The following is a 115,343-nucleotide window of genomic DNA, read 5'->3' as shown; positions in this document are numbered from 1 at the left end:
CTATATATGACAGATTACTTCCCATACCATCAATATATGTAATATTATTTTTGCCATAGACCGCAAGTCCACTTTGCACAGCGAGTCTTTTTAATGGAATAGATTTAGTTTCTTTTAGATTATATCCCTGTAAATTAACAAAGTCTTTTATATATCTTTTTGAGCCATGAAAATCGGAACGAACTAAGCATTTTGTATTATATACTTTATTCTGATAATTTAGTTTTACATCAGCATAAAAAGGATGATGTAGTGCAACAATTATTATAGATTTTGCTATAAAATCTAATGATGGTAAATCAAAATCGTAAAGATCATTTACTATCCAGTTTTGAAATCCATTTAATTCATTGTGAGATTTAAATTCTTCTATTTCCGTTTTAAGATCTTTTAATCTTTCTATTGATACAATTTCAATTTTGTCGTTATGTTTTAGTGCTTCTTCTTTTAACATTTTAATAATCATAGAAATTCCCTTTCTTCTATTAATAATATTATTAGTCATATACAAATTCTACCATTAATTTGACTATAAAGCAAACGAATGTTCTAATTTGTTATATAGCTAATAAAACTAATTTTTAGATATTGCAAAGTTTTTGTCTGTAAAATTTATACTGGTTCTAATACAATATAACTGAAATCAATACTATTTTATAAAGGAGAATAAAAAATGTTAGAGATAAAAGGACACTATAGTAATGCATTAGTTTTTACAGATGTTATAGAAGAAGAAGCAAAAAATCAAATAAAAACATTATGTGATCAAAGTTTTGCTTATGGAAGTAAAATAAGAATAATGCCAGATACTCATGCTGGCGCAGGATGTGTCATTGGTTTTACTGCGAACTTAGGAGATAAAGTTATTCCGAATATAGTTGGTGTGGATATTGGTTGTGGTATGTTAACTGTTGAATTAGGTAAAGTTAATATTAATTTTCAACAATTAGATAAAATAATAAGAAAATATATTCCATGCGGTATTGAAGTACATCAAGGGAAAATCGCTAAATTTCCTAAACTACTATCGCTTAAATGTATTAGAGAAATTAATAAAACTCGTCGTATTGAAAGAGCTATAGGTTCTTTAGGCGGAGGGAACCATTTTATAGAAGTAAATAAAAATGATAAAGGAGACTATTTCTTAGTAATACATTCTGGAAGTAGAAATCTTGGTAAGCAAGTGGCAGAGTATTATCAATCATTAGCTATAGATTTATGCAGTGGTAAAGAAAAATATTTTAAAGAAAGAGATCAGTTAATATTAAACTATAAAGCAGAAGGAAGAAGAAATGAAATACAAGAAGCACTAAAAGAACTACAAAAAGAATATGAAGAGTTGATTCCTAAATATCCAAAAGATTTATGTTTTTTAACAGGAAAATATCGCGAAGATTATCTTCACGACATGGAAATTTGTCAAGAATATGCAACGCTAAACAGAGAGACAATGGCGAATATAATCTTAGATAAACTTTTTAATATGAAATTAAATGATTTTGAGTTCTTTCATACAGTTCATAACTATATTAATTTTAAAGATAATATTATAAGAAAAGGCAGTATATCAGCATATGATAATGAGAAGTTATTAATTCCAATTAATATGCGTGATGGAAGTATACTTTGCAAAGGAAAAGGAAATGAACAGTGGAATTATTCTGCACCTCATGGAGCTGGAAGGGTCTTTAGTAGGAAAAAGGCTAAAGAAGTATTATCACTAGAAGAGTTTAAAAAGTCAATGGAAGGTATATATACTACATCTATAAGCGAATATACTCTTGATGAAGCACCTATGGCTTATAAGTCTATAAAAGAAATTTTGAAATATCTTGAAGAAACCGTTAAAGAAATTGAAATAATAAAGCCTGTTTATAATTTTAAAGCAAGTAAATAGTTTATATGTGTTGTTTAACAAGAAATTCTATAAAATATCGCAATTATTGTATAATTATTCTAATGGGTTAATATGTATTTCATAGAAGAAAAAGAGGAGAATTATATGTTTAGCGATTTTATAAAACATTATGATAATATAAGAGTTATTCTTAGAAGTATTTTTTTATATGGATGCTTTTCTTTAGAGAGACTTGAAGAAAAGACGACTTTAAGCACTAGGAAGATAAGTTATGAATTAAGAAGAATAAGACAATATATAGAAAAAGATTTTATAAAAACAGATATGGATGGAAGAAATAAGCTTTTAAATTTGAGCTATGATCCTATAACTAATAATAAAAATTTTTTGGTAAGTACATATTATAATAAAAGCTTTACTAAAACATCTCTGCTACTATATTTTTACATATTATTAGTTGTTGATGAAAATAAAAAATCCTTAAATGATATAGAAAATAACCTAAGTTCATATTGGAGTATTGATGATATCTCAAGTAAAACTATAGAAAGAAAATTAAAAGAGATGTCAAATGAATTGGATATTATCAAGATGGAAAAGGTAGGAAGAACATATTTTTATTCCATTAAAGATGATATATTAAAAGATTTTTCGAATGATGAGTTAGAAAAATTGTATTATACTATAAGTTTATATAAAAATGTAAAAATGCCTATTGTAGCTGGATATTACGTAGAGGACACCTTAAAAAGATATATAGTTCAGGAAAGAAAACTTGATTTGGATTTTAAAGAAGTGTTTCAATATAAAAACCTTCATTTTCATCCTATCATAGAAGAAGAAATATTATGGATTATCATTAAAGCTATAAATGAAGGTTTCGGAATAAAGTACAAGTCTACAATAAGAAGAAGAAATACTGATAAGGAAGAAATATTGTACCCCTATAAAATACGATATGATACAAAACAAGGACGCTTGTATGTAATATCTTTTAATAGTAAAAAAAGATGTATAAATACTAGAATGGATAGAATAAAGGACCTAAAGGTAGTTAAAGGAGAATATAATATAATTAATAAGGAAGAGTTATACAAAAAAACTATGGATAAAAGTTGGTCTGCAGTTCCAAATAATAGAGATGGATATTATGAAAAACTACGATTTGTGGTAAACGTAGAAAATGAAGAAAAATATATATTAAGAAAGATAAAAAGTGAACTTAAAAATTATAAAATGGAAGTTATTGAAGGAAAGTATTATTTTAATTTAGAAGTTAATGATTCATGGGAGATGATACCTTGGTTTCGAGAATATTGTGGATATATTACTATATTAGAACCTAAGTGGCTTAAAAAAAAGATTGAATTCGATTGGGTAGAGGTATTAAAAAATTATGGAGTTATTTGAAGAAAGTAAAAATAGATATTTTTCCTTAATAACTGAAATATTAAATTTATCAGTCTCAGGATTAGAAGAAAATAAAATAATTCAGATTATTAATGATGGGGAATATGAAGAGAAGGTTATAGGTAAAAATCAACAGTCATTCGAAGGATTAATACTGAATCAATATGATAATACTGATAATTTTAATTTATTAGAAAAGAAAGAAGATAAATATTATTCAGTAGGAGGAAAAGTTCCGATACGGTTTACAAAAGTTGAAAAAATATGGATAAGAGAGATGTTAAAGGATAGTAATTGTAGAGAATTGTTAGGAGAAGAGTTAGCAATAAAACTAGACAAAGAGTTGAACATCAATGAAGAAATTGATATCTCGTCTATTATTGAAAGAACTAACTTAGAAGATAAATATGAAAGCAAATTTCCTATTGAGAATTTTAATATATTACTAGAAGCTATAAGAGACGACAAAGAAATAATATATGATAATAAAGACTATAAAAATGAAAGGGCTGTGCCTCTTAAAATAGAATATGATATAAGAAGTGATGTGTTAAGAACGTCAATGTATTATATTGACGAAGAAAGATTAGTTCTTGTTAATCTTTCTTCAATGTCTAATATTAAAGTAACAAATGATAAAAAATGCAAATTAGAAAAAGATGAAATATACAAACAATTAAGAGAAAATAAACGTTGCAAAGAACCAATTGTTTTTCAAGTTAAAGATAAGAGACAAGCAATGGAGAGATGTTTTATGACGTTTTCATCCTTTGAAAGAACTAGCAAGATAATCAAAGATAATGTATATGAAATTACGTTATATTACTATACATTTCAAGAAGAAGAAATTATACGGAAAATACTAAGTTTAGGATCTTATATTACAGTATTAGAACCAACTAATATTAAAGAAAAAATTATTAAAAGAGTAAAGAAAGCTATTGAGAGGGAGGTAAAGTAATGTATTTTGATTATGTTGCAAAGGAATGGGACACCCCTAGAAGAATTGAGAGAGCAAAGATAATTTCAAAAGAGATATCACGAAGTATAGACAATATTGAAATAAAATCTGCAATGGAGTTTGGATGCGGAACAGGACTTATATCATTAAATTTAGTAAATAAGTTTAAAAATATCACACTTATAGATAATTCAGAAGAAATGATTCAAATAGTTAATAAGAAAATTAGTGAATGTGATTTTCAAAATATAAAATCAATATGTGATAATATCACTGATATGAAAATCAATGATACATATGATGTTATTTATAGTTCAATGTCGTTACATCATATAGTTAATGTTAAAAAAGTATTAAATAAGCTATATTATTCTTTAAATAGTGATGGAGTACTTTGTATTGTAGATTTAAATGAAGAAAATGGAAGATTTCATAAAAATGAAGAAGATTTTAATGGTCATAATGGATTTAATCAGCAATGGCTTAAAGAAGTTGTTGAAGAAGTAGGTTTTAAAAGTGTTAAATCACGTACATTTTACAATGGAAGAAAAAATATAGATGGAGAAGAAGTTCCATATTCCTTATTTATTTTATCAGCTTTAAAAGAAGATAGAGGTTATTTAATAGAGGTATAAATGTTTATACCTCTATTAATCACTGAAATCTCTACCAATAATTATAGTAATATCGTTATTGTAATTGTCCTCTGTATATATATTATCTATATCAATTTCATCACATAGGGAATCTAGATTAGATATTGAACTATTGCTACTTACAATAATAGAACTTTTATTAACTAATGATGCTCCTGTTTCTGTAGTGATATTATCATAAGTATATCCATATTGATTTACTAGTTTTTCTCTTAATTTACCTGCTAATCCATCTTTACCACTTGAATTTCTAATTGTTACATATAGATCACTTCTATCTTCTATATCTTCGTTATTTCCACTATTTAGCATATTAATAATATCTCTATTTTCACTGGCATTATATACAAAATAATCAGTTCCATTAACATTTTTTGTTGATCCCTTTAATGTTTCCGAAGTCAAATTATCATTACCTGATTTTAATATAGATAGAGTATAAGCAAGAATTTTATTAGCAGGTAGATCAGTTTTTATATAACGGCATCCCTTACTAATAAGTGACGGTGTTTTAATTATCCCTAATGGAGATGATAATTCATTTATAAGAGCACTAATAAAATAACGTTGATTTTCGATACGTCCCAAATCACTTCCATCAGTTTCACTTTCTACACCATCATCATTCTTTCTCCAACGAACAAATTTTAATGCATCTTCACCATTTAAATGATATTCTTTACCTTTTTCAAAATCTATTTCTAAGTTATCCACAGGGTCATGATACTTCATATTATAAATAGGAACAATATCTACTCCACCTATTGCATCAATTATTTCAGAGAATCCATTGTAATCAATGGATACATAATAATTAATACTATTAATTCCAAAAAAATTCTTTACCGCATTAATTAAATTATCACGAGCAGTATCAATATCATAAGCAAGCTGAGAATCATAATGTACTTCTGTCAATTTCGCTGTTCTTCCAATTACTTTTGGTTCGTAAGTATCTTGGCTAATCATCGTATCTCTTGGTAAAGAAACTAAAGTTGTATCCTTTGTTTCTGGATCATAATGCATTATCATAATTGTATCAGTTCTACTAGCAGGAGAACCTGGTACATTATCCATTCCATAAAGTAGAATATTTACTGGATCTCTTAATGCTACATTATCTGTAGCAGTTGTTTCGTTACCGTTATTTAAAGATGATAATGTGATATAAATCCAAATACAACCAATTAAAATTAATATCAATAATAAAAGAAAAACTCTTTTAAAAACTCTTTTAAATTTTTTGACTTTATTATTATTTTTTTTATTCATTAAATCACCGCCGTTTGTAATAAATAGAAAGGATAATTAACTATATTTATTATAATACACTAAATAAATAGTAAAAACATAAAAACTATGTCAAAGCTATAAGATAATGAGTAACTAAAAGCTTTTAGTTACTCATTACATAAAATTTATATCTTTTTATAATATTTTATTTTTATTGGGAAGTTGTGCTAAGATTATAGCAATAAACACTAAAATACATCCTATAAGTTCTTTTAAAGATAAAGATTCGCCAAGTATAAACCATCCTGATATTACGGCAAAAACTGATTCTAGACTAAGTAATAAAGAGGCTACAGTTGGATCAGTATTTTTTTGAGCAACAACTTGAAGAGTATAGGCTACACCACAGGAAAGTACTCCAGCATATAAAATTGGTGCCCATGCTAATAATATTGAAGCTAGTGTAGGACTTTCAAAGATAGCCATTGGGAATACAGAAATAATTCCAGCTACAAAAAACTGTATACAAGACATCTTAACACCATTTACTTTTGGTGAAAAATAATCTATAAGTAAAATATGTATAGCAAAGAAGAAAGCACAAAAAAGTACTAAAAGATCACCTTTTCCTATTGAGAAATTTTCTGTTATACACAAAAGATATAGTCCAATCAATGAGATAAATACACTTAACCAAATTTTTAAAGATACTTTTTTCTTAAAAAGAATTCCAAGAAGCGGAACTAGCACTATATAAAGAGCAGTAATAAAACCAGCTTTGCCTACAGAAGTAAAAGAGATACCAAATTGTTGAAAAGTGCTACCTATAAATAAAGCAATACCACATAAAATACCGCCTAGAATTAATTGTTTATTGTTGTTTTTTGTTTTAGATTCTTTTTTAACTTTGTCCATAACGAGAATTATAGGAATAAGCACAATACCACCTATAATGCATCTAATAGCATTGAAGGTAAACGGACCAATATAATCCATACCTACACTTTGAGCTACAAAGGAACTACCCCATATTAATGCAGTTAAAATAAGCATTAAGTTTCCATAAAATCTTTTGTTTTTCATAAAAATCCTCCTACAGTAACAATAACTATTTCCCATTATAATATAATATTTACAAAATATTAAGATAAAAGAAAAAATATTATTAATCAATGATATAATTATTTCTATAAAAATAAAATTGGGGAGGTGAAGATATGAAAATATCTATATTGTATTTTACCAAGTATGGAAAAACTAAAGAGATGGCAGAAATAGTAGCATTAGGTATGAAAAAAATAAAAGATATAGAGGTAGGAGTTTTTGATATAAATAATATCGATGATAATTTTCTAAAAGAAAGTAAAGCTGTAGTTTTTGGAACACCAACATACTATGCTAATACATGTTGGCAAATGAAAAAATGGTTTGATGAATCAAGAGACTATAATTTAGAAGGAAAAATAGGCGTAGTCTTTGCTACTGCTGACTATATTCAAGGTGGCGCTGCCACAGCAATGTTAACAATTATTAATCATTTAATGGTGAAAGGAATGCTTGTCTATTCTGGTGGATCAGCTCTTGGACAACCTTTTATGCATTTAGGACCAGTAGCCACTAAAGAAAATTATGAAGATAGTAAAGAAATGTTTGAAATTTTTGGTGAGCGTATTGCTAATAAAGTAAGAGATTTATTTTAAAGTATAGTAATATTGTATATTATTAAGACTATCTTTATAAAATTAATTAGCTTTGTTAAATAGTATATCCAAGAGATAATGAAAGTTAAACTTTCATTATCATATTTAATATAACACCGCATAGTTGTTATATGAAAATATCAAATTTCATTTTTTTATCTTAAACTATTTCTGCTGTCTACATGACTACAATATTTTCCTACAGGGGAAAATTAACATTAATTATGAATTGCGCTTTGTGAATTGTGAATTATATAAATATAAATTTATATAATTCAATGCCACAGCACCATCTTCTTCTATATAGTTTTATAGTAATTAATTAAATCCTGTTTAGTATTTATTCCTTTGCTTTGAGGTATTATTAAATGTTTTGCATCTTTTCCTATTAATTTACCATCTAATAAATATTCTTTTCCTAGAAGTTCTTGTGCCCATAAAATCAACTTATCAACTGTAGGTGTTTTAACTCTACAAAGCTCTGCAAATGCCTTTATTATACATAATCCAAATTCTATATCTTCTATAAAGTATCTAGAATTTAAATCTGGTATAAATCCGTTTTGTGATTCTACCATTGGAGTTCTTATACCTTGAAATCCAGGTGCCGTCCTTATTTTATTAGTCAATTCTGAAGGTGTTTCTATGTTGTACCTAGATTTTATTCTTTCAAAATCTTTTGCATTAAAATCATTAAATTCATTCAGTGATTTAAATATTTCTTTAAGTTCTTCATCTAATTGTAACAAAGTTGAGGATGCTAAATCATTCCATTCTTCATAAAACAAAGAGTGATTTTCATATATTTTTCCTTCTTTATGATCTTCAAAAAGTTCATATAATCTCGAAGGATGCATAGTTGGATTTGAAGGAGATAGTGTTATTGCTAAATAGCTTTCTATAGGTATACAAGGTATATCTATTAATCCAGTCAGTAAGTTACATATAGAGTCACATTTATCGTGTGGTATTGAACTAATCTTCATAAATTCATTTTTTTGTTTTAGGGAAACAACTTCTCCGTATATTTCTAGTCTTGTAATTGAAGGTACTCTTTGTGATCCAAAGAATGTACATTCTTTTTCTATTAATTCATCAATATAGTACTCTTTCCCGCCAAATCCAGGAATAGATCCAACTATAGCACCTTTCTTTACATTTTTACTTACTTCTTTTAAAGTCTTTTCCATCATAAAAGAAGGATGTGTGATTAAAACTAAATCTGCATCTTCTACTACTTCTTTCATACTTTCTGAAATGCAATGAATTTTAACAGCATGTTCAATACATTTTTCTTCTTCAATTAAGATAATTTCTTCTTTAAATGCATCAACTTTTGAAGTATGTAACCATACTTTACAATTTTCTTTACGCGATATATATGTAGCCAAATAAGTTCCTATATTTCCAGCACCGATAACACCAATATTCATTATTATTCCTCCTCTAAAAAGTTACTTTTATTATATCTTCTGTATAAAGTAAATGATTATTCCCTAAAGTTAAATTTTAAATGAATATATATAGTAAATTAAAACAAGTTTTTTAAACTTTAAATATAATTCATATATTATACAATCTCTAAAGAAGATTATGTAATATATGAAAAATATGATATTATTTATATAAGATTATATAATTTTTATAGGGGTGATCCTTATGATGATTTTCTTAGCATTATTTACATTAATTATTGATATATTATTAATTATAGATGGTAGTAAACATAATATTAAATGGGAACGAAATCTTGGAATTATATTGTTTGGTATTTTAATATTTTCTAATATATTGGATTTCATTGGATTTTAATATTGTCATTATAAAAAGAATGTATAATTATACATTCTTTTTTTGTTTACAAAAAATGATAAAGAATTATATTCTATTAATTACATATTATTGTTATAATAATATTGTTGTAAGAAAAACTACTATAAGGAGAAGTTAAAGTGAAAAATAGTTATAGAATAAGAAATGATAATTATGGACACAAATTCAGAAAATCTATAACACGATATGGAGCATTAAAAATTTCTGTAATAATAATATGTGGATATATAGGATTTGGACTTATAAATCTACAAGTTAGAAATCACACATATTATAGCGAAAGTGCTAAAAGTGGTTCTCATAGATTAGTAGAGGAACAAGCCCCAAGAGGCAATATTATTTCAAAAGATGGTGAAATATTAGCTTATGACAAGCAAATGTTCGCTCTCACTTTTACAGAAGCAGAAGAAAGTACAGATAAATTCTATGAGACTATGGAAAAGGTTATAAAGATATTAAAAGAAAACAATTTAGACATAGATGACGATTTTCCTATAAAACTTAATGGAGACAATTATGAATTTCAATTTAATGCTGTTGATGAAGAAGGACGTAAACTTCAAGAAAGACAATTCAAAATTGATATAAGTTTGATGGATTCCTTATCACAAAAAAAGTATCAAAAAGATTATTCAAAATTGAATGATAAAGAAACAAAAAAGATTATAAAAGAAGCTGAAAAATATACAGCAAAAGATACATATGATTTTTTAACGTCAAAAGATATGTATGATGTACCGACAGGGGTATATTCAAAAGAAGATGAAAGAAGAATGGTCGTAGTAAAGTATGCAATAAAGTTGCAAAGTTATTCAGGATATAAGCCAGTTACAATTGCATCAAGTTTAGATAGGGATGTTGCATTTGTATTTGAACAGCAATTAGAATCTATGCCTGGTATAAATATTGAAACAAAACCCCAAAGATGTTATCCATTTAATAAAATAGGAGCAGCATTTATTGGTTATGTTTCAAAAGTAAATGATGACGAAAAAAATGAAGAAAAAGGATATGATGCAAGTACTGACATAAAAGGTTCATCTGGTATAGAAGAAGCTTTTGAAGATAGACTTAGAGGTTCTAAAGGTGCAACGATTGTAGAAGTAAATAGGTTTGGTAGACCTATATCGGAGTTAGCTAAAAGAGAATCCTATCAAGGTCAAAATGTTCATTTAACAGTGGACTGGAAAGTTCAACAAGCAGCTGAAAAGGCTTTAGAAGAGAATATGAAAAAGCCAAGATACAATACAACTACTCATAAGAGTACTCAACCGGATAGAGGTGCTGTAGTAGCACTTAATGCAAAGACTGGAGAAGTTATTGCCATGGTATCTCAGCCAACTTTTGATCCTAATGATTTTGCTGAAGTAAATGGATTAAGTACGGAGAAATATAATGAGTATTATGGCTTTACTAATGAATTCTATGAAAATTTTGTAAAGGAAAAAGGATGGTCAGGAAAAACTATAGTTACTAGTGACCCTAGTAACAGCTTGAATGGTAAGACATATCTTGATGGACTTTTTCCTATGAATGAAAATGGACAAAGAGAAGATTTAAAAGACATGATTGCAAAACCAATGGTTAATTATGCAACACAATCTTTAATACCTCCTGGGTCAACTTTTAAGACTTTTACTGCTTATGCTGGTTTGAATGAAGGAGTAATTAATGAAACTAATACTATAAAAGATGCAGGTTTTTATGATGATGGAGATGGATTTAATAGGCCATTCCCTGAAGATGGATATCTAGGGAATATGAATATTACCAGTGCTTTAGCTAAATCTTCTAATGCTTATTTTATGGAAACTTCAAAACGTCTTTATACAAAATATAAGGATGTAGAAAAAACTAAAAGTAGCGATGAATTTAAGATTAATTATACCGAAAATGGTATCGCTGCTTATGCATGGAGATTTGGAATTGGAGCAGATCCTGAAGATGATAATGCTATTACTTCAACTGGTATTGAGATAAGTGAAAACTTTGGCCAAGTATATAACCATTATTCTGCTGCAGAAAGTCAAGCACCGCTTATTTATATCAACATAGTAAATAGGCTAAAAGAAGGAAAATATACTGAAGGAAAATATAGCTATACATATCCATATTTTAATTTATCGCTTCAATCAGATGATTTAAGTGAAGAAGTTAAAAAATTAAGACAAGAGGCTAGGGATGTTATACTTGGACAAATTAAAACCGGAAACTTTGATGAAGATGTTTTAATTAAACTATTTAAAAAGATAAATGCTAATGATCCTCTATATAAAGGAAGAACTATATCTAACTCTGAGTATACATCTTTGATGGATTTTATGAAGGGACAAATTATTTCAAATGGATATACCCAAATAACAGCAAAATTTAACTCATATAACGCTGCGATTGGACAAGGTCTTACAAATGTAACACCTTTGGAATTAGCATCAGCTTATGCTACTTATGCCAATGGCGGAACAAGATATAAAGTTCATTTACTTGATAAGATAACAGATGCTGATGGAAATGTGGTATTTGAACAACAACCAGAAATTTTGGATGAAGTTGATCTTGATAAATCGATTATGAAAACAATAAATGAAGGACTTAAACAGGTTATTAGTGGAAATGCTGAATTAAATTCAATATTCAGTAACTTAGGAGTAACTGTTGCTGGTAAAACAGGTACAGCTACTTTTGACAATGATCAAGCAAGTTATGATAGAGAAGCATATGGATGGTTAGCAACTTTTGCACCTGCAGATGATCCTGAAATAGTTGTAGTATCTGTTGTATTTAATGGTCACTTTGGTAAAGAAAATGGATCAATTAACTATGCTGTTATGGATGCATATTTTAATGGGAATAAAAACGATGGAGAAGGAAACTAGGTGGATGAAATAGCGTCTCTATAATTAAAATAAAATTTATAAATTAAGTATTTCAACATATGTTAATGATTGTTTTAATAATATTAATTAATATATAGGCTGTTGTGCTACTATTAGCACAACAGCCTTATTTGTTAAAAAACTTATATTTCAATAATAATTATAAAGTTAATTAGCAATAATATAAGTATTATTATTAATGGAGGAGATACAATGAAAAAATTTATTTGTACAATATGCGGATATATTCACGAGGGGGATACTCCACCAGAAATATGTCCTATTTGCAAAGCTGATAGTAGCAAATTTAAAGAATTAAATAACGAATTAAATTTTGCTGATGAACACAGAGTAGGAATCTCAGAAGGATTGGATGATGAAATTTTAGAATCATTAAGAGCAAATTTTATTGGTGAATGTACAGAAGTAGGTATGTATCTTGCAATGTCACGACAAGCAGATAGAGAAGGATATCCAGAAGTGGCAGAAGCATATAAAAGAATAGCATGGGAAGAAGCAGAACATGCAGCAAAATTTGCTGAAATATTAGGAGAAGTTGTTGTTCCATGCACAAAATCAAATCTTAGTGCAAGGGTAGAAGCAGAATATGGTGCTTGTGAAGGAAAGAAGAAATTGGCCACTATAGCTAAGCAAAATAATTTAGATGCAATTCATGATACTGTTCATGAAATGTGTAAAGATGAAGCTAGACATGGAAGAGCATTTAAAGGTTTACTAGATAGATATTTTGATAAATAATGATTTTATATACAAAGGAGAGAGTTTTATGACAAGAATTAATTGCGACGTATTAAATTGTTCACATAATAAAGAGTATATTTGTTATTCAAATAGAGTTGATATAGGAGGAGTGGCTGCTGATACAGAGAATGGAACTTGCTGTGGTTCATTTTTAAATAAAGCTTTATATAGTGATTTAACTAATAACACAAATGATGGTGGACCTTGTGATGCACTTATTTGTAAAGTTGATACCTGTGCGTATAATGAAAATAAAATTTGTAATTTACATTCAATAGAAGTTAGTGGATCTAGAGCAGAAATTTATAGCGAAACTTTGTGTAATAGTTTTCAGAGTAAAAAATAGTAAATATTATTTAATATTAAGTTAATTTTAAAATTATACGATAATATTATTATATAATTTTATATAATAAGGGGGATTAATGGTGGATGCAAATCATATAAATTTAATATTAGATGCTTTTACTAATGTAATGCCGCAATTAGGATTAAATAATATTGAAAAAAAAGGCATATCTTTAAGAGATAAGATAATTAAAAGTGAGGGTATTGGTATAGTAATTAGCATAATAGGCGATGTAAAAGGAAATATAATTTACTTACTATCTGAAGAAGATGCTAAAAATATTGCTTCTATCATGATGATGGGGATGCCAGTTGAGGTACTAGATGAAATGTCTAAAAGTGCAGTGTCAGAACTTATTAATATGTTAACAGCTAATGCTGCCACTAATTTTGCTAATAACGGAATAGGAATTGACATTTCACCTCCAATGCTTATGCATGGAAATGTTACAGTAAGTACAAATGTTGATAAAGTTTTATCGTTAAAAATGGGAATAGAAAATATGCTTATGGAAGTCAATATAGCCTTAGAAAATTCTGTAGCATAGAAAAGAAAATGTAGTTAATGCTACATTTTCTTTTTTTATTTATTTTTCACTAAGACATAGTATTTTCCATAATGTTTAACAGGTTTTATGACTTCAAAGCCTTTATAAAACCCTTCTATAATAGCATCTTTTTTTATCTCTAAAAGTATATTTTCCTTTTTAGGTTTAATTCTTTTCTCATAAGTTATAACAGTTACTTTTTTTGGTTTATTACCTTTATTATTTTTGCTAGTCAATATAATGCACCTCTATAATATACTATATATATATTATATTAACTTAATCACATTAATAGACTAATTTTGTTAAAAGTTTATTAAGTAGTAATAATTTAATATTAAAAGTGATATAGTATAAAAAGATAGATATTAAATATAAATAAAAATAAATCTATTACATAAAATAACCTCATAAGAGGTGATAACAAAATGAAAGAAGAACATAAAACATTAGAAATTCTTGAAAATCATAAAAGAAACATATCTCGTATGGGAGATAGTGAACCATCAGCATTAAATATCTCTAGAGATTTAAATCATCTTAAAATTAACGATGATTTTTCAAATGAAGATCAATTATATAATGAATATTCAATTGATAAATATAATGGCGATAGTAAACTTTTAGAAGACCTAAGAGAAGTTGAAAGAAAAGATAAGAATAATAAATAATATATTAGAAAATTAACATACTATGAATTGCTATACTATTATGTAATATATAGTATAGCTTATTTACTATTTAATTATTATAGGGGGATAACAATGAATATAGTATTTGATGAGAAAGTAAAAAAAGCATTATTGGAATTATTAAAAGATACAAGTGCTGATTATATAAGAATTAAGCCTTTTAGAGGATGTGGTAAACCAGCATATCAAATATCTATAAGCTTTAAAGGGAAAAAAGATGATGAGGAAAAGATTAATGAAATAAATTTTGTTTTCAGTAAAGAAGATCGAGATATAATTGATAATATAGAGATTAAATATGATAAAGATATTTATAATGATGGTTTTTATATAAGGAAAATACTTTAGCCGCTTATTAATTTTAATTAATTTGATGGCATAATGGTTAAAAGGCTTATTTCAGTTGACTGAATAAGCCTTTGTAAAATAAGGAGTTGTTTTATATGAATAAAGAAATCATAAAAGTATCTTCTTTTTGGGGGGAAGAATTAGAAAATTTATTAATAAGTCAAAATAGTGATATTTTAACTATTATATTACCTGGTATGGGCTATACAAAGGATAAACCTTTATTAAACTTTGCATCTAAGTTAAGTATAACTAGGGGATATGACGTATTTTTTATTGAATATGGTTTCCAAGTAGTAAATAAATCTCTCAATATTAATAACAATGATGAAGTTAGCTATTTACTAAAAGAAACTATAGAGTCTATCCAATGTGTATTAAAGAAAACATATAAAAAGATTATTTTTATTGGAAAAAGTATTGGTACAGTAATAGCAACAAAAATAAGTGATAAATTTAATGAATTCGATCAAATACATATTTTGTTAACTCCTGTTGATGCTACATATATAAATAAAGTAAAATATAAAACTTTAGTTATTACAGGGACTGAGGATCCAATGATTAATAAGATTTATATTGATAAAATGATGGAAGATAAAAATATAAGGCTAGTTACAATTGAAAGAGGAAATCATAGCTTAGAATGCTCCAATGTTTTCATGAGTATAGACATGATTAAACAAGCTATACAAGAAGTAGATAATTTTCTAATAAATAATATGTAAATAAAAGCTATAGGATATCAATTATTCTATAGTTTTTACTTTAAAAATAATTTTAGTATATAGATAATATACAAAAATTTACTTTTTATACTAAAACGCATAATAGTACGTAGTAAATTATTATTAATAAATGATAGTGAACAACGTTGATTTAATTTATTGTGTAACAGCCGCGTTTCATTTATAATATATAGATAAGTATCTATATTAAGGAATGTGTTTATAAGTTATTCCTTTAAAATACTAATTATAAAATAACTTTAATAAAAAATTAATGCTCGTTTGAATGTATTTATTAGAAAAAGGTGAAAGTAGATGTTAGAAAAATTCAAAGTATTATTTACTAATAAAGAATTGTTGTCAGGAAACTATGGCATTGAGCGCGAGATGCTTAGAATAGATAAAGATGGAAATTTATCTTCTAATCCTCATCCGAGGATTTTTGGAGATAAAAATAAAAATCCATATATAACAACAGATTTTTCAGAAAGTCAAATTGAACTTATAACTCCTACATTTAAAGATGTTAAGGAATTATATCAATTTACAAATGCACTTTATGACATTGTAGCTACAGAAATAGGTGATGAATATTTATGGCCCCAATCTATGCCTTGTGCTATATCTAAAAATAAAAAAATTCCAATTGCAGACTTTGGAACTGAAGATAAAGATGCTACTATCTATAGAGAAAAACTTTTAGAGAAGTATGGTGGAAAAAAGCAACTTATATCAGGAATTCATTTCAATTTTTCATTTACAGAAGATTTTCTACGTAAAATATACAACATTAGTAATGTTGATATTAGCTATAAAGAATTTAAGAATAGTGTTTATCTTAAAGTTTCAAGAAGTTATATTAAATATAACTGGCTTTTAATTTATATATTAGGAGGTACTGCTGCTGTTCATAAAAGTTATGTTTGTGACTGTTTTAAGAATTTAAAACAGTTATCAAAAGATAGTTTTTCTAATGATGGTGCATTATCTTATAGAAATGGTGAATGTGGTTATAAGAATAAAATAGATTTATTTCCTAGTTATGATACAGTTGACGATTACATAGGAAGTATAAAGTCTTTTATAGATGATAAAATAATTGATACACATAAAGAGTTATATAGTCCAGTAAGATTAAAAGCAAAGGATAATACCAATCTCTTTGAATCTCTTATTAATGATGGAATTAATTATATTGAATATAGAAGCATTGATATAAATCCTTTAGAAAAAGGCGGAATATCATTAAATGATTTATATTTTTTACAAGTATTTAATTTATTTGCATTATTATATGATGATAATTATTGGGATGGATGGCAAAAAGAAGCTCTAGAAAATCAAAATATTATTGCTAAAAAAGGTCAAAATAATGTAGTCTTAAAAAACAATGGTAAGGATATATCTAAAGAGCAATGGGCAATAGATATTTTAGATAAAATAAAAAAAATAAATAATGAATTATGTTTAGGAAAAGAAAATATTATTGAAGGTGTAATAGAAAAGATTAAAGATAATACATTAACATATGCATACAAAATGGGAAGAAAAGTTCAAAGTAAAGGATATGTTAATGCTAATTTAGACTTATCTATAAAATATAAAAATATGGCATACAAAAATAGGTTTAGTCTTTGTGGATATGAAGATTTAGAACTTTCAACACAAATACTTATGAAAGAAGCAATTAAAAGAGGAATAATAGTAGAAGTTATTGACCGTAATGATAATTTTATATTACTTGAAAATAAGGGAATAAAACAGTATGTTAAACAAGCAACAAAAACATCAGTAGATAATTATATTACAATTCTTATGATGGAAAACAAAGTAGTAACAAAAAAGTTGCTATATGATAATAATGTTAATGTACCTAACGGCGTTGAAATTTTTTCTACTTCAGAAATAAATGATGTTATTAAGAAATTTCAAAATAAACCAGTAGTTATAAAGCCAAAATCTACTAATTTCGGATCTGGAATAAGTATTTTTAATGAAGGAACAGATAGTAAAAATTTAGCTATTGCTTTAAACATTGCTTTTAATTATGATAATACAGTGCTTGTAGAAGAATTTATTAAAGGAAAAGAATATAGGTTTTTAGTAATAGGTGATGAAGTAGTTGCTATATTGCATAGAGTTCCAGCTAATGTTACTGGTGATGGTAAACATTCTATAAAAGAGTTAGTCGATGAAAAAAATAAAGATTCTCTTAGAGGAACTAAATATAGAACCCCATTAGAAAAAATAGTATTAGATGATAATGTCAAATTATTTTTAGCTCAACAAAATAAGAATTTTGATTATATACCTAGAGATAAAGAAGTAGTCTATCTTAGAGAGAATTCTAATATAAGTACAGGTGGAGATAGTATAGATTATACTGAAAAAATAAATAAAAAATTTAAGGATATTGCAATAAGAGCTGCTAAAGCTGTAGATGCGAAGATATGCGGAGTTGACATGATTATAGAGGATTATAATGATGAAAATTCAAATTATTCAATAATAGAATTAAACTTTAATCCAGCTATTCATATTCATAGCTATCCATATAAGGGAAAAGAAAGAAACATAGCAGTGCATATACTTCGTTTATTAAATTTAATATAATATAATCCATAAACTGAACACGTTTATGAATCAAAAAAACGTGTTCAGTTTACTAATTTCATAAATTTATAGTTACCTATTTTTCTAGCATTGTCATTAATATGGTTTACTTGATTAGATATATCAATAAAATTAGAATTTAAAGATTCTATATTCTTAGTAATTTTTATTAATGCTTCATTTATATTTTCATTCATTTCTTTTAAATTATTCATGTTATCTTTTATCATAAATCCTTTTGAATGCAAGTTATTCATTATTCCATGTATAGTATATAAATGATTAATAATTTCATATTGCACGGAAAAAACTTTATCAAAACTAGCGGTAGAATTTTCTACTTCATTTATAACAGCAAAGAATTCTTTGGTGATTTTAGTAAGTGTCACCTTAATCTCTTCTGCTATTTCCATAAATCCTGTCCCGTATTCTATAGCATTATTAGATTCTAAAGAATCTAATTTTATTGCTTCAAGAGCTAATACCGCTTTATCTTGTAGAGAATCTACTTTATCTTTTGAATTCTGTATTGATACCTTTATATTATTAAAATAAGGTAATATATTATCGAATTTACCTTTTATCTTATTTGATATATTAGTTATCTTAAAATTATAGTAATGGATTTCTTCATTTTTACTTAAGGTAGTATCAATATCTGATATTATATCGTTTAATGAATCATCAGTTAAAATAACCGAATCAAGTATATCACCAGAATTAGAGGATATATCTTGTATAGTATCACGTATATATTCCATTGAGCATTGAGAATCAGAAACACTAGAACTAAGTGAACATAAAGAGTTGTTAAGAGTATTAACTAATTCATTTGTATTTCTAATCATAGATTCAAGATTTTTATTTGATTCTAGACTGTTTATTAGAAGTTCTTTAGAATTTTCAGCATTATAAATTACTAAAGCACCTACAACAATTAGTTGAATAGTAAAATACACAGAAATATGTGTTGTTTCAATATATGTTCTATGTAATGAATATTGTCCAAAAAAAACTGGTTGCAATGCATTACATAAGATCATTAATATAATATCAAACACAAGTATATTTTTAGCAAGCTTGCTATCATAATATAATCCAGCAATTAAAAGAGGTCCTATTAGTATATAAGGCATTAACACCCACATAGTTAAATATCCAATTATACAAGCTCCATTAAAGGTATATATAACAACTTTTTTGAAGTTTTCTTTATTATTTGAAAGCTTATAATATAGTATAGGATATATAAGTATTAAACTTGCCACAAAAAAAGTCATGTCTCTATAATTTATTATTTTCAGTCCTTTATTTGACAAAACAAAAACAAAATCAATAAATAGCATTATTGATGAAATAATAGAAACTTTATAAAGTTGTTCATCTATCTTTCTGTTGTTCTTTTCTAGTAAATTGTAACTTTCCATAATATCTCCCCCGTATTCCATAATTATGTACCTAACCTAATTATCGATGTTTAATAAATAACTTTAATTTCAGATATATTTCTATGAATATTATAAAAAAACAAAATTTGATATACATACAATCTAAAAACAAAAAAATTTTTAATAAAACTTTATTTTATCAATATACATATAAAAAAATACTATTATATTGTTGTATATAGTCACATTTGGCAAAGAAAAAATTGTAAAACTATACAAAAAATCTTTATTTTCTGTAAAACAATTTTTTCTATGATATAATTATAATAGAATGATTTATTATGGCACTAAAAGTAACTATTTTAGAATATTTAATGAATTACTCTTTCTTAAAACCCATTTATAAGAATTACGAGAAAAACTAGTTTAATGTTATTCTAAATACACTTAGTATTTAATTGTATCTCCCATGTACCTTATTATTTAATATTAAACTAAATTTTATAGTTATGAAATTGTTGCTGTATAAACCATTAGAGGGCGTATCTTAAACTTTATTTAAGATACGCTTTTATTATAAAAATTTAAATTACAAAAAAAACTTGACAAGGTAATTTTTAGAAGTGTAGAATATAAACTGTAGTTTAAAAATTAGAGAAAGGAGATAGGATTATGTTTAACTTAATAGAAGCGGTTATCGCCACAAATTCAAATTTAATATTATATGATTATAGCCTATCTCAAAGTCAGCTTGATTTATTTTAATTTTCTAATTTTAAATTAAAGATTTTGTATATTAAGGTTATGGTCATTTTTGCTCATAACCTTTTATTTATTCTAAAAGGTTATGGAGTAGTTCCATAGCCTTTTTTGTATTAAATCAATAAATAAAAAAGGGGGGATTCTGTGAATAGAATAATTAAGTATGTATTAAAACATAAATTAAAATTGTCAATAGGAACAATATCGATGTTTATAGTAATTGCCGCAGATCTTTGCATACCATATATGCAAAAAGAATTTTTAGATGGTGGAATTATTAAAGGAAATCATACTGTTATAATTTACACAATTGCAGGTATTTTATTAATGTCTTTAATCAAAGCAACTTTTGGTTATTGTAAAGAATATTATTATGACCTTATTAGTAGTGATGTTCATGAGGATATTAAAAATGATCTTTTTAATCACCTTCAGAAATTAGAATTCAAATATTTCGATGGAATGAATACAGGAGAATTAATGTCTCGAATAGGCGAAGATGCTGAAAATATATGGCAGACTATTGGTTATGGATTAAGATTATTTGTTGAAAATATAATATATTTTGTTTTCTCAACAATAATACTATTTAGCCTTAATTGGGAATTAACATTAGCTTGTATAGTAGTAATGATTCCAATTGGAATTATTGAAGTTAAACTTGAAAAAGTATTTGGAAATTGTTATGGAAAAATAAGTGATAAGACTGCAGAGATTAATACAACAGCTCAAGAAAATATTGCAGGAGTACGACTTGTAAAAGCTTTTGCAAGAGAAAAATATGAAATTAGTAAGTTACTTAAAATGAATAGAGAATATTATGATTTGAATATGGAACAAGGAAAAGCTATAGGAAGATTCTTTCCACCAATAGAATTTCTAACTAATATGTCTTTAATCATAATGATAACATTAGGCGGTTATTTAGTAATGAAAAAAACAATTACTCTAGGCGTTTTAGTTGCTTTCAGTGGCTATATATGGAACCTTATATGGCCTATGAGGATGCTTGGTGAACTTACAGATATGATATCTCGAACTATTGCTTCAGCTAAAAAAATCTTTAATATCATAGATAGATTACCTGTAATTAAAAGTAATGAAAATTGTTATAATCCCGAAAAAGTAGATGGTACTATTGAGTTTAAAAATGTATGCTTTAAGTATGATAACGAAAATGTACTAGAAGATATATCTATAAAAATTGCTAAAGGCAGTACTGTAGCTATAATGGGAACAACAGGTTCAGGAAAATCTACATTAGTAAATTTAATAGGTAGATATTATGATGTTCATAGTGGTGAAATATTTATAGATGGAGTTAATATCAAAGATTATGATTTACAAGTATTAAGAAGCAATATGTCTATTGTTCCTCAAGAATCTTTTTTATTTTCTGATACTATATTTAACAATATAACATTTAGCAACAATATAGCAACATTTGATGACGTAAAAGATGCATGTACTGTTTCTTGTTGTATTAATTTCATTGAAAATTTACCTGATGGATTTAATACAGAAATTGGTGAAAGAGGTATTGGATTATCAGGAGGACAAAAACAACGTATTTCTATTGCGAGAGCTTTAGTTAGAAAAGCTCCGATAATGATTTTAGATGATGCCACTTCAGCCTTAGATATGGAAACTGAGCACACGTTATTACAGAATTTAAAAAGTAATAAAAGAACATGTACTACTTTTCTTATTGCTCACAGAATTTCTGCAGTAAAAGATGCAGATATGATTTTATATTTAGAAGATGGAAAGATAAAAGAAAATGGTACACATAAAGAATTATTAGATCTAAAAGGTGCTTATTATAATGTTTATTGTGAACAATTTAAAGATTTTAAAGATACAGAAATAGAGGTGGTATAATGTCAAATGCTATAGAGAGAGATGAGAAGATAAGTAGTAGAAAAAGAATAGATATAATAAAAAGATTATTAAAATATCTATCTCCATATAGTGGAAGATCTATTATTGTAATATTACTGATGGTTTTTGTAATGCTATGTGGAATAATAAATCCATATCTTTTAAAAGTAGCTATAGACGAAAAGGTTCCTAATAATGATATCAATGGCATAATCCTAATTGGATTATCTCTTTTATCTCTAAACATCTTAGCATGGATATTATCTAGAATTAGATGGACAATGATTTATTCAATAACAAATAATATTTTAATTAATATTAGACATGAATTATACTCACATATACAAGAATTATCTTTTGATTTTTTTGACAAAAGACCAGTTGGTAAGATTTTAGCTAGAGTAGTAGGTGATGTTAATGCTTTAAAAAATCTTTTTAATCAAAGTATACAGAGTCTAATTCCTGAATTATTAAATTTAATTTTAGTAGCAGTAGCTATGCTTACACTAAATATAAAACTAGCACTTATTTGTATATTGCTATTACCTCCTTTAGCTTTAGCTATGTTCTATATAGAAATTAACTCAAGAAAAAGGTGGGAAATATATAGAAATAAAAGATCAAATTTAAATGCCTTTACCCATGAGGAATTTTCAGGAATTAAAATAGTGCAAGCCTTTGCAAAAGAAGATTATACAAATAATAAATTTGAAAATTTAGTTTCTGAATTGAAACATTCTTTTAATAAAGCAGTTCAATTAAATGACTTCTTTTGGCCATTAGTAGAAATTTTTTCAGGAATTGCTACAGTTATACTATTTGCTGTAGGATATAGACTTTTTACAAAAGGTGAAATAGAAGTTGGTACAATAATTGCTTTTTCAATGTATATTGGTATGTTCTGGAGACCTATTATGAATTTATCAAATTTTTATAATACCTTGATTACTAACTTTGCTGCTGCAGAAAGAATCTTTGATATCTTAGATATTGATCCTGCTATAAAAGATACAAAATATGCAAAGAAAATGAAGAAAATTAAAGGTTCAGTAGAATTTAAAAATGTAAATTTTGCTTATGAGAATAATATTAGAATCTTGAAGGATATCTCCTTTACAGTTAAACCTGGTGAAAAAGTTGCTTTAGTTGGCAGTACAGGTGCTGGTAAGTCTACTATTGTATCTTTACTAAGTAGATTTTATGATGTTTCTAATGGGGAGATTCTAGTGGATGGAGAAAATATAAATAAAGTAGAGTTAGAATCATATAGAAGTCAAATGGGTGTAATGCTACAAGACACATTTTTATTTTCTACAACAATAATGGAAAATATAAGGTATGGTAGACTAGATGCTACAGATGATGAAGTTATTGAAGCTGCAAAAAGTGTAAACGCACATGAGTTTATTATGAAATTAGAAAAAGGCTATAATACAGAAGTCAATGAGAGAGGCTCTAGGCTCTCATTAGGTCAAAGACAATTAATTTCTTTTGCTAGAGCATTACTAGCTAATCCGAGGATATTAATTCTTGATGAGGCCACAGCTAATATAGACACTGAAACAGAAAAGTTAGTTCAATACGGGATTGAAAAATTGCTAGAAGGAAGGACTTCTTTCGTTATTGCTCATAGATTATCTACAATACGTGATTGTCATAAAATTATGGTGATAGAAGGTGGACAAATAGTAGAAATGGGCACTCATGAAGAACTTCTTGATAATAAAGGTATATATTACAATCTATACATGGCACAATATAGTTTTATAAAAGAAGGCGCCTAATTGGCCCTAAATATGAAAGGATGATTTTAAAATGATTATGTTAAATAAATTAAGGAATAGAAGGTTCGATTTGGTAGGAAATAGAAGATTTAGTGAAAATAATATAATAGATAGGCGATGGTGAAATTGATAAATAAATTTATTAAAAAGTTTTTTAAGAAGAGAGATTCTATATATATAAATGATACAAACATTAATTACTCAGAATATAGATTATATACACAATTAAAAATGATGAATAATTCTTATATAAATCCAAAACTTAAATAAGTAAAAATAACTGTTCTTCAGAATGAATGGAGAACAGTTATTTTTAGGTTTATATTGTTATTACTTACACAATTTGTTAAAATATATAGTAAATATTTAAATAAATTAGAAAGTGAGTGAAAAAATGAAGAAACTAAAACAAATTTTATCGGTGTCTTTAGTATATCTATTATTAATTACTATAGCACCTATCAATGACTCAATAGCTGTTGCCACAGAAGAAGAAATTATACCACAATGTTTGCAGTATGAAAAAGGAAACTTAAAGTCAGTAATACAATCTAGTGAAGGAACTATTATATCTTATATAGGCGAAGATAAAGAAAAACTTAATTTATCATCAGTAATTAGCGGAGATTTATCATTACTAGATACAATTGAACTAAGTAATAGTAACATAGATGTCGATACTACTTTTTATTTATCGCAAAATGGAACAAATGTACAAGGGACTATTGATACAACTACTATTAAATCACTTTTAAGTCATGAATATGCTATTAATAATAAGGATATTTTTGAAAAACTGAAGGATTTAGAAAACTTAGATGAATTAGAATTATATACTGATGAATTAACTAAGAATGAACCTAATTATAATTATTCTAGTGGAAATTATAATTATTCAAATCTTGAAGATTATTTAAATGAGGATATATTTAATTCTGATGTGATTTACGATTCAGATTTTTTAAATAACCTTAGTGATTCACTAAAAGACAATAGCATAAAAGATCTCCCAGAAACAAAATTAGAATTTAACTGCGATAATACTTATTTTAATATTATTATAAGTGGTAAAAATTCAAAAGTTATTTTTTATAATATATTAAAACAAGCCTTGTGTATTATTACACCTGAAGGATATTCTATTTATCCAATAGATTCATTATCTGATATTATTATTACTAATAATTATTTATATGGTTATGATAAATCTAATAAGCAATATAAAAAATATTCACTTGAAAATAATAAAGTTAATTTAATAAATGAATTTGATAAGAATATAATTGATATAACAAAAGACAACTATAATAATATATGGGTATTAAAAAATAGTAATGGAAAAAAATATATATGCAAATTAGAAAATAATGCTTTAGTTTCAAAGTACCAAGTAGCAGATTTTATGGAAAAAATTTATGTATATGATGATGAAAGAATTATAGCATCTGGTGATGAAGGTTTTACAATTATAAAGAAAATAGAGGATACAATCTTACCTAACAACAATAAAAATAATGCTAAATCAAATAATGGAAAGTTACCACAAACAGGTGCACCATTTAATACCGTATCTTTATCTATGATATCATTAATAAGTATAGCTTTGGGTTCAATAATAATTAAGAAGTATAAATAGAAATAAAGTAGGGGTTCGAAATATATCGAACCCCTTTATTATAATAAAACATAAATACAGTATAGAATACAAAATGCAATTTATGTTAAAATATACTTATAATATAATATCATACGGAGAAAAATACTTAACTTTTAGGTAAGAGAACATAATGTTGAAGGAAGCGAAAAGAATGTATAATGTTAGGTCAAAAATAGCAACAGACTTTATTGATAATGAGGAAATCTTAGAAACTATTAAATATGCTGAAAATAATAAAAATAATAGAATTTTAATTGATAAGATTTTATGCAAAGCTCGGTTAATGAAAGGAATATCACATAGGGAAGCTGCTGTATTATTAGAATGTACTCTACAAGATAAAAATGAAGAGATTTATGCATTAGCAAAAGAAATTAAAGAAAAATTTTATGGAAATAGGATAGTTATGTTTGCACCATTATATTTATCTAATTATTGTATTAACGGATGCACCTATTGTCCTTACCATCATGGTAATAAACATATCGCTAGAAAAAAATTATCTCAAGAGGATATAAAAAGAGAAGTTATAGCTTTACAAGATCTCGGTCACAAAAGATTAGCATTAGAGACTGGTGAAGATCCAATATATTCACCTATCGAATATGTATTAGAAAGTATAAAAACAATTTATAGCATTAAACATAAAAATGGTGCTATTCGTAGAGTTAATGTTAATATTGCTGCTACAAGTGTAGAAAACTACAAAAAACTAAAAGAAGTCGGAATAGGTACATATATATTATTTCAAGAAACATATAACAAAGAACAATATGAAATACTACATCCAACAGGACCAAAACATAATTATGAATATCATACAGAAGCTATGGATAGAGCTATGGAGGGCGGGATAGATGATGTTGGTCTTGGAGTATTATTTGGACTAAATATGTATAGATATGATTTTATTGGTTTACTTATGCATGCAGAACATCTTGAAGCATCCATGGGGGTGGGACCACATACTATCAGTGTACCAAGAATACGCCCAGCAGATGACATAAATCCAAATGATTTTGAAAACGCAATATCTGATGAGATTTTTTCAAAAATAGTTGCAGCATTACGTATAGCAGTGCCATATACAGGACTTATTATTTCAACTAGAGAATCTCAAAAAACAAGAGAAAAATTACTTGAACTTGGCATTTCACAAATTAGTGGAGCCTCATGTACTAGTGTAGGGGGCTATGCAGAAAAAGAAGATGAAAATTCTGCACAATTCGAAGTTAATGATACTAGAACTTTAGATGAAATAGTTAGTTGGCTAATAGATAAAGAACATATTCCAAGTTTTTGCACTGCATGTTACAGAGAAGGGCGTACTGGAGATAGATTTATGAATCTTATAAAAACCGGAAAAATAGCAAATTGTTGTGGACCAAATGCTCTTTTAACATTAAAAGAATATTTAAATGATTATGCTAGTACTGAAACAAAGAGAAAAGGTGGCAAGTTCATTTTGAAAGAATTAAATAAATTGGAAAATATAGAAGTTAAGAAAATGATAGAGGATAGGTTAACAGAGATAGATAAAGGTATTCGTGATTTTAGAATATAACATAAGAGCTATAGATCAATATCTATAGCTCTTATGTTATATTTTTGTAAAGATTTACAAAACCATACTATTGTATCATTTTATAGTGTATAATAAAGTTAAGATTTACTATCAGGGGGGGAGTTAAAAATGAAATATTGTCCTCATTGTAATAATAAGCTAAAATTATTTAGTAAAGAAAGCTTCAATGTAACAAGATCATACGCATTAAAATGTGATAAGTGTAACAATAAATTTTCACATACATTACTAACAGATAGGTATAATACAATATCTACAGTATTTTTCTTTTCTATTATTCTTGTTTTTTTTGATGATATTCAATATTACATAAATCTATTAGTTCACAATAATTTTACTGCAAATGTTATAATATTTTGTTTAGTCCTTATTGGATTTATTATAATAAACAATTTTAACTTTCCCTGGACAAGATATGAGGCAACTTATGAGAAGGAGATAAATAAAGCTTCTACATCCTAGAATATTCTTTTAATTCTTCTAGAAAGATTTTCGTTGCTTTTGATTTTGTTATATGTTTGGGAAGTATATAGGAAAAATGTCTTATATAATTTTCTCCTAAATCAATAGTACAAATTTCTTTATTTTTTACAGCTTCAGCTGCTACAAGTTTTGATATAATTGTTATACCTAAATTATTTTTTACAGCTTCTTTTACAGCATAATTACTTCCTAAAATCATAATATTTTGGGGAGTTATTTCATTTACACCTAAAAACATATTCAAAAATTCTCTTGTTCCAGATCCTTCTTCACGAGCTATCCATCTTTGATTTTGTAATTTATTTAAGGAAAATTTTTCTTGGGTTATGTTATTGTAATATGGTAGAGCTAAGACCATTTCATCTCTAGAAAAATACTCTTGCTCAAAACTTGATGATGAAGAAGTTCCTTCTATTAAACCAACATCCAATATCATATCTTTTAATCCATTACATATTACAGCTGTATTTTCTATGACAACTTCAATATCAATATCTGGATATTTTTTAGTGAAATAAGCTAAAAAATCTGGAATAACATATTCTCCAATAGTTAAACTGGCTCCTACCTTTATAGATCCTTTTATAGAATTAGATTTATTTTGAATCTCCATATAAGTAGTTTCTAATAGAGTTATGATCTCTTTAGCTTTTTTATACAAGATATATCCTCTTTCAGTTATAAATATACTCTTCTGTTTTACTGATCTGTTTATCAAAGTAACCCCAAAATAGTTTTCAAGATTTTTTATATGATTACTAACACTAGGCTGAGATAAATTTAGTTGATCAGCCGCTTTAGTGAAGTTTTTTACCTCTACTACTGTAATAAAAGTTTTCAATTCTTCAATCATAGTCATAACCTCCTTATTAATAGGGCAGTATAATATAGAACATTGAACTTAATCATTAACAAAACTTATGATTATTATTTTTAATATTTATTTTACTTATGATTATACCAGATATATACTTACTATGAAAGAAATAAGAAAGGATTTGAGGCTACACTATGAGTGATAAAAAAAGAAGTTTTTCTATAGCTAATATTCGTGATATTATTCCAGGATTATTAGTATCTGTAGCAGTAGGATTTGCAAGTATTTTACTATCAAACTTTATACCTAAAGTAGGTGCTGCAACAATTTCGATTTTTTTAGGGATGTTAGTAGGAAATTTATTTTTAAATCAAAAAGTTTTTCATAAAGGATACAAATTTTCTGAAACTGATTTACTATCATACTCAATCGTTTTATTAGGTGGTACATTAAGTATATCTACTTTGATGGAATTAGGGTGGAGAGGCATCTTATTTATTATTCTTCAAATGGCTATAACTATAGTAGCTGCATTATATATAGGTAAAAAGTTAGGCTTCGGGCAAAATTTTAGATTTATGATGGCTAGTGGAAATGCAGTCTGTGGTTCTTCAGCTATTGCAGCTACAGCTCCAGTCATTGATGCTGATGATAAAGATAAGGGGATAGCAATAACAATTGTAAATGTCACTGGTATTTTTCTAATGTTTATATTACCTTTATTATCAAAGTTTTTATATAATCATGAAGTTATGAATACATCTGCTATGATAGGTGGAACACTTCAATCAGTTGGGCAAGTCGTAGCTAGTGGTGCCATGGTTAGTGAAGAAGTCAAAGATTTAGCTACAATTTTTAAAATTGTTAGAGTAATATTCTTAGTAGTTGTCGTATTTATATTCGGTCACTTAAAACATAAACATAATGAAGAAATTATTGAAGAAGAAATAGATGATGTTAAGAAAGGTAAAGTTAGAATTCCTTGGTATGTTATAGGTTTCTTTATAACATGTGCCTTATTTTCTCTTCATATAATACCTAATGGTTTATCCCATGTATTTAAAGAATTAAGCAATAAATTTGAAATAATTGCTTTAGCAGCTATAGGTTTAAAAGTAAATATTAAAGATTTAATAAAACAGGGGAAAGCTGTTTCATTATATGGTTTATTCATAGGTTGTGCGCAAGTAATTTCAGTTATAATATTGATTTTTCTTTTATTGTAAAGTTGCCTATATTTTTGATACTAAAAATTATATAAACTTATTATTGATAATGTAATTTAACGACTATATAATTATCAATAGTTATTTCAAAATTGCATATGCCGGAGGTACATTATGAATATAATTAGAACTTTGCCTAAATATCTTGGATTTAGTTGTACTTGGGCTATTTTATCAATATGTATGGCGATATATATATCAAAATGTACAAGTTACGATTTTAAAACAATTTTATTTATAGAAGGGATACTATTATTTATACTAGGAAAATGTAGTATTAAAAATCCTATTAATAATATAAATAGTCACAATACGCAAAGTAGAGATATCTTTGAATTAACAAATTATAATATAAAAACTTTATTACTATTATCAATCAGTAATATTACTTTCACGTTAGGATCATTTTTAATAATAATTGCTAGTATTTCTATTAATTCACCTTGATACAAAATATTAAAATGTAACAATTAATCATATAATATAAAGAAAGTCTTATTCAGGAGTGAAATGTAATGATTTCTATAACATTACCAATTCCTACAATAATTTCATTTGTTTTAGGTTACATTTTAGTATATAAGGTTTATAAACACAATAAAAATATCGGCTTTAATATTTTAAAAAATAGATTCTTAACATCAGTTATTCTTATTTTATTTTTATCTTTAACATTAATGAAACATATTGTAATTGTAGTATTTATTATAGGAATGTATTTATCTTTTATCATTAATAAAAAATTTAATTAAAATTATATTTTTAAGCCAGTTGCTTTAATAAGCTACTGGTTTTTTTAATTATTTTTTATACATTCTTAGTTTTAACTATTTTATCATTTTATTTCTCATCAAAAACTTTAATTTTACCTTCTTTTTGGTTTACTCCCTAACAAGACATAATTATTCTTATGTCTTATTAGGGAGATTTACTTATTTCTTTATGTAATTTACCATAGTTTACCCCTTGATTAACTATATGTTTAATTAGTTAACTTAGGTTAACTTTTGTAGTTATAACTTATTGATAGTTATAATACTAACATAATTAATATATATAATTAACTTAATTAAATATTTTACTAAATCTATATTCAAAAAGAGAGTTAGTATTATATAATCTTTTGTTTTTGAAAAATGAGAATAATTGTTTATGACAAAAATAATATAATTTGTAAATTATATTAAACTTTATGTATAATATAATTATATTAATTACATTATTGTCTAAATAAGGAGGAAAATTGATGTCTATTAAAATACTAAAGGAAAATGCATTAGATCAATTAAAAGGTAGATGGTTGATATCATTTTTTACACTTTTAATATATTTGATTATCTTACAAAGCACATCTGTTTTATCATCTATTTTATCTAGCACAAAATATGCTGATTCAATTTTAATGATACAGATTTTTATACTTAATACTGTTATTTCAATATTTCTAACAGGGGTAATGAAAACAGGAAAGTGCAAGTTTTTATTAAATATGACTAAAGATTATCACAGTGCTAGATCTATAGATTTATTTTCACAATTTAAAATTTATCCGAAAGCTTTTTTATTATCAGTGTTAATTGTTGTATTTTCAACTTTGTGGTATATACCAATATTAGTTATTTCAGTGATTTGTATATTAGTATACATGATTTCTCAACCAATTGAAGTCATTTTTAATGTTGAATATTATTTTGCGACAAATCAGATTCGTACTACTATGATAATTCTAATTGGAATAATAGCTCTTTTTATAATTGCGTCTCTAGTTATACAACTAATGTATTCGCAAGCCTTTTTTATATTAGCTGATAATCCTAATAAATCAACTTTTTCATGCTTACAAGAAAGTAGATTCATTATGAAAGGAAACAAATTTAGATATATATGGCTACATTTATCATTTATAGGATGGTATTTACTTTGTTGCACATTAGCAGTGCTTACTTCATTATTATTAGAAGTAAATATATGTACTATAATTCTTTTAATTGGTTTTTTACTAATTGAACCTTATATAGAATTGACTAAAGCTAACTTTTATGTAAATGCTAATTAAATTTATGATTTTCAAATAGAAATATTAAATATGTTATATTGATGTAATTTCTTGAATATAATTTCATTAAAGGTTTTGTTTACAACAATGACTTTACACTACTATATTAATATGATAGTATTTTAATAATGCTTTAGAAAATTTTGCTAATTATCTTGATACAGTGTTTTTAATAATATTCAATGGAGGTTTTGTTAATATGCAGAATTATGAAATTAGGGCTATGGCTCGAAAGCAGCTCCAAGGTAAATGGGGTCTCGCTTTAGGTACTTTTTTGCTTATTCAAATAATTTTAGTTGGAATAACATATCTAGGTACCTTTATAGGAATTCTTAGTGATGTTCGATGGATAGCGTATATAATAGCAGTTATATTTACACCAGTATTTACTTTAGGAAAATGTAGATTCTCTTTAAATTTAGCTACTGACAAAGATGCAGCAAACTTGGAAGATGCTTTTTCTCAATTCAATTTATTTTTTAAAGCTTTAGGACTTTTTATATTACAAACTATAATTATTTATGTAGGATTAATACTACTTATTGTACCAGGAATCATATTATCATTTTCATTAAGTCAATCATATTACGTACTTGTTGAAAATCCTGATAAATCTATTATAGATTGTTTAAAAGAAAGTAACACTATAATGAAAGGTTATAAATGGAAACTGTTTTGCTTATATTTTTCATTTATAGGATGGTCAATGTTAGCTTTACTTACTTGTGGAATAGGTACATTATGGCTTACACCATATATAGAAACATCTATGGCTTGTTTTTATAAAGATATAACTAAAGCAAATTATGATAATACAATAGAATTTCAATAAGATAAAAAACTCCGGTATAACTGGAGTTTTTTATCTATAACTATTTCCCCTACCTACTTATAGATTTATAAGTGACTTATTATTTTTTTATACATAAGATAATAATATATTTATGAACACAGGAGATATTTATGAATAATTTAAATATTGAATTTGAAAATACAATTACTGTTGAAAATTATAATAAATTACGTAGATCAATAGGTTGGGTAGAAATTCCAGAAGAAATAGCAAAAAGAAGTTTAGATAACTCTATATTTATTATTGCTGTTAAACTAAAAGATGAAATAATTGCATCTGCAAGAGTTGTTGGTGATAAAGGTTATGTGGCAGTTATTTTTGATGTAATGGTAGATCCAAGATACCAACATATTGGCATAGGAACTATTATGATAGAACAGATTTTAGATTATCTCGTTAATTCCATTACTATTGGAGAATGTATTCATATAACCCTATTTGCTGAAAAAAACAAAGAAGGTTTTTATAAAAAATTCGGCTTTACAGAAGTACCTAATTCAGCAACTGGACCAGGTATGTTTAAAACTATTTGGAAGTAATTTCATTTATAAGACTATTGCATAAATATTATGTAGTGGTCTTTCTTTTTTTCGTAAAACACCTAAATTTTATCATAAAACATATATTTTTACTTTTGTATTAAAATAGGCTTTGAAATATGTCAAATATGAGAAACTATAGAAACTTTTATGAAATAATTGCATAATTATAGTAGGAATTATTTAATGACTTAGTATGATAGAGTCACAAATTTTATTTTCTATAGTAAGGGGATTTTAACAATATATGATAAAAGGCAGTGAATTTAAAATGAAAAAAATTGATAAAAGTTGTTTTATTGCAAAAAACGTTGAGTTAATAGGCGAAATAAATATTGGATATAATACATCTATATGGGATGGCGTTACAATAATGAGCAATACCGATACAACTATCATTGGATATAACAGTAACATTCAGAACGATACTATTATATATAATGATTTCGGTTCACCTACTATTGTAGGAAATGACGTCACAATAGGTAATAACTGTGCTATACATAGTTGTAAAATTAATGATAACGTATTAGTTGAGGGTAATGCAGTAATAAAGCAAGGAGCCGAAATAGGAGAAAATACTATAGTGTGTGCCGGAAGTGTCATTGAGAAAGATAACAAAATTCCATCTGGTGTGTTATGTAAAGGAAACCCTGCTAAAATAGTTAGAAAACTTACAGATAAAGAAATAAAATCAATTAAAATAGTTGCCGATCATTATATTGCTTTAGCAGATATCTATAAATAAATTGTGATTTCAATGAGATTTTTGATATACTATTTATTATAGTAACTAAAAGGAGGATTATTATGGATTATTATAATTATTTCTTAGATTTTGAAAAATTTATTATAGATGGTGATTTAAAAGGAGCCGAAGACTTTGCTTTGAAAACTTCAAAGGATCTCGGTTTATCAGATAGATTATTAAAAACAATAAACAATATTAATCTCAGTAATTATGAAAAAAGTATTGAAGAAGCTATTCCTGAAGCTATAGAGGTTGCAAAAGAATTTAATGCAAAAGCCATTTACTTTGATTATGATATAGATAATGATTGGGATAGTTACTTATTTATATGTAGTGATTATAATAGTGTGGAAGATGGTAATGAGGATTGGAGCACTAAATGGGTAGCTTCAATTAATACAGTGTCTCTTTTTGATTATGCAGATATATTTCTTAAAGAAGCTAATCAGGATTTTTTTGAAGGTAATCACGATACTGCCATATTGCTTATCCTAATAGCGAAAACAAATATATTATTTGCTAAAGCAGCTTTAAAATATAAAGATTGTGGTTTTAAAATATGTATAGGTTATCATGACCAAGATATAGCAACAAGAATAGTTGAATAACTATTGGTTATTTTTTTAATTAAAATAGAAAATTTAAATAATAAATAAAAAAAGATTTGTTAGCTTTGGGTACTAACAAATCTTTTTTTTAGAAAAGTTGAGTAATTAATAATTTGGTTATTTTTGTATAATTGATGATATCATCTTAATAAAATCTTCTTCTGACACCCCCTTTGCTGTAACTGAATATCCTATATCATTATGCATAAATTCTTTAAAGTGCTCATCTTTTGTTTCTAAATCTTCACTATAAGATATTTCGTCATCTACAATAGATATTGATGATGAATTTTCTTTATATGATGATGAGTATACAGGTAATTGACCTTTAGAAACATCTATACTAATATAACTATTTTCTTCACCCACATAGTAAAAATTAAAGTTATCACATTCTAGAGTTTGATCTTCTGATATTACTTCAATCTGATTATTTGATGTCACTTCTTTAAAATTTTCTGGTATATATGTAGGTCTAGGATCTACCCCTAAATAATCAATATATTTAGTTTCTGACCACTCCTCTACCCCATTATCTTCATCAGCACCTTCAGAGGAACTCTCTTTTGCATAAGCTAAATTTTTATAATTAAAATCACCTTTAGATAAATTAATAGACTTATCATATTCAGTAATCTTTAATCCATTATTGGCATCTTTATCATAATCACCATAAACAAAATTAGTAGAAATAGTCAAAATTCCTATTGATAAAAATAATATTGCTACTATAGCCATCTTTTTATAATTTTTCATAAATTGCTCTCCTTTACTTTCTTCGTTATACCCCATCATATTTCTAGATAATTTATAAATATATTCTAACGGAAGAACAATTCTTGCATTAGCTTTTTTGTACTCTTTTTTTAGCTTTTCATGATCATATTCGTTTTCCAACATTTTCTCAATTCTATTTCTACTGATACATATTTGACGTTTTACATATGACTTATTACAATTAAATAATTTGCTTATTTCTTTTATTGACATATCTTCGCAATAATATAGATGAAAAACTATACGATCCTTTTTAGAAATACTTAAGACTTTATTATATAGAATTTCTTGCTTTGAATTTTCAAAACTAATCTTATCTGTAAAATTGGTAAATTTAATAAGATTTCGACGAAAGAATTTATTAGAAAACTCTATTGTTGTTTCAATAAACCATAATTCTAAATGATAATCACTTATAAAGCCTTTAGAATGCTTGACATATTCAAGAAAAACATTCTCCACTACCTCATTAGCACTAACCTTACTTTTAGTTATTACTAGTGCAAGTCTATATACTAATGTAGAATGTTTACTTAGTATATCATTTATATAACTTTTACCTATTAATGAATTAGTACTCATGATTAAAACTCCTTATGCTATATCTTTAAAAAAATTGTCGTAAATCTTTCTTTACTTACATTATAATACATAATATAACAAAATAATCCTTCATTCACGAAAGGATACTTCTCTTTAACGATATTCTCACAAATCGCTGATATTCCTATATTTATTGAAACTTTATTAAAACAGAATACTCTAAATATAATTTTCTTTAACGCTTAAGACTAAAAATCTGACGTTCAGGAAATACATTGATATATATTTTTTATATATTGAACAATTCTTTATGTTATTCTTTCTTTTTTAATGGATACACTATATATGAATGGAGGAATTATTATGAGATATATGTTAAGTAGAATATTTATGTTGGAAGGAATAATATTAGGAATTTTAGGTTTATTATTTTTATTTAATCCAATAGAATCCATGTTTATATTTACTGATATTGCTGGCTGGTTCTTTATATTACTTGCTATACTTTCCATATTAAAAATTCCTAGAGATATCTTGATGGGTATAATTGATTTAGTAATTGGATTAATCCTAATAATAATGCCAATAGATACTATTGGTGTATTAATAATTTCTTATGGTATGTGGTCATTAATAAAAGGGATATATTTATTAATAATGTTTTTTACAAACAAGAATACTCGTAGCGGGATATTTATTCTTTATTCTGTAGTAACTATTATATTCGGAATAATCATATTATCAAATTTAGCTACAGGTTATATGATTCTACCTTACGTAATTGGTATTTATTTTGTACTTAGTGCTATTTCTGAGATTTTTATTGGATTTAGATTTGGTCATTAAGATAATATTTTTAAATTTTTTAACACAGTAAATAAATCTTTAAATAAGTATCAACTTTTGATTTTTTTACATAGATATATAATAGAATATTTCTAAAAAGGGGAAATAATATGTTTGGAATGTTCCCATTCAACTGGAGTAACCAACAAAACCTAACAAACCAAAATTACAACAGAAAATGTAACTACAGGTATAATAACTATCCCAATTACAATAGTAAGCAAATTAATAATACAAACTCTATCAATGATATAAATTCTTTTAGTAATCTTATTAATAATATCATGGGACAAATATTATCCAGCGACTTTATTAGCGAATTAATAGATGAAATGGACGAAATAATTAATGAAATGGAAGATGAAAATTGTTACGATGTACAATTACACGATTATGGTGAATATTATATAATACAAGGTTATTTACCAGGAATAGAATTTAGAGATCTTCATATTGAATTTCCTCCTAATAAAGTTATACTTACAATAACACAAAGACAAACCTACTCTAATGGAGTAAATAGCATGATGACTGTAATGAGAACTGGTGGAGATTTGATCAAAACATTTGATGTAGAAGATTTAGATATTCCAAATAGTACTGCATCTTTCGAGGGAAATTTCTTATTAATTACATTAAAAAAGGCACAAAAACAACTATCATCCCCTGATAATAATGTAATTGTCGATATTAATGATTATACAATAGAATAAACCCAAAACTCCTCATTTATAAATGAGGAGTTTTTTTACTAAAATACCTTTTAAATTTAATAACATATATTACAATATTATGATATAATATTGTAATAACCTGTAATATATTATCATTTACTGTTGTTTATTGATATATTATTACATAAATTTGACGAAGAATAGGTGACCTAATGAAATTAAATCAGTTAACTAAAGAAAATTATCATCCTATTGATAAAACAATATCATTTATAAAATTAAATATCTATGGCATGCTTATAACATTGATTTTCTGCACTATTCATATTATTATCTATAATATTATATGGAATAAAAAAGTATTGTTCTTAGATATTAATCTTAAAACAGCTATTGGAATAATCCTTGGAATATTTCTCCATGAATATATTCATGGATTTGTATGGCATTTTTTCTGCGAAGAAAAATGGAAAAGTATAGCTTTTGGTTTCAAATTAAAATCTTTAACACCCTATTCCACTTGTAATGAAGCATTACCTATAAAAAGATATAAACTAGGAGTAATTGCACCATTTTTAATAACTGGAGCTTTGCCTTATATACTAGCTGTCATTTTAAATAATTCTATTTTGCTTTCTATTAGCCTATTTATGACTGCTGGTGCATGTGGAGATTTAATAATTCTTTTTTTATTAAGAAATGAAAAAAAGAGTTCTGTAGTTATAGATCATCCCAAATTAGCGGGATGTATAGTATATCGTAAGAATTAAGGTTTCTTCAAAATCAATCTATAGTTTTTATATTTAAAAATAACATATATAATATATTATTATAGACTTACAAAAGGAGAAACTTTTATGGCGAAAAAAACAAGTAAAAACAATGATCTCTTGAATTCAGCAAAGAGGATAACTTCTAATAAAATATATAGCTTATTGCTAGATTTAGTAAACGATAATAACGAAGACTTAGCTTCTGAAGTTCTGAAGATAGATTATATTTTATCTTACGCTAGTAATTGTATAAAGCAAAAAGATTTTTCTGCAGCTAAAGAAGCAATATCTAAAAGTGAAACCAGAATTGCAATGTTAAAAGATAAAGGTGTTAACGTAGACCACTTAGAATATTTACACAAAGGTATTAAAAAGAAATGTAGATAATATTCTACATTTCTTTTTACCTATAAATAATACTTAGTTATTAGTACTATTTGAGTATTTTAAATAGAAATCTATCTTCTTCTAATGAAATATCCAACGCCTGTTAAAATTGTACCTACTATTATTGATAACTTTACACCAATACCACCAGTTTTAGTAAGTGATATTATACTATCATTTGCATCATCTGTGCTTTTTTCCGAAGAATTATCTTCTGTAGTAACAGTCTCATTAGAATTAGTATTTGTAACATTATTGGAGTTACTATTATCCGAATTGTTTCCATTTGTAGAATCATTAGTATCTTCACCAGAAGTATTATCACTTGAAGTACTATCATTTTGTTGATTATTGCTATCTTCTGATTCACCTGGAATAGGATTTACTGGCACATATCCTGTACCCCCTTCTCCAGGAAATTCTGGTGGATTACCTTCACCTGGATTACCCGGACCTCCTTCACCTGGAGGATTTCCTTGTGCTCCTTGTCCAGCACCTCCAACATTATCACCAATTTCATTTAAGTTTATTCCATCACTTGATACTTCTGAAAAATCATCATTTATCTGATTTAAAACAGCAGTAGCTCTTTGAGTATTTAATTTCTTTAAATTATCACATGCTGAAATAAATCTATCATAATCATAAAATGCTGTAGGATCAGTTTTAACTGCTTCCTCTAATATATCTTTATAGTTATCAATTTCAGTTGAAAAATGATCTTTTTCATAAGTAACACCATTTACTTTTCCACCAATTGATGCTATTTTAGCACAATCTTCGAGATATCCTTCATAAACTTCACGATATTCATCATTTTGTAATAGCACATTCAATAATGGACGTTCTGCTAATGTTACATTTATAACTGGATTATCAATAGAGAAATTTATCATTTCTGATGCACTGCTTGTACCATATGCACCAAAAGAATAATTATAATCCCAAGGTATAATTGTTACTTTTCCATCTACTTCATAGAGACAATAATTTTGTTCTTTTTCAGATTGATAACTATCTAAATTAACAAGATATGTATTTACAGCAAAATATCTCAAAATTTCGTCTACATCTAAAATTTCTTCAACAGACTTTTTATATTTTTCTGTGTTTGGGTTTTCAGAACTACTTAATTCATTTAATTTTTTCATCCAAGAAAATAAATTATTTAAATCTGTACGTACTTCCTCTTCCTCTTTTTCTTCATAGTCACTAATAGTTGCACCATATTCTTTATTATCTAATAGACCTGTATAGTTACTTAATAGATTACTACCATCTGAATATGTAGATAAATCAAAGTTATATGTACCATCAGAATTTAATAAATTATCTAAATCACTTTTATAAATTAAATCTCCACCAGGTGCTTCAGCAGTATATAATGCTCCATCAGAATTTCCAGTTGTACGCTTCATAAGACTTTTGTCTACTTTTTCTACCATCATATATACGCCCCAAAACTCACCATTAACATTCAACTTCACGAGACAATAATATGGTGTTGGGATTCCCATTTCTGTCATTAGCTCATATGAAAGATATTCTTTCATCATAGATGCATCCCCATATATATTATTTAAACTGAACTTTTCCAATCCATAAAAATTCTGATCACTGACAAACTTTTTAGTATTTACTGTAAAACTGAACCTATCAGAATCAGATGCCCATACAGAATTAAGGGTCAAATTCCCCTTTGTTTTAATACCTACATTTTCAATTTTTTCATCACCAATTGAAATAGATGAAGCTAATACATTAGGTTTGTCTATTGCATTTTGTAGCATATAATTCCAGTTGTCTTCGCTAATAGTGATATTAACATCTTGTAATTTTTCAGTATCAAATAGTTTTGAATACTTTCCCTTCTTCGCGCTTGCTTGTATAGATTCATCAACTGTATAGTCTTCTGGTACTGTATTATCAGGTGATTCAACTATTGTAGATGATCCATGACTATAACTTTCACTATTAGGATTTTGTTGAATATTACTTGGTGGTACCAATGAAGTATCATTGTTTCCTGCAGCCACTACAGGCATAGTGCCAAATATCAATGATATTACTGTTAGTGACACTATTTTTCTTAACTTATTACTCATACAATTTCTCCTTTACTAAAATCTATGTAAGTTAAGCCTTATAATATCTTATGCTGAAATTATTATATAATTATATCCCAAATAAAAACTATATTTAGTATAATACTCAATTATGTCATATTTGTGTCATTTTATATATATATTTCTATTTCTTCATTCCTATATAATTACACAATATTATCTTTTTTGACTTTTTTCGTTAAAATAGAATATATATGGAAATGATTTCTATTATATGTTATAATAATATTACAATTTTTCTTTAAGATGGTGATGAAATATGACGAAAAAAATAATATATGAAATAAAAAATTCTTTAAATTCTGCCATACTAGCTTTACTAGTATCTATTATAATTTCACAATTTGCACAATTAGTAACTGTTTCAGGTAAATCTATGGAAGGTACATTAAAAAACAATGATAAATTAATTATTAGTAAAATAGCTTATAATAAAACTTCCCCTCAATATAAAGATATTGTTATTATTAATAAGAATGGATATAAAATAATAAAAAGAGTTATTGGGGTTCCGGGAGATAATATAAAAATAACTTCTAATAAAGTCTTCATAAATGGTCAAGAACTCGTTGAAGAATATATTAATACTAAAGAGAGAATTGAAAATTCCTGTGATATAGATGTAACTTTAAAAGATGATGAAATTTTTGTTATGGGCGATAATAGAAATCATTCATTAGATTCAAGAGATAGTTATATAGGTATCATAAATTATAAAAAGAACGTCATAGGTAAAGTACTATTTAGCGTATATCCATTTAAGGAAATCTAGGAGTATAAATATAAAAATATAGTACATAATATTCATATAAAATATTAATAAGGAGATGTATTATGTATCGAGAACATTATCTTGTAAATGGATTAACAAATTCAAATATGAAAACACAAGTTAAAAATGCCCTAAAAGATATTGATGGTGTTAATCAAGTATGGGTTAATCTAGCGAAAGAAACTGTAGAAGTGATTTATAATGAACCAGCAACTGAAGCAGAAATCATAAGCTGTATTGAAAATACAGGTCATAACGTAGAATAATATTAATAAGAACAGATAGAATATTTCTATCTGTTCTTATTAATATATAGAATAGATTTAACCATTCTGATATAATTAAAATATATTATATAGTTTTTTAGAAATAAATAAAATGTCTTAATTTTATCTAGAACAAAAGTTAACTAATATGTAAAGAAGGAATTTTATGAAAAAAGAATTGATAAAGTCTATTAAAGAATGGGGATTTATTGTATTAATAGCTCTAGTAATTTCCATTATCATTTCTCAATTTGTCCAAGTTGTTACTGTGTCAGGTCAATCAATGAAAAATACTTTAAATGATTCTGATAAATTAGTTATGAGTAAAATAGCATACAAAAATCATAAACCTAAATATAAAGATATTGTTATTATACAAAGAAAAGATAAACTTATTGTTAAAAGAGTCATTGGTGAACCTGGTGATAAAGTGGAAATAATAGACAATAAAGTCTACATAAATGGAAATGAATTAATCGAAAATTATATTAACGAGGATGATAAGATGAATAATTGTCCCGAAATAAAAGTTACACTAAATGATGATGAAATTTTTGTTATGGGTGATAATAGAAATCACTCATTAGATTCACGAGATAGCAGAGTTGGCGTAATTAATTATAAAAAAGATGTAGTTGGCAAAATAGTTTTTAGAGTATTTCCTATGTCACATTTAGATGTATAAGATAGCATTCTATGATAAATTTATCATAGAATGCTATTATTATTTAATATGTAAAACCATCATTAATTCCATTCTTTACAAACATCCACCCACTCAATATATCCTGAATATTTTTCCAACTCTTCAATAGTTAATTCTATTGCACTATTACTACTACCACAAGCTGGAAATACTGTTTCAAATCGCTTTAGCGATATATCAAGATAAACTGAAATTCCTTCATTGATACCAAATGGACAAACTCCCCCAACGCCATGTCCAACTAATTCTAGAACTTCATCAGATGAAAGCATTTTTGCTTTTTTATGAAATTTTGATTTATATTTCCCATTATCTATCTTTGCATCTCCAGCAGCAACTATAAGAATTACATTATCATCTACTTTAAAAGATAATGTCTTTGCAATTCTATTTTCCTCACAATTAAGAGCCTCAGCTGCTAATTGTACTGTTGCACTAGAAACCTGAAATTCTTGTATTCTTTCCTCTATTCCAAATTTCTCAAAATACTTCCTTACTCTTTCAATTGCCATCTTTATTCGCCCCTTTCATAAAAAATATTCTTTAAAAATAACATTAAATTTATTATACATCAAAAAGAATAATATTTTAACTTAGAGCGAATTATCATAAATCTACATATTATTTAAAAATTTTATTCCAAAGTTTTTTATTCTCTTTCCTCTCCTTCAATTCTATTTCTAACTTTCTTCGTTGATCTAGTTTTTCTTTAATTTCAGTAAGTTTTTTATCAAACTCTTCAAAATGACTCTCCATTGATATCTTTTTTAAATCTTTTTCTTGCTCCTGCTTTAAAATCATCTGACTATTTTCTATTAACTTCTGTAAAGTTCTAATTTGATTATCTTTCTCTTTTATCTGCATATCTTTTTCATTAAGCTGTCCAATAACTGCCTCTATTAGTCCTTGATTCAACTCACTTATCTCATTAGCTTCATTAATATCTTCTACTACAGAGCCATTAATACTTACCTTAATATCATGAGGGTTATCTTCTTTTTTACTATCTAATTCATCTTTAATTACATCAAACAATCTATCGGTAATATATTTTTTTCCTTTTTTTATAATCACTTCATCTGGAAATTTTCTAAGTTTAGAATAAATTGTAACCTTACTAATATCTAGTTCATTAGCTATTTCTTCTACTGTATACATATTCTCACCTACCTTATTTAAGATATATAATTCATATTCTACATTTTACATTAATTTCCTTTTATTCTTGTATATTTTCTTATGTTAGAATTGATGTATTATAAAGTGTTTTTTTCTTGTATATATTATCTCATTTTTTATGAAGTTAATAATAATGAAATTTATTTTAAAATTATTTCTTGTAATTATTTACATATTTTAAATATTGTGGTATATTTGAAATGTAAACAAAATATATTTTAGGAGATGATACTATGAAAAAAAGATTTATTATTCTAGCATTGATCTCAACACTAACTTTAACAGAAGGCGTTACAATAGCTAATGCTGGAACTATTTCTAAACCAGCAAGTAATGTAAACCTTCTATCAGCTAAAGCTTCAGTAAATTACAAGGCAAAAATAACAGAAAACATGGTTGCATTAAGAAAAAGCCCAAGTACAAGTTCTACCAGACTAGGATTATTAGCAAAAGGAACTATAGTAACTGTAACTGGATCTTCTTTTAATACTGGACAATATAATTGGGTACCAGTAACATATAATGGTATTAGTGGATATGTTGTTGCTTCTTATGTACAAGCTATATAATATACATAAAAAAGACTGCTAAAGCAGTCTTTTTTATATTTAATCACTTTTCCAATGATATTAAAGAATTCATATCTACTGTATGCCCTAAATGTATATCAGGTGCACTAGGATCAAGTCCCAATTTAACGATCAGTGGTTTATCATTTTCTTTAGATTTCTTAAGTTTTTCTTTTAAAGACTCAATATCTATTACTTCATCTACCCCTTTCAATATTATCTTCATTTCTTCATCTATATTAATCATTTATAACTTCCTCCAAATCTTTATTTTTACTAAATCATTGAGGGCCCTTCAATTTTCTAGTTTAGATATAAAAAAAAGCTTTCATCCTGTAAAAGGACGAAAGCATTACTTACGTGTTACCACCTTAATTTATTATTATCTCACAATAATAACCTCTTCAAGTACTCCAAATAAAGTTTTGGGTTATACTCTAGCACTATAACGTGTGCGATACGATATCTGCCTACTGGTTGTTATCTTTGGGAGATACTGCTCAGAGATGTATTCAGATTAATTCATTTTGTGATTCTCACCAACCAGCAACTCTCTTAAAAACTCTATTAATCTTACTATTTCTCTTCAAAGCTTTAACTTATTTTTTATAATTTTACATTGCGATTTAATATTTGTCAACCTAAAAAAGTATATTACTAGTTATATTTAATCATACTATTTCAGAAGGAGATGATTCTATGGACTATAAAATTGCTGATATAACTAAAAAGGACTGTGAAGCCATTACAGATGCAGAAAAGTTAATGAAAGAAAAAACAGGTAAAGACTTTGTACTTATTGCTTGGGAAAAAAATTAATTCTATATATTTATATTTAAGGGCTGCTGATTTAGTCAACAGTCCTTATTACCTATAATATTTTTGCTATTTTATCTATATCATCTTTTAATTCAATTAATTCGCTTCTTATTTTTCTAAATTCTGATGATACTAATTTCTTGTTATTAACAACAATATTTCCATCAACTATTACTGTATCAACATTTGATGGATTAGCAGAATAAACAATAGTAGAATAATAATCATAAATAGGTTGCATATTTACTGATTCTGTTTCTATTAAGACCAAATCTGCTTTTTTACCTATCTCTATAGATCCTATCTCATCAGCCATTGATAGTACCTTGGCTCCTCCAATTGTTGCCATTTCTAGAATTTCAATTGATGGTAATACTGTTCTATCATTAGAACTTAACTTATGAATCTTTCCTACTAGGCTCATCTGTGTAATAATATCTAATGTATTTCCACTCATTGGACCATCTGTTCCAAGCCCAATATCTATTCCTCTCTCTTTCATTTTAATAATTGGTGCTACACCTTTAGCACCTTTAGCATTTGCTCCAATATTATGAGATACCTTAACATTTTTAGATTTTAATATCTCTATATCATCATCATTAACTAGAATACTATGAGCTGATATAAAATTATCATCTAAAACTCCAAGTTTATCTAGATATTGCACTGGTGTTATACCATATTCATTAGCATATTTTTCTGCCTCATAATCCATTTCAGCTACATGCATCGTTAATGGAACATCATACTCTTTTGACAGCTTATAAGCCGCTATTAATGATTCATCGCTATTAGTATATGGTGCATGAGGAGCAATTCCTGGTGTTATAAGTGAGTCACCTTTCCACTTTTTGATAAAAGCTTTTGAATATTCTAAACCACCAAAACTCTCTTTAGCATCTGGTGCAGGAAAATTTATTATCGTCTCGCAAAGAATACCTCTAATATTTAATTCTTTAGCTGCCTTTGCCACTTCATCTTCAAAATAGTACATATCACAAAAAGTTGTGACACCACCTAAAAGCATTTCTGCAATGGCATATTTTGCTCCAATATAAACTAATTTTTCGTCTACTAATTTTTGTTCTAATGGAAACAGATATCTTTTCAATCGATCTTTATAATCATCTGCTAAACTTCTAAATGGTACCATTGAAGCATGAGTATGACAGTTTATCATACCTGGTATCAAAATTCCATCATTACCATCTATTATTCTATCTACATTTTTATAATTATTCTTTATTGAGTTATTTCCAACATCTATTATTCTATTTCCATTAATAACAACTACACCATTTTCTATTATCTCTTTTTCATTATTCATCGTTAATATCGTTACATTTTCAATTATCATTATACTATCCATAATATTTTCCTTTCAAACCCTCTTCAATGCTAGAAAAAGGCTATCACTTTTAAATTTTTAGTGAATAGCCTTTTAAATTGATATTTATTACTTGTTCATTATTCTATTCCAACTATCTACCCATGAATTCATTTTTGAATTTACGAATTTGTAATCAATAGTTTTTCCATTTTCTACTGTAGCACCAAAAGTTAAATTACCTACTTTTGCTTCATCTAATACAACTTTATTATTAACAGGTGAATCACCTAAGTTTTCAGCAGCTCTTAATTGAACTTCTTCACTTAATAAATAGTTTATAAATTCATATGCTAAATCTTTATTCTTAGAATTTTTATTTATATTTATAGTATTAAAGTTTAAGTATGTTCCTGATGCTGGCACTATATATTCAGCTTCTGGCTTAACATTTGCAATAGTTCCATAAGCAAAATCAGCAGATATTGCAGCTACGATTTCACCACTTGAAAACATATTTGCTAAATCTGAAGATTTACTATATGTCTTAACTACATTTGGTTTTAATGCTTCTAATTCTTTAAATGCTGCTTCTCCATTATCACTTTCAAGTGGCACTCCTGCTTTATCTGCAGCAATGGCAAGTACTGCTGGACCATTAGTAGTAGTTATATCTGGTATTGCTATTTTACCTTTAAGTTCAGGCTTCCATAAGTCTTCCCATGTATTAACTTCTATACCAGCTGAAGTATCTACTACTATTCCTATACTATTTACAGTGTAAGCAGGACCAAATCCTCTATCTACTGTCTTCTTAGCTACTTCTATTAATTCTTTACTATTTGGTATTTTTGAATAATCTACTTTTTCAAATAAATCACTTTCTATACCTTGTTCTGCAAATGATTCTGCAAGATACATTAAGTCTATATTTGAATTTGGGTTATTTTGAAGTTTTGTTAATCTTTCTGAATTGTTTCCAACTTCTAAAACTACATCAACTCCATACTTTTCTTCAAATGGAGTAAATATATTTTCTTTTAATAAGTCTTCACTTAATCCCCAAGTAGAGATTACAAGCTTATTATTAGTCTTCTTTTCTCCTCCACATCCTACTAAAGCTGTTGCTGTTACTACTGCTGTTAATAATGCTGCTAATAATCTTTTTTTCATTTGTATTCCTCCAACTTTTTTTAAACTAATACTATTTTATTACTTGGTAATTCAAGTATTATTTTATCACCTTTATTATATACAACGGTATTATCTCCGTTTACAGTAATATTACCTATAGAAGTCTTAACCTCATATTGATATGATTTACCTAAGAAGGTTCTTATCTCTACTATTCCCTCTATAGTGTTATCTATTCTTTTTTCTAATATTCTTATATCATCTGGTCTTATAGTACCTTTTGCAGTTTCTTTTTCTTTATGTTTTTCAACATTAAATATTACACCAGATTTATCTTTATATACACCATCAGAAACTTTTGTTAATTCTATGAAGTTTTCAAAACCAACAAATCTTGCTACAAACTCTGTACTAGGATTTGAATATATATTTTCTGGTGTATCAAACTGCTCAATTACACCTTTATTAAGCACTGCAACTCTATCTGATATTGAAAAACATTCTTCTTGATCATGAGTTACAAATAATGTTGTAATTCCTAACTTTTGTTGAAGCTTTCTAATTTCAACTCTCATTTTTAATCTTAATTTCGCATCAAGATTACTTAGCGGTTCATCAAGAAGTAATAAACTTGGCTCAATAACTAATGCTCTTGCTATAGCTACTCTTTGTCTTTGCCCACCTGATAATTCCTTTGGATATCTTTTAGCAAGATGTGCCATATCAACTACTTCTAACATTTCTGAGACCTTTCTATTTATCTCATCTTTCTTAACCTTTTTCATCTTTAATCCAAATGCAACATTTTCCTCAACAGTTAAATGTGGAAATAACGCATAACTCTGAAAAACTAATCCAAAATTTCTCTTATGAACAGGAACATTTGTATAATCCTTATCACCTAAAATAAATTTACCACCTGTTGGTTCTATAAATCCTGCTACTACTCTTAATGTAGTAGTTTTCCCACAACCACTTGGTCCTAATAGTGATACTAACTCACCTTCATTAATTTTTAAATTAAGATTTTCTAAAATTTTGTTTTTTCCATCATATGATACATCTATATTCTCTAAGTTTATCAATTCCATATTTATCCTCCAAAGTATTGCTTCGTTTTTATGATACAAATTTACCTAATCCTAATGTCTTTTCTGCTACAAACATAACTCCAATAGTTATTAGCATTAAAATTACTGATAACGCTGAAACTGTAGGATCATAATTATACTCAACATAATTCATCATAGTTATTGGCAATGTACTAACACCTGGACCTGTTAAAAACATTGAAACTGGTACATTGTTAAAAGAATTAATAAATGCCAACATAAAAGAAGCAATTATACCTGATGTTATATTTGGCATTACAACTTTAAAAAATGTTTCTAACTTCGTACATCCAAGACTTACTGCAGCTTCTTCTATTGAATAATCTACTCCTTCTAAACTTGATCCTACTACTCTAATAATATAAGGAACTATTACTAAAGTATGACCTATAAATAAACTCATATATATACTTAGTCCAAGCTTAACAATAAGGAATTGAAACAGTGAAAAACCTACCACTATTCCTGGTACTATAAGTGGTGAGAAAAAGAAACTTTTTAACGCACCTTTTCCTTTAAAATTTCCTCTACTTAATCCATAAGCAGCTGGAACTCCTATAATCAAAGCTATCAATGTTGAAATTCCTGATATTACAAAACTAATAACCATACTACTCATAAAACTTTGTGAATTAAAAACATTTAAGAACCACTTAAGTGTAAAGCCCTTAGGTGGAAATGCTATATAACTTTCTGTGCCAATACTTGTCATGGCTATTATAACAAGGGGCGCAAATAAGAAAATGTATACTAATACAACAAACAAAGTTAATAATTTTCCTTTTTTCATATTATGAAACACCTCTCTTATCCATTCTTGACGCTAAGAAATTAATGCCTTTTATAACAATAAGAGTTGTTACTATCATTATAGTTGCTACAACTGCAGCCCCTTGCCAATCCCCTAGTGTCATAGTTTTTTGATATATAAGCGTAGCAAGCACCGTGTTTTTATTACCTCCTAATAACTGAGGTGTTGTATATGCAGTTAATGACCCTGTGAATACTAACACTGTTCCTACTATTAATCCTGGTAAACTTAATGGAAATATAACTTTAAAAAAGGCTTTTATCTTATTAGCACCTAAGCTTTCAGCAGCTTCTAATAAGTCTTTTTCAATATTCTCCATAACCCCTATTAATGAAATAATCATAAGTGGTAAGAAAATATATACTGTTCCAACTATTATAGCTCCTTCAGTATATAATAATGATAATGGCTCGCTAATTATATTTAGCTTTAACAATAAAGTATTTATAACACCATTTTTACCAAGTATACTCATCCAAGCAAAAGATCTTACCACCGAATTGGTAAGTATAGGGAATACTGTTAACGCTATAAATAATCCTCTAACTTTTTGTGATGTTCTAGATATGTAATATGCTACTGGTACTCCAATAATCATACATATAATAGAAGATAGTAAAGAGATTTTTAGTGTTCGATAAAATACACTAAACATATAATCATCTTTAAAGAAATCCATATATAATTTTAATGAAAATCCCCCATTCTCATTAAATGTCGGGAAAATAGTCCTTAATAATGGCGTAATCATAAAATATAGTATCAATACTAGACAAGGTATAAATAAAAGATATGTCCACTTTTTCTTCATTTGTTAATTCTCCTCTTAAAACAATTATAACGAACATTTTTTATTTTATGTAATTTAAAGTACGTATTTATTTTAATATTATACATGCTACTCTGTCAACAATATTCGACATTTTCTAATGATGTTTTTATATTTTTTATAATTTAATTTTACTTTTTATTACATCTTAGCAAATAATTGAACTATATTTAAATTTACACCTTGTAATATAAGGTTTTATGCTAAATGATTATGTATAAACTACTTGTTCTTATATAATGCATATTTGAAATATAAAAATACGTGACGTAATATTAATTTTTAAAATTAAACATTACGCCACGTACATCATAATTATGCATTTGATATAGATTTTGAAATATTAAAATTTTCTCTGTTCCTTCGTACCCATATAAAGCAAATAATATGAACTATAATCGTTATTATCCATGTTATAGGATAAGATTCATAAATAATATTAATTGTATGGAACTCTTTAATTTGAAAAACCGTCGCGAGCCATAATAATCTTAGTCCGCAAGCTCCAATTAGTGAAACTATCATCGGCATAATTGAAAAGCCCATTCCTCGTAATGAGCCTACCATTACATCCATTATCCCACATAATGCATAAGTCTTTGCAACAATTCCTAACCGAACCATTCCTGCATTTACTACACTAGGACTAGATGTATACATCCTTAAAAGAGGATGTCCAAAATATAATACTAGATTTCCAAAAACGATTCCCACAGTTATGACACATATTTGACATGTAATCAAAACCTTATCGACTCTTTTATAATTACCAGACCCCATATTCTGGCTAGTGAAAGAAATCGCCCCTTGATAAAATGCATTCATAGAAACATAGACAAATCCCTCAATGTTAGCAGCTGCTGAGTTTCCTGCAACAACGACTCCTCCAAATGAATTAACTGAAGACTGAATAACCACATTGGATAACGCAAATATTATCCCTTGAAATCCTGCTGGCAACCCAATCTTTAATATTTCTACAAATTTACCTTTATCAATATGTAATTTATTAATGACTAATTTAAGTGGCCCTCTTTCTTTAATCAAACATCTCATTATTAAAAATGCAGATGTACCTTGTGAAATTACTGTTGCCATAGCTACTCCCGCTACATCCATTTTCAATACAATTACAAAGAAAAGATTAAGGACTACATTAATTACACCAGCTCCAAATAAATAATATAATGGTCTCTTAGTATCTCCTATAGATCTTAAAATTGAACTTCCAAAGTTGTATATCATAGTAGCTGTCATACCTAGAAAGAAAATTCTTAGATAAATAGTAGCTAAATCAATAATATCTTTCGGTGTTTGCATTAATATTAAGATTCTTCTCGCTCCAATTACACCTACTATTGTTAATATAATTCCACTAAAAATACTTAATAGCATAGCTGTATGAACAGTTTTACTTAATTCCTGTTCTTTTTTACCACCATATTCTTTTGCAGCCAAAACATTTGCACCTATTGATAAACCCACAAACAAATTTGTTAAAAGATTTATAAGTGCTGTGTTGGAACCAACTGCTGCTAATGAATTATCTCCAGCAAATCTACCTACAACAACAACATCTGCAGCATTAAATAGTAATTGTAAAATGCTTGAACACATAAGTGGTACAGCAAAGATAAGTAATTTTTTTAGTATTGGTCCATTACACATATCTATTTCATAATTTTTCTTATCTCTTTTTTCCATCTTCACTCATCCTCTGTTAAATTTTTATATTAATACATTTTTTTATTTTATCACTATTGTAATAGTTATTCAAATATAGAAATTTCTAATATATAAAAATCTACTTAGCTTGCCCATTTCACAAGTTAAGTAGATTTTTATATAAAGTTATTTCATTATTCTATAGTTTTCAACGCTACATCCATACGAACCTTCTTTATCTTATAAAATTGAAAAGCTGATATTATTGTATAAGCTAAAATACCTATTAAAAACATTTTAACATATAAGCTATAAGAAATTGTTAAATAAATCCAACCGGAATATCCAGCCATAATATTTCTATAAATCATATTAATTATAAATTTTGAAATTGGTATACTAAGAATAATTGATAATAGTACTACAATAGTAGTTGAAAAAATATATAGTTTGCTTATTTCTTTATTGGAATAACCTAAAATTTTTACCATGGAAATTGATAGTGAATTCTTTTCTATTACAACTTTTGATAATAAATATATGAGAACCATATAAAGTATAACAGCAAAAATTTTCACCATATTAAACATACCTCCCATAGATTTATCTAGTTGCCTTGATAATTTTGTTAGATCATCTTCAGTAACTATTGAAGCTATCATTGATTTATCGATATTTGTAATTTCTTCATCAGAGAAGTATCCATTAAAATAATCTTCTTTATTATCAAAAATATCATTAAAATAATCTCTATTTATAAAAATACTTAAACTAGCTGGATAATGATATATTTTACTAACCTTAAACTCGTATTTTTTTGTTCCATATTGCTCTTTTAATGTTATAATATCCCCTATCTTTAAAGAATATTTTTCAGAAAATCCATCAGAAATACATACCTCTTTATCCTTGATATTTACATCAATATATTTACTTTTCGATTCAATGCCATAAATGCTTATCTCTTCTTCATTATCAGTATTATATGTTTTTAGTGATTGCACAGCATATTTTTCAACATCATCATTTTTTATTTCAATTGGAGCCTTTAAAATATATTGATATTTAGAAACCATGTTTTCTATAACTTCATTTTTATAATTATCTATTAAAGGAACCATCATCAGCCCAAACATAAGAATTATATTAGCAAAAATTACACCTATAAACATTACTATATAGTTTGATGAATTTTGCAGCACTATTCTTAAACGAAATCTTGTTAAAAACTTAAATGGAGGCAATTTTACTAACTTTTTTCTTTGTTTCTTTGATAGATTTCTACGAAGAAATTTTTGTGGTGATAAAGATAATTTATTAGTCAGTATAGTAACATTTATAATCATTATAATAATTATTGGTATAATAGTTGTAAGTATAAAAGCTTCACTAGTCCATATAGTTTTATAAGTAGGAAGACTATAGCTTCCATAATATAAATTTACCACTATGTCCTTGAATACGCTATATCCAAGGATGTTACCCAATACAGCTGATACCAATGTTACAATAATTGGCATAGCCATATAAGTAAAAATTAATTCTTTTTTTGAGTATCCCATTGCACGAAGAGTACCTATTATTGTAGCCTCGTTGTTTATAGTATTACTGGTAATAATCGCAAAGATAAATCCAATTATAATTGTAAGAATATACATTAGCACTATCATCATTGTTTTATCTCCACCCATATCGTCACCAGCAAAGTTTATAGCAGAATTTATATATCTAGGAGTAAATTTACTTATCTTATATTCTTCGCTGATTAAGTTATAAAGATCCTCACCTTTTTCTTTTGCTTCGATATCATCTTTTGGACTTATACAATATTTCCATGAATAGCTATAATGTAAGTCATCTTTGTCAAATAAATTAAACTTCTCACTACTAACAACAGCTACACCAAACTTAATGGAGTCAAACATAATATCATTATTATCTGAAAAAAGTGCGCTATAGTCTGATAAAGCAACTAGTCCTGAAATCTTAAGCTTCTCATCACCAACTTTAATTTCATCACCTACACTAAGATTATTATTATCAGCATACATTCTATCAATAGCAATTTCATTTGTACCCTTTGGAAATTCGCCCTTCATAATACAAACTTTATTTACAGTATCACGATTTTTAAAAATTCTTAAAGTGCTATTATTCACAGTTTTCATTTCCACATAATAATTACTATATATTTTAGCATCTTCATACTTATCAAATATAGTTTCACTAGCCTCATTAGTAAGTTCAAAATTTCCATCCTCAATATTATACTTTTCAAAACTCTCATCATAAGCTTGTTTCATACTGTTACCAGCTACAAGAAACCCTGAAACAAAGCTTATAGTTACTAACATAAAAAGAAATATAATTATATATTTCTCTATCCCATATCTAAATTCTTTTACTATTTTTTTCGTTAATGGATTCTTCATGTTAATCATCCCACCTTATTTACCACTCTAACTCTTCTGCTTTTATTTTCTCATTATTAATGTAGTTTTTTCTAATTTCTCCATCACGTAATTTAATTACTCTATCAGCCATATTCTTTATTGCATCATTATGAGTAACCATAATGACGGTATTTCCATACTTTTTATTTACATTTTCAATAAGCTTTAATATTTCTTTTGACGTTTTATAATCTAATGCACCTGTTGGTTCATCACAAAGAAGTATATCTGGATTTTTCACAATAGCTCGTCCTATTGCAGTTCTTTGTTGTTGTCCCCCAGAAAGTTGGTTTGGTATCTTGTCTTTATGCTCATACAATCCTAAAGTCTTTAGAAGCTCGTCTATTTCAAACGGTGATTCACTTAAATATGCTCCAACTTCAATATTCTCTTTTACAGTTAGATTAGGAATAAGATTATAAAACTGAAATACATATCCTAAGTGTTTTCTTCTATATCTTGTAAGAGTTTTTTCATTCATGTCTTCTGTCTTCTCGCCATTGATAGCTATATATCCACTATCAGCATTATCAATACCACCAATTATATTTAATAAAGTTGACTTTCCTGATCCTGATGGACCTAATAAAACACAAATCTCACCTTTTTTAATATCAAAGTTTATCCCCTTCAATACCTCAACTCGATTACCATCTTCCCCATAATATTTTTTTATATTACTTACCTGTAAAAACATATTTTATCCTCCTCACATATATAAAAAAATGAGTAGCTTTTAGTTACTGATTTTATTCAATTTTTCCTATAGCATTCTCGCCTCCTAAATATTTACTATAATAATTTTAACTAAAGCTAAAGTACATTAATTATCTATTTTTATCAAATGATAATGATTATCATATTCTTTACAATTAGTATATATTTACTGTGATTATATGTCAACACCTTCTCGATCTATAATAAAAAAATCTACAACTACTATTAATAGCTGTAGATTTTTTACTAAATATTAATTATTTTAACATTTCCTCTACCTTACAAATCTATATCATGTTATCTACTCCTGGATCCCAATAATCTTTAATAATTTTATAAAGTTCTCCAGATTTTCTAATCCATCTTTTCTCCCCAAACTACTATCTATTTTTTATATTATTAATCTCATGTAATATGACCCCATATTCCTCATCATAATCATTTTTCTTTTTTACATCTGTTTCTATGGATAACCTTGATATCACTTCCGCTAATTTGTTTTCTAGTAATAATAATCTATCCTTATCTACCTTCTCTTCACAAGATATTTTAGGCTCTATTTGCTTACCTAAATATTCTTCATAAGTACCTTTAAAGTCTATTAATTTTTTATCTTTAATTTCTATAATTTCATTACATATATTTGATATGAATTTTTTGTCATGAGACACAATTATAACTAACTTATCTGTATTGATTAAAGAATCTTCTAATGCCTCTATAGACTTTATATCTAAATAGTTTGTAGGCTCATCTAAAATAAGTATATTATTATCCGACAAAATCACCTTACATATTGAAAGTTTAACTCTTTCTCCACCGCTTAGATTTTTTACAACTTCATCTACCTTATCAATACCAATGGCATCTAAATTCATTCTTATAAAAGATTCATCATAACTTGAACTTTCTTTTAAGTTATCAATAATAGTTTTATCATTATCTAATAACTTTTGCTCTTGATCAAAATACCCAATCCTTGCCTTTTCAACAATCCTTATCTCTTTATTTTTATTATCTACTATTTTTTTTATTAATGATGTTTTTCCACTTCCATTCTCCCCTATAATTCCTACTTTACTATTCTTTTTAAATGACATATTTATGTCCTTTACTAATAATCTATCTTCACAATACAGATCAAAGTTTTCTATTACTATTGGTGTCTCGGAAACTAATTCCAATGCTGGCTGTATATTTATAAAAATTTTTTCTTCTTCTTTAGGTTTCTCTTTTACTTCCATATGTTCTATTCTTTTTTTAATAGCTTTTATATTATTATCTAAGGTTTTCTTCCCCCTTTGATCACCCATCTTAATCGTCTTTGCCTCTGATTGTCCCATACCTTTAGGCGCTTTTTTTATTTTATCTCGTAATCTTCTCTTTTCTGTAATAGCTTTTTCCAATCTTTCTTTTTCATTTATATATTTCTTATACTGAACTTCTCTATTTTTAATCTCTTCATTTTTTTGTTCCATATATCTCTTTATAAAGATTAATTTTACCGTTCTCAATTTCAACTATTTTATTACATATTTCATCTAAAAAGTTTCTATCATGAGATACTACTAATAATGATCCTTTATATTTTTTCAACTCTCTTATTAATTTTTCAATGGATAATGCATCTAAATTTGATGTAGGCTCATCAGCTATTATCATACTTTTATTTTCATTTAATGTCTTAGCAATTCGTATCTTTATCTTTTCACCTCCAGATAAATATTCTTCATAACTATCAGGAACATTAAAAATATTTTTTATCTTTCCATTTTCACAATTGCCAAAAAAGCCTTCTTCTTGACTTATATATGAATAACTATCAGTTAAAAAAACATTACCTACTTCAGGTGTTATTTCACCAATTAATAACTTTATCAATGTTGTTTTTCCTACACCATTTTCACCAACTATACCTATTCTATCACCACTGAATACCTCAAGCTTTTTAATATCAAGTAACAGCCTATCACCATAATACATTTTTAGATCTCTTATTAGTGCTAATTTCATAAACCATCACTCCCAATTTTCTTTATCTTTCGTACTTATAATTATTTAGTATTTCATTTTAAACGGTAAAATATTAATAACCTTCTTATATATCCAGTAAGCCTCTTTAATCTCTATAAATTTATAAGCAATCTATTTAGTGCTCTATTCCCCAATAAAGCCTGTCTCTTTCTGATACCATAAAAAAATAGCTAGTAAAAACCTAATTCTACTAACTACGCATAAATATTATCACTCTACGAGATTTTTTGTAGCTGGACTTCCTATCAATCTACCTTTATAATCAAATCTTGATCCATGACATGGGCAATCCCAAGTTAATTCATCTGCATTCCACTGAAGTTGACATCCTAAATGACTACATTTTGTTGATACAATAAATTCCTTACCATCTTTATTTTTATATACTCCAACTTTTTCTCCATTATACTCAACAATACCAGCCTCACCATTTTTAATATGGTGTATATCACTACTTGGAATATAAATTTTTTGTGCTATAAAATTTTTAGCCGTTTCACCTATATCTTTAGTAAGATTATTAATTGATAATGATAAATCAAATCGTTTTGGTGAAAATATTTCTGAAAAATCATTTTCTTTTTCTAATATCATATCTGAAATTATCATAGCTGACACCATAGAACTTGTCATTCCCCATTTATTGAAGCCTGTAGCAACATATATATTCGGTGTCTCGTCAGAATATCTTCCTATGTAAGGTATCCCATCTATAGTCATACAATCTTGAGCTGACCATTTATATCTCACTTTTGATTCTGGATATAATCCTTTCGCAATACTTATTAACTTATCATAGCTTCCCCCTTCTTTATTTTCTCCTGTCCTTTGCTTTATTCCGCCTAATAATAACAAATTATTATAATTTCTAAATGAATATCCATTTTCATCAGCATCTATGTACATACCATCAACAGTATCAGCATTTTCTAAAGCTACCACATATGCTCTTTCTTGATGCATTCGTAAAAAATAATATCCAGGTACATTGATTATTGGATAATGTGTTGCTACAACTATACTATTGGCAGTTATTTCTCCTCTATTAGTAACAACTGCATTGTCTTTTATTTCCAACGCCCTAGTGTTCTCATATATAGTCAAATTCTTCGAAATATCCTTTAAAAATTTAAGTGGATTAAACTGCGCCTGATTGTTAAATTTCACAGCTCCTTTTATATCAAAGGGAAGATTGACCTTATCTACAAATTCTGCATCAATGCCAACTTTATTCGCTGCTTCTACCTCTTCCTTTAGAGTATCAATATCATTTAGAGAATATACGTATGCTGATAATTCCTGAAAATCGCAATCTATTTTTCTTTTCTCAATAATTTCTTTATACTTTGATATAGCAAGTTCATTGGCCTTTGCATATTGTCTAGCCTTTTCTTCTCCAAATTCATTTATTAAAGTATTATAAATTAAATTATGTTGAGAAGTTATCTTTGCTGTAGTATTTTTGGTATTGCCACTTGCTATCTCATCGGCATCAATTATTACTACATTTTTTCCATTTTCATTTAACATATAACCTATCAATAATCCTGCCATTCCGGCACCTATAATTAAAACATCAGTTCCTATATCTTTACTTAATATTTCTCTTTTTTTGAAGTTACAATTTTCACTCCACACAGATTTCATAAAACCACCTCCTTTTTAGTATTTCATTTTTTCACTATATAACACATAACTTTTTCATTATTAATTTATTCTATATAAATTTATTGATTTTTTAAATATTAAAAGCTCTAAACTACATATCATTTATATTCTTCCTATTTTTTTATATGGATTTTAAATTATATTTTATGTATAATTATAAAAAATATATTTCGACAAAAGAAAGGATGCATAATATGTCACTAATTGGAATTTTGATAATAATAGTAGGTTTTGCCCTAAAACTAGATACTATAGCTGTAGTTGTATCTGCTGGAATTATAACAGGTCTAGTTTCTGGTATGGACATTACTGAAATATTAACTACTCTAGGAAATGCATTTGTAAATAATAGAACTACATGTTTATTTATGCTTACATTACCTGTAATAGGTCTATGTGAAAGATACGGATTAAAATCAAAAGCTACTATGCTTATTGAAAATGCTAAAAAATTATCTACTGGTATGCTACTTAGTGGATATACCTTAGTAAGAGAAATTACTATTGCTATGGGTGTTACTCTTGGTGGACATCCTCAGTTCGTAAGACCACTAATTTACCCAATGGCTGAAGGTGCTTCTATCGCAAAATATGGTAATCTTGATAAAAATGATATAGATAAAATAAAAGGATTTTCAGCTGCATCTGATAATATTGGAAATTTCTTCGGGCAAAATGTATTTATGGCTAACCCAGGAGTTTTACTAATCGTAAGTACTTTAGAAACCTTAGGTATACATGCTGATGCTCTTAAAATATCACAAGCTTCTATTGTTATTGCTGTTATCGCTTTTATTTTATTTGTTCTACAAAATTATATTTTAGATAGAAAATTCAAAAGAAAGTATAGTTCAGAAAGAACATCTTAGCGGAGGATACTATAATGGATATTAATCAAATTTCAAACATATTATTAGAAATTTTTTATGTAATAATTGGTCTTTATATGACTTCAACTATGGTTTTTACCTTAAAAGATAAAAATCACAAGACTAGATTAGGTACTTCACTCTTTTGGGGAATAATAGCTGCTATATTCATATTTGGTAAGATTATTCCACCAGTAATAGTAGGATGTCTAATAGTTGTTATTGCATTCTTATCAGCTTTTAAGCAAATTAATATAGGTACTTTAAAACAATTAGACAATACATTTACTCAACTAAAAGCAAAAAAACTTGGATTAAAAATATTTATTCCATCTCTAGCGATTGCTTTTGTTGCAATGCTTGTTGCAACATTCACTGAAATACCTGGTACAGTTGCCATCGGTATCTCATCAACTGTAGCTTTACTATTAACATTTATATTAACAAAAGCTTCACCTACTGAGTATGTAGAAGATAGTAACAGAATGTTCCAATCTGTTGGTGTATTTTCTATATTACCTCAACTCCTTGCTTCACTAGGAGCTTTATTTACTGCTGCTGGTGTTGGAGATGTGATATCAAAAATGATTTCTGGAATTATTCCAAACGGTAACATTTTAGCTGGAGTTATTGCTTATTGTGTAGGAATGGCCTTATTTACTGCAATTATGGGTAATGGTTTTGCCGCCTTTTCTGTAATTACAGTTGGAGTCGGTGTACCATTTGTATTTGCTCAAGGTGGTGATCCTGTAATTTGTTCTTCATTAGCATTAACTGCTGGTTTCTGTGGAACATTGCTTACTCCTATGGCAGCTAATTTTAATATTTTACCAGCAGCTCTTCTTAATACTAAAGATAAAAATATTGTTATTAAAGCTCAAGCACCTATTGCCATAGTCTTATTAATAATACATGTTATACTTATGTATACATTAGGATTTTAAAAGGAGATTTTATTATGAAAGTATTAATCACAGGTTTTGATCCCTTTGGTGGTGAAAATATAAATCCAGCTTTAGAAGCTGTAAAAAAGCTACCAGATACAATCTGCGATGCAGAAATAATTAAACTAGAAATACCAACGGTTTTTAGAAAATCGTTAGAAAAAATCGAAGAAAATATAATTAAATATAATCCTGATATTGTTATTTCAGTGGGTCAAGCTGGTGGAAGATCTGGAATTACACCAGAGAGAATAGCAATAAATATAGATGATGCAAGAATACCAGATAATGAAACTAAACAACCTATAGATATTCCAATATTTGAAGATGGCGAGACTGCCTACTTTACTACATTACCTATAAAGGCAATGATTGAAGAAATGAAACTTGCAGAAATTCCATGTTCCATTTCAAATACTGCTGGAACTTTTGTGTGTAATCATGTAATGTACGGAATACTATATATGGCATCAAAAAAATATCCTAATATAAGAGGTGGATTTATTCATGTTCCATATATTCCATCTCAAGTTTTGGAAAAACCTAATACGCCTTCTATGTCTATTGAAAATATAGTAAAAGGCTTAGAATTATGCATAAAAGTTGCTGTAACTAAAAATAATGACATAAAAATTGCAGGTGGAACCATCTGTTAAAACAATTATATATATTGGAGACAGATAACAAATGAAAAAGAATATTAATATTTTTGTATATGGAAGTTTAAGAGAAGGATTTTACAATTATGATAAGTACCTGAAAGGAAAAATTACTTCAATAAGACAAGCTAAAATAGATGACATGATTATATATCATATGCCATATAAAGGATATCCTGCTATGTTTAATGGAGATGGAACCGTATATGGTGAAATAATAGAAATAATCCCTGACATTTATGATGACGTTATATCTGCTATGGATGTTATGGAAGGATTTATAAGTGAAAATAATCCTAAAAATGAATATGATAAAAAAATCATCGAAGTTCAAGATTTAGATAGTGGTAAAAAAGAACAATGTTATACTTATTACTATAATCATACAATTGATGATAAATTCGAAAAAGAAGCTATATTTATAGATCATGGCAACTGGGCAAAATATATGATAGAAAGTAAATAATACTATATTTAAACTTAATTTTTGAATTGGAGCAAATAGTCTGAAGTATTCTATTTGTTCCAATATTTATAAAACTCTAAATTTCCTACTCCTGATGATACTGTTGTGTATTCTCCATCTTGTGATACAAGAATATATGAATAAAATTCCTCATCAATTTTATAAAATATTTTTATAGGCAATGAATTCGTAATACATTCTTTTTTTGCATCTATTATTAATTTATTGAACTCTCCTTTTCCAACACCAGTACTATCCTCAACATATGTAACTATATCTATATAATTTTTTTCTAATGATTTCAATGCGTTCTCACATTTATCTTTTATCTTAGTTTGTAACAATATGTATTTATATACTCTTCCATTTTCTAATTCTACATAATCAATAGACCCATCATCATTTTTCCTTTTATATGCCACACTGGTCAAATCATTATTTTCTGTCTCTAAGTTAAAAGATGTGTTATGGGAAATTAAATTATTTATAGAAAAATATATACTATTAAAATCATCTCCTACAGCCCCCTTAACTACTTTTGTATTTTTTAAAATACTTATATTTGAAATAAAAATCATTATAAGTAAAATACTTATATACTTTTTCATCTTAAATCCTCCTTATTCTTAGCTTACTATATGTAAAACTGCTTTATTTTATTCAACTTCATACATATTTAATTACATTCAATAATATAATATATATAATTAAGGGTTTTTAACACCAATACTTTAATTACATAAACTCTCTACGTATATATTTATAATTTTATGTCAATAGTGTTAGATAGAGGTGATGGTTATGGTAGTTCAAACCTTTGATTTAATACTAAAGTTAAAAGACCCTAAACCAGTAATTGGAGAATACTTTAATTTTAAATGGTTTAGTACTCAGATAAAAAAATCAATTGAAATTTCCAACAATATTAATAATAAATCTATTAAATTAATATGGATAAAATCAAAATTTATCAAACTTAGATTAGAAATACAGACAACTACAGGTATACAAAATCCATCCATCGAATTACTAACTATGAGTAGATATTTATATAATACATGCGGTTGGAGTAAATACGTTACTCTACCTCATAAACTTTTCTCAGTAATAGCATGGCCAATAACAGTTGAAGAAGAAAAACCTTCTGTTGTACAGCTAATAGTTGATAATACATTAAACTTATCTTATATTCCCAACACTTACGATATAGTAGAAGATAATAAAGTAATATAAAAAAGAGCCTGAAGCACAAGATAATTTATTGTGCTTTAGGCTCCTTTTATATAATAAATTTATGAATTGTATCGAAAGGAATTAAACCATACCTCTATATAATTCATTATGTCACATCGCAATTTCTAACTAAATCATATTAATTAAAGAGCACCGGGTCCTTCTTCACCAGTACGTATTCTTATACAATTACATACATCAGATACAAAAATTTTACCGTCCCCAACTTCACCTGTCTTTGCAATAGAAGTTATGAGCTTTATAATTCCATCTACTTTATCATCTTCAACAACCATTTTAATCTCTACCTTAGGTAAAACATTTAATATTAATTCACTAGCTCTATAATATTCTTTATATCCATATTGATTACCACAACCTAAAACTTGACTTATAGTTATTCCTGAAATATTTTCTTTTATAAGAGCATCTTTTAATTCCTCTAATTTTGTTGGTCTTATTATTGCTTCAATTTTTTTCATTTATTATCTCCCCTTCCTTAATCCAATCCTGTAAATGATGGATATGCAGATTCACTATGTTCTGATATATCAAGACCATTAGCTTCCTCTGCTTCAGTTACACGAATCTTAATAAATAACTTCATAACAGAAATTATTATGAATGTTCCTATCGCTGCAATTACAATAGTGGCTATTATACTTATTATTTGAGCAAAGAATAACTTTACATCTCCATAAATTAGTCCATTCCATTGTGCGACATCATTAATTGAAGTTTTAGCAAAAATTCCAGTAGCTATTCCTCCCCAAACACCACCGATACCATGACATCCAAAAGCATCTAAAGAGTCGTCATAACCAAATTTAGTTTTTACTACAGACATAAAGAAGTAACAAATTGGACTAACTAATGCTCCAATTATAAATGAAGCCCATATTGGTACAAATCCTGCACCTGGAGTTATTGCTACTAATCCAACTACTGCTCCAGTTGCTGCACCTAACATTGTTGGCTTTCCATGTAGTATCTTTTCTATAAGCAACCAAGAAAGTAATCCCATAGCTGCTGAAGTATTAGTAGTAATAAAAGCATGTACAGCAAGTGAGTTAGCTCCAAGAGCGCTACCAGCATTAAACCCAAACCAACCGAACCATAAAAGTGCAGCTCCTAAAACTACAAAAGGTATATTATGAGGTTTATAACTTAACATTCCATGACCACGTCTACGACCAAGCATCATACATGCTACAAGACCTGATACACCTGAACTAATATGAACAACATTTCCACCTGCAAAATCAACTGATCCTAGTCTTACAAATAATCCTCCATCACCCCATACCATATGCGCTAATGGATAATATACAATAAGTGACCAAGCTGCTATAAAAATAAATAATGCTGAAAATCTCATTCTACCAACTAAAGATCCTGTAATTAAAGCAGGGGTGATAATGGCAAACATCATTTGAAATGTAGCAAATAATGTATCAGGTATACTATCTGAGTAAGTTCCCGGATTACCAGTAAGGCCATTAAAGAATAAATGATCAAATCCACCAATTATTCCAGCATGATCACTACCAAAAGCAAGAGAATATCCTATTGCTACCCATAATACTGAAGCTAATCCACATATAAAAAATGATGATAACAAAGTATTTAGGACATTTTTTCTTCCAACCATTCCTCCGTAAAAGAACGCTAGTGCTGGTGTCATAAGAAATACTAATGCTGAAGCAATTAATATAAATGCAGTATCTCCGTAATTAATTTCCATAAAAATCATCCTTTCAAAAATAAAGTATTAATAATTTATAAGATAACAAAATAAATAAAAAAAGTGGCAAAGATATCCTTATATTGGACGTCTTTGCCACTTTATATTTGAAAGTTTAACAGCTTATATAATTTTTGTCAATATGTTTTTAAAATTATTTTTCTGATTTTCTTTTTGTCATTATCCCAGTTATAAAAAGGGTTAAGAGATATCATATAAAGTAAATTCAATCACTTTTATAAGACTTATTTTTTTTAAGTTTCTATATATTTTTTACTATTTTATACGTTAACCTTAATTTTTAAAATAATTATATAATTTAAACTATTTTTTAAAACCACTCTTATATAGACAAATCATAATTTTGTGTACATTCCCGTTCATTTGTCACTAACTTTATTTGTAAACATATATTATATTAGATGTAAAATATCTAATCTATCTAATGAAAAGAGAGTGATTAATAAATATGAACAATTATAACTTTTCTAATATGCTAAGATCAGACTTTAGGACTTCAAATAGATCTTCTTGCAATAACAACACTCAATTTAACACCCTACCAGTCCGAAGATTTTTTAATACACTAGATTCTTTTTGCTGCTCTAGATTTAACAATATGAATAATAGATCATGGACTGATTTCCGTGATTTTGATAATAATTGCTGTGATAGAGACTGCGATAGAGACTGTGACAGAAATCGTCGTGACCGCGACAGAGATTTCGATAACGACTTTGACTTCATCGACCGTGATAGAGACTGTGACAGAAATCGCCGTGACCGCGATAGAAATTTCAATAGTGACTTAAACTTCCGCGACCGCGACAGAGACTTCGATAACGACTTCGACTTCCGCGACCGCGATAGAAACTGTAACAGAAATCGCTGTGACCGCGACAGAGATTTCGATAACGACTTTGACTTCATTGACCGTGATAGAGACTGTGACAGAGATCGCCGTGACCGCGACAGAGATTTCGATAACGACTTCGACTTCCGCGACCGCGATAGAGACTGTGACAGAGATCGCCGTGACCGCGACAGAGATTTCGATAACGACTTTGACTTCATTGACCGTGATAGAGACTGTGACAGAGATCGCCGTGACCGCGACAGAGACAACGACTGCCGTGATCGCGATAGAGACCGTGACAGAGACAACGACTGTCGCGACCGCGATAGAGATCGTGACAGAGACAACGATTGCCGCGACCGCGATAGAGATCGTGACAGAGACAACGATTGCCGCGACCGCAATAGAGACCGTGACAGAGACGATGATTGGGAATGGCCTCATTACTGGCACCAACCTTGATTCCTTTTTAAACTAAAACGGATGATTTTTCCAATAGATATTAATTATAAATATATTTATTTTAGCTAATATTAAAAGAAAGACACAATTTTTAATTGTGTCTTTTATAATAACAATGCATATTATGAAATTGAGGAAGGAAAATGATATACAGAGGAAGTGATATAATGAATTATAGACATTTATTTGATGGTATAGAAACTTCCGTAAAGATTAAAGATGGATCAATGGTAGTCCCTATTAATTTTGATAATGGAGCTACAACTCCACCGTTTAAATACGTCAATAGACAACTGAAAGAAAGTATCTCATTATACGGCCCTATAGGTAGAGGTGCCGGTCAAAAAGGAGATTATTGCACAGAAAAATATGAGGAAGCAAGAAAAAAAATTTTAGAGTTTTTTAATTTGTCATACCGAAATGATTATACAGTTGTTTATGTTAAAAATACTACAGAAGGATTAAATTTGCTATCTAATATACTAATTAATGATAAAAAAGAAAAGGTGTTGACAACTAGAATGGAACATCATGCTAACGATTTACCATGGAGATATACTTCTGATGTAGATTATGTTGAAGTAGATTCTGACGGAAGACTTGATTTAAAACAACTTGAAGAAAAACTTTCAAAAGACAAATTTTCATATGTTAGTGTAACCGGAGCTTCTAACGTAACAGGATATATTAATCCTATAAATAGAATTGCTAAAATTGTCCATCGCTATGGAGCAAAATTAATCGTAGATGGAGCTCAATTAGTTGCTCATAGGAAAATTGATATGTTAGGCAAACATCCCGATGAATCTATTGACTTCCTAGTATTTTCTGCCCATAAGATGTATGCACCTTATGGTATTGGTGTGATTGTAGGTTTAAGTAATGATTTAAATACTCTTCCATTTCTAAAAGGTGGTGGTGCTGTTAAAACAGTGTCAGATTCAGATGTTATATGGAAACCAGCACCAGAACGTCATGAGGCGGGAACACAAAATTTCTTAGGAATTGTAGCTTTAACTGCTTCAATAGATATGATTAAAAAAGTAGGATATAATCATATAATTTCTCATGAAAATTATCTTAGGAGCTATTTGATAGATGAGTTAAAAAAAATACCAACTGTGATTTTATACGGAGACTGTGACAATATTGATGATAGACTAAGTGTAATATCTTTTAATATTGAAGGTAAAGATTATGATTATGTATCACGCAAACTTGCAGACGATTTCGGTATAGCCACAAGGTATGGTAAGTTCTGCGCTCATCCATATGTAAATCGACTTTTAAATATTGATGATAATACAATTATTAGTAAAGCTATATCTGGAGAAAAAAGTTCTGGAATGATTAGGTTAAGTTTAGGGCTTTATAACACTTTGCGTGAGGCTAAATATGTAATAAAAGCAATAGCCGATATAGCTTATGATTAAATTCAATTAAAGTAGTTATGAGGCTATCGCAATAACAAATAAAAATTTGTAGGCGAAGCCTCTTTTTAAAATGCATAATACTTATTTATCTAAATCTGATAATTCTACTAAAGCCATTTTATTAGCATTGAAATCATTATGCTCTATATTTTCAACACTTTCCTCTAAATTTATATCTTTTATTAATGGTATAGATACTACAAATTCTGTATACTCTCCTTCAACACTAGAAACTGATATCCTACCCTTATGCATCTCAACCAAGGACTTAACCAAAGAAAGTCCTATTCCACTACCTTGTACATTACTTGTTAATACGCCAGTAGTTTGTACAAATCTTTCAAAAACTGATGATATTTCACTAGAAGGTATACCTATCCCAGAATCTTTAACTGCAATATCCACCATTCTTTCTCTAGTAGACATGGTAACTGTAATTGTTCCATTTTGACGATTATATTTTATTGCATTGGAAAGAAGATTTAAAATTATTCTCTCATACTTCTCAAAATCTACCATTGTATATACTTCTTCTTCATCAGTATCAAAAGTTACTGTTATCCCCTTTTCATTAGCAAAATTAATAGTTGATAATGTTACTTCTTCGGTTAATTCAACAATGTTACAAGGTTTTAAATTTAAATTCATATATCCGGCATCTATTTTAGTTGAATCAATTAGATTGTTTGTTAATTTAGTCAATCTATAGGCATTCTGTTTTAAACTTTCAAGATATCCTGTAAACTTTTCACCCTTATCATTACAAAGTAATTGTAATAACTGCGTAGTAGATAAGATTATATTTATAGGAGTTCTTAATTCATGAGATATATTTGCAAAAAATTCACTTCTTAATTTATCAAATTCTTTTCTCTTTACTAATAACTTCTCATCAGTTAAATCTCTTATCACCATAATAATACCTTTAGAAAAATTTGAATCCAAAGTATATGAAATCTCAACATCTCTAATTTCTTTGTCTAGCAAAATTATTTCTGTTTTTACTGTAGTGTGAATACCTTTAAGCGGATTAAATGTTACTTCTTTATATACTATATCATTAATATCTATACCAATAACATCATATATGCTTCTTGCTTTTAAGTAATTAATACCATAATCATTTATGTATGAAATTTTATTATTATTAACTACTATAACAGGATCAGGTAATAACTTCAAAAGCTCTTCATATCTCTTTTCACTTTTAGACAAATTTATAGTAAGTTTCTTATTTTTACTACGAACATAATGAAATAGTAAAATAGATACTATGATAATAATACATATTATGATTATAATTTCAGGTGCTTTTTTAACTATTTTATCAAATGCAGTATCTTTATTACCGATTATCTCAAAATTTTTAGGAATTGATTTGATACTAAAATTATATTTATCCATCACCGATTGATCAACTGCTATTTTCCCAGTAACATGAGTTACATCTCTATTTTTAGTTCTTGTTTTTGTAAATATTTTCAATAACTTTTCGTAAATGATTTTACCATGTGAATCAGTATCAAAAACTATTCCTCCTACAAATTTTGTTTTACCATTCAAAGCGTAGTTACTAACATTTAGTTGGTTAGCATTATAAACATATGTAGGTCCTGCATAAATCTCTCTTATATAATTAAAAAATTCATAATTACCCAAAACTCTTCCAGAATCATCTAAATTTTTATCACAAACTATAAGTGCTTCACTATTAATATTTGTTTTAGAGTTTTTAAAATCATAATATTTAAAATCATTAATCGAAATAGGCACCATTTTGATATTTTCATCTATACATGATTTATTAATATCGCTAATATCATCTTTTGATAGCACTGAATCTAATCCATAAAAATATATTTTTGATATGTTAGGCTGAACTATTTTAATAGCCTCTATAAGTGTATCAAAATTTATATCCGTTAAAACTCCTGAAAAATCACTCGTACTATTCTTATATTCAACGGAATTAACTCCACTTATCACTATAGGTATATTGTTAAAGCTCTCTATCTTATGTTCTGTAATGAGCTTAAAAGCGTCTTCTCCCATAGCTATTATAGCATCATAAGTTTTGTTTTTATATTTTTCTTCCATATATGATATATAAGTATCTATATCGGAGTTGTCAATTATATCAGAAGTAGCTATATTTTCTGTATGATATTTAACATTCATACCATAATCTTTTACATGTTTTTTTACATTTAATAAAATATCATTAATATAAGATAAATTCTCATTATCAGAATATATTACTAACACTTCTTTATCTTCTTTTTTTTCATTTATTCCATAAGTATTCATTGGAAATGTACTTAATATAAAAATACTTATTATGATATAGAAACATATATGTTTTATATGTTTCATAAACAAATCCCTCCTTATATTATCGCATTTAACAATTATTTATATTTTACCATCAAAGTATAAATTAATCCATATTATGACAAGATATTTCTTTTTTATAAATTATATTTTTTCTAATATAATTTATTTTTTAATAAAAGTAAAAATCACCAGTAAATTTACTGGTGATTTTTACTTTTATTAAATTAATGCATTTTAAGGTGAGTGTACTAATAATCATATCCATTATTAAAATTATTATTCATTATATATAGTAAGATTTTGAATAAACTTATATTCTTTAACAGTTGTCTCTAAAGAAACATTCTTGTATCTATTAGTAATTTCTCTTAAATTACTAAGCCCTATACCTCGATTATTCCCTTTTGTTGAAAAGCCACATTTGAACATTTTATATACCGGTGGCAATTCATAAGGAAAAGTATTTTCAACTATTATTAATATAGAGTTATTTTTATTTATAAATGCAATATTTAATATTTTATTTTCACTTTCTATTGCTGCTTCAACAGCATTATCAAGAATAATCCCTAAGCATCTTGTAAAATCTATTATATCCATTTTTATGGTATTTATAGGTTCTAATATATCTATTCCAACCTCTATTCCTAATTCTTGTGCATGAATTATTTTTGATGAGATTAATCCTTTTATTTCAGAAAATCCTATATTTTTCAAAAGTCCTAATCTATAATTATTTTTATTCATTTTATTATTTAATGGATAAATATTTTTATTAAAATGTTCTGATAATCCTTCAATATCTTTATCCTCAATAAAACCAGCAATAGATGAAATTATATTTATATAGTCATGTCTAAATTTTCTCATATCAGTATATACTTTTTCTAAATTCTCTGTATATTCCTTAAGGTTCTCTAATTCTCTCTCTTTATAATTAAACTGAGCTTCTTTTCTAGCTACAAGGAATAATACATATACTATAAGAATTAATATCGCACCACATATTATAAAGAAAGTACCATATGATTTAGTTAAAAGTACAACATCATTAGGTCTATTGCAATTTAGTGTAATGAAAAGCATAATAAATATTATTGACAATAAAAAATAAATTATTATTGCATATTTTGATTTATAATTATTTGAAATGGAACCTTTATACCTATTAGAAATATAAAATATAAGCTTACTAACATATGAAGACACAAAAACTAATACACTTAAAATAAATATAGTACCAAGTTTAGTGCATATAAATTCATTGCCCAATATTTTTATTAATAAACTACTAATAATTCCATCTACAAAAATAATTATTAAACATGATGCTGTATGTGAAATAAAACTAGCAACAAATTTTTTACTTTTTAAATACATAAAAAGTATTGGAACTATATATAGTGCTAGTGGTGCAATACTTTTAGAAATTGATGACATAATGATATAAACGACACCAACTATTCCACACATAAATCCATACTGTCTAATTGTAAGTTTAATCAAAGATATATTCCTATGAACAATAAAGAATGCTATCATAGTAAATATAATCTGTACTATTTTCATAAACCCCTCGAACAATTAATTGCCCCCCTATATTTAAATACCTGAACTTAAAGTAATATGAATTTTTACATCTTTATTGTATCATATTTTTTACATTTTTCCCTGTAATAATTTTACATAGGACAATTAGTATCTTATTTCACCATTAATATTTATTGAGATAATCTTCTAAAGCAATATTGATTATTTCGCTTATATTAATTTTGTCTTTTATAGATTTATTTTTAACTTGTTCATATATTCCTTCATCAACTCTTAAAGAAGTGACCTTAGTATTACCTAATCTAAAACTCTTTGCTTTATTGCTATTATTTTTATTTATTAATCTAAGTATATCATCAATATTGTCTAGTAATAACTTTAACTTGTGATAATTGATATCTTCATTTTTTACATCATATTTTTTTTCTTCTAAAATATTACTTGATATATCATTATTTATAATAGGCATATTTGATAGCATATTTTTTATATTATAATTTTTTTCTTTATTTTTAATTACACCTTTATAATCTAACAATTCTGAATTTATAAAATCAACTAACTCATCTTTTCTATTCAATCTATTTCCTCCTATCATAAAAACAATATTATTATAATACCATATTTTACCATATTATTAAAGATTGAATTCTCTCCGTTGACTTTTCCTCTCTTTAACATTTTGTACATATAAATGTTTTAATATTATTAAGAAATTAGAACAAATATAATAGAAATAAGCTGCAGTAAAATTCTTTATAATGGAAATTTTACTGCAGCTTATCTATAACCGCTTAATTTAATTATTTATTTTAATACTGCACCTGTGCTTCCTGATGTTACACTCTTAGCATATCTAGCTAAATACCCCTTAGTTATTCTTGGCTCTCTTGGTTCCCATTTTTCTCTTCTAGCTGATAATTCTTCATCAGACACTAGAACATTAATAGTATTTTTAGTTATATCTATTTCTATAGTGTCCCCTTCTTCTATTAAAGCAATATTTCCTCCAACTGCTGCTTCTGGAGAAACATGTCCAATAGCTGCACCTCTAGTTGCACCTGAAAATCTTCCATCAGTAATTAAAGCAACAGAATTTCCAAGACCACTACCCATAATAGCTGATGTTGGATTTAACATCTCACGCATTCCTGGTCCACCTTTTGGACCTTCATAACGAATAACTACTACATCTCCTGGATTGATTTTTCCTTCATAAATTGCATTTAAAGCATCTTCTTCACAATCAAAAACTCTTGCATTTCCTTTATGACTCATCATTTCAGGTGCTACTGCTGAACGTTTAACAACACATCCGTCTGGTGCTAAATTTCCCTTTAACACCGCTATTCCACCTTCAGCACTATATGGATTGTCTATTGTTCTAATAACTTCAGTATCTAAAATTTCATGTCCTTCTATATTTTCAGCTATAGTTTTTCCAGTACAAGTTAATAAATCAGTGTTTAATAAACCAAGTTTACTTATTTCATGCATTACTGCTAATATTCCACCAGCTTCATTTAGTTCTTCAATAAAATGACCTCCCGCTGGTGCCAAATGACATAAGTTTGGAGTCTTATCCGAAATAGAGTTTGCTAATTCTAAATCAAGATCAATCTCACATTCATGAGCTATAGCAGGTAAATGTAACATACTATTTGTACTACAACCTAATGCCATATCAATAGTAAGTGCATTTAAAAAAGCATCCTTTACCATTATATCTCTTGGTTTAATATCCTTTTTAACTAACTCCATTATTTGCATACCTGCCTTTTTAGCAAGACGTAATCTTTCTGAATATACTGCAGGAATTGTACCATTTCCAGGAAGACCCATTCCTAGTACCTCTGTCAAACAGTTCATACTATTAGCTGTAAACATCCCAGAACATGATCCACATGTTGGACATGCTTTATTTTCATATTCACAAACTTTTTTCTCTGAAATCTTTCCTACTTTAAATTCACTTACTGCTTCCGATACATTTGAATAACTTATTTTTTGTCCATGCATTATTCCAGCAAGCATTGGTCCACCACTTACAAAAATTGTAGGAATATTCAATCTAGCAGCAGCCATTAAAAGTCCTGGAACATTTTTATCACAGTTTGGTAACATAACTAATCCATCAAATGGATGTGCAGTTGCCATAGCCTCAGTTGAATCAGCAATTAATTCTCTAGTTACTAGTGAATATTTCATTCCTTCATGACCCATTGCTATACCATCACATACAGCAATAGCTGGAAAAACTATTGGAACTCCTCCAGCCATAGATACCCCTTGCTTTACTGCTTCTTCTATTTTATCTATATTCATATGACCAGGTACGATTTCGTTCTTAGAGCTTACTATACCAATAAGAGGTTTTCCTATTTCTTCATCAGTAAGTCCTAATGCATGTAATAATGCTCTTTGTGGTGCAGCGTTTATACCCTTTGTAATTCTATCACTTCTCATTTTTCAACACACTCCCTAACACAATTTCTATATATTGTATTATAATATGTATGTTGTCTGCTGTCAATATAGTTGTATAACATATCCTTATTCTATATCCAATTCTTTTATTGCATGTAAAATGTGAATTTTCATTGCATTCTTTGCACCCTCAGCATTCCTAGCCTCCATGAATTCTACAATCATTCTGTGATCTATAACTGTATCTTGAATAGCTATCTCTTTTTCTTCAGATAATACAACGCCTTTATCAATTGCTTCATAAATTACAGGCATAAGCTTATTCATAAACTCATTATGAGTAGCCTTTGCAATTGATTTATGAAACTCTTGTTCAACTTCAGTTCTATCTTCACCTTTTCTTATTTTCTCTTCAATTTTTTCTCCTAATTTAAGAATTTTCTTAAGTTCGTCATCAGTAGCCCTAAGGGTAGCTAAGTACGCAGCCTCAGGTTCAAATATTAAACGCATTTCATATAAATCTTTAGCATTTACTTTTGCAGACGATAATGGATTAAGTTCGTTTAACTTTTCTACTGATATATCTTCTCTTACAAAAGTACCCAGACCTCTTTTAATCTCTAAAATTCCATTGGTAACTAAAATCCTAATTGCTTCTCTTAATGTAGTTCTGCTAATGTCAAGTTCTTTTGATAAGTCATTTTCATTAGGTAATTTATCACCAGGCAAAAATCTTTTTTCTATAGTAATCATATTTAAAATATCATCAGCTACTCTGTCTGATAATCGCTTTTCATAAGCCATCATAATCATCCTTTTTATTTTTTCTTCATAATATCATAAAAGTTGTATAATTTAAATAGGTTGTATGATGTCTACTAATAAAAAAAGGAGCTGCTCACTTATGTAACAACTCCTACTTTATTATTAAATATTATAAATTTAAATCTTTATCATTTTACTATATAATAAAAATGTTATTATATATAAAAGTTATTTTATATTAAAAAATGAATTTTTACCTCTATATTCAACTAATTCTTTTAATTCTTCTTCTATTCTAAGAAGTTGATTATACTTTGCTACTCTTTCACTTCTACATGGAGCACCTGTTTTTATTTGACCTGCATTTACAGCTACTACCAAATCTGCTATAGCTGTATCTTCAGTTTCTCCAGATCTATGAGAAATAACTGCAGAATATCCGGCCCTATTGGCCATTTCTATAGCATTCAAAGTTTCAGTCAAAGTACCAATTTGATTTAATTTAATTAATATTGAATTAGCAACGCCTTTTTCGATACCTTTCTTTAATCTTTCAGTATTAGTTACAAATAAGTCATCACCTACTAATTGTATTTTGTCTCCTAAGCGTTCAGTAATTACTTTCCATCCTTCCCAATCTTCTTCTGCCATAGCATCTTCGATTGAAATAATCGGATACTTATTAACCCAGTTTTCAAAGAAATCTACCATTTCAGTAGCAGTGAAAGTTTTTCCCTCATGTTCTAATACATATTTACCATCATTATAATATTCAGATGATGCAGCATCAATTGCGATAAATATATCTTCTCCTGGCTTATAACCTGCTTTTACAATGGCTTCTATAATTACTTCTAAAGCTTCTTCATTAGATTTAAGATCTGGAGCAAAACCACCTTCATCACCTATTGCAGTAGAATATCCTTTACTTGACAATAATTTTTTTAGAGTATGATAAACATTTGAACACATTTCAAGAGCTGCACTAAAAGTTTCAGCACCTACTGGCATAATCATAAATTCTTGTATATCTACTGAGTTGTCAGCATGAGCTCCACCATTTAATATATTCATCATTGGTACTGGCATAACTTTTGCATTAATGCCACCTATATATTTATATAAAGGAATCCCTAAACTTTTTGCTGCCGCATTAGCACAGGCAAGTGAAACACCTAATATTGCATTAGCTCCTAAATTTCCCTTATTGCTTGTCCCATCTAACTCTATAAGTAATTTATCAATTAAAGGTTGGTTATATACGTCTACATCTCTTAGTCTCTCTGCAATACTAGTATTAACTGCATTAACTGCTTTTAATACACTCTTTCCTTGATAAATACTATTATCTCCATCTCTAAGTTCAACAGCTTCATACATTCCAGTTGATGCACCAGATGGCACCGCTGCTCTTCCCATAGTTCCATCTTCTAAATAAACTTCTACTTCTACTGTTGGAAAGCATCTTGAATCTAATATTTGTCTTCCTAACACTTTAGTTATTTTTAATTCATTTCTCATTTCTCTACCTCTCTTTCGATATTCAGTTAATAATCTTCCTTTGAACTCAAAACAAAATTAAATTGCATAAATTTATTTTCAATGGTGTATTCATCAAAATATATATAGCTGTGTGTTACTATATATAAATAAAACTATAATCTTAAGTTTAAAGTAAATATAATTAACTAATAATTGTTATCTATATATTAATTGTACTCCCACATTTTTCTATTGTCAAATTAATTGATAATTATTTTCAATTAATTCATACTAGAATATTAATCAACCTGGATTTATAAGAAATGAACTTGCTTTGCAAATTAAAAAATATCTATAAAAACCTTCAATTTAAAATAAAGCTATAAAATATAAATATCCTAACTCTAAAATACTATCCTCAAATCCATCTTCAAAAAACTCTATCATTGCTTCAGTATTGTTTCCAATAATTCTTGAAAATGCTACTATATAATCTTTTACATCTTGTATAACTATATCATTATTTCTATTACTAGAATATCTAAGAAACACTGCATATCTTACTAGTAAATACTCTATTATAATCATTTCATAAGCTTGAATCATCTCTTCTATATCTTCACAAACGCAGCTACTGTAAATCTTAGATAGAATACAACTTTTTAACAATTTACCTGCTTTATTATCAAAAATCTTTTTAAACTTATCCCATTGATTTGCCAAAACTTCAATATTTGCATTTTCTGCAAATATTGAGATATCCTCTAATAAAGTTTTTAAAATAGAAACCCCTCTATAATTCTCTACAACATCTAAAAATAAATTATTAATTTCTTCTAAACCATCATATATATTTAAGTTTATTTCACTATAATCTTTTATTCTTTCATTAATATATTGTATATTTTTATATTTTTTTAAAAATTCATCATAAATATCTTCATATTCATTTAATAACATTTCATAACAAATAATAAGCTTATCTTCTAATAAGAATCCCTCTTCTTTGATTATACTTACAATAGTATCTCTTATTTTCAATTCTATCAAATCACTACTTACTTCAGAAGTTATATTAACTTCTGAATCATTATCACCTATTATATCAACTACCATAGGACAAGCACATGATAGTGTCAGTTCCTTTCTATCAAAAAAATCATTTTCTATTCTAGGAAATATTCTGCAAGTTGACGATAAATATTCTTCTCCATAACTTTTTACAATATCACATAGACCTTTTATATCTAAAAACGGACACCTTTCCTTTGTCTCCTTTTTTACGCAAAATGATTTTTTATTTCCGCACTCTGTGATTTTTATATTTTCTAGTATGTCATAGGCTTTATCTCCTTTCCATTTATCATAAGTATCATTATCTATTCCTATATCCCAACCATCACAACATGTATATTTGCATTTATCCGCAATACATTGAAACTTATTATAATTTGATATCGTTAATGTCTTTATCTCATTATTCATAAAATTATCTCCATTTATATATCTTAATTCTTATCTATTATCTAAAAAAAAGTGCAAATCTGCAATAAAGATTTACACTTTTTATATCAATATTATTTTTTCTTTTCATAAATGGAAAATAGCACTAAGGCAATAATAGAAAAACTTACTGGACCAGCTATCATCATAATAGTATCAAATATCTTACCACCTATCGCTGGTTCAATTATTGTAAAAATATTAGCAAATCCAACCATTAAGCAAATCATTATTGATACGAAAACTGCTGATCCATAAGATTTATAAAACATATATGCTTTATCTACTTTTCCCTCTAATTGTTTCTTCTTAAATTTTGGAAATGCTGCTGCTAAAAATAAATATGGTATTGTCATTGCAACATTAGTCATTAAAACTAATATTCTAAAAAACTCCTTAGCTCCTTTTCCTCCAAAGGAAACTAAAAGAATGATTACTATGACAATAGCACATTGTAAATACATTGCATTGACTGGCATCTCATTTTTTATTTCACCTAACTTACCTGGCCAAACTTCTTTAGGTGCTCCTGATATTAAAGTTTTTAATGGAGAATATGTTAATGTAAAGAATGCTCCGGTTAATGCCAATAGCATTGATAAACCAACAAATCTAGCGACCCAGAGACCTATTTGTATTGATATAGCTTCACTCAGTCCCATAGCATACCCTATTTGTACACCTAAATTATTCATAAGTATATATGCAACATTACTTAAGTTTACATTATCACCTGACAATACATTACTCCAATTAGTAAACATCCCACAGGCAAATATACCCACCGCATAACCAATAGATATTACTGTAGCTGCAATTATTATAGCTTTAGGAAAAGTTCTTTCAGCATCTTTAGTTTGATCAACTAATCCACCTAAAACTTCTAATCCTCCAAAAGCAAAAATTGCAAAGGTAATAAAAGAAAATATCTGAATTATAGATTTATAATCTGGATTTGGTGATACTGTAAAAGCATTTATCATTTTATTAATAGGCTCAGCAAATTTACCTCCATTTAAAATTACCACAACTATCGCGCCTATTATTAATACTATATTCAAAATCGCTACAAAAGTACCTCCAACAGATGTAATCTTTGTTATTCTTTCAACACCTTTAATTGCAGTAAACGTTACAAATATTATCCATATAACTCCTAGTATCCCTAATGTTTGAGTTGAATTTAGCCCAAAGATTGTCCATGAAGAAGTCCTATCCCCACCAAAAATTGCATTTGATAATGGTATCCATATTGATGATGCGACATTTACCATCCATACTATATAAGATGCATACCACATAAATGTACCAATAAAAGCATATTTTGATCCTACAGACTTTTCCATCCAAGAATACATTCCTCCACTTTCCTTTTTAAAAGCAGAACCATATTCAGCCATTATAAATGCATAGGGAATAAAAAATACTATAGCACTTATTATATACCACGGAATTGCGGCATATCCCATTAAATAAAATGATCTTGGCATATTAGCAAAACCAAATACTGATGTAAATATCATAAGTATCAAAGCATTTAAATTTAGCTCCACACTTTTTTTCTTCATTACGTCACCTCTATTATTGTTATTCTCATAAAATAGGTTAACCATTTAATCCTTTTTTATGTGAAAACTTTAAAAATAGAGATTATCTATTTCTTTTTATTCTCCAAATTTATAGCCAACTCCCCAAACAGTTTTAATATACTTAGGTTTCTTATTATCATCTTCAATTTTATCTCTTAGATTTCTTATATGAACCATAACAGTATTATCTACTTCATTATTGATAAATAAAAAATAAGTGATGTTGTTTATTTGCTTTTACTACAACATCACCTATTTTACTATTAAACTATATCAAAAAAGCTAACTTGATCACTTTCAGGAAGATCATTCAAACAACCAAATTTTCTTAATAATTCTATAGCAGCATTTCCAATTTTACCACGTTTCTTTAAATTATCTATAGAACTAATTGGCGGCTCCATATGAATGGCATTTATTATTGCTTCAGCAGCAACATTACCCATACCAGATATACTATTTATAGGTGGCCTTAATCCATCATCTTCTACTTTAAACTTTGTGGCATCAGATTTATATAAATCAATAGGTAAGAATTTAAATCCTCTTTCATACATTTCTAAAACTATTTCTAGATCATCATACATATCTTTATCTTTTGGAGCTGCACTATTACCTTGCATATTAATTTCCTTCATTTTAGCTTTAACTTTTTCTTTTCCAAATATCATGAATTCTGCATCAAAAGCCTTAGCCCTAATTGAAAAATATGCTGCATAGTAAGCTTTAGGTATATGAACCTTAAACCAAGCAATTCTAAAGGCCATCATTACATAGGCCGCCGCATGAGCCTTTGGAAACATGTACTTTATCTTTCTACAAGAATCTATATACCACTCTGGAACATCATGCTCTCTCATTAATGTTTCATATTCCATCCATTTTTCAGGGTCCTTTAAGGCCTTTCCTTTACGAACAAGTTCCATTATTTTAAATGCTGTATTTGGTGGCAATCCCTTTTTAATTAAATAAATCATAATATCATCTCTAGTACATACCGCTTCACTTAATGTAACAGTTCCTGCATCAATAAGATCCTTAGCATTTCCAAGCCAAACATCTGTACCATGTGAAAGTCCTGATATACATAACAAATCTGCAAAAGTTGTTGGTAATGTATCTAAAAGCATTCCTCTTACGAACTTAGTGCCGAATTCTGGTATTCCAAATGTACCAACTTCTGAATTTATTTGTTCAGGTTTTAATCCTAGTGCTTCTGTCGAAGAAAATAACGACATTGTTTCTTTATCATCTAAAGGTATTGTTTTAGGGTCAACACCGGTTATATCTTGAAGCATTCTTATTACTGTAGGATCATCATGGCCTAATATATCAAGCTTAAGTAAATTTTGGTCTATAGAATGATAATCAAAATGAGTAGTAATAATATCTGAATCTGGATCATCAGCTGGATGTTGTACTGGACAGAATTCAAAAATTTCTCTTCCTTTTGGCACAACTATTATGCCTCCTGGATGTTGTCCTGTAGTTCTTTTTATTCCCGTACATCCTTTTGAAATTCTTGCTATTTCAGCACTATTCACTGATATCTCTTTTTCCTCATAATATTTCTTCACATACCCAAAAGCTGTTTTTTCAGCTATAGTACCTATTGTTCCAGCTTTAAATGTTGTACCTTTACCAAATATTACTTCAGTATATTTGTGTGCCTTACTTTGATATTCACCAGAAAAGTTTAAATCTATATCTGGTTCCTTATCTCCATTAAATCCAAGGAAAGTTTCAAATGGAATATCCATTCCATCTTTATCTAACGTTTCACCACATACAGGACATTTTTTATTAGGCAAATCAAAACCATTTTTATAACCATAGTCATTAAAATCTGAATATTTACATTTATGACATCTATAGTGTGGAGGTAATGCATTTACTTCTGTAATACCTGTCATATATGCCACAACTGAAGATCCAACTGATCCTCTTGAACCAACAAGATATCCATCTTCATTAGATTTCCAAACAAGCTTTTGCGCTATTATGTACATAACTGAAAATCCATTTTTTATAATAGAATCTAATTCTTTATCAAGCCTTGCTTGAACTATTTCAGGAAGAGGATCCCCATATAATTCATGTGCCTTCCCATAAGCAATATCCTTTATAGTTTGTTCGCATCCATCTATATGTGGTGGACATTTTTCTGGAGATATAGGACTAATTTGCTGGCATAAATCAGAAATTTTATTAGTATTAGTTACAACAACCTCATAAGCTTTTTCATCTCCAAGGTATGAAAACTCTTCTAACATTTCTTCTGTAGTTCGTAGATATAAAGGAGCTTGATTATCAGCATCTTTATATCCTTGACCAGCTTCTAAAATACGTCTATATATTTCATCTTCTGGATCCATAAAGTGAACATCACCAGTAGCTACTACAAGTTTATTCAACTTTTCGCCAAGAGAAATTATTTTTCTATTGATATCTTTAATATATTCTTCATCTGGAACAAGACCATTTCTTATTAAATACTCATCATTACCTAATGGTTGTATTTCTAAATAATCATAATCTCTTGCAATAGCTTCTATTTCTTCATCTGACTTTCCAAGCAAAATTGATTGAAAAAGTTCACCTTCACTACAAGCGCTTCCTAGTATTAACCCTTCAGAATACTTTTTAAACATACTTTTTAATATACGAGGTTTTTTATAAAAATAATCTAAATGCGAATAAGAAACAAGTTTATATAGATTCTTAAGCCCTGTATAATTTTTAGCTAATATTATAGCATGATATGTTTTTAGCTTTTTATATTCTTCTTTTTTAGCTACCTCATCAGCACCATTAATCAATACATCTTCTAAGGATTTACACCCTCTTTCCTTTAACATTTCAATCATTATATTAAATACTTTTACTGTAGTATCTACATCATCTAATGCCCTATGTGCAACATCAACCTTGATACCAAGCTTTTTAGCTATTCTACCAAGTTTATAACTTTTATAATCAGGAAAAAGCTCTTGAGCTAAAGATAATGTATCTAAATAAGTAAAGTCAAAATCATATCCCAATTCTTTTGCATTATGCTTTAAGAAACCAATATCAAATTCAGCATTATGGGCTACTAAAACGGTATCTTTTATAAAGCTTAGTAATTTAGGAAATACAATATCGATAGTATCTGCATTCTTTACCATATCATCAGTGATATTAGTAACTTCAACTACCCTAGTTGGAATCGGCTTTTCAGGATTTACAAAACAACTAAAAGTATCTATTACTTTTCCATCTTGTACTTTCATTACACCTATTTCAGTTATTTTTTCTATCTTAGGTGAAAATCCAGTAGTTTCCAAGTCTAGTACACAATAAGTAGTATCTATACTTTGATTTTTGATATTAAAAATAGAAGGCTTTTTATCAGGCGCAAGATATGCTTCTACTCCATAAATTATTTTCATATCTGGATTATCTCTTCCTAAAAGCTTATGAGCTTCTGGAAACGCTTGAACAACACCATGATCTGTTATAGCTATAGACTTCATTCCCCAACTCATTGCTCTCTTAATTAAATCTGTAGCACTAGTCATTGCATCCATCTGGCTCATCTTTGTATGCATATGAAGCTCTACCCTCTTAATATCAGCTTTATCTTCTCTTACTATTTTCTTCATTCCTTCAGTTTCTACTATAGTATTAGCAATCACCTCTACTTCATTTGAAAATTTACTAAAGCCTGAATTACCTAAAATTCTTATTCCTTTAGCCTTTTTTAATCTCGCTAATACCTCTTCAAACTGGTCTTCTTTAAGAAATGATTTACAAGTAATGGAACTTGATCCATCATATAAATCAAAAGATACTAATATCTTTCCGCTCCTTAACTCCTTAGTATCTATATTTGATATTTCTCCTGCTATTGATATTGTCTCTTCATATGGAGTAATATCCGTAATTTTAATTACAGATTCCTTTATATTTGCATTTCTACCCAAAATCAATGATCCATCATTTTTCTTTTTATCTTTTTTTGCTTCTTCTTTAATTTCATTTTTTGTATTTACATTAGATGTATTCTTATGAGAATCCAAAGGTTTTGCTTTAATCTTCTTTTTTATATCAATAATTTTATTTTTCTCATTATCATAATTAATCTTTATTTGTTCTTCTTTAGTGACTTTATCTATAAAGCTTATATCATATGTTTTCTCATATAAGCTCTTTATAGCCTCTCGAATTTCCTTATCATAATGTAAATCTCTAAATAAATGAGATACAACGGCATTAAATTTTAGTTTTATTACATTTTCACTTATTTCATAATCACAATCACTAGCTGCCGCTTTTAAAACAGGATGTTTTTCTGTAATAGTAAGTACTATATTTTTAATTGCTTCCTCAATTGGCTTCTGTTTAACTTCCTCAGTATAACTTATATTAATTATTGAATCATTTAATATAAACCTCTTTATTATAAATTTATTAAGTTCCCTAATTTCTTCTACATCAATATACTTATCCGAAGAAATATCCATCACCAATACTTTACTCTTCCTTTTTAAAATAGTTTTTTCTACTATTGCGTCACCTATATTTTTACCTACTTTATAATCACTAAAAACCTCACATATTCTTTTCATCGTACATCTAAACCTTCTTTGCAAAAGTCTTATTTAAAATTATTATATATAACATTTTTACATTTTTACTTCTAAAAGTAAAGATGTACGTGACGTAGATAAAAAAATAGATTTACTCACTAAATAATCCTGCACCTCTTAAGATTTCTTGATCATTAAATAAACTAGAAACAGCATCATTATAATCACTTAGTTTCTGTGCTTTCCTTATCTTCTTAGCATATTTCTTATTATCAGAAAAAACATGAATCATATATCCCCATAATTCTTTCATTCTAAATATTGCATTTCTATCTTCATTAAATAACTCTCTATATTGCTCTAATATTTCATCATGAAAGTCTTTTAAAACTTTTTTATCTAAATAAACCTTATCTTTAATCTCGCATATTAGAGCAGGATTTGCTAGAAGTCCCCTTCCAACCATTACAGTATCTATATCTGGGAATGTTTTTATTAATTTATCATAATCTGACGATGTGAAAATATCGCCATTATAACATACTGGATTTGCACTTAAAGTTAATGCATCTTTAAATACTTCTAAATTAGGCTTATTACCATAAAAGTCTTCTCGTGTTCTAGGATGAATAATTAATTCTTCTAATGGATACTTATTATATATTTTTATTAGTTCATAAAATTCATCTGGACTGTCTTTTCCTATTCTAGTCTTTATAGATATTTTCATATTATCCATTTTGAATATTTCATCTAGAAATATATCAAGTTCTTCTCTTTTAGCTAGAAAACCTGATCCCCTATATTTTGAAACTACAGTACCGGCAGGGCATCCTAAATTCAAATTAACCACATTATATCCTAATTGCTGTAGCTTTTTAGCTGTATTAATAAAATCCTCTGAATTATTAGTAAGAATTTGAGGAACAATATTTATCCCTTTATTATTTTCAGGTAAGATGTCTCTTAATTCTTTTGTCTTAAGACTTGTGCCTTTATTCGTAACGATAAACGGTGTGAAATATTTGTCAATATTATCAAAATACTTTTTATATGTATTTCTATAAATATATCCCGTAATTCCTTCCATTGGTGCTAAATAAAATTTCATGTAATTACTCCTCGTTATCTTAAAATTCTAAAAAATATTATAACAGTGTTCCTTTTTCTTATCTAGTTTATTTCATCTATTCCTTACTACAATTACCACATTATTTTATCTATTTTCTAATCATTTTACATAAACTATTTGGTATAATAACTAAGTATACATAAGAATATGGGGAGGAATAGAAATGAATGTCATTGTTTGTCTAGATAATAATAATGGAATGATGTTTAATAAAAGAAGACAAAGCCAAGACAAATTACTTAGAGCTAATATAAAAGATTTATTAAAAGATAAACTCCTTTATATGAATGAATATTCTTATAAGCTCTATAAAGATATTGATAATAACAATATCAAAATATCTAGTGACTTTCTTCATCAATGTGAAGATGATAATTACGCATTGGTAGAAGATACAACATTAAACACCTATATTGAAAAAATTGATAATCTAATCATCTATCGTTGGAATAGAGATTATCCAGCAGATTTATACTTTGATATAGATCTAAAAGATGGCAAATGGTCCCTAATTGAAACTATGGATTTTCAAGGATCATCCCATGAAAAAATAACAAAAGAATTTTATAGGAGAACAAACTAATGAAAAAGAAATCTATTATTAAAAAAATTACATTTTGTACATTTATGCTCTTAATGTTATTATCAGCAATAGGATGCGTAAATATTGAAGATGGCCAAGCTACTAACAACTTAAATGAGTCAACAAATAACTTTCTTAGCTCGTCAAATGCATCAGCTACAATTTCTGATATCCCAGCTTATTCTGGAAAAGCTTATATTGAAATAAATGAAAATAAACCTAACTTTTCTGCTTCTGATTTAACAACAACATCCTTTGAGAAATATAGTCCATTAGATGAACTAGGAAGATGTGGTGTTGCCTTCGCTAATGTTGGAACTGATATAATGCCTACATCAGAGAGAGAATCCATTAGTTCTGTCAAACCAACAGGATGGCAAACTGTAAAATATGATTCTATTAGTGGAAAATACTTATATAATAGATGTCATTTAATCGGATTCCAATTAACAGCGGAAAATGCTAACGAACTTAATTTAATTACTGGAACAAGATACTTAAATGTTGATGGAATGCTACCATTTGAAAATATGGTAGCAGACTATGTTAAAGAAACAAATAACCATGTTTTATATAGAGTAACACCAGTATTCGAAGGTAATGATCTTGTAGCAAAAGGTGTTCAAATAGAAGCAATGTCTGTAGAAGATAATGGTGAAGGTATTGAATTTAATGTATTTATTTATAATGTTCAACCTGGTATAACAATTGATTATAGTACAGGCAATAGTGCATTAGGCGAAAATACTATAATAGATGGTGACTCTCTAAATTCAAATACTTCGAACCAATCTGATGAAAATACTTCATCACAACCATCATCTACTGAGGCAACTATTATAAGAGGCAATTCTAAATCTAAAATTTATCATTGCCCAGGTCAAAGAGATTATGAAAACATGGCTGATTCAGAATATCTAGTAACTTTTAATTCTGAAAATGAAGCTATTGAAGCTGGATATAGAAAAGCAAAAAGATAATTTAGGCAAATACAGGACTATGCACTAATCATCGCATAGTCCTAATTTATTTTTAGACTCTTTGTTGCAAACATGATTTTAAATCATCATCAGCTGTACTTATTACCTTTAAATCAAATGTATCAACTAAATATTGAAGAACATTTGGACTAAAAAATGCGGGCAAAGATGGACCTATATACATTCCTTTTATTCCAAGGGATAATAATGCAAGTAAATCTGCTACAGCTTTTTGTTCATACCATGATAATATTATGGAAAGTGGTAAACTATTTACATCTGTTTCAAATGCATCTGCAAGTACAGTTGCTATTCTTACAGCAGAAAATACATCATTACATTGACCAACATCTAGAAGTCTTGGAAGACCTGCAACTTCACCAAAATCAAGTTTATTGAATCTATATTTTCCACATGCAAGGGTTAATATAACACAATCTTTCGGTACCTTTTTAGCAAATTCAGTATAATAGCTTCTTCCTGGTCTTGCACCATCACATCCTCCTATTACAAAGAAATGTCTTATTTTTCCCTCCTTAACTGCCTTTACAATATCTTCTGCATGACTTAATGTTGCATTATGGCCAAATCCAACGACAATTTCATCTGGCTCTTCATCCTCTTCAAAACCTCCAAGTTCTAATGCCTTTTCTATTATTGGAGTAAAATCTTTTTCTCCTTTTTCATTTCTATCTATAAATTGAACTCCATCCCAACCTACTACATTTGTAGTAAATATTCTGTCTTTATAAGATTCTCTTGGTTTCATAAGACAATTTGTAGTCATTAAAATACAACCTGGAATGTTATCAAATTCCTTCTGTTGATCTTGCCATGCTCCCCCGTAATTTCCTATAAGATGACTGTACTTTTTTAATCCCGGATATCCATGACAAGGTAACATTTCTCCATGAGTATAGATATTAATGCCTTTTCCTTCTGTTTGCTTAAGCAGCATTTCTAAGTCTTTCAAATCATGCCCAGATACAATAATAAAAGGGCCTTTTCTAATCTTTACATTGACGATATGCGGCTCTGGATTTTTATAAACAGTAGTATTAGCTTCATCTAATTTTTTCATTACTGCAATACTCATCTCACCTGTTCTCATAGTCCACCTTATCAGTTCTTCAACAGTAAGACTATCATCACATACTGCTTCAAGAGCTCTTACATAGAAATTATCAACTTCATCATCATAATATCCTAATTCCCTTGCCTGATGTCCATATGCACTTATTCCTTTTAATCCGTATACTATAGTCTGTCTTAACGAACGTATATCAGGATCTAACTCATTATCATACATAATTCCTGCTATCTTTGAATCCTTAATCATCTCTGATTTACTACTACTCAAAGTATACGTAACATGTGCAGTATCATTTTTAATTTTTCCGATTTTCTTTTTTAGCTCATCCTTTATTTTTTGAGATTCCTTAAGCATTTCAACATGAACATCCGCATCAAAATTAACATTAGTAAGAGTCGTAAACAAACTATTTTCGATAAACCTTACTATTGATTTATCTACATTTTCACCTTTTTTAATTATTTCATTTGCATAACAACTTATACCTTTTATTTGAAATATTAATAAATCCTGTAGATTTGCAACTTCTGGTGTCTTACCACATACACCAAGCTTAGTACATCCTTTTCCTCCCGCTGTCTGTTCACATTGATAACAGAACATAGGGTATTCCATATCCATGTTGTTACTCATAAAACTTTACCTTCCTCTTTTTATTTTTTAATATTAGAATCCACCGTGAATTGTACATATACAATTAGTAAATTTAAATTCTTATATTACTTTTGTATTTCCCTAATTTAATTTAGTTTATGCAATATGTATAATATATTTAAATTTGTAATGCTAATTGATATTTTATATATATGTTATTTATAACTACATCACTGTCTATACATCTCAATATAGTATATATAATGAAAAAGTACTATAATATAGTAATGTAAGATTTAATATAAAATTTTAAGGAGAAAATGTAATGACAGAAAGCAATTTTAAATTAAGCACCCTACCATACAAAAGAATCACAATTGAATCTTTTGAAAAAGAAGGTAAAGAAATTTTAAAAGAATTCAAAGAAGCAAAATCGGGAGAACAACAGTTTTTAGCCCATAAAAAATACTATGAATTAACTAAAAAGATGGCAACTGCAATGATCTTAGCACAATTAAGATATGATGGTGATGTTACCGATAAATTCTATGAAGAAGAACAAAATTATTATGATGAAATATCACCTAAAATTACAGCATTTGAAAATGAATATAAGAAAGCATTATTTAATACTAATTTCAAAGGCTACCTAGAAGATAAAATAGGAAAGATAGCTTTTAAAGATATAGAATTTGATCTAAAATCTTTTGATAAATCAATAATTTCTCTTAAGCAAGAAGAAAACAAACTAATTTCTGAATATAGCAAACTTTTAGCAGAAGTTAGCATTGATTTCGAAGGAGAAAAATTAAATCTTTCTCTTCTTGAAAAGTACCTAACATCTAAAGATAGAAATGTGAGGATTAAAGCAACTAAAGCTAGAAGTATGGCACTTGAAAAAATCAAAGATAATTTAGATGATATCTATGACAAAATGGTTAAGAACAGAACTGAGCAAGCAAAAAAGTTAGGCTATAAGAGTTACGTCGAACTTGCCTATTATTCTTTAAGAAGGACTACCTATGGCATTGAAGATGTTAGAAAGTTTAGAGAAGAAGTAAAAAGATACTTAGTTCCTTTTGCATCTAAACTTCATGATGAAAGAAGAAAAAGATTATCTCTAGGAAAACTAGATTCCGTTGATGAAGGTGTTTATTATTTAGAAGGAAATCCAGCCCCTATTGGAACTGCCGATGATATCTTTAAAGCTGGAAAGAAAATGTACAGTGAGTTATCTCCTGAAACTAAAGAATTCTTTGACTTCATGCTAGATCATGAACTTTTTGATGTTCTAGGCAGAGCTAATAAAGCTGGCGGAGGTTATATGGATATGTTATATACTTATAAAGCTCCGATAATTTTTGCAAACTTTAATGGTACAAGTGGTGATGTTGATGTAATAACTCATGAATGCGGACATGCTTTCCAAGGATTTATAACAAGAAATGATGAGATAATGGAACATAATGATATTAAAATGGAAACTGCTGAAACCCATTCAATGTCTATGGAATTCTTTACAGAAAAATGGATGGATTTATTCTTTGGAGATAGAGCTGATGATTATCGCAAAATGCATTTAGAATATGCTATAGCCTTTATTCCATATGGATGCATGGTAGATGAATTCCAAGAAATAATTTATTCTAAACCTGAACTTACTAAAGAAGAAAGAAGACAAGTTTGGCAAAACCTTGAATCTCAATATAAACCTCATTTAAAATATGAAAATGATGATTTTCTTGGAGAAGGTCGTAGATGGCAACTTCAAAGACATATATATATGAGTCCATTCTATTATATTGATTATTGCATAGCACAAACTTGTGCTCTTCAATTTAAGATTAAGATGAATGAAAATTATTACGATGCTTGGAATAAATATTTAGCCTTTTCTATGGAGTCTGCAAAAGATACATTCCAAAATATGCTTCATAATGTTGGTCTTGATAGTCCTTTTGATAGTGGATATATGGAAAATTTAATATCTAAATTAGATAAATAATCATTTAAAAATCCCTTGCTACTAAATTTGCAAGGGATTTGTTTATTTCTCTAATATTCCATTTTATAAAAACAATAATAAATTAATTATCAAACCACTTACTAGGTGATTGATTAAAGTAATGAGCTGAAAACTCTATAACTTTATAATCTTGTATACCAGAAACTTTAAATGGCTCAGAAGATAGATATTCCATTAACTTTTCAATAGACTCTGATTTTATAACAAATATTCCACCACTCATATCTGCTTTTAATCCAGACATTAATATTAATCCTGTATCCATTGCTTTTTGAGTATAAGCCATATGTTCTTTCATTATACTTTCATCAACTTTTTCTTGTTTTTTTAATATACCTTCAACTATAAAATATTTCATTCTTTATTATTCTCCTTCAAAGTTGCTAAATGGTATTTTCTTAGTTTTACTTGATATGTTCATAAATAATAATACTATTTTTCTTGGTACATGATATACTTCACTTCTAAAATTATCAAAGTCAATTATTCATAATCAACTAAGAAGAAAAATATTATTTATATTAATAGTTAAAAAATTATTTATTTCTTATAACTCATATTAATAAAAATTTACTCAACCTTGAACACTTTTATAGATTCCTCAAGTTCTTTTACAACATCTCTCAATTCATAGAACTTTTCTTTACTGCTTGAAGATGCACTAGTTACTTCTTCTGATAAAGCTGCCACTTCTTCTGCACCAGCGGCTGTTTCTTCAAGAGTTATAGAAAGATTTGCTACTTGTCCCACTAAATTATCTTTCATGTTATTAACATTGGAAATATTATGGAATATATCTTCAACTTCTCTGCTTAATTCTCTTATAGCCCAAATAATTTTATTAAAAATCTCTTGTGACTCAATTACAGCCTTTCCTTGATCAGTAAACTGTAATACTAGTTTCTTTTACCTTTTCAACAGCAATATTTGTAGTATTTCTTATAGTTTTAATTACTTCATCAATTTGTTTTGCTGAAATAGCTGTTTCCTCGGCAAGTTTTCTAATTTCCTCTGCAACTACTGCAAAACCTTTTCCAAGCTCACCTGCTCTAGAAGCTTCAATAGCAGCATTTAATGCTAAAAGATTAGTTTGTTCTGTAATTGAACGTATAGCTTGATTCATTTTTTCTATTTCTATTAAATTATTTGCTACACTATTGACGGCATCAGTTACACTATTGGTACTTTCCTTTGTAGATTTAGATTTATCCATTACTAAATTTGAAATACTTAAACCTTCTTTTCCAAGCTCATTTGCTTCTAAGGCTCTATTGGTTACTTATTCAACAATATTTTTAATATTATTCATATTATTTGATAACTCTTCTAACTTAGAAGATATGTCGTCTAAATCACTAGATGAATGCATTGTACCATCAGCTATTTGATTGATTGTATTACTAACATCATTCATAGATGTTAAAATATTAGTACTTATTGTTACTGAATCTTCTGTCTCTTTGTTTACAACATCTATTGACGAAGATACTTGATTTACTAAATGTGCAATATTACTCTGCATTTTGTTAAAACTTTCTTCAACTTCTTTAAATTCCGTAGTAGTACCATTAACATTCAATCTAAAATTAAATTCACAGTCTGCTACTCTATTTAATCCTTCTTGTACTTTACATACTAATTTTGAGACTCTTAATGAAGCAATTACTACTATAATTGAACTTATAAGAAGTAAACCAACAGTAGACATTCCATTAATTAATATAAGTTTATTTCTTGAAGCATAAATTTCTGATAATGGAACCTTCACAAAAACCTTCCACCCTGTTAATTCTTCAGTATTAAAACTTATTTTATATTTATCGCTATTATATTTACTAGTTACTAGACCATTATTATTTAATGAAATATATTTCCATTTATCATAGTTTAGTTGCTCATTACTTCCTACTAGATTACTATTGCTACTAATAATAATTTTATCTGTATTATCTACAACAGCTATGTCTCCTTCATCACCTTGTTTTACATATAAAAGTGCCTCTGATAACTTTGATAAATTTATATCCAAACCTAATACACCTAATGAATTGCCATCTTTCATAATAGATTTGTACATAGAAACAACCATTTCATCTGTGTTAGTGTCTTTATATGAATTAGTAATAGAAAATTCTTTATCGCTATTGATATTATCCTTAAACCATGATTGTTCTAGTGCATTATAATCACTTGGTAATGTTTTTCTAGAACCTATTATAAGATTACCTTTTTTATCGCTATAATAAACATCAACTAAACTAGTATTACATTGCAATATATTATTAAAAGTATCATATAAAACTTCTTTTTCTATGTTATTTTCAATTTTTTCATATAAATTACTATCACTTAAAGAATTCATTATATCTGTATAACGTTTAATTTCACTATTTATAAAATTAGTTCCAATATTTGTTAGCGTTTCAGAATTAGTACTAAACATTTCATTATATGCAACTGACGTTACTCTTAAAGATATAGCACTTACAATTACAGGTGGTACAATAACTAATAATAATGTTCCAAGAATCAATACTGTTTTTATACTTCTTAATTTCTTACTCTTTTTCATTTGTTTCTCCTTTTATCTTTTGTTCTACTATTTAATTTTCGTAAAATTCTTTAATGTTCTTTAATATTTTACTAAAATATTTATTACAAACTTGTGTTTTATACTATAAATGTAAGATATATTTAATTTTATTACTATATATAATAAAATTTATTACTTTATATAATAAATTTTGCATTCAAAATGGCTAACTTGTATCATCTAAATATAATTAATTTACAATAACATAATTATGATTATGTAAACTAATCTATTATCTTAAAAGTATCACAGAAAAAATAGTCCTAATAAAAAATATTGTTACCGTACTTAAAAATTAAATAAGTTGTTAATTGACAATTAAACTAGGCTCTCACGAAATATAATCGTTATTACAACAGCCCAGTTCAATGTAATATCTTTTATACGATCTTATTGTAATCCATTAATCAAACTTATAAAGCTTCTTTTAATACATCTATAACTAAAATATCTGCCGGAACCCATTTTTGATTTTCTAAATCACTAAAAGTAACCCACTTTGCATCATTATGAGCATTTAGATTTAACTTACCTCCATCAATTTCACAGATAAAACAATGCATTGTTAAATGGAAATTATCATAATCATAATCCACTGTAGTTAAGAACTGTAAGTTTTTTATATCTAATTCTAACTCCTCTTTAATCTCACGGTGCAGTGCTTCTTCCCTTGATTCTCCACTTTCAATTTTGCCACCTGGAAATTCCCATAAATCTATGAATTCTCCATAACCTCTTCTAGTTATAAATATTCTATCTTCTTTTTTTATTATAGCTGCTACTACTTCTATTACTTTCATTTTCTTTCCTCGTTTCTTTGTAAATTCTATATAAGTTTTCTAAATTTTCATCTTTCTACATTTTTCTCTTTTAAATTGTTATTAATCTATCATTATGAAACATATTTTGTAAGTTTATATCATATATTGACATTTACATGTAGTCATAGTATCATATCCTTGTTCTTGGTTTATTTTCCATATATTCTATTGGATAACATCAATATAGAGAGGTGTAAATTATGAAACAGAAAATAAAAAAAATACTTTCAATTATTATGATTATCAGCATATACTTATTTTCATTTAATTCAGACTTTATATATGCCAATAATAGCTCTAACGTATTAGGGACAGCTTCAGACTTTAGCATATTTGTCCTTAATGATCACGTGCATAAGTATTCTGATTGTAGTGGAAGAATTGCTGTTGGAAACAATGCAACTTATGAACATTATAGCATAGGGAATTCTTTAAATTCATCTACTACAAGAAGCGATCTTATCGTAGGGAATTCTTTAAATGCAATTGGTGGAAATAATTTTAATGGAAATACATCAATTAGCACTAATGGTAATGTAATTAATTATACAATGACCAATAATAATAATGTGCCAAATCAACCAAGAAGAGAAAATATTATTGATTTTAATAGTGAAAAAAATTATCTATATAACAAAACAAAAGAATTAAATTCTTTATCTGCTAATGGTACTGTTTCAAATTATTATGGACAATTAAACTTAACTGGACATGATAGCAATTTAGTAGTTTTTAATGTAAAAAATGAAGATATTAATGGAATTAATGGTATAAATATTGATGTTCCTGAAACAGCAACAGTAATCATCAATATACAAGGTAAGAATGTTAGTATAGGAAACTTAGCTATTTTTTATAAAATGGGTACCCCTTCTGCAAATGTTTTTAGAAAGTGGCTATGGAATTTTCCAGAAGCTGAAAATCTAAATTTTTATAGCATTGCAGTAAAAGGAAGTATATTAGCGCCACATGCTACTTTTAATGCTACAGGATCCGGAAATATAGATGGTACTGTTATATTAAATAACTTCTATAATTATAATTCAGGATTTGAAGTACATAATTATACTTTTGTTGGTTCAATACCAAATAATAATACAAATCCTACACCAGATGAAAACACTCCGAGTGAAGAAAAACCAGATGTTACACTTCCCGTTGAACCAACTCCTGAAGTACCAACTCCAGAGGTACCAAAAGAAGATGTAACTGTTCCTGAAGAAACTTTACCTGAAACTAGTGATACATCTAAAGATACAGAGGACATTATTGAGGAAGGAACTTTAGGCGTAACAGACATAAAAGAAGATACTGAAGATACTGAAAATACTAAAGTAACTAAAGCTTCATCAACTATTAATAAAGGTCTTAAAACAGGAGATTACATAAACAGTGCTGCTACTATAACTGTTATAATTGCTAGTAGTATAGCATTAATCTTCTTACGTAAAATAAAGTAACTTAAAGTACCTTCTCACTTATACACAAATACAAATGAGACTATCATATATGAATTATATAAATTTATGCTTATCAGTGCACAAGTAATAGGGCACAAGGAAGGTAAAAATTCCTCTTTAAGAGGAATTTTATTATAGTCCTGCGGACAGCAAAGTATTTTCATATTTACGATAGATACAAAAATTACGTTATAATTCATAACCCAAATCTAATGAAAGTGCAACTTTCATTAGGCCCCTGTAAAACATGATCATAATTCCAATTTTAATAATAAAATAAGTTCGGTGATACTAAACTTTAATATCACCGAACTTATAATCTAAGAAATTCCGCAAGAATTTCCTCCAAACCTGTGCACTGGCCTACAAATTTTCATTTGTTATTGCGAGAGCCTCATTTTTTATTATTTATAGTATTTCTCTAATGTTCCATTTTACAAATACTATAAGTACAAAGTTAATAATTGCAGTGATTAGAAGAATAATACCTAATGACATTCCACTTTCTATTATCTGTCCATATAATAATTGTCCTGGTGCAACAGTTATTGTTGCTACCGCTGTAGAAAAAGCTGATACACGGCCTAATATATTAACAGGAACTGATTTTTGTATAAAAGTTAATGTTAGTACATTTGATAATGATAAAGATAACATAATTCCCATACCGCATAATGCAAAAAAAACTGCCATAGCATAATTATTCATTTTAACAAACCCTAATACTGACATTGATACAACTGCTATAATCATAGGATAATATGTATAGTGAAGTTTTTTCATGGAAAACATTTTTGGTTTTACACTTATCCAAAATCCACCTAATATTAATCCTAATACACATATTCCCTCTACTATTCCATAGATTTGTGATGGAAGTCCTAGCAATATATTTATAAAGTATGGTGCAATAATAGATAATATCGGTACTATAAAAATGTTACAGAATCCATATGAAGCTATAATCCCCAATACTACTTTCTTTTCATTCTTTAAATATATAAAACTATCTTTCATATCTAAAAATGATTTTTTTATAAACTTAAATGATATTAATTTATCCTCTTTTTTATCGTCAGCAGTAACTACATCTGGAATTTCCAAAAACAATTCCATAATAGCTGATGCTAAAAAACTTACTGCATTTATCACTACTACAGCCTTTATCCCTACTAATCCATAAAGAACACCACCAAGAATTGGGCCAACAAAATTTACAATAGAACTTACTTGATTTATTATTCCATTAGCAGATGTAAGATTATCCTCATCTACTATTTGAGGAATAGATGAAGTTACTGCTGGTCCATATAAGGTATAGCATATAGATAACAAAAACATAACTATAGTAACTATTATCTCATGATCTTGTCCTCTAAATAGAATAACTGCATATCCACCAATTAAAATGGAACAGAATAAATCTAGATACACCATTATCTTCTTTCTATTTATACTATCAGAAAGTTTTCCTGCTATTGGTGCAAACAGTATATAAGGTATCGTCGATATTGCTAATATATTAGCAAAAGCTGCTGTACTACCAGTAAAATGTAATAGATATAAAGACATACTAAATCTTTGAATTGCATTTCCAAAAAGTGAAATAATTTGCCCAATAACTATTATTATAAAGTTTTTATTTCTCATTGGCCCTCCCTATGAAGATTATATTCCATACATATTGGATATTCTCCGCTGTCACTTTCTTTGAGATATGCATCAATGCCATAAATCTCTTTTAACGTTTCTTTAGTAATTACGTCTTTTGGTCTTCCTTCACAAACAATTTTACCATTTTTAAGACCAACGATATTGTCTGCAAATCTACAAGCATTATTTAGTTCATGAAGAACTATAACCACTGTAATTTCTTTTTCTTTATTAAGCTTCTGAAGAACTTCTAGCACTTCAAGCTGATAAGACATATCTAAGTAAGTGGTAGGTTCATCAAGCATTATAATCCCTGTCTCTTGTGCTAAAGTCATAGCAATCCAAGCTCTTTGTCTTTGTCCACCAGATAAATTTTCTACTTCTCTATCAGCAAATTCACTAAGACCTGTTTCATTAATTGCCCATTCAATTACTTCCTTATCATGACTATTAAGACCACCAATAATTTTTTGATGAGGAAATCTGCCATAAGCTACTAGTTCTCTTACTGTTAAACCACTTGGACAAACTGGCCCCTGTGGAAGAAAAGCTACCTCTTTAGCAATATTCTTTTCTTTTACCTTTTTAATATTTTTATTGTTTATAAAAACTTCTCCAGCGCTAGGTTTATTAATTCTTGCTATAGTTTTAAGCAACGTTGATTTACCACAACCATTAGCTCCAATAATTATGCTTATTTTCCCCTTTGGCAATGATAAATTCATATCTTCAATTATAGAGTTATTTTCATATGATACTGATAAATTCTTTACACTAATAGCTTCCATAATTATTTCTCCTTCATCATTAAATAAATAAAATATGGTACTCCAAATATAGATACTGTTATTCCTACTGGAATTTCAATTGGAGAAAATAAATTTTTAGATACTGCATCGGCAACTACCATTATAATTACACTTATCATAGCTGATATTACTATAAAATTTCTATGATAAGGTCCCACTAATTTCTTTGCAATATGTGGAGATATAAGTCCTAAAAATCCTATATTACCAGCAAAGGCCGTTGCTGATCCTGCTAAAATTACAGCATAAGTTAAAAACTTTTTTCTTTCTTTTTCTATATTTAATCCTAAAGATATTGAAAGTTCATCAGATAAACTTAAAACATCTAATTTTTTATGATTTAATAAAACTAATATAAACATTATAACTACTATTGGAATAATAACTTTAGCATAGCTCCATCCTGAACCCCAAAGACTTCCTGAAGTCCAAACTAACACTCTATTATAGTCACCAACGCCACCTCTAAAAGTGAAGAATGTTATAAAAGCATTCAGTCCTGCATTTAATCCAATTCCAATTAATAATAGTCTTTTAGGTCTTATTCCACCTCTACTAGACATAAAGTAAATTATTAATGCAGTAACTGCCGCTCCTACTATTGCCATTAATGGTAATACAAATATTGAAAGCTTACCTAGCTCACTATAATATGCTCCAGTTGAATATGTAATAAATAATACTGCTGCAACAGAAGCTCCAGCATTTATACCGATTATTCCTGTATCTGCTAGATCATTTTTAGTTATAGTTTGCAAAATTGCACCTGCTGTAGATAATGCTATAGCAACAAAAATTCCAACAAGAAGTCGTGGTAATCTTATATCTAATATTGCAGTGTTTTGTATTCGCGTTCCATTGCCAAGAAGTGTTCTTATTACTTCTACAGGAGTAACTTTGTATGTACCCCAACATAATGTAACCACAAAGGAGATAAGTAATAAAATAATTAAAATTCCAGTTACTATTTTAAATTTATTTTTATTCATTATCCTCTCTCCTTTCTAGCTACTGAAATGAAAAACGGTATCCCTATAAGAACTGTAAATATTCCAATAGGTGTCTCATATGGATCAAATAACATTCTTGCAGCAATATCTGCATATGTTAAAAGTACTGAACCTAGTAAAAAAGAACATGGAATATTTCTTCTATAATCTTCACCTAATGTTTTTCTAACGATTTGAGGTATTATAAGACCTACAAAAGCTATATTTTTACCAACTGCTACTGCTGCTGCACACATTGGGATCATGGTCATTAAAGTGATAAACCTTATTCTCTCTGGATTTTCTCCAAGACCAATGGCAACATCGTCTCCTAAGTTTAATATATTTATCTTAGGTGATAATAGAATAGCTATAATAAGCCCTAAAATTCCTATGATAAATACTAATTTAAAATCTGACCATGTAGCATTTCTAAATCCCCCAGATACCCAAAAACCTATCATTTGTGATTGATTTGATAAAAGACCTATTACTGTTGTTAACGAAATAAAAAATGTGCTAATTGCTGTTCCCGCTAAAAGAATTTTGGTAATAGAGTTGTTATTTGCTTTTTTAGATATAAAACTTAAAACTATTATTCCAGTAATAAATGCTCCTATAAAAGAAGCTATCATAACATTTCTAGTTGTTATTCCAATTCCCGCTGCATAAAAAATAGCTATTACTAAAGTTGCTCCTTGGCTTATACCCAGTATTGACGGCTCAGCTATTGGATTTCTTGTTATACCTTGAAGCATCGCACCAGTTACACCTAATATTCCTCCTGTAATAAGTACAGAAAGTGCTCTTGGAATACGTACATCTCTTACTAGCATAAGTTCTAAAGTTTCATTATAATTAAAAATACTATTCCAAATGTCCTTAAAAGTAATATGGACGGATCCTAGCCTTACAGCTAGAACCAGTCCTCCTACTAAAAGTACAAAACTACAAATGACAAATATTATTGTAAGTTTATTACTTTGTTTCATTTAACATTTCACCTATTTCATCTACTAATAGATCTCTTCCTATACAACTATATCCTTGGTTAAAGTATGGTGATGCTCCTAATACTACTACTTTACCTTCTTTAACTGCAGGTAAGTTGTTCCAGATTGCATTGCTTTCTAGTTGTGCTAAATCTTCATCAGTTGCTATTAAGAATATATAATCTGTATCAATTGATGCTAATCCTTCGTAAGTTACAACTGGAAGGCTGATATCAGTTTGTTCTGGCATTCCTGATGGTTTACCAAGAGCCATATCTTCATATAATACGCTACCGAAACCTGCACCATCAAAAATAAAGAATTGACCACCACTTGCTAAGAACGAAAGATATGTTGTATTTTCACCATATTGAGATTTAATTTTTTCTCCTGCTTCCTTAGCTTTTGCTTCATAATCTGATAACCACTTGTTTGCTTCATCTTCTTTATTAAATACCTTTGCAAATTGCTTCACATCGTCTTTCCAGTTTAAAGCTTCTAATTGAATCATAACTGTAGGTGCTATTTTATTTAATTGATCGTACATTTTTTCTTGAACAGTCGATATAACTATTAAATCTGGATTTAAATTCATAACAGCTTCAACATCCATAGTATCTTGCATACTATAACCTAAAATTTCTGCACCTTTTAATGTATCTTCTAAATATGCTGGAAACTTAGTATAATCATACGCATCACTATTAGCTGTTCCTATAACTTTATATCCTAAAATTGATAAGATATCACTATTACCACTTAAATCTACTATTCTCTTTGGATCTTTAGGTATTTCAACTTCTCCTCTTACATCTGTAACAGTAACAGTGTCAGTTGATACCTTATTATTACTTTCATTTCCTTTATTGCTACATCCCATAAGGAATACACTTGTTACACATGCTAGGGCTAATGCTTTTAATAACTTTCTCTTCATATGTAAAAACCTCCATATATATTGATAATTGTATCTTTACTTCTTTTATCTGCTCAAATTGTATCTGAGAATGATTATCATTTCAATACATGCACCTAATTTAATAATTTTATCATTTATTTGAATAATTTTTGTTATAATAAATATATATTTATGTTATATTGTTCCCCATAGAAATATAAAAAATTTAAATATTAATGAAAGTGAGAACCCATTTATGAATTCTAAAAATCCAAAGGATTTTCAAAGTAAAGTTTTAAAAGAAATGACCTTTACTCCATTTACTATGGATAATTACACTATTTATAAGAATGCACATAGACCAGAACTTGGTTACTTTATTAAATATGCTAGAGAAGGATATTATGAATTTGGAATTGGAGATTATACTATTCCTAACAATTTTACTCTTTCTTTTGATCATAACGAAGAGTTGATGAGATTTGGCACTGTATATACTGGAGAAACTAAATTTAAAATCGAAAATAACCCTATTTCCTCTTTTACTCCCTCTTCATTTTTCGTAGTAGAAAAAATGCTACGTGGAAAACAAACTTGGAAAAAAGGTCAACACTTTCATGGAGCAGAGATAACAATTCATAAGAAGTATTTTAAGGAAATAATAGAACCCAACTTTCCTAACACAATTAATTTTAGTGATTTTATAAGTAATTATACATATCGCTATCTTCCATTAGAAATTGCTTCAATAATTCAAACTCTACGAAGTCTAGCTGAAAGTGATAAACTAACTGCCATATATTTAGAAAGTAAGATTTTAGAGGCTATCGCTTTAATTAATAATGAGATTTTTTCATCACCAGAAAATGCTTTTACTAATCAACTTGATTATGGCGATATTAAGATTGGTAAAGATAGATATATAACTTTAACAGCCTCTGATGTTAATGCAATACAAAAAGCTTATGATATTTTAACAAAAGAAGCCTGCAATCCTCCAACAATAAAAAGTTTAAGCAAAATGGTATTCTTAAATGAACAGAAACTAAAAGCAGGATTTTTAGCAAGATATCACATGACAATTAGTGAATATACCTGCTCAATAAGAATGACTATAGCTGAAAATCTACTTTTTACCACTGAATTAACTGTTGATGAAATATCAAAAAAAGTTGGATATAGCTATAGTGGAAATTTTGTAAAAATGTTTAAACAAATTCATGGAAAAACGCCGTTGGCCTTCAGAAAAATGAGAAAATATTAAAATTGCTAGAATTAATTTACTTCTAATAAATTTATGTAAATTTTTTCTATACGATGTATACTTCTCTACAAACTTTAATATAAAATAAACCCCAGCAACAACTTTTGCTGGGGTTTATTTTATAAAATCACTCTCGAAAAAACTTTTTGTACTTTATATTTTATTAATCTTCTTTTGCACCATATTGAGCATAATACTCGTCTATTCTTTTATTTATCTCATCGTCAATTATTACTTTTCCATTGATTTCTTTGTTATAAAGATATTCCCTAACTTCTTCCATAGTAACAATAGCACAAGTTTTAAATCCAAATTCTTCTCTAATTTGTGATAAAGCAGACTTCTCTCCCTTACCTCTTTCCATTCTATCTACAGAAATTATTAATCCAGTAACATCTACATTTCCTTGACTCTTAAGGATCGGCATTGTTTCATATATTGAAGTTCCCGCAGTTGTAACATCTTCTACAATAAGAATTTTATCTCCATCATTTATTTTACTTCCAAGAAGTATTCCAGTATCTCCGTGATCTTTAACTTCTTTTCTGTTAGAACAATAATTAACATCTATATCATACATATCTGATAAAGCTATTGTAGTTGTTACTGATAATGGTATCCCTTTATAAGCTGGACCAAATACTATGTTATAATCATCTGGAAAATTCTCCTTTATTGCTTTTGCATAAAATTCTCCTAATCGCTTAAGTTGTTTTCCTGTTCTGTAGTTACCTGTATTAACAAAGAAAGGTGTTTTTCTTCCACTTTTAGTTACAAAATCACCAAAAGTTAATACGTTACTTTCAACCATAAATTCAATAAAATCTTTTTTATATTGTTGCATTTTCATTTCTCCAATTTCTTTTTAAAATTAAGCAGATATTCCACTTCCCCTTAAATTATCATACTTGAAACGCAACCTTTGCATAAAAAGGCCTTCCTTATAATAGCTATAAGGAAGGCTTGGTATACTACGCTCAAAAATATAACTTCCTTACTGATTTCTCGAACCAATTTAAAGGGGTTAATACTTACTTTTATTTAAAATATCATTTTTTTGAGTCATTGTCAAATTTTTTTCTCAATAACACCATATATAATAGAACCATTTTTCTTTCCACCATAATATTTGCCAATCCCAAGATTATCCAAATCATTAAATCCTCGTCGCTCTTTAATGACAACTCTCTTTTTACATACTCTAAGTGCTTCTAATATAATTTCTCTTGTTAATCCCCTATGTCTTGCAAAATCTCTAAAAGAATTTATTGATGTTGATTTTTTATTAGGTTCTTTAAACATAGGATCAAAGTATACCACATCAAAACTATTATCACTTTGTTTTGAAAGATACTTCTCATAAGATTCATTAATAACTTTTATGTTAGTTATACTTTCACCATTAATATCAGTATAATTCTCCAACCCACATTTACATAAATATGCTATATATTTATTAACTTCTGTACCAACCACAGAGCCGCTCTTTCCAACAATAGCGGAAAATATTAAAGCATCTCCAGCAAGACCTAATGTACAATCTAATATACTATCTCCTTCTTCTAGCTGTGTTGCTTCCATTATAGCTACATTATCCCCTTGTTTAATTGACTTAATCTTAAACTCCGCCATACTTGGGTGCCAAAATAAAGTGCTGTCTTCATTCTTAATGACAATTCTATCTTTTTCAACTACTAATAAGTAGTCAAAATCATCTTCAATAATTGTTTTTCTAATACTATAATTTTCTCTTTTTATATATGGTATATTTAAATCCTTGGATATAACTTTTGCTTTGTTATTTAGTATTTCATCGCTTTCTCTTGTTGTTGTAACTGCAATCTTCATTTTTTCCTCTGTATCTTTCTTCATTTGTTTTACCATCTACAGTGAATACTGATTTAAACTATTCTATTTCTAATTTCCCCTTTATAGAAACTCTCAATATTCTTTACCACTTCATTTAGTAATCTAGTTCTCGCTTCTACTGATGCCCATGCAATATGTGGTGTTAAAATAAGATTTTCTTTATTTTTAACATGTAACAATGGATTTTCTTTTTTAACTGGCTCTATTGTAAATACATCTAATGCTGCTCCAGCTATTACTTCTTCATCTATAGCACGTGCTAAATCTTCATCTACAACTATTGGTCCTCGTCCCATATTTATTAATACTGCATTTTTTTTCATCTTACATAAATTATTATAATTTATTAATCCTTCAGTATTTTCATTTAATGGGGCATGTATTGAAATAATATCACAAGTACTTAATAATTCTTCTAAACCTACTCTAGTATAATGGTCATTATTATTTCTTCCTGATGTTGAATAGTATATGACTTCAGCACCAAAAGCATCAGCAATATGAGCTACCTTTCTTCCAATAGCACCTAATCCAATTATTCCCCATCTTTTACCTTCAATATCATTAAAAGGCTTACTTAAATCTGTAAATAAACCTGAGTCACTATATTTACCACTCTTAACGAAATCGTCATAGTATCCAATTTTATTATATAGACTTAATAATGTAGCAAAAGTATGCTGCGCTACTGTTGGAGTTGAATATCCTGCTACATTAGTAACTGCAATATTATTTGCTTTAGCATAATTTATATCAATATTATTATATCCTGTAGCAACTTCACATATTAATTCTAAATTCTTAGCTTCTTTTAAATTGCTTTCATTTAAAACAACTTTATTTACAAATACGATATTAGCATCTTTAATTCTATCAACTACTTCTTGAGGATTAGTTCTATCATATAATACTACTTCACCAAAACGATTAAATAGCTGAAAATCTAAATCTCCTAGTGTATCTTTTTCTAATACAACAATCTTCTTCATAATATTCACCTTCACTTATTATTCTATTCATTTAATTATACTACAAATTTACCATGAGACCACTGCAATAACCAATGGGTTTTCGTAAGCAATAGATCCTTATCATGGCACAAGTTAGAAGGTACAGAGCACAAGTAATGTATGCTAGTGAATAGACAAGGTGAAATTATAGCATTTAAGCATACTTCCACTTTATTTATTGTATTGAACAGAAGAACATTAACATCTAAAGATCCTCATATAAAAGAACGCTGTAGAATTGATTCTTTAAGTATGATTTTAATGACACAACAGCCATAGCAGATAAGATTATTTCTATTAGAAAATAAAATTTACTGAGTCCATAGAATAAAAAAATCCACGACATTTCTGCCGTGGATTTTATAATGAAGTCAATTCACCAAAAACATATTTACTACTAATTTTTATTTTACAATTACAAAGAGTTCTTCTGGCTTAGATGCCATAATACTGCTAGCTAATTCTTTTCTTAATGATAATAATTTTTCTTTATCTTCTATTCTCATATCAATATTCTCTGCTTTACACTTATGTGATAATTTTGAATAATTTATAAATTCAGTAGGTATTATACCTTCCTTTAAGTATAACTTAATTAGTTTACCATCATATCCTATTTCAAAATAATATCTTCCACCACCTGGTGCTTCTTGTCCCATTTTATCATTAGAATAATCCATATCCAATTCTAAATTACCATAGGTTTTTACACGCATAACCATTTCTGCTGCATCTATTATACCTTTTCCATTTTTACCTATTCCACTATAAAAACTGAATTTACCTCTTTGCGGTATTTCATCAGAAAGTTTAGGGAAAGTCATCAACATTATTTTAAATGCTAACGCTGCTCCACCTATCATTTCTCTACCATGATACTTTAATATATCATTGTATGTTATCTCTATAATATCATTTTTATCTCTTATTACAACTTTTTCTTGTATCATTCAAATTCACCTACTATTTTATAAAAAGTTCCTCTGTTTTAAATTCTTCTTCAATCATTCCAGTTTTAAACATAAAATCTGCTATATTTTGGAACGCTTTGCGATCTTCATCTGTAGTTTCTATAGAGAAATCATATTGCTTGTACATTTCTTCAACTGCTGATTTATCTAAATCAAGTTCTTCGGCAACTATTTCCATAGTTTTATCGTAGTTTTCATTCATGTATTTTATTATATTTTCTTGAGCTTTCACGAATAATTCAACTTCCTCTTTGTGATTATTGTAGAAATCTTCTCTAATTGCAACTGCTATTACTGCATCTGTTAATCCTTTTCCATTAGTTACTAAATTGTATCCTTGTTGTTTTGCTTTATATGCAGTAGGTCCTGCAAGTAATACTACATCAACACTTTCTCCATCTAAAGCTGCTTTTGCATCAGCTATAGACATATTAACATAGTTAACATCATCTATAGTCATTTCAGCTTTTTCAAGGTATGCTACTAATAATTGGTGTAAGTTAGTTCCAACTGGTCCTGCTATAGTTTTACCTTTTAAATCTTGTGCTGATTTTATAGTTTCATCGATAGAATACATACAGAATGCTTCCGGTGATCTACTATACATATTTAATATTTTTATATCTGCATCATTTGCTGCTGCTAAAATTACAGAAGTTCCTCCAACAGCATATAATATATCAACATCACCTGATGCTAATGCTTGAGTTTGATCAGCTCCTGATGTTATTTCAGCATACTCAATAGCTATATCTTTACCATTTCCACTGAACTCATCTGCAAATATATTTTTATTTTTTTGTATTATACTTGGTACATTTAAAGGCGACGTTACATGTGTTATTACTAACTTATCTAAAGTTGATTCTTTTGTTGTTGTACATCCAACCATTGATATCATTAATACTCCGGTTGCCAGTAGCAATGATAATTTTCCTTTTATTAACTTATTTAATTTCATAGATTTTATCCTCCATTATCTACATCTTTTAATTATATAACCTTTAAGTCATCAATTATTTTCTTTTTTAATTTAACAAACTTACTATTTAATAAGTCTCTTGTACTACTTTTTTCTTCAATTTCATATTGAGATTTAATAACACCTTTTTCTAAAACTATTATTTTATCTCCAAGAATAAGTGCCTCATCTATACTATGAGTTACAAATAAAATTGAGCATTTTGATGTTTGGTGAATCTTCAGTAATTCCTTTTGCATTTGTTCTCTTGTAAAAAAGTCTAGTGCTGAAAAGGGCTCGTCCATCATTATAAAGTCTGGATTACATGCAAAAGCTCTTGCAATTGATACCCTTTGTTTCATACCTCCTGATAATTGCCTTGGATATGCATTATAGAATTTTTTAAGTCCTACAGTTTCAATAATATCATCAATCTTACTATTATCTATATCCTTATTACGTATACCAAATGTTATATTCTTTTTTACATCTAGCCATGGCATTAATCTATCCTCTTGGAATACATATGCCTTCTTTTTTGAGTTAGCACCTAATATCTCTCCTTGATCAAATTCTTCTAAACCTGATACAAGTCTTAATAAAGTAGTCTTTCCACACCCACTTCGACCTAAAATTACTGTTATTTTATTTGATGGTATATTTAAATCAATTCCATTTAGAACTTTCATGCTTTCTTTTTCAACAGTATAGAACTTGCTTACATTTAATAATTTAATCCCATCCATTTTCTTCTGATCCTTTCAAAGCCTTATCGATTATAAGTGCAAACAACCTATCAGTTATATAACCAACTACACCTATTACTAAAATTCCGACTATAACTTTATCTGTTCTAGACATTTGCTGAGCAAATAAAATCATATGACCTAGACCAGATGATGCAGCAATCATCTCTGCACTTATTATAGCTCTCCAACTATAGCCTAGTCCTATTCTCATTCCAACTAATATATCTGACATAGCGTACGGAAGTCGTATCTTAAAAAAGCTATTTACTTTTGAATATCCGTATATTTCTCCAACTTCTAATAGTTTTTTATCACAACTTACAAATCCCTTTACTGTATTTAAATATATTGGGAAAAATGCAGTTAGCACTATTATTCCTATCTTGGTTGTTTCACCTATGCCAAACCATAAAATTAAAAGAGATATTAAACTTAATGGTGGTACATTCTTTAAAAATTGAATTATATTTTCATAGTAATCATTGCATTTAGGTAAGATAACCCTCACCATTGCTAATACAAAAGCAAATAAAGTTGCTATGAAAAATCCTTTTAAAACTCTTACGAAACTTATATAAATATCTTCAAAGATTTCTCCTGATTTAATCATTTTTAACAAACTATCTAATACTTTTGATGGAGATGGTAAAATATAAGAACTAACTAGCTCCATTTTAGTAACTATGCTCCATATTAAAACCAAAGTTATAATAGAAATCGATGTTTTTATAACTTTATTCTTATTCATTTATCAACACTCCATCTCCATTGTTACACCCATTTGTACAATAAAGCATCTCAACTAAGTCACTTTCCTTATGTAGGTTATTTTTAAAGTACTCTTCTATATTTTCTTCTCCTGAAATACTACTGATTTTAGCTTTTAATGACTTAAAATAACCAGGTGGAATAGGACTCTCATCAAGTGGTTTTACTTGAATTTTTCCATGTAGATTTAAATCCTTTACAAATTCTTTCCAACTTATAAATACGGTGTCTTGTAAATTCTTTTTATTTCCATATAAAGCTAAACTTTCACATGGTGTAGTAATTATTTTTTTCTTGCCCTTTAGATCCTCTCTATTTGCAATTTCAATACCACAATGTATTAGAATTGGATCAATTTGAGGAATAAAAACATCTTGGTCATTTACATATTCATTAATTGTATCTATAGCTAAAGGACATCTTCTATCTAAAAGTGTCTTTCCCGTTGATTTAAGAGCCTCGTTATATTTTTCTTTTACAATTTTATGCCAATCGTTTTCAACTTCTACCCTTGAGTAGCCATTGTTAAGTAATACTTGATCCAGTTCTTCTTTTATATACATATTATCCACAACTGGATTTATAAAAATATATGACATAGCTGTCTCCCTTCTATAACGTCCTATATTTCAATTCCGGATATTGATACTTATTATCAATATTTTTTTATAATTATACTTTCTTTTTATATAAATATTTTTATTCATTATTTTTAATACGAATTATAATTCTTATTTGTAAGTTACCGCTATAGTATATAACATTTAATATTGATAATCAATATCATTTTTATATATTATTTTTCTTTTTATTTATTGCTAGTAAACTTATACTTTTTTAGTACATTTAGTCGTAGTTTTTTAATAAAAATGGCTATTGCAAACCCTAACTAAAAAGTTACCTTTGCAATAGCCCACTCATAAAAGATACTAAGAAATATTATCACCTATGTTACTATTTTTATTTGTAAGAAAGTATACTAATAATATAGAAATTAATACTACTATTGTAACTATAATACCACCCTCTGGGCCAAAATTTCCTCCACTAATAATGGTATTACCTATACTCTCTGTAGTGTATAATCCTTCTGTTGTAGTTCCACTTACTAGAAACCCAAAAACATTGCCTTGAAAATAATTCCATGTAATGTGATATCCTATAGGTAACCACAGGTTATTTGTCTTTATAAACATATAACCTAACAAAATTCCTACTAAAAATATATTAATAATAGATAATATTGTAACTCCAGGATTTACTCCATGCATTATTGAAAAAATTGCTGATGATACAATTAATGGGATCCATTTTTTATTAGTCTGTTCAAGAACTTTTATACAATATCCTCTTGAAAACATCTCTTCACTAATTCCTACAAAAATAAATAAAATTAATGAGGTAACTAATGACATTGAAAAATTGGGGTTAATAAAACTTGTTGTAACCTTAGCACTTCCAGTAAGAATCAAAATAAGAAATACAATAGACATTGAAAGTGCTCCAAAAAGTAATCCTAAGCATAATTCTTTAAATGATTTTTTTATATTTTTTAATCCAATATCTCTTATCGGCTTTTTGTCTAGAATTTTCCAAAATAGTACTACAGAAAAAATCAATGATACACATTGAATAAGAAATAAAACAAAGCCTATTGATGATGACGTATCATATATTCCAGAAAAGTCAAAGTTAATGTTAAATGCTCCACCGTTAATATCTAAATTCTGAAACATATACTTTACCATATAAATAACCATTGGTATAATTGATACAGTATATGTTATTAAGTAAAATGATAGGAAAACTATTATTATTTTCCATCCACTTCGTATTTGATTTTTATTATTTTTAAAAATTCTCATTATAACCCTTCACCTCTTGTATATTTTATCATAAATTACACAATTATACTCTTTTTTATTCTTTGTATAGTTTTGTGATACGTATGAAGCTTGCACATATTAATGCAATATGATATATAGAAGCTTTATTAATTGATATAGAGTATTTGATGATATAAGGTTTAGATATTTTATTTATTAATTATAAAAATTGGGACTAAAGCACAAAGTTGATATTATTTATTGTGCAATAGTTCCATTTATTATTACTTATTTTATTCTGAAAATTCTACATTAACAGCATTTTCACTGTTGTAAATATCTTTATCAAACATTCCTTCAGATTTTGCAACTACTAAACATGTAGCTGAATCACCTACTACATTTAATGATGTAACAAGCATTTCAATCGGTCTATTAATTGCTAGAATTAATGAATAAGCTAGTATAGCTGCATCATTGTTATATCCCATTCCTGTAAGAACAGTAAATAGTATTATTGCTCCTGCTCCCGGTGCAGCTGGTGTTCCTATTGATGCTATAAGTGCTAACAATGCTATTACTACTATGTTTGAAACTGTAACATCATATCCTGCACTTGAAGCTATGAATATAGCTGCTATAACTTGCATTATTGCTGTTCCATTCATGTTTATTGTCATTCCAAGAGGTAATATAAATGAAGCTACATCTTCACTTACACCTAACTCTTCAACAGTTGTTTTCGTATTTAATGGAAGTGTTGCTGCTGAAGACGATGTTGAAAATCCAAATAAAGCAACTTTCCCAATCTTCTTTACAAATTTTACAGGATTCACTTTAGCCCCTATTCCAACAAAGGCCGCATATCCAAATACTAAGAATATTAGTAATGCACATACTGTTGTTACTACATATACAAGTGCCGGCTTTAAATTATCGATACCATATATAGCAAATGTTCTAGTTATAAGTACAAATATTGCAAATGGTCCAAACTTAGTTATTATAAAACTTAAAAATACAGTAATAATTTGATTTACATCCTCTAAGATATTTTTAAGTACTTTTATCTTATCACCTAATACATTTATGGAAAGTCCAGTTGCTACAGCTACAAAAACTATTGCAAGAACACTTCCATTTGAAGAAAATGCTTCTGTAATGTTACTAGGTATTGCATTAACTACTATCATTAATGGATTATTTGAGTTTGCAGTTGCAGCTTTTGCTGCTATATTATCAACATTAGCTGTAAATAATCCCATACTTTTTATTATGAATCCAATTGTTCCTGCTAATATAAGTGCACAGACTGATGTAATCACAAATCCTAAAATTGTCTTATAAGAAATACGTCCAAGTTTCTTAGTATCACTTATCTTGCACATTGCAAGGGTAATTGATGTAAATACCATAGGAACAATTACTAATTGTAATGCTTTAACAAAAAGTTGTCCCAAGATATAGAATATACCAATTGCATTTGTTACACCTTCTACTGAAATATCTTGAAATAATAGATTATTAAGAGTTGTCCATAAATTACTATCAGAACCTACAGATTCTCTTAGGAATATACAACCTATTCCTACTAATAAACCTAATGATAATGAAATTGCCATCTTTATAGCTAATTTATTACCGCTATTACTAATTTTCTTATTCACTTTTTTTCTCTCCTCATTAGTTAATTTCCCAAATTAATATGACTTAATAACTATATAAGGCTAGTATGCTGAATTTTTTCATTCAAAAAGCCTTCCATAGAACATGGAAGGCTGTAACACTCAATTTGTATATCTCCAATTTTTACTATATAATAAAAACCAAGATTTATTAAAGCATACTATTTCTTCCTTACTGACTTCTCGAATCAATTTAAAGGGATTTTTTTTGTAATCTTATCATCTCAGTATAACTTTGTCAACGGTAATGTTTACCACCTTAATATAAGGTATTAAACGCAATTACCTATCTCTATCCCTAATGCTTTTTTAAGACTTTTAATACATAATTTACCACAAACTCTCTTAACATATTATAATAATGATATTTTATAAAATATCATTTGAGGTTAAATTGCAAAATAGTCCATTAAAAATTAAATAAAATTTATGAATTAATATATTAAGTTAGAAAGTAGGTTTTATCATGAAAGATAAAATACAATTAAACCATGGAAAACAAAAATTAATATGCGTTTTCTTTTTACTTATAGCAATATTAAGTGTAGCAATAGAACTAGTCTACCATTTCTTTTTAATCCCTAGTGATATTCATTGGGTTTATCCATGGCTAGAGTTTTTTACAATAGTACTATTTATGACTTGCCTTATTAATGCATGTCTTATATGGATACCTAATAAATTGTTACGTATTATACTAATAGCATTAATATTTCTTTGTGGTATATCTTTAACTATGTATGATGGATATAAAAATAAGGATACAATAATATTTAAACACTCGCCAAATTCTAGTGAAACTTTGATATTATATAAAAATCCAAATAATAATTCAGTGCAAATAGAAAAAAGGATCTATTTCTTATTTCTCAAGTCTAAAGATCAACTACCCTACACTGTTAATAGTGAATTGAAATATCAATGGCTTACTAATGACATATGTGCAATTACATATAAAAGTACTGATGATAAGACTCATCAATATATAGCTACATTTGGAGATCGTGGAAATGGCATTAGCTATTTAGATCCAAAAACAGCTATTAGAGGTAATTGGGTAGCAAAAACAGATAATAGTCAATTAAGTCTTATCGTTGATGGTAGTACAATAACTGTAACAGATGATAATAATCAATGGATTTACAATGATAATGATTGCGTACGATTTGGTACTACTGCTATTGCACTTTGTAAAAATGGAATTCCTCAATGGAGTATTGCTTTAAATGAAGATTCTAAAATCAATTATGATTCTATGATTGCAAAAGGTGGTACTCTAACACTTTGTCCAGTATCTATGGATAAAACGGACCCAATAACTCTCGATAGCACTGACTCTAAAAATGAATACTCAGAAACTGATCCTAATTTGCAAAATTGGTCTGAAAATGAAACCGAAGTAGAAAAAAATGCTATTTCACTTATGCAAAAATATCAAAAAGGTAATAATATTACAGAAGATTCTCTCAAAAGTAATGGAATTATTATTCTGAAAAATACCGATAATAACATTCCTTGGATTCTTTTACAATCACTTAAAACTAAAGATGAGTCATATCGTGTCAATGGAATAGACTCTAGGGTACAAATAGATTCTATACAACAATTAGCAGGAGATACTGATGATGGACTTTATGATGTATTCACCACAAGTATTTCTATCGCACCTGGAAATCAAGGCGCTTCCCCATCAGGAGAAATTATATCTATGGAAAATAAAATTAGGCTATTAAAATGTGACAATGAATACCTAGCCCTAATTTTAAATTATAATAGTGATGGAACATATGGATTAAATAAGAAATCTGGTAAAAAAGAAACTTATTCAGATCAATTAAAATATCATTACTTCTTATCAGGTAAATATGATACTACTTATATGTATGTATCACGTAAAACTCCAGAAGAAGGGTTACAAGCTGCATATAAAAATTATCTACAGCAACAATATCCAAATGCAGAAGCTAAAACCTTTGATGAAATGCCTTATATGAAACTAGACGATAACACTCTTCTACTTTATGATGGTATTTCCAGTGACTATGAAAATTATTGTTATTGGAAAGTTAAGTTATCAGAAGAAGACTTGTTCTCTAATAAATCACCAGAACATCAAGAAATATATGAAATTCCAATAGAAAATCAGTAAATTCTTAATACAAATAAGGATCTATAGGCGAAATGTTTATGGATCCTTATTTAACTTATAGCTAACTAGAAAGGTCTACTTTTTATAAAAAATTTTAATTTCGTAACAAATGATACATACTTTTATTAGCTGTTTAATGTATAGTATACAATATAATTATTTTAGGAGGATAAACTATGAGTTGTGGCTGTGGAACACATAAAAAAGATGGAAAGGCTATCGTTGATAGAGTAAGAGAAAAAGGAAAAGCAGATATGAAATTAAACACTGCTCATGTAATTACATGCTTATGTGGAGAAGAATTTGTAATGAGCACATTTGTAGATGTATGTCCAAGTTGCAAAATGACATATGGTGTTACTCCATGCTCTCAAGATGATAAGGAAAACATAAAAGCAGCTGGTATTAATTATTAAATCAAATTCAATATAATAATTACTAATAAAAAAATTGTGGATGCTCTACCTTACATAGAGTATTCACAATTTTTTTATATAAACTCTTTTAATTCTCACTAACTCCTATTTCTACATATTAAATTAATACTTATATATAAATCATTTTCGTATCAAAAACTAATAAATATCGCAAAATATAATCAATGATTTTTTGAAAGGAAGATTATATGAGTAATGAATTTGTAAAAGTAATTCCTCTTGGCGGATTAGGGGAAATAGGCAAAAATATAACTGTTATTGAATATGACAGCGAAATTATTGTAATTGATTGTGGAATAGCTTTTCCTGATGAAGAGATGTATGGTGTAGATGCTGTTATTCCTGATATATCTTACTTACTTGAAAACTCTGAAAAAGTAAAAGGAATATTTTTGACTCATGGTCATGAAGATCATATTGGCTCCCTACCTTACATTTTAAAACAAATTAATGTTCCTATTTATGGAACTGCCTTAACCTTAGGTATTTTAAAAACTAAGTTGGAAGATAATCAAACTTTATCTAATTGCACTTTAAATGTTGTAAAACCTGGTGAAATTATTAAGTTTACAAACTTAAGTATAGAATTTATTAGAAATACTCATAGTATTGCTGATTCCTGTTCTCTAGCTATTACTACTCCAGAGGGTGTAATTATTCATACTGGAGATTTTAAAATCGATTATACTCCTATTGATGGATTAACTATGAATTTAGAACGCATTTCTGAATATGGTAAAAATGGAGTATTACTTCTTATGGCTGATAGTACTAATGTTGATAGAAAAGGTCATTCTCTTTCAGAAAAAACTATCGGGAAAACTTTTAATAGAATTTTTTCTAATGCTAAAGGTAGAATTATTGTTTCAACCTTTGCCTCTAATATTCATAGAATGCAACAAATAATAGATTCTTCTGTAATGTTTAATAGAAAGGTTACTTTTAGTGGTAGAAGTATGGAAAATATATCAGAAGTATCTAAAGAATTAGGTTATTT

The 115,343-nt window shown here is 27.7% G+C and carries 108 protein-coding genes, 1 pseudogene and 1 other annotated feature (2 of these 110 only partly in view); of the genes and pseudogenes, 50 read left to right on the top strand and 59 right to left on the bottom strand.

Features of this window, described 5'->3' with window-relative positions; translation table 11 throughout:
• Nucleotides 1–466: the 5' portion of a 4Fe-4S double cluster binding domain-containing protein gene (locus tag CM240_RS17025; protein WP_051483894.1), read on the bottom strand. It extends 446 nt beyond the left edge of the window; 466 of the gene's 912 nt are visible here — the first part of the coding sequence; it begins with the start codon at nt 464–466; the stop codon falls past the left edge of the window.
• 207 nt (nt 467–673) lie between these two features.
• Between CM240_RS17025 and CM240_RS15155 the strand changes: the two genes are divergently transcribed.
• The 4 genes from CM240_RS15155 to CM240_RS15140 all read left to right on the top strand — a co-directional run bounded on the left by CM240_RS15155 (nt 674) and on the right by CM240_RS15140 (nt 4,864).
• Nucleotides 674–1,897, top strand: a complete 1,224-nt coding sequence (locus tag CM240_RS15155; protein WP_044040333.1) for an RtcB family protein — start codon at nt 674–676, stop codon at nt 1,895–1,897.
• 105 nt (nt 1,898–2,002) lie between these two features.
• Nucleotides 2,003–3,268: a WYL domain-containing protein gene (locus CM240_RS15150; protein ID WP_044040332.1), complete on the top strand. Its 1,266-nt coding sequence runs from the start codon at nt 2,003–2,005 to the stop codon at nt 3,266–3,268.
• On the top strand, nt 3,255–4,229 hold the full coding sequence (locus CM240_RS15145; RefSeq protein ID WP_044040331.1) for a WYL domain-containing protein: 975 nt from the start codon (nt 3,255–3,257) through the stop codon (nt 4,227–4,229). The genes CM240_RS15150 and CM240_RS15145 overlap by 14 nt, the downstream gene beginning before the upstream one ends.
• Complete coding sequence (locus CM240_RS15140) at nt 4,229–4,864, top strand: class I SAM-dependent DNA methyltransferase (protein WP_044040330.1); 636 nt, start codon at nt 4,229–4,231, stop codon at nt 4,862–4,864. Before CM240_RS15145 ends, CM240_RS15140 begins: the two co-directional genes overlap by 1 nt.
• A gap of 15 nt (nt 4,865–4,879) precedes the next feature.
• On the opposite strand, the gene CM240_RS15135 is transcribed toward CM240_RS15140, so the two are convergent.
• Nucleotides 4,880–6,157 (bottom strand): LCP family protein, encoded by a 1,278-nt coding sequence (locus CM240_RS15135; RefSeq protein WP_044040329.1) that lies wholly within the window; start codon nt 6,155–6,157, stop codon nt 4,880–4,882.
• A 156-nt stretch (nt 6,158–6,313) separates the two neighbouring features.
• The gene (locus CM240_RS15130) at nt 6,314–7,201 is read right to left on the bottom strand and encodes a DMT family transporter (RefSeq protein ID WP_044040328.1); all 888 of its coding nucleotides are present in this window, start codon (nt 7,199–7,201) and stop codon (nt 6,314–6,316) included.
• Nucleotides 7,202–7,335: 134 nt separating this feature from the next.
• Between CM240_RS15130 and CM240_RS15125 the strand changes: the two genes are divergently transcribed.
• Complete coding sequence (locus CM240_RS15125; protein ID WP_044040327.1) at nt 7,336–7,818, top strand: flavodoxin family protein; 483 nt, start codon at nt 7,336–7,338, stop codon at nt 7,816–7,818.
• Nucleotides 7,819–8,117: 299 nt separating this feature from the next.
• On the opposite strand, the gene CM240_RS17020 is transcribed toward CM240_RS15125, so the two are convergent.
• Nucleotides 8,118–9,251, bottom strand: a complete 1,134-nt coding sequence (locus CM240_RS17020; protein ID WP_051483893.1) for an NAD/NADP octopine/nopaline dehydrogenase family protein — start codon at nt 9,249–9,251, stop codon at nt 8,118–8,120.
• 226 nt (nt 9,252–9,477) lie between these two features.
• On the opposite strand from CM240_RS17020, the gene CM240_RS17650 reads away from it, so the two are divergent.
• From CM240_RS17650 to CM240_RS15100, 5 genes are all read left to right on the top strand, one after another.
• Nucleotides 9,478–9,630, top strand: a complete 153-nt coding sequence (locus CM240_RS17650; protein WP_156930620.1) for a hypothetical protein — start codon at nt 9,478–9,480, stop codon at nt 9,628–9,630.
• Nucleotides 9,631–9,770: 140 nt separating this feature from the next.
• The gene (locus CM240_RS15115) at nt 9,771–12,527 is read left to right on the top strand and encodes a penicillin-binding transpeptidase domain-containing protein (RefSeq protein ID WP_044040326.1); all 2,757 of its coding nucleotides are present in this window, start codon (nt 9,771–9,773) and stop codon (nt 12,525–12,527) included.
• Nucleotides 12,528–12,740: 213 nt separating this feature from the next.
• Complete coding sequence (locus CM240_RS15110; protein WP_044040325.1) at nt 12,741–13,286, top strand: NADH peroxidase; 546 nt, start codon at nt 12,741–12,743, stop codon at nt 13,284–13,286.
• Nucleotides 13,287–13,314: 28 nt separating this feature from the next.
• A complete protein-coding gene (locus tag CM240_RS15105) occupies nt 13,315–13,635 on the top strand; it encodes a DUF1540 domain-containing protein (protein ID WP_044040324.1) in 321 nt (106 codons plus the stop codon).
• 82 nt (nt 13,636–13,717) lie between these two features.
• Complete coding sequence (locus CM240_RS15100; protein WP_044040323.1) at nt 13,718–14,185, top strand: chemotaxis protein CheX; 468 nt, start codon at nt 13,718–13,720, stop codon at nt 14,183–14,185.
• A gap of 35 nt (nt 14,186–14,220) precedes the next feature.
• Here CM240_RS15100 and CM240_RS15095 read toward each other — a convergent pair whose 3' ends face one another.
• Nucleotides 14,221–14,421 (bottom strand): hypothetical protein, encoded by a 201-nt coding sequence (locus tag CM240_RS15095; protein ID WP_044040322.1) that lies wholly within the window; start codon nt 14,419–14,421, stop codon nt 14,221–14,223.
• A gap of 192 nt (nt 14,422–14,613) precedes the next feature.
• Here CM240_RS15095 and CM240_RS15090 point away from each other — a divergent pair, with 192 nt between their 5' ends.
• The 4 genes from CM240_RS15090 to gshAB all read left to right on the top strand — a co-directional run bounded on the left by CM240_RS15090 (nt 14,614) and on the right by gshAB (nt 18,566).
• Complete coding sequence (locus tag CM240_RS15090) at nt 14,614–14,856, top strand: hypothetical protein (RefSeq protein WP_044040321.1); 243 nt, start codon at nt 14,614–14,616, stop codon at nt 14,854–14,856.
• 93 nt (nt 14,857–14,949) lie between these two features.
• A complete protein-coding gene (locus tag CM240_RS15085) occupies nt 14,950–15,225 on the top strand; it encodes a hypothetical protein (protein ID WP_044040320.1) in 276 nt (91 codons plus the stop codon).
• A gap of 95 nt (nt 15,226–15,320) precedes the next feature.
• Nucleotides 15,321–15,953 (top strand): alpha/beta family hydrolase, encoded by a 633-nt coding sequence (locus tag CM240_RS15080; protein ID WP_044040319.1) that lies wholly within the window; start codon nt 15,321–15,323, stop codon nt 15,951–15,953.
• A gap of 315 nt (nt 15,954–16,268) precedes the next feature.
• Nucleotides 16,269–18,566 carry a bifunctional glutamate--cysteine ligase GshA/glutathione synthetase GshB gene (gene gshAB / locus CM240_RS15075; RefSeq protein WP_044040318.1) on the top strand — a complete coding sequence of 766 codons (2,298 nt, stop codon included), beginning with the start codon at nt 16,269–16,271 and terminating at the stop codon, nt 18,564–18,566.
• Nucleotides 18,567–18,610: 44 nt separating this feature from the next.
• On the opposite strand, the gene CM240_RS15070 is transcribed toward gshAB, so the two are convergent.
• Nucleotides 18,611–19,993, bottom strand: coding sequence for a methyl-accepting chemotaxis protein (locus tag CM240_RS15070; RefSeq protein WP_044040317.1), 1,383 nt, complete (start codon nt 19,991–19,993; stop codon nt 18,611–18,613).
• Between the two features lie 867 nt (nt 19,994–20,860).
• Between CM240_RS15070 and CM240_RS15065 the strand changes: the two genes are divergently transcribed.
• The 5 genes from CM240_RS15065 to CM240_RS15045 all read left to right on the top strand — a co-directional run bounded on the left by CM240_RS15065 (nt 20,861) and on the right by CM240_RS15045 (nt 28,085).
• Nucleotides 20,861–22,597 carry an ABC transporter ATP-binding protein gene (locus CM240_RS15065; RefSeq protein WP_044040316.1) on the top strand — a complete coding sequence of 579 codons (1,737 nt, stop codon included), beginning with the start codon at nt 20,861–20,863 and terminating at the stop codon, nt 22,595–22,597.
• Nucleotides 22,597–24,381 carry an ABC transporter ATP-binding protein gene (locus tag CM240_RS15060; RefSeq protein WP_044040315.1) on the top strand — a complete coding sequence of 595 codons (1,785 nt, stop codon included), beginning with the start codon at nt 22,597–22,599 and terminating at the stop codon, nt 24,379–24,381. The genes CM240_RS15065 and CM240_RS15060 overlap by 1 nt, the downstream gene beginning before the upstream one ends.
• Before the next feature lie 394 nt (nt 24,382–24,775).
• Nucleotides 24,776–26,017 (top strand): LPXTG cell wall anchor domain-containing protein, encoded by a 1,242-nt coding sequence (locus CM240_RS15055; protein ID WP_044040314.1) that lies wholly within the window; start codon nt 24,776–24,778, stop codon nt 26,015–26,017.
• A gap of 172 nt (nt 26,018–26,189) precedes the next feature.
• Complete coding sequence (gene hydG / locus CM240_RS15050) at nt 26,190–27,602, top strand: [FeFe] hydrogenase H-cluster radical SAM maturase HydG (protein WP_044040313.1); 1,413 nt, start codon at nt 26,190–26,192, stop codon at nt 27,600–27,602.
• A gap of 129 nt (nt 27,603–27,731) precedes the next feature.
• Nucleotides 27,732–28,085, top strand: a complete 354-nt coding sequence (locus tag CM240_RS15045) for a hypothetical protein (RefSeq protein WP_044040312.1) — start codon at nt 27,732–27,734, stop codon at nt 28,083–28,085.
• Here CM240_RS15045 and CM240_RS15040 read toward each other — a convergent pair.
• Nucleotides 28,075–28,959, bottom strand: coding sequence for a LysR family transcriptional regulator (locus CM240_RS15040; RefSeq protein ID WP_044040311.1), 885 nt, complete (start codon nt 28,957–28,959; stop codon nt 28,075–28,077). The two genes, CM240_RS15045 and CM240_RS15040, sit on opposite strands and share 11 nt — an antisense overlap.
• Nucleotides 28,960–29,117: 158 nt before the next feature.
• Between CM240_RS15040 and CM240_RS15035 the strand changes: the two genes are divergently transcribed.
• The 8 genes from CM240_RS15035 (at nt 29,118) to CM240_RS17010 (ending at nt 34,956) form a co-directional block, all read left to right on the top strand.
• Complete coding sequence (locus tag CM240_RS15035) at nt 29,118–30,149, top strand: YeiH family protein (protein ID WP_044040310.1); 1,032 nt, start codon at nt 29,118–29,120, stop codon at nt 30,147–30,149.
• Between the two features lie 114 nt (nt 30,150–30,263).
• The gene (locus CM240_RS15030) at nt 30,264–30,596 is read left to right on the top strand and encodes a hypothetical protein (RefSeq protein ID WP_044040309.1); all 333 of its coding nucleotides are present in this window, start codon (nt 30,264–30,266) and stop codon (nt 30,594–30,596) included.
• Between the two features lie 68 nt (nt 30,597–30,664).
• Nucleotides 30,665–30,901 carry a hypothetical protein gene (locus CM240_RS15025; RefSeq protein ID WP_044040308.1) on the top strand — a complete coding sequence of 79 codons (237 nt, stop codon included), beginning with the start codon at nt 30,665–30,667 and terminating at the stop codon, nt 30,899–30,901.
• Nucleotides 30,902–31,395: 494 nt separating this feature from the next.
• Nucleotides 31,396–32,205, top strand: a complete 810-nt coding sequence (locus tag CM240_RS17015; RefSeq protein ID WP_051483892.1) for a DUF975 family protein — start codon at nt 31,396–31,398, stop codon at nt 32,203–32,205.
• A 199-nt stretch (nt 32,206–32,404) separates the two neighbouring features.
• On the top strand, nt 32,405–33,037 hold the full coding sequence (locus CM240_RS15015) for a DUF975 family protein (RefSeq protein WP_044040307.1): 633 nt from the start codon (nt 32,405–32,407) through the stop codon (nt 33,035–33,037).
• Nucleotides 33,038–33,168: 131 nt separating this feature from the next.
• Nucleotides 33,169–33,597, top strand: coding sequence for a GNAT family N-acetyltransferase (locus CM240_RS15010; RefSeq protein ID WP_051483891.1), 429 nt, complete (start codon nt 33,169–33,171; stop codon nt 33,595–33,597).
• A gap of 247 nt (nt 33,598–33,844) precedes the next feature.
• Entirely contained in the window at nt 33,845–34,345 is a 501-nt protein-coding gene (locus tag CM240_RS15005) for a gamma carbonic anhydrase family protein (protein ID WP_044040306.1), read from the top strand.
• Nucleotides 34,346–34,407: 62 nt separating this feature from the next.
• Nucleotides 34,408–34,956 (top strand): hypothetical protein, encoded by a 549-nt coding sequence (locus CM240_RS17010; protein ID WP_051483890.1) that lies wholly within the window; start codon nt 34,408–34,410, stop codon nt 34,954–34,956.
• A gap of 117 nt (nt 34,957–35,073) precedes the next feature.
• Here the strand turns inward: CM240_RS17010 and CM240_RS14995 are convergent, their stop codons facing one another.
• A complete protein-coding gene (locus tag CM240_RS14995; RefSeq protein WP_044040305.1) occupies nt 35,074–36,315 on the bottom strand; it encodes an RNA polymerase sigma factor in 1,242 nt (413 codons plus the stop codon).
• Between the two features lie 324 nt (nt 36,316–36,639).
• Here CM240_RS14995 and CM240_RS14990 point away from each other — a divergent pair, with 324 nt between their 5' ends.
• The 4 genes from CM240_RS14990 (at nt 36,640) to CM240_RS14975 (ending at nt 38,956) form a co-directional block, all read left to right on the top strand.
• Complete coding sequence (locus CM240_RS14990; protein ID WP_044040304.1) at nt 36,640–37,122, top strand: DUF308 domain-containing protein; 483 nt, start codon at nt 36,640–36,642, stop codon at nt 37,120–37,122.
• A gap of 110 nt (nt 37,123–37,232) precedes the next feature.
• Nucleotides 37,233–37,835, top strand: coding sequence for an Hsp20/alpha crystallin family protein (locus tag CM240_RS14985; RefSeq protein WP_044040303.1), 603 nt, complete (start codon nt 37,233–37,235; stop codon nt 37,833–37,835).
• 173 nt (nt 37,836–38,008) lie between these two features.
• On the top strand, nt 38,009–38,566 hold the full coding sequence (locus tag CM240_RS14980; protein ID WP_051483889.1) for a DUF3267 domain-containing protein: 558 nt from the start codon (nt 38,009–38,011) through the stop codon (nt 38,564–38,566).
• Between the two features lie 87 nt (nt 38,567–38,653).
• A complete protein-coding gene (locus CM240_RS14975; RefSeq protein ID WP_044040302.1) occupies nt 38,654–38,956 on the top strand; it encodes a hypothetical protein in 303 nt (100 codons plus the stop codon).
• 71 nt (nt 38,957–39,027) lie between these two features.
• Here CM240_RS14975 and CM240_RS14970 read toward each other — a convergent pair whose 3' ends face one another.
• Nucleotides 39,028–41,061 (bottom strand): CotH kinase family protein, encoded by a 2,034-nt coding sequence (locus CM240_RS14970; RefSeq protein WP_044040301.1) that lies wholly within the window; start codon nt 41,059–41,061, stop codon nt 39,028–39,030.
• A gap of 280 nt (nt 41,062–41,341) precedes the next feature.
• On the opposite strand from CM240_RS14970, the gene lepB (CM240_RS14965) reads away from it, so the two are divergent.
• The 3 genes from lepB (CM240_RS14965) (at nt 41,342) to lepB (CM240_RS14955) (ending at nt 42,805) form a co-directional block, all read left to right on the top strand.
• The gene (gene lepB, locus CM240_RS14965) at nt 41,342–41,854 is read left to right on the top strand and encodes a signal peptidase I (protein WP_044040300.1); all 513 of its coding nucleotides are present in this window, start codon (nt 41,342–41,344) and stop codon (nt 41,852–41,854) included.
• Between the two features lie 62 nt (nt 41,855–41,916).
• A complete protein-coding gene (locus CM240_RS14960) occupies nt 41,917–42,120 on the top strand; it encodes a heavy-metal-associated domain-containing protein (protein WP_044040299.1) in 204 nt (67 codons plus the stop codon).
• Between the two features lie 166 nt (nt 42,121–42,286).
• Entirely contained in the window at nt 42,287–42,805 is a 519-nt protein-coding gene (lepB, locus tag CM240_RS14955; RefSeq protein WP_044040298.1) for a signal peptidase I, read from the top strand.
• Nucleotides 42,806–42,867: 62 nt separating this feature from the next.
• Here lepB (CM240_RS14955) and CM240_RS14950 read toward each other — a convergent pair whose 3' ends face one another.
• Both CM240_RS14950 and CM240_RS14945 read right to left on the bottom strand, forming a co-directional pair.
• A complete protein-coding gene (locus tag CM240_RS14950) occupies nt 42,868–43,338 on the bottom strand; it encodes a YbaK/EbsC family protein (RefSeq protein ID WP_044040297.1) in 471 nt (156 codons plus the stop codon).
• Between the two features lie 109 nt (nt 43,339–43,447).
• A complete protein-coding gene (locus CM240_RS14945) occupies nt 43,448–43,984 on the bottom strand; it encodes a hypothetical protein (RefSeq protein ID WP_044040296.1) in 537 nt (178 codons plus the stop codon).
• A 254-nt stretch (nt 43,985–44,238) separates the two neighbouring features.
• On the opposite strand from CM240_RS14945, the gene CM240_RS14940 reads away from it, so the two are divergent.
• Nucleotides 44,239–44,574 carry an SH3 domain-containing protein gene (locus CM240_RS14940; protein ID WP_044040295.1) on the top strand — a complete coding sequence of 112 codons (336 nt, stop codon included), beginning with the start codon at nt 44,239–44,241 and terminating at the stop codon, nt 44,572–44,574.
• 43 nt (nt 44,575–44,617) lie between these two features.
• Here CM240_RS14940 and CM240_RS14935 read toward each other — a convergent pair whose 3' ends face one another.
• The 12 genes from CM240_RS14935 to CM240_RS14885 form a co-directional block, all read right to left on the bottom strand.
• Entirely contained in the window at nt 44,618–44,821 is a 204-nt protein-coding gene (locus CM240_RS14935; protein WP_044040294.1) for a hypothetical protein, read from the bottom strand.
• A gap of 89 nt (nt 44,822–44,910) precedes the next feature.
• Nucleotides 44,911–45,173, bottom strand: a binding site (T-box leader).
• Between the two features lie 272 nt (nt 45,174–45,445).
• On the bottom strand, nt 45,446–46,765 hold the full coding sequence (locus tag CM240_RS14930; protein ID WP_044040293.1) for an amidohydrolase: 1,320 nt from the start codon (nt 46,763–46,765) through the stop codon (nt 45,446–45,448).
• A gap of 87 nt (nt 46,766–46,852) precedes the next feature.
• On the bottom strand, nt 46,853–47,896 hold the full coding sequence (locus CM240_RS14925; protein ID WP_044040292.1) for an ABC transporter substrate-binding protein: 1,044 nt from the start codon (nt 47,894–47,896) through the stop codon (nt 46,853–46,855).
• Nucleotides 47,897–47,916: 20 nt separating this feature from the next.
• Nucleotides 47,917–48,948 (bottom strand): ABC transporter ATP-binding protein, encoded by a 1,032-nt coding sequence (locus CM240_RS14920; RefSeq protein ID WP_044040291.1) that lies wholly within the window; start codon nt 48,946–48,948, stop codon nt 47,917–47,919.
• A 28-nt stretch (nt 48,949–48,976) separates the two neighbouring features.
• Nucleotides 48,977–49,759 carry an ABC transporter permease gene (locus tag CM240_RS14915; protein WP_044040290.1) on the bottom strand — a complete coding sequence of 261 codons (783 nt, stop codon included), beginning with the start codon at nt 49,757–49,759 and terminating at the stop codon, nt 48,977–48,979.
• 1 nt (nt 49,760) lies between these two features.
• Nucleotides 49,761–50,591, bottom strand: coding sequence for an ABC transporter permease (locus CM240_RS14910; protein WP_044040289.1), 831 nt, complete (start codon nt 50,589–50,591; stop codon nt 49,761–49,763).
• 333 nt (nt 50,592–50,924) lie between these two features.
• Nucleotides 50,925–52,313, bottom strand: a complete 1,389-nt coding sequence (locus CM240_RS14905; RefSeq protein WP_044040288.1) for an MATE family efflux transporter — start codon at nt 52,311–52,313, stop codon at nt 50,925–50,927.
• 155 nt (nt 52,314–52,468) lie between these two features.
• Nucleotides 52,469–54,706: an ABC transporter permease gene (locus tag CM240_RS14900; RefSeq protein ID WP_044040287.1), complete on the bottom strand. Its 2,238-nt coding sequence runs from the start codon at nt 54,704–54,706 to the stop codon at nt 52,469–52,471.
• A gap of 19 nt (nt 54,707–54,725) precedes the next feature.
• On the bottom strand, nt 54,726–55,424 hold the full coding sequence (locus tag CM240_RS14895; protein ID WP_044040286.1) for an ABC transporter ATP-binding protein: 699 nt from the start codon (nt 55,422–55,424) through the stop codon (nt 54,726–54,728).
• A gap of 400 nt (nt 55,425–55,824) precedes the next feature.
• Nucleotides 55,825–56,922, bottom strand: coding sequence for an ATP-binding cassette domain-containing protein (locus tag CM240_RS14890; protein WP_479723196.1), 1,098 nt, complete (start codon nt 56,920–56,922; stop codon nt 55,825–55,827).
• Nucleotides 56,906–57,457, bottom strand: coding sequence for an ATP-binding cassette domain-containing protein (locus tag CM240_RS18265; protein WP_479723195.1), 552 nt, complete (start codon nt 57,455–57,457; stop codon nt 56,906–56,908). Before CM240_RS18265 ends, CM240_RS14890 begins: the two co-directional genes overlap by 17 nt.
• A gap of 231 nt (nt 57,458–57,688) precedes the next feature.
• A complete protein-coding gene (locus CM240_RS14885; RefSeq protein ID WP_044040285.1) occupies nt 57,689–59,125 on the bottom strand; it encodes an FAD-dependent oxidoreductase in 1,437 nt (478 codons plus the stop codon).
• Between the two features lie 215 nt (nt 59,126–59,340).
• Here CM240_RS14885 and CM240_RS14880 point away from each other — a divergent pair, with 215 nt between their 5' ends.
• The 4 genes from CM240_RS14880 to CM240_RS14865 are packed head-to-tail and all read left to right on the top strand — an operon-like array spanning nt 59,341 to nt 62,084.
• Nucleotides 59,341–60,015, top strand: coding sequence for a DUF969 domain-containing protein (locus tag CM240_RS14880; protein WP_044040284.1), 675 nt, complete (start codon nt 59,341–59,343; stop codon nt 60,013–60,015).
• A gap of 14 nt (nt 60,016–60,029) precedes the next feature.
• Nucleotides 60,030–60,959 (top strand): DUF979 domain-containing protein, encoded by a 930-nt coding sequence (locus tag CM240_RS14875; protein WP_044040283.1) that lies wholly within the window; start codon nt 60,030–60,032, stop codon nt 60,957–60,959.
• Between the two features lie 14 nt (nt 60,960–60,973).
• Complete coding sequence (gene pcp / locus CM240_RS14870; RefSeq protein ID WP_044040282.1) at nt 60,974–61,615, top strand: pyroglutamyl-peptidase I; 642 nt, start codon at nt 60,974–60,976, stop codon at nt 61,613–61,615.
• Nucleotides 61,616–61,646: 31 nt separating this feature from the next.
• Nucleotides 61,647–62,084, top strand: coding sequence for a gamma-glutamylcyclotransferase family protein (locus CM240_RS14865; RefSeq protein WP_044040281.1), 438 nt, complete (start codon nt 61,647–61,649; stop codon nt 62,082–62,084).
• Between the two features lie 50 nt (nt 62,085–62,134).
• Here the strand turns inward: CM240_RS14865 and CM240_RS14860 are convergent, their stop codons facing one another.
• Entirely contained in the window at nt 62,135–62,692 is a 558-nt protein-coding gene (locus CM240_RS14860) for a hypothetical protein (RefSeq protein ID WP_044040280.1), read from the bottom strand.
• Between the two features lie 193 nt (nt 62,693–62,885).
• On the opposite strand from CM240_RS14860, the gene CM240_RS14855 reads away from it, so the two are divergent.
• Nucleotides 62,886–63,317, top strand: a complete 432-nt coding sequence (locus tag CM240_RS14855; protein WP_044040279.1) for a hypothetical protein — start codon at nt 62,886–62,888, stop codon at nt 63,315–63,317.
• A gap of 143 nt (nt 63,318–63,460) precedes the next feature.
• Here the strand turns inward: CM240_RS14855 and CM240_RS14850 are convergent, their stop codons facing one another.
• The 3 genes from CM240_RS14850 to CM240_RS17305 form a co-directional block, all read right to left on the bottom strand.
• Entirely contained in the window at nt 63,461–63,799 is a 339-nt protein-coding gene (locus CM240_RS14850) for a P-II family nitrogen regulator (protein WP_044040278.1), read from the bottom strand.
• A gap of 17 nt (nt 63,800–63,816) precedes the next feature.
• Nucleotides 63,817–65,061 (bottom strand): ammonium transporter, encoded by a 1,245-nt coding sequence (locus CM240_RS14845; protein ID WP_044040277.1) that lies wholly within the window; start codon nt 65,059–65,061, stop codon nt 63,817–63,819.
• A gap of 808 nt (nt 65,062–65,869) precedes the next feature.
• A complete protein-coding gene (locus CM240_RS17305) occupies nt 65,870–66,361 on the bottom strand; it encodes a hypothetical protein (RefSeq protein ID WP_156930616.1) in 492 nt (163 codons plus the stop codon).
• A gap of 185 nt (nt 66,362–66,546) precedes the next feature.
• Between CM240_RS17305 and CM240_RS14835 the strand changes: the two genes are divergently transcribed.
• Complete coding sequence (locus CM240_RS14835; protein WP_044040738.1) at nt 66,547–67,812, top strand: aminotransferase class V-fold PLP-dependent enzyme; 1,266 nt, start codon at nt 66,547–66,549, stop codon at nt 67,810–67,812.
• Nucleotides 67,813–67,893: 81 nt separating this feature from the next.
• Here CM240_RS14835 and CM240_RS17005 read toward each other — a convergent pair whose 3' ends face one another.
• From CM240_RS17005 to CM240_RS14785, 11 genes and pseudogenes are all read right to left on the bottom strand, one after another.
• Nucleotides 67,894–70,185, bottom strand: coding sequence for a sensor histidine kinase (locus tag CM240_RS17005; RefSeq protein WP_051483888.1), 2,292 nt, complete (start codon nt 70,183–70,185; stop codon nt 67,894–67,896).
• Between the two features lie 237 nt (nt 70,186–70,422).
• Nucleotides 70,423–71,730 (bottom strand): sensor histidine kinase, encoded by a 1,308-nt coding sequence (locus CM240_RS14825; protein WP_051483887.1) that lies wholly within the window; start codon nt 71,728–71,730, stop codon nt 70,423–70,425.
• Between the two features lie 130 nt (nt 71,731–71,860).
• Nucleotides 71,861–72,277, bottom strand: a complete 417-nt coding sequence (locus CM240_RS14820) for a hypothetical protein (RefSeq protein WP_044040275.1) — start codon at nt 72,275–72,277, stop codon at nt 71,861–71,863.
• Nucleotides 72,278–72,504: 227 nt separating this feature from the next.
• A complete protein-coding gene (ilvD, locus tag CM240_RS14815) occupies nt 72,505–74,163 on the bottom strand; it encodes a dihydroxy-acid dehydratase (protein ID WP_044040274.1) in 1,659 nt (552 codons plus the stop codon).
• An 87-nt stretch (nt 74,164–74,250) separates the two neighbouring features.
• Nucleotides 74,251–74,931 carry an FCD domain-containing protein gene (locus CM240_RS14810; protein ID WP_044040273.1) on the bottom strand — a complete coding sequence of 227 codons (681 nt, stop codon included), beginning with the start codon at nt 74,929–74,931 and terminating at the stop codon, nt 74,251–74,253.
• 186 nt (nt 74,932–75,117) lie between these two features.
• Entirely contained in the window at nt 75,118–76,410 is a 1,293-nt protein-coding gene (gene eno, locus CM240_RS14805) for a phosphopyruvate hydratase (protein WP_044040272.1), read from the bottom strand.
• 330 nt (nt 76,411–76,740) lie between these two features.
• The gene (gene fliB / locus CM240_RS14800; protein WP_044040271.1) at nt 76,741–77,856 is read right to left on the bottom strand and encodes a flagellin lysine-N-methylase; all 1,116 of its coding nucleotides are present in this window, start codon (nt 77,854–77,856) and stop codon (nt 76,741–76,743) included.
• 92 nt (nt 77,857–77,948) lie between these two features.
• On the bottom strand, nt 77,949–79,442 hold the full coding sequence (gene yjeM, locus CM240_RS14795; protein WP_044040270.1) for a glutamate/gamma-aminobutyrate family transporter YjeM: 1,494 nt from the start codon (nt 79,440–79,442) through the stop codon (nt 77,949–77,951).
• Between the two features lie 96 nt (nt 79,443–79,538).
• A pseudogene (locus CM240_RS17300) lies at nt 79,539–79,652 on the bottom strand (winged helix-turn-helix domain-containing protein); the annotation flags it as partial.
• Nucleotides 79,653–79,726: 74 nt separating this feature from the next.
• Nucleotides 79,727–84,073, bottom strand: a complete 4,347-nt coding sequence (gene polC / locus CM240_RS14790) for a DNA polymerase III subunit alpha (protein ID WP_044040269.1) — start codon at nt 84,071–84,073, stop codon at nt 79,727–79,729.
• 112 nt (nt 84,074–84,185) lie between these two features.
• Nucleotides 84,186–85,145, bottom strand: coding sequence for a tRNA dihydrouridine synthase (locus CM240_RS14785; protein ID WP_044040268.1), 960 nt, complete (start codon nt 85,143–85,145; stop codon nt 84,186–84,188).
• 184 nt (nt 85,146–85,329) lie between these two features.
• Between CM240_RS14785 and CM240_RS14780 the strand changes: the two genes are divergently transcribed.
• Nucleotides 85,330–85,749, top strand: a complete 420-nt coding sequence (locus CM240_RS14780) for a hypothetical protein (protein ID WP_044040267.1) — start codon at nt 85,330–85,332, stop codon at nt 85,747–85,749.
• Complete coding sequence (locus CM240_RS14775) at nt 85,749–86,729, top strand: DNA/RNA non-specific endonuclease (protein WP_051483886.1); 981 nt, start codon at nt 85,749–85,751, stop codon at nt 86,727–86,729. Before CM240_RS14780 ends, CM240_RS14775 begins: the two co-directional genes overlap by 1 nt.
• A gap of 52 nt (nt 86,730–86,781) precedes the next feature.
• Here CM240_RS14775 and hcp read toward each other — a convergent pair whose 3' ends face one another.
• Complete coding sequence (hcp, locus tag CM240_RS14770; protein ID WP_044040266.1) at nt 86,782–88,455, bottom strand: hydroxylamine reductase; 1,674 nt, start codon at nt 88,453–88,455, stop codon at nt 86,782–86,784.
• Between the two features lie 286 nt (nt 88,456–88,741).
• Here hcp and CM240_RS14765 point away from each other — a divergent pair, with 286 nt between their 5' ends.
• Nucleotides 88,742–90,421, top strand: a complete 1,680-nt coding sequence (locus tag CM240_RS14765; RefSeq protein WP_044040265.1) for a M3 family oligoendopeptidase — start codon at nt 88,742–88,744, stop codon at nt 90,419–90,421.
• Nucleotides 90,422–90,503: 82 nt separating this feature from the next.
• Here the strand turns inward: CM240_RS14765 and CM240_RS14760 are convergent, their stop codons facing one another.
• From CM240_RS14760 to CM240_RS14750, 5 genes are all read right to left on the bottom strand, one after another.
• Nucleotides 90,504–90,800: a YciI family protein gene (locus tag CM240_RS14760; protein WP_044040264.1), complete on the bottom strand. Its 297-nt coding sequence runs from the start codon at nt 90,798–90,800 to the stop codon at nt 90,504–90,506.
• 212 nt (nt 90,801–91,012) lie between these two features.
• On the bottom strand, nt 91,013–91,207 hold the full coding sequence (locus CM240_RS17885; RefSeq protein WP_197537954.1) for a hypothetical protein: 195 nt from the start codon (nt 91,205–91,207) through the stop codon (nt 91,013–91,015).
• Nucleotides 91,208–91,322: 115 nt separating this feature from the next.
• Nucleotides 91,323–91,655, bottom strand: a complete 333-nt coding sequence (locus tag CM240_RS17880) for a methyl-accepting chemotaxis protein (protein WP_197537953.1) — start codon at nt 91,653–91,655, stop codon at nt 91,323–91,325.
• A gap of 66 nt (nt 91,656–91,721) precedes the next feature.
• The gene (locus CM240_RS17875) at nt 91,722–93,014 is read right to left on the bottom strand and encodes a HAMP domain-containing protein (protein WP_197537952.1); all 1,293 of its coding nucleotides are present in this window, start codon (nt 93,012–93,014) and stop codon (nt 91,722–91,724) included.
• A gap of 434 nt (nt 93,015–93,448) precedes the next feature.
• Nucleotides 93,449–93,835 carry a (deoxy)nucleoside triphosphate pyrophosphohydrolase gene (locus CM240_RS14750; protein WP_044040263.1) on the bottom strand — a complete coding sequence of 129 codons (387 nt, stop codon included), beginning with the start codon at nt 93,833–93,835 and terminating at the stop codon, nt 93,449–93,451.
• 221 nt (nt 93,836–94,056) lie between these two features.
• On the opposite strand from CM240_RS14750, the gene CM240_RS14745 reads away from it, so the two are divergent.
• Entirely contained in the window at nt 94,057–95,316 is a 1,260-nt protein-coding gene (locus CM240_RS14745) for a choice-of-anchor A family protein (protein WP_044040262.1), read from the top strand.
• Between the two features lie 408 nt (nt 95,317–95,724).
• Here CM240_RS14745 and CM240_RS14740 read toward each other — a convergent pair whose 3' ends face one another.
• Genes CM240_RS14740 through CM240_RS14720 form a run of 5 tightly spaced genes read right to left on the bottom strand, consistent with a single transcriptional unit; the run spans nt 95,725 to nt 100,696 of the window.
• On the bottom strand, nt 95,725–96,966 hold the full coding sequence (locus tag CM240_RS14740; protein WP_044040261.1) for an MFS transporter: 1,242 nt from the start codon (nt 96,964–96,966) through the stop codon (nt 95,725–95,727).
• Nucleotides 96,963–97,757 (bottom strand): ABC transporter ATP-binding protein, encoded by a 795-nt coding sequence (locus CM240_RS14735; RefSeq protein WP_044040260.1) that lies wholly within the window; start codon nt 97,755–97,757, stop codon nt 96,963–96,965. Before CM240_RS14735 ends, CM240_RS14740 begins: the two co-directional genes overlap by 4 nt.
• 2 nt (nt 97,758–97,759) lie before the next feature.
• Nucleotides 97,760–98,767 (bottom strand): FecCD family ABC transporter permease, encoded by a 1,008-nt coding sequence (locus CM240_RS14730; protein ID WP_044040259.1) that lies wholly within the window; start codon nt 98,765–98,767, stop codon nt 97,760–97,762.
• Nucleotides 98,767–99,759, bottom strand: a complete 993-nt coding sequence (locus tag CM240_RS14725) for a FecCD family ABC transporter permease (protein ID WP_044040258.1) — start codon at nt 99,757–99,759, stop codon at nt 98,767–98,769. Before CM240_RS14725 ends, CM240_RS14730 begins: the two co-directional genes overlap by 1 nt.
• Nucleotides 99,746–100,696 carry an iron-hydroxamate ABC transporter substrate-binding protein gene (locus CM240_RS14720; protein ID WP_044040257.1) on the bottom strand — a complete coding sequence of 317 codons (951 nt, stop codon included), beginning with the start codon at nt 100,694–100,696 and terminating at the stop codon, nt 99,746–99,748. Before CM240_RS14720 ends, CM240_RS14725 begins: the two co-directional genes overlap by 14 nt.
• A gap of 217 nt (nt 100,697–100,913) precedes the next feature.
• On the opposite strand from CM240_RS14720, the gene CM240_RS14715 reads away from it, so the two are divergent.
• Nucleotides 100,914–101,921: a helix-turn-helix domain-containing protein gene (locus CM240_RS14715; RefSeq protein ID WP_044040256.1), complete on the top strand. Its 1,008-nt coding sequence runs from the start codon at nt 100,914–100,916 to the stop codon at nt 101,919–101,921.
• A gap of 163 nt (nt 101,922–102,084) precedes the next feature.
• On the opposite strand, the gene pyrE is transcribed toward CM240_RS14715, so the two are convergent.
• From pyrE to CM240_RS14700, 3 genes are all read right to left on the bottom strand, one after another.
• Complete coding sequence (gene pyrE, locus CM240_RS14710; RefSeq protein ID WP_044040255.1) at nt 102,085–102,765, bottom strand: orotate phosphoribosyltransferase; 681 nt, start codon at nt 102,763–102,765, stop codon at nt 102,085–102,087.
• A gap of 224 nt (nt 102,766–102,989) precedes the next feature.
• Complete coding sequence (locus CM240_RS14705) at nt 102,990–103,769, bottom strand: class I SAM-dependent methyltransferase (protein WP_044040728.1); 780 nt, start codon at nt 103,767–103,769, stop codon at nt 102,990–102,992.
• A 53-nt stretch (nt 103,770–103,822) separates the two neighbouring features.
• On the bottom strand, nt 103,823–104,779 hold the full coding sequence (locus CM240_RS14700) for a D-2-hydroxyacid dehydrogenase (protein WP_044040254.1): 957 nt from the start codon (nt 104,777–104,779) through the stop codon (nt 103,823–103,825).
• Between the two features lie 141 nt (nt 104,780–104,920).
• Between CM240_RS14700 and CM240_RS17645 the strand changes: the two genes are divergently transcribed.
• A complete protein-coding gene (locus CM240_RS17645) occupies nt 104,921–105,079 on the top strand; it encodes a hypothetical protein (RefSeq protein ID WP_156930614.1) in 159 nt (52 codons plus the stop codon).
• A gap of 125 nt (nt 105,080–105,204) precedes the next feature.
• Here the strand turns inward: CM240_RS17645 and CM240_RS14695 are convergent, their stop codons facing one another.
• The 7 genes from CM240_RS14695 to CM240_RS14665 form a co-directional block, all read right to left on the bottom strand.
• A complete protein-coding gene (locus CM240_RS14695) occupies nt 105,205–105,750 on the bottom strand; it encodes a hypothetical protein (protein ID WP_044040253.1) in 546 nt (181 codons plus the stop codon).
• Nucleotides 105,751–105,763: 13 nt separating this feature from the next.
• Nucleotides 105,764–106,732 (bottom strand): ABC transporter substrate-binding protein, encoded by a 969-nt coding sequence (locus CM240_RS14690; RefSeq protein WP_044040252.1) that lies wholly within the window; start codon nt 106,730–106,732, stop codon nt 105,764–105,766.
• 32 nt (nt 106,733–106,764) lie between these two features.
• Nucleotides 106,765–107,478, bottom strand: coding sequence for an ABC transporter ATP-binding protein (locus CM240_RS14685; RefSeq protein WP_044040251.1), 714 nt, complete (start codon nt 107,476–107,478; stop codon nt 106,765–106,767).
• Nucleotides 107,465–108,229 carry an ABC transporter permease gene (locus CM240_RS14680; RefSeq protein WP_044040250.1) on the bottom strand — a complete coding sequence of 255 codons (765 nt, stop codon included), beginning with the start codon at nt 108,227–108,229 and terminating at the stop codon, nt 107,465–107,467. Before CM240_RS14680 ends, CM240_RS14685 begins: the two co-directional genes overlap by 14 nt.
• The gene (locus CM240_RS14675) at nt 108,222–108,848 is read right to left on the bottom strand and encodes a hypothetical protein (protein ID WP_044040249.1); all 627 of its coding nucleotides are present in this window, start codon (nt 108,846–108,848) and stop codon (nt 108,222–108,224) included. The genes CM240_RS14680 and CM240_RS14675 overlap by 8 nt, the downstream gene beginning before the upstream one ends.
• Before the next feature lie 330 nt (nt 108,849–109,178).
• A complete protein-coding gene (locus CM240_RS14670) occupies nt 109,179–110,114 on the bottom strand; it encodes a CPBP family intramembrane glutamic endopeptidase (protein WP_044040248.1) in 936 nt (311 codons plus the stop codon).
• A gap of 254 nt (nt 110,115–110,368) precedes the next feature.
• Nucleotides 110,369–111,742, bottom strand: a complete 1,374-nt coding sequence (locus CM240_RS14665; protein WP_044040247.1) for a dicarboxylate/amino acid:cation symporter — start codon at nt 111,740–111,742, stop codon at nt 110,369–110,371.
• A 484-nt stretch (nt 111,743–112,226) separates the two neighbouring features.
• Between CM240_RS14665 and CM240_RS14660 the strand changes: the two genes are divergently transcribed.
• The 3 genes from CM240_RS14660 to CM240_RS14650 all read left to right on the top strand — a co-directional run.
• Complete coding sequence (locus tag CM240_RS14660) at nt 112,227–113,909, top strand: hypothetical protein (RefSeq protein WP_044040246.1); 1,683 nt, start codon at nt 112,227–112,229, stop codon at nt 113,907–113,909.
• 176 nt (nt 113,910–114,085) lie between these two features.
• Complete coding sequence (locus tag CM240_RS14655) at nt 114,086–114,325, top strand: hypothetical protein (protein WP_044040245.1); 240 nt, start codon at nt 114,086–114,088, stop codon at nt 114,323–114,325.
• A 209-nt stretch (nt 114,326–114,534) separates the two neighbouring features.
• Nucleotides 114,535–115,343, top strand: partial view of a ribonuclease J gene (locus CM240_RS14650; RefSeq protein ID WP_044040244.1) — the 5' end (the start) only. 853 nt of this gene lie beyond the right edge of the window; 809 of the gene's 1,662 nt are visible here — the first part of the coding sequence; the start codon lies at nt 114,535–114,537; its stop codon lies off the right edge, out of view.

Source organism: Clostridium bornimense, assembly GCF_000577895.1.
Classification (GTDB): Bacteria; Bacillota; Clostridia; order Clostridiales; family Clostridiaceae; genus Clostridium_AN; species Clostridium_AN bornimense.
Note: the sequence above shows the minus strand (reverse complement) of the source record. Positions and strands in the feature narration are given on the sequence as shown.

Coding starts and splice junctions, on each gene's coding strand:
- CM240_RS14730 (WP_044040259.1), bottom strand. CDS start 98,767: ATGAATAAAAATAAATTTAAAATAGTAACTGGAATTTTAATTATTTTA.
- yjeM (WP_044040270.1), bottom strand. CDS start 79,442: ATGAAGAAAAAAAGTGTGGAGCTAAATTTAAATGCTTTGATACTTATG.
- ilvD (WP_044040274.1), bottom strand. CDS start 74,163: ATGAGAAGTGATAGAATTACAAAGGGTATAAACGCTGCACCACAAAGA.
- CM240_RS14810 (WP_044040273.1), bottom strand. CDS start 74,931: ATGATGGCTTATGAAAAGCGATTATCAGACAGAGTAGCTGATGATATT.
- CM240_RS17005 (WP_051483888.1), bottom strand. CDS start 70,185: ATGAAACATATAAAACATATATGTTTCTATATCATAATAAGTATTTTT.
- CM240_RS17885 (WP_197537954.1), bottom strand. CDS start 91,207: ATGAAAGATAATTTAGTGGGACAAGTAGCAAATCTTTCTATAACTCTT.
- CM240_RS15145 (WP_044040331.1), top strand. CDS start 3,255: ATGGAGTTATTTGAAGAAAGTAAAAATAGATATTTTTCCTTAATAACT.
- CM240_RS15040 (WP_044040311.1), bottom strand. CDS start 28,959: ATGATTGAAGAATTGAAAACTTTTATTACAGTAGTAGAGGTAAAAAAC.
- CM240_RS14960 (WP_044040299.1), top strand. CDS start 41,917: ATGTATCGAGAACATTATCTTGTAAATGGATTAACAAATTCAAATATG.
- CM240_RS14905 (WP_044040288.1), bottom strand. CDS start 52,313: ATGGAAAAAAGAGATAAGAAAAATTATGAAATAGATATGTGTAATGGA.
- CM240_RS17875 (WP_197537952.1), bottom strand. CDS start 93,014: ATGAAAAAGAGTAAGAAATTAAGAAGTATAAAAACAGTATTGATTCTT.
- CM240_RS14775 (WP_051483886.1), top strand. CDS start 85,749: ATGAAAAAGAAATCTATTATTAAAAAAATTACATTTTGTACATTTATG.
- CM240_RS14855 (WP_044040279.1), top strand. CDS start 62,886: ATGGTAGTTCAAACCTTTGATTTAATACTAAAGTTAAAAGACCCTAAA.
- CM240_RS14745 (WP_044040262.1), top strand. CDS start 94,057: ATGAAACAGAAAATAAAAAAAATACTTTCAATTATTATGATTATCAGC.
- CM240_RS14940 (WP_044040295.1), top strand. CDS start 44,239: ATGAAAAAAAGATTTATTATTCTAGCATTGATCTCAACACTAACTTTA.
- CM240_RS15135 (WP_044040329.1), bottom strand. CDS start 6,157: ATGAATAAAAAAAATAATAATAAAGTCAAAAAATTTAAAAGAGTTTTT.
- CM240_RS14660 (WP_044040246.1), top strand. CDS start 112,227: ATGAAAGATAAAATACAATTAAACCATGGAAAACAAAAATTAATATGC.
- lepB (WP_044040300.1), top strand. CDS start 41,342: ATGACGAAAAAAATAATATATGAAATAAAAAATTCTTTAAATTCTGCC.
- CM240_RS18265 (WP_479723195.1), bottom strand. CDS start 57,457: ATGAAATTAGCACTAATAAGAGATCTAAAAATGTATTATGGTGATAGG.
- CM240_RS14655 (WP_044040245.1), top strand. CDS start 114,086: ATGAGTTGTGGCTGTGGAACACATAAAAAAGATGGAAAGGCTATCGTT.
- CM240_RS15045 (WP_044040312.1), top strand. CDS start 27,732: ATGAAATATTGTCCTCATTGTAATAATAAGCTAAAATTATTTAGTAAA.
- CM240_RS17305 (WP_156930616.1), bottom strand. CDS start 66,361: ATGAGGCCATTCCCAATCATCGTCTCTGTCACGGTCTCTATTGCGGTC.
- CM240_RS14915 (WP_044040290.1), bottom strand. CDS start 49,759: ATGAAAAAAGGAAAATTATTAACTTTGTTTGTTGTATTAGTATACATT.
- CM240_RS14685 (WP_044040251.1), bottom strand. CDS start 107,478: ATGGATGGGATTAAATTATTAAATGTAAGCAAGTTCTATACTGTTGAA.
- CM240_RS14885 (WP_044040285.1), bottom strand. CDS start 59,125: ATGAAATCTGTGTGGAGTGAAAATTGTAACTTCAAAAAAAGAGAAATA.
- CM240_RS14680 (WP_044040250.1), bottom strand. CDS start 108,229: ATGAATAAGAATAAAGTTATAAAAACATCGATTTCTATTATAACTTTG.
- CM240_RS14785 (WP_044040268.1), bottom strand. CDS start 85,145: ATGAAATTTTATTTAGCACCAATGGAAGGAATTACGGGATATATTTAT.
- CM240_RS17880 (WP_197537953.1), bottom strand. CDS start 91,655: ATGGATAAATCTAAATCTACAAAGGAAAGTACCAATAGTGTAACTGAT.
- CM240_RS14875 (WP_044040283.1), top strand. CDS start 60,030: ATGGATATTAATCAAATTTCAAACATATTATTAGAAATTTTTTATGTA.
- CM240_RS15025 (WP_044040308.1), top strand. CDS start 30,665: ATGATTTCTATAACATTACCAATTCCTACAATAATTTCATTTGTTTTA.
- CM240_RS14740 (WP_044040261.1), bottom strand. CDS start 96,966: ATGAGAAATAAAAACTTTATAATAATAGTTATTGGGCAAATTATTTCA.
- CM240_RS14950 (WP_044040297.1), bottom strand. CDS start 43,338: ATGGCAATTGAAAGAGTAAGGAAGTATTTTGAGAAATTTGGAATAGAG.
- CM240_RS14890 (WP_479723196.1), bottom strand. CDS start 56,922: ATGGAACAAAAAAATGAAGAGATTAAAAATAGAGAAGTTCAGTATAAG.
- CM240_RS14985 (WP_044040303.1), top strand. CDS start 37,233: ATGTTTGGAATGTTCCCATTCAACTGGAGTAACCAACAAAACCTAACA.
- CM240_RS14780 (WP_044040267.1), top strand. CDS start 85,330: ATGAATGTCATTGTTTGTCTAGATAATAATAATGGAATGATGTTTAAT.
- CM240_RS14845 (WP_044040277.1), bottom strand. CDS start 65,061: ATGGAAATTAATTACGGAGATACTGCATTTATATTAATTGCTTCAGCA.
- CM240_RS14670 (WP_044040248.1), bottom strand. CDS start 110,114: ATGAGAATTTTTAAAAATAATAAAAATCAAATACGAAGTGGATGGAAA.
- CM240_RS15060 (WP_044040315.1), top strand. CDS start 22,597: ATGTCAAATGCTATAGAGAGAGATGAGAAGATAAGTAGTAGAAAAAGA.
- CM240_RS17645 (WP_156930614.1), top strand. CDS start 104,921: ATGCTAGTGAATAGACAAGGTGAAATTATAGCATTTAAGCATACTTCC.
- CM240_RS14980 (WP_051483889.1), top strand. CDS start 38,009: ATGAAATTAAATCAGTTAACTAAAGAAAATTATCATCCTATTGATAAA.
- CM240_RS14920 (WP_044040291.1), bottom strand. CDS start 48,948: ATGGAATTGATAAACTTAGAGAATATAGATGTATCATATGATGGAAAA.
- hcp (WP_044040266.1), bottom strand. CDS start 88,455: ATGAGTAACAACATGGATATGGAATACCCTATGTTCTGTTATCAATGT.
- CM240_RS15010 (WP_051483891.1), top strand. CDS start 33,169: ATGAATAATTTAAATATTGAATTTGAAAATACAATTACTGTTGAAAAT.
- CM240_RS14860 (WP_044040280.1), bottom strand. CDS start 62,692: ATGAAAAAGTATATAAGTATTTTACTTATAATGATTTTTATTTCAAAT.
- CM240_RS14900 (WP_044040287.1), bottom strand. CDS start 54,706: ATGAAGAATCCATTAACGAAAAAAATAGTAAAAGAATTTAGATATGGG.
- CM240_RS17020 (WP_051483893.1), bottom strand. CDS start 9,251: ATGAATATTGGTGTTATCGGTGCTGGAAATATAGGAACTTATTTGGCT.
- CM240_RS15155 (WP_044040333.1), top strand. CDS start 674: ATGTTAGAGATAAAAGGACACTATAGTAATGCATTAGTTTTTACAGAT.
- CM240_RS14970 (WP_044040301.1), bottom strand. CDS start 41,061: ATGAGTAATAAGTTAAGAAAAATAGTGTCACTAACAGTAATATCATTG.
- CM240_RS15150 (WP_044040332.1), top strand. CDS start 2,003: ATGTTTAGCGATTTTATAAAACATTATGATAATATAAGAGTTATTCTT.
- CM240_RS17015 (WP_051483892.1), top strand. CDS start 31,396: ATGTCTATTAAAATACTAAAGGAAAATGCATTAGATCAATTAAAAGGT.
- CM240_RS15035 (WP_044040310.1), top strand. CDS start 29,118: ATGAGTGATAAAAAAAGAAGTTTTTCTATAGCTAATATTCGTGATATT.
- CM240_RS15140 (WP_044040330.1), top strand. CDS start 4,229: ATGTATTTTGATTATGTTGCAAAGGAATGGGACACCCCTAGAAGAATT.
- CM240_RS14930 (WP_044040293.1), bottom strand. CDS start 46,765: ATGGATAGTATAATGATAATTGAAAATGTAACGATATTAACGATGAAT.
- pcp (WP_044040282.1), top strand. CDS start 60,974: ATGAAAGTATTAATCACAGGTTTTGATCCCTTTGGTGGTGAAAATATA.
- CM240_RS15090 (WP_044040321.1), top strand. CDS start 14,614: ATGAAAGAAGAACATAAAACATTAGAAATTCTTGAAAATCATAAAAGA.
- CM240_RS14675 (WP_044040249.1), bottom strand. CDS start 108,848: ATGTCATATATTTTTATAAATCCAGTTGTGGATAATATGTATATAAAA.
- CM240_RS15055 (WP_044040314.1), top strand. CDS start 24,776: ATGAAGAAACTAAAACAAATTTTATCGGTGTCTTTAGTATATCTATTA.
- hydG (WP_044040313.1), top strand. CDS start 26,190: ATGTATAATGTTAGGTCAAAAATAGCAACAGACTTTATTGATAATGAG.
- pyrE (WP_044040255.1), bottom strand. CDS start 102,765: ATGCAACAATATAAAAAAGATTTTATTGAATTTATGGTTGAAAGTAAC.
- CM240_RS14735 (WP_044040260.1), bottom strand. CDS start 97,757: ATGGAAGCTATTAGTGTAAAGAATTTATCAGTATCATATGAAAATAAC.
- CM240_RS15015 (WP_044040307.1), top strand. CDS start 32,405: ATGCAGAATTATGAAATTAGGGCTATGGCTCGAAAGCAGCTCCAAGGT.
- CM240_RS14895 (WP_044040286.1), bottom strand. CDS start 55,424: ATGTTTTTACAGGTAAGTAATATAAAAAAATATTATGGGGAAGATGGT.
- polC (WP_044040269.1), bottom strand. CDS start 84,073: ATGAAAAGAATATGTGAGGTTTTTAGTGATTATAAAGTAGGTAAAAAT.
- CM240_RS15110 (WP_044040325.1), top strand. CDS start 12,741: ATGAAAAAATTTATTTGTACAATATGCGGATATATTCACGAGGGGGAT.
- CM240_RS14935 (WP_044040294.1), bottom strand. CDS start 44,821: ATGATTAATATAGATGAAGAAATGAAGATAATATTGAAAGGGGTAGAT.
- CM240_RS14925 (WP_044040292.1), bottom strand. CDS start 47,896: ATGAAAAAAAGATTATTAGCAGCATTATTAACAGCAGTAGTAACAGCA.
- CM240_RS14880 (WP_044040284.1), top strand. CDS start 59,341: ATGTCACTAATTGGAATTTTGATAATAATAGTAGGTTTTGCCCTAAAA.
- CM240_RS15070 (WP_044040317.1), bottom strand. CDS start 19,993: ATGGAAAGTTACAATTTACTAGAAAAGAACAACAGAAAGATAGATGAA.
- CM240_RS14700 (WP_044040254.1), bottom strand. CDS start 104,779: ATGAAGAAGATTGTTGTATTAGAAAAAGATACACTAGGAGATTTAGAT.
- CM240_RS14705 (WP_044040728.1), bottom strand. CDS start 103,769: ATGAAGATTGCAGTTACAACAACAAGAGAAAGCGATGAAATACTAAAT.
- CM240_RS14990 (WP_044040304.1), top strand. CDS start 36,640: ATGAGATATATGTTAAGTAGAATATTTATGTTGGAAGGAATAATATTA.
- CM240_RS15030 (WP_044040309.1), top strand. CDS start 30,264: ATGAATATAATTAGAACTTTGCCTAAATATCTTGGATTTAGTTGTACT.
- CM240_RS17010 (WP_051483890.1), top strand. CDS start 34,408: ATGGATTATTATAATTATTTCTTAGATTTTGAAAAATTTATTATAGAT.
- CM240_RS14995 (WP_044040305.1), bottom strand. CDS start 36,315: ATGAGTACTAATTCATTAATAGGTAAAAGTTATATAAATGATATACTA.
- CM240_RS14750 (WP_044040263.1), bottom strand. CDS start 93,835: ATGAAAGTAATAGAAGTAGTAGCAGCTATAATAAAAAAAGAAGATAGA.
- CM240_RS14695 (WP_044040253.1), bottom strand. CDS start 105,750: ATGATACAAGAAAAAGTTGTAATAAGAGATAAAAATGATATTATAGAG.
- fliB (WP_044040271.1), bottom strand. CDS start 77,856: ATGAATAATGAGATAAAGACATTAACGATATCAAATTATAATAAGTTT.
- CM240_RS15130 (WP_044040328.1), bottom strand. CDS start 7,201: ATGAAAAACAAAAGATTTTATGGAAACTTAATGCTTATTTTAACTGCA.
- CM240_RS14725 (WP_044040258.1), bottom strand. CDS start 99,759: ATGAAACAAAGTAATAAACTTACAATAATATTTGTCATTTGTAGTTTT.
- CM240_RS15105 (WP_044040324.1), top strand. CDS start 13,315: ATGACAAGAATTAATTGCGACGTATTAAATTGTTCACATAATAAAGAG.
- CM240_RS15085 (WP_044040320.1), top strand. CDS start 14,950: ATGAATATAGTATTTGATGAGAAAGTAAAAAAAGCATTATTGGAATTA.
- CM240_RS14715 (WP_044040256.1), top strand. CDS start 100,914: ATGAATTCTAAAAATCCAAAGGATTTTCAAAGTAAAGTTTTAAAAGAA.
- CM240_RS14975 (WP_044040302.1), top strand. CDS start 38,654: ATGGCGAAAAAAACAAGTAAAAACAATGATCTCTTGAATTCAGCAAAG.
- CM240_RS14835 (WP_044040738.1), top strand. CDS start 66,547: ATGAATTATAGACATTTATTTGATGGTATAGAAACTTCCGTAAAGATT.
- CM240_RS14865 (WP_044040281.1), top strand. CDS start 61,647: ATGAAAAAGAATATTAATATTTTTGTATATGGAAGTTTAAGAGAAGGA.
- gshAB (WP_044040318.1), top strand. CDS start 16,269: ATGTTAGAAAAATTCAAAGTATTATTTACTAATAAAGAATTGTTGTCA.
- CM240_RS14760 (WP_044040264.1), bottom strand. CDS start 90,800: ATGAAATATTTTATAGTTGAAGGTATATTAAAAAAACAAGAAAAAGTT.
- CM240_RS17650 (WP_156930620.1), top strand. CDS start 9,478: ATGATGATTTTCTTAGCATTATTTACATTAATTATTGATATATTATTA.
- CM240_RS14720 (WP_044040257.1), bottom strand. CDS start 100,696: ATGAAGAGAAAGTTATTAAAAGCATTAGCCCTAGCATGTGTAACAAGT.
- CM240_RS14765 (WP_044040265.1), top strand. CDS start 88,742: ATGACAGAAAGCAATTTTAAATTAAGCACCCTACCATACAAAAGAATC.
- CM240_RS15125 (WP_044040327.1), top strand. CDS start 7,336: ATGAAAATATCTATATTGTATTTTACCAAGTATGGAAAAACTAAAGAG.
- CM240_RS15005 (WP_044040306.1), top strand. CDS start 33,845: ATGATAAAAGGCAGTGAATTTAAAATGAAAAAAATTGATAAAAGTTGT.
- CM240_RS15080 (WP_044040319.1), top strand. CDS start 15,321: ATGAATAAAGAAATCATAAAAGTATCTTCTTTTTGGGGGGAAGAATTA.
- eno (WP_044040272.1), bottom strand. CDS start 76,410: ATGAGAAATGAATTAAAAATAACTAAAGTGTTAGGAAGACAAATATTA.
- CM240_RS14910 (WP_044040289.1), bottom strand. CDS start 50,591: ATGAAGAAAAAGTGGACATATCTTTTATTTATACCTTGTCTAGTATTG.
- CM240_RS14945 (WP_044040296.1), bottom strand. CDS start 43,984: ATGTATACAGTAGAAGAAATAGCTAATGAACTAGATATTAGTAAGGTT.
- CM240_RS14690 (WP_044040252.1), bottom strand. CDS start 106,732: ATGAAATTAAATAAGTTAATAAAAGGAAAATTATCATTGCTACTGGCA.
- lepB (WP_044040298.1), top strand. CDS start 42,287: ATGAAAAAAGAATTGATAAAGTCTATTAAAGAATGGGGATTTATTGTA.
- CM240_RS14850 (WP_044040278.1), bottom strand. CDS start 63,799: ATGAAAAAAATTGAAGCAATAATAAGACCAACAAAATTAGAGGAATTA.